Annotated in this window: 99 protein-coding genes, 1 pseudogene, 1 riboswitch and 1 other annotated feature (2 of these 102 running past the window's edge); of the genes and pseudogenes, 37 read left to right on the top strand and 63 right to left on the bottom strand. The window is 60.3% G+C overall.

All coding sequences use genetic code 11. The features are described 5' to 3' along the window. Nucleotides 1-216 carry the 3' end of a dephospho-CoA kinase gene (coaE, locus tag ACP3TA_RS09265; protein WP_164120091.1) on the top strand. The gene continues 399 nt to the left of window position 1, outside the view, so 216 of the gene's 615 nt are visible here — the last part of the coding sequence; its start codon lies beyond the left edge, outside the window; its stop codon occupies nucleotides 214-216. Here the strand turns inward: coaE and ACP3TA_RS09260 are convergent. Next, a complete protein-coding gene (locus tag ACP3TA_RS09260; protein ID WP_227414610.1) occupies nucleotides 116-346 on the bottom strand; it encodes a hypothetical protein in 231 nt (76 codons plus the stop codon). The genes coaE and ACP3TA_RS09260 overlap by 101 nt on opposite strands. On the opposite strand from ACP3TA_RS09260, the pseudogene zapD reads away from it, so the two are divergent. Continuing rightward, nucleotides 234-974: pseudogene (gene zapD / locus ACP3TA_RS09255) on the top strand (cell division protein ZapD); the annotation flags it as partial. The gene ACP3TA_RS09260 and the pseudogene zapD sit on opposite strands and share 113 nt — an antisense overlap. Before the next feature lie 51 nt (nucleotides 975-1,025). After that, complete coding sequence (gene yacG / locus ACP3TA_RS09250; RefSeq protein WP_025301578.1) at nucleotides 1,026-1,217, top strand: DNA gyrase inhibitor YacG; 192 nt, start codon at nucleotides 1,026-1,028, stop codon at nucleotides 1,215-1,217. Nucleotides 1,218-1,256: 39 nt separating this feature from the next. Here the strand turns inward: yacG and mutT are convergent, their stop codons facing one another. From mutT to secM, 3 genes are all read right to left on the bottom strand, one after another. After that, complete coding sequence (gene mutT, locus ACP3TA_RS09245) at nucleotides 1,257-1,661, bottom strand: 8-oxo-dGTP diphosphatase MutT (RefSeq protein WP_033641858.1); 405 nt, start codon at nucleotides 1,659-1,661, stop codon at nucleotides 1,257-1,259. An 80-nt stretch (nucleotides 1,662-1,741) separates the two neighbouring features. Then, nucleotides 1,742-4,450 carry a preprotein translocase subunit SecA gene (gene secA, locus ACP3TA_RS09240; protein WP_042783690.1) on the bottom strand — a complete coding sequence of 903 codons (2,709 nt, stop codon included), beginning with the start codon at nucleotides 4,448-4,450 and terminating at the stop codon, nucleotides 1,742-1,744. Nucleotides 4,451-4,532: 82 nt separating this feature from the next. Next, the gene (secM, locus tag ACP3TA_RS09235; protein WP_033641856.1) at nucleotides 4,533-5,063 is read right to left on the bottom strand and encodes a secA translation cis-regulator SecM; all 531 of its coding nucleotides are present in this window, start codon (nucleotides 5,061-5,063) and stop codon (nucleotides 4,533-4,535) included. Nucleotides 5,064-5,089: 26 nt separating this feature from the next. On the opposite strand from secM, the gene ACP3TA_RS09230 reads away from it, so the two are divergent. Beyond that, entirely contained in the window at nucleotides 5,090-5,605 is a 516-nt protein-coding gene (locus tag ACP3TA_RS09230) for a DUF721 domain-containing protein (protein ID WP_004932751.1), read from the top strand. 114 nt (nucleotides 5,606-5,719) lie between these two features. On the opposite strand, the gene lpxC is transcribed toward ACP3TA_RS09230, so the two are convergent. The 16 genes from lpxC to mraZ form a co-directional block, all read right to left on the bottom strand. Beyond that, nucleotides 5,720-6,637 (bottom strand): UDP-3-O-acyl-N-acetylglucosamine deacetylase, encoded by a 918-nt coding sequence (gene lpxC, locus ACP3TA_RS09225; protein ID WP_004932754.1) that lies wholly within the window; start codon nucleotides 6,635-6,637, stop codon nucleotides 5,720-5,722. Nucleotides 6,638-6,740: 103 nt separating this feature from the next. Next, a complete protein-coding gene (gene ftsZ / locus ACP3TA_RS09220) occupies nucleotides 6,741-7,895 on the bottom strand; it encodes a cell division protein FtsZ (RefSeq protein WP_004932757.1) in 1,155 nt (384 codons plus the stop codon). Between the two features lie 74 nt (nucleotides 7,896-7,969). Beyond that, nucleotides 7,970-9,226 (bottom strand): cell division protein FtsA, encoded by a 1,257-nt coding sequence (ftsA, locus tag ACP3TA_RS09215; protein WP_004932758.1) that lies wholly within the window; start codon nucleotides 9,224-9,226, stop codon nucleotides 7,970-7,972. After that, complete coding sequence (ftsQ, locus tag ACP3TA_RS09210) at nucleotides 9,223-10,074, bottom strand: cell division protein FtsQ (protein WP_004932761.1); 852 nt, start codon at nucleotides 10,072-10,074, stop codon at nucleotides 9,223-9,225. Before ftsQ ends, ftsA begins: the two co-directional genes overlap by 4 nt. Before the next feature lies 1 nt (nucleotide 10,075). Continuing rightward, nucleotides 10,076-10,996, bottom strand: coding sequence for a D-alanine--D-alanine ligase (locus ACP3TA_RS09205; protein ID WP_033651670.1), 921 nt, complete (start codon nucleotides 10,994-10,996; stop codon nucleotides 10,076-10,078). Next, on the bottom strand, nucleotides 10,989-12,464 hold the full coding sequence (gene murC, locus ACP3TA_RS09200) for a UDP-N-acetylmuramate--L-alanine ligase (protein WP_025301571.1): 1,476 nt from the start codon (nucleotides 12,462-12,464) through the stop codon (nucleotides 10,989-10,991). Before murC ends, ACP3TA_RS09205 begins: the two co-directional genes overlap by 8 nt. 84 nt (nucleotides 12,465-12,548) lie before the next feature. Further along, the gene (murG, locus tag ACP3TA_RS09195) at nucleotides 12,549-13,613 is read right to left on the bottom strand and encodes an undecaprenyldiphospho-muramoylpentapeptide beta-N-acetylglucosaminyltransferase (protein WP_004932773.1); all 1,065 of its coding nucleotides are present in this window, start codon (nucleotides 13,611-13,613) and stop codon (nucleotides 12,549-12,551) included. A 3-nt stretch (nucleotides 13,614-13,616) separates the two neighbouring features. After that, the gene (gene ftsW, locus ACP3TA_RS09190) at nucleotides 13,617-14,819 is read right to left on the bottom strand and encodes a cell division protein FtsW (RefSeq protein ID WP_015376649.1); all 1,203 of its coding nucleotides are present in this window, start codon (nucleotides 14,817-14,819) and stop codon (nucleotides 13,617-13,619) included. Beyond that, on the bottom strand, nucleotides 14,816-16,135 hold the full coding sequence (gene murD / locus ACP3TA_RS09185; RefSeq protein WP_426784587.1) for a UDP-N-acetylmuramoyl-L-alanine--D-glutamate ligase: 1,320 nt from the start codon (nucleotides 16,133-16,135) through the stop codon (nucleotides 14,816-14,818). The genes ftsW and murD overlap by 4 nt, the downstream gene beginning before the upstream one ends. Nucleotides 16,136-16,137: 2 nt before the next feature. Continuing rightward, nucleotides 16,138-17,220, bottom strand: a complete 1,083-nt coding sequence (gene mraY / locus ACP3TA_RS09180; protein ID WP_004932782.1) for a phospho-N-acetylmuramoyl-pentapeptide-transferase — start codon at nucleotides 17,218-17,220, stop codon at nucleotides 16,138-16,140. Beyond that, on the bottom strand, nucleotides 17,214-18,575 hold the full coding sequence (murF, locus tag ACP3TA_RS09175; protein WP_096241893.1) for a UDP-N-acetylmuramoyl-tripeptide--D-alanyl-D-alanine ligase: 1,362 nt from the start codon (nucleotides 18,573-18,575) through the stop codon (nucleotides 17,214-17,216). The genes mraY and murF overlap by 7 nt, the downstream gene beginning before the upstream one ends. Further along, a complete protein-coding gene (murE, locus tag ACP3TA_RS09170) occupies nucleotides 18,572-20,059 on the bottom strand; it encodes a UDP-N-acetylmuramoyl-L-alanyl-D-glutamate--2,6-diaminopimelate ligase (RefSeq protein ID WP_198809040.1) in 1,488 nt (495 codons plus the stop codon). Before murE ends, murF begins: the two co-directional genes overlap by 4 nt. Continuing rightward, a complete protein-coding gene (locus ACP3TA_RS09165; RefSeq protein WP_004932790.1) occupies nucleotides 20,046-21,809 on the bottom strand; it encodes a peptidoglycan glycosyltransferase FtsI in 1,764 nt (587 codons plus the stop codon). Before ACP3TA_RS09165 ends, murE begins: the two co-directional genes overlap by 14 nt. A gap of 42 nt (nucleotides 21,810-21,851) precedes the next feature. After that, nucleotides 21,852-22,172: a cell division protein FtsL gene (gene ftsL, locus ACP3TA_RS09160; RefSeq protein ID WP_033651674.1), complete on the bottom strand. Its 321-nt coding sequence runs from the start codon at nucleotides 22,170-22,172 to the stop codon at nucleotides 21,852-21,854. Next, entirely contained in the window at nucleotides 22,169-23,110 is a 942-nt protein-coding gene (gene rsmH / locus ACP3TA_RS09155) for a 16S rRNA (cytosine(1402)-N(4))-methyltransferase RsmH (RefSeq protein ID WP_004932794.1), read from the bottom strand. The genes ftsL and rsmH overlap by 4 nt, the downstream gene beginning before the upstream one ends. A 2-nt stretch (nucleotides 23,111-23,112) precedes the next feature. Further along, nucleotides 23,113-23,571 (bottom strand): division/cell wall cluster transcriptional repressor MraZ, encoded by a 459-nt coding sequence (mraZ, locus tag ACP3TA_RS09150; RefSeq protein WP_004932796.1) that lies wholly within the window; start codon nucleotides 23,569-23,571, stop codon nucleotides 23,113-23,115. Nucleotides 23,572-24,434: 863 nt separating this feature from the next. Here mraZ and ACP3TA_RS09145 point away from each other — a divergent pair. Beyond that, nucleotides 24,435-24,875 (top strand): L-alanine exporter AlaE, encoded by a 441-nt coding sequence (locus tag ACP3TA_RS09145; protein ID WP_033651675.1) that lies wholly within the window; start codon nucleotides 24,435-24,437, stop codon nucleotides 24,873-24,875. 34 nt (nucleotides 24,876-24,909) lie between these two features. Here ACP3TA_RS09145 and cra read toward each other — a convergent pair whose 3' ends face one another. From cra to leuO, 5 genes are all read right to left on the bottom strand, one after another. Further along, a complete protein-coding gene (gene cra / locus ACP3TA_RS09140) occupies nucleotides 24,910-25,914 on the bottom strand; it encodes a catabolite repressor/activator (RefSeq protein WP_033641851.1) in 1,005 nt (334 codons plus the stop codon). A gap of 218 nt (nucleotides 25,915-26,132) precedes the next feature. Further along, a complete protein-coding gene (gene ilvN / locus ACP3TA_RS09135; protein ID WP_004932806.1) occupies nucleotides 26,133-26,624 on the bottom strand; it encodes an acetolactate synthase small subunit in 492 nt (163 codons plus the stop codon). Between the two features lie 2 nt (nucleotides 26,625-26,626). Beyond that, nucleotides 26,627-28,345, bottom strand: coding sequence for an acetolactate synthase 3 large subunit (gene ilvI, locus ACP3TA_RS09130; protein ID WP_033641254.1), 1,719 nt, complete (start codon nucleotides 28,343-28,345; stop codon nucleotides 26,627-26,629). A gap of 316 nt (nucleotides 28,346-28,661) precedes the next feature. Then, complete coding sequence (locus ACP3TA_RS09125; RefSeq protein WP_047025199.1) at nucleotides 28,662-30,470, bottom strand: AMP-dependent synthetase/ligase; 1,809 nt, start codon at nucleotides 30,468-30,470, stop codon at nucleotides 28,662-28,664. Nucleotides 30,471-30,935: 465 nt separating this feature from the next. Beyond that, nucleotides 30,936-31,883: a transcriptional regulator LeuO gene (leuO, locus tag ACP3TA_RS09120; protein WP_033641849.1), complete on the bottom strand. Its 948-nt coding sequence runs from the start codon at nucleotides 31,881-31,883 to the stop codon at nucleotides 30,936-30,938. An 872-nt stretch (nucleotides 31,884-32,755) separates the two neighbouring features. On the opposite strand from leuO, the gene leuA reads away from it, so the two are divergent. From leuA to leuD, 4 genes are read left to right on the top strand one after another with little or no spacing between them, the layout of a single operon-like run. Continuing rightward, entirely contained in the window at nucleotides 32,756-34,330 is a 1,575-nt protein-coding gene (gene leuA, locus ACP3TA_RS09115) for a 2-isopropylmalate synthase (RefSeq protein WP_033641848.1), read from the top strand. A 2-nt stretch (nucleotides 34,331-34,332) separates the two neighbouring features. Continuing rightward, nucleotides 34,333-35,424 carry a 3-isopropylmalate dehydrogenase gene (gene leuB, locus ACP3TA_RS09110; protein ID WP_025159635.1) on the top strand — a complete coding sequence of 364 codons (1,092 nt, stop codon included), beginning with the start codon at nucleotides 34,333-34,335 and terminating at the stop codon, nucleotides 35,422-35,424. 1 nt (nucleotide 35,425) lies between these two features. After that, nucleotides 35,426-36,826 (top strand): 3-isopropylmalate dehydratase large subunit, encoded by a 1,401-nt coding sequence (gene leuC / locus ACP3TA_RS09105; protein WP_033651676.1) that lies wholly within the window; start codon nucleotides 35,426-35,428, stop codon nucleotides 36,824-36,826. Nucleotides 36,827-36,835: 9 nt separating this feature from the next. Then, on the top strand, nucleotides 36,836-37,438 hold the full coding sequence (gene leuD / locus ACP3TA_RS09100) for a 3-isopropylmalate dehydratase small subunit (RefSeq protein ID WP_025159634.1): 603 nt from the start codon (nucleotides 36,836-36,838) through the stop codon (nucleotides 37,436-37,438). A gap of 37 nt (nucleotides 37,439-37,475) precedes the next feature. Here the strand turns inward: leuD and ACP3TA_RS09095 are convergent, their stop codons facing one another. The 3 genes from ACP3TA_RS09095 to sgrT all read right to left on the bottom strand — a co-directional run bounded on the left by ACP3TA_RS09095 (nucleotide 37,476) and on the right by sgrT (nucleotide 40,619). Next, a complete protein-coding gene (locus ACP3TA_RS09095; protein ID WP_047572680.1) occupies nucleotides 37,476-38,948 on the bottom strand; it encodes a DASS family sodium-coupled anion symporter in 1,473 nt (490 codons plus the stop codon). Between the two features lie 144 nt (nucleotides 38,949-39,092). Further along, nucleotides 39,093-40,289, bottom strand: a complete 1,197-nt coding sequence (locus tag ACP3TA_RS09090; RefSeq protein WP_033641845.1) for a sugar efflux transporter — start codon at nucleotides 40,287-40,289, stop codon at nucleotides 39,093-39,095. A gap of 156 nt (nucleotides 40,290-40,445) precedes the next feature. Beyond that, nucleotides 40,446-40,619, bottom strand: coding sequence for a glucose uptake inhibitor SgrT (gene sgrT, locus ACP3TA_RS09085; RefSeq protein WP_071883530.1), 174 nt, complete (start codon nucleotides 40,617-40,619; stop codon nucleotides 40,446-40,448). Nucleotides 40,620-40,709: 90 nt separating this feature from the next. Here sgrT and sgrR point away from each other — a divergent pair, with 90 nt between their 5' ends. From sgrR to ilvN (ACP3TA_RS09050), 7 genes are all read left to right on the top strand, one after another. After that, on the top strand, nucleotides 40,710-42,371 hold the full coding sequence (gene sgrR, locus ACP3TA_RS09080) for an HTH-type transcriptional regulator SgrR (protein WP_426784586.1): 1,662 nt from the start codon (nucleotides 40,710-40,712) through the stop codon (nucleotides 42,369-42,371). A 37-nt stretch (nucleotides 42,372-42,408) separates the two neighbouring features. After that, nucleotides 42,409-42,527: riboswitch (TPP riboswitch) on the top strand. 57 nt (nucleotides 42,528-42,584) lie between these two features. Then, entirely contained in the window at nucleotides 42,585-43,571 is a 987-nt protein-coding gene (gene thiB / locus ACP3TA_RS09075; RefSeq protein WP_042783680.1) for a thiamine ABC transporter substrate binding subunit, read from the top strand. Continuing rightward, on the top strand, nucleotides 43,547-45,154 hold the full coding sequence (gene thiP, locus ACP3TA_RS09070; protein ID WP_089196583.1) for a thiamine/thiamine pyrophosphate ABC transporter permease ThiP: 1,608 nt from the start codon (nucleotides 43,547-43,549) through the stop codon (nucleotides 45,152-45,154). Before thiB ends, thiP begins: the two co-directional genes overlap by 25 nt. Further along, a complete protein-coding gene (gene thiQ / locus ACP3TA_RS09065) occupies nucleotides 45,141-45,845 on the top strand; it encodes a thiamine ABC transporter ATP-binding protein ThiQ (protein ID WP_046688226.1) in 705 nt (234 codons plus the stop codon). Before thiP ends, thiQ begins: the two co-directional genes overlap by 14 nt. A gap of 88 nt (nucleotides 45,846-45,933) precedes the next feature. After that, nucleotides 45,934-46,047 (top strand): ilvB operon leader peptide IvbL, encoded by a 114-nt coding sequence (ivbL, locus tag ACP3TA_RS09060; protein WP_154747116.1) that lies wholly within the window; start codon nucleotides 45,934-45,936, stop codon nucleotides 46,045-46,047. 111 nt (nucleotides 46,048-46,158) lie between these two features. Then, the gene (gene ilvB, locus ACP3TA_RS09055) at nucleotides 46,159-47,853 is read left to right on the top strand and encodes an acetolactate synthase large subunit (RefSeq protein WP_042783677.1); all 1,695 of its coding nucleotides are present in this window, start codon (nucleotides 46,159-46,161) and stop codon (nucleotides 47,851-47,853) included. A 3-nt stretch (nucleotides 47,854-47,856) separates the two neighbouring features. Further along, the gene (ilvN, locus tag ACP3TA_RS09050) at nucleotides 47,857-48,150 is read left to right on the top strand and encodes an acetolactate synthase small subunit (RefSeq protein WP_033641839.1); all 294 of its coding nucleotides are present in this window, start codon (nucleotides 47,857-47,859) and stop codon (nucleotides 48,148-48,150) included. Between the two features lie 27 nt (nucleotides 48,151-48,177). Here the strand turns inward: ilvN (ACP3TA_RS09050) and ACP3TA_RS09045 are convergent, their stop codons facing one another. Then, nucleotides 48,178-48,948 carry a DedA family protein gene (locus tag ACP3TA_RS09045; RefSeq protein WP_046688224.1) on the bottom strand — a complete coding sequence of 257 codons (771 nt, stop codon included), beginning with the start codon at nucleotides 48,946-48,948 and terminating at the stop codon, nucleotides 48,178-48,180. A 215-nt stretch (nucleotides 48,949-49,163) separates the two neighbouring features. Between ACP3TA_RS09045 and ACP3TA_RS09040 the strand changes: the two genes are divergently transcribed. The 3 genes from ACP3TA_RS09040 (at nucleotide 49,164) to rluA (ending at nucleotide 55,392) form a co-directional block, all read left to right on the top strand. Continuing rightward, the gene (locus ACP3TA_RS09040; protein ID WP_198809038.1) at nucleotides 49,164-51,530 is read left to right on the top strand and encodes a DNA polymerase II; all 2,367 of its coding nucleotides are present in this window, start codon (nucleotides 49,164-49,166) and stop codon (nucleotides 51,528-51,530) included. Between the two features lie 247 nt (nucleotides 51,531-51,777). Further along, entirely contained in the window at nucleotides 51,778-54,684 is a 2,907-nt protein-coding gene (rapA, locus tag ACP3TA_RS09035; protein ID WP_047025192.1) for an RNA polymerase-associated protein RapA, read from the top strand. A gap of 57 nt (nucleotides 54,685-54,741) precedes the next feature. Then, complete coding sequence (gene rluA, locus ACP3TA_RS09030; protein ID WP_033641835.1) at nucleotides 54,742-55,392, top strand: bifunctional tRNA pseudouridine(32) synthase/23S rRNA pseudouridine(746) synthase RluA; 651 nt, start codon at nucleotides 54,742-54,744, stop codon at nucleotides 55,390-55,392. Nucleotides 55,393-55,535: 143 nt separating this feature from the next. On the opposite strand, the gene djlA is transcribed toward rluA, so the two are convergent. Then, nucleotides 55,536-56,357, bottom strand: coding sequence for a co-chaperone DjlA (djlA, locus tag ACP3TA_RS09025; protein WP_025301546.1), 822 nt, complete (start codon nucleotides 56,355-56,357; stop codon nucleotides 55,536-55,538). 228 nt (nucleotides 56,358-56,585) lie between these two features. On the opposite strand from djlA, the gene lptD reads away from it, so the two are divergent. From lptD to apaH, 6 genes are all read left to right on the top strand, one after another. Next, nucleotides 56,586-58,946: an LPS assembly protein LptD gene (gene lptD / locus ACP3TA_RS09020; RefSeq protein ID WP_021505352.1), complete on the top strand. Its 2,361-nt coding sequence runs from the start codon at nucleotides 56,586-56,588 to the stop codon at nucleotides 58,944-58,946. Between the two features lie 65 nt (nucleotides 58,947-59,011). Next, nucleotides 59,012-60,313, top strand: coding sequence for a peptidylprolyl isomerase SurA (gene surA, locus ACP3TA_RS09015; protein ID WP_033641834.1), 1,302 nt, complete (start codon nucleotides 59,012-59,014; stop codon nucleotides 60,311-60,313). Then, nucleotides 60,291-61,292 (top strand): 4-hydroxythreonine-4-phosphate dehydrogenase PdxA, encoded by a 1,002-nt coding sequence (gene pdxA, locus ACP3TA_RS09010; protein WP_405050740.1) that lies wholly within the window; start codon nucleotides 60,291-60,293, stop codon nucleotides 61,290-61,292. Before surA ends, pdxA begins: the two co-directional genes overlap by 23 nt. After that, entirely contained in the window at nucleotides 61,285-62,103 is an 819-nt protein-coding gene (rsmA, locus tag ACP3TA_RS09005) for a 16S rRNA (adenine(1518)-N(6)/adenine(1519)-N(6))-dimethyltransferase RsmA (protein WP_033641833.1), read from the top strand. Before pdxA ends, rsmA begins: the two co-directional genes overlap by 8 nt. 12 nt (nucleotides 62,104-62,115) lie before the next feature. Then, entirely contained in the window at nucleotides 62,116-62,493 is a 378-nt protein-coding gene (gene apaG / locus ACP3TA_RS09000; protein WP_015376624.1) for a Co2+/Mg2+ efflux protein ApaG, read from the top strand. Between the two features lie 2 nt (nucleotides 62,494-62,495). Next, the gene (gene apaH / locus ACP3TA_RS08995) at nucleotides 62,496-63,347 is read left to right on the top strand and encodes a bis(5'-nucleosyl)-tetraphosphatase (symmetrical) ApaH (protein WP_060659959.1); all 852 of its coding nucleotides are present in this window, start codon (nucleotides 62,496-62,498) and stop codon (nucleotides 63,345-63,347) included. A 46-nt stretch (nucleotides 63,348-63,393) separates the two neighbouring features. On the opposite strand, the gene ACP3TA_RS08990 is transcribed toward apaH, so the two are convergent. From ACP3TA_RS08990 to ACP3TA_RS08975, 4 genes are all read right to left on the bottom strand, one after another. Continuing rightward, nucleotides 63,394-65,283: a PhoX family protein gene (locus ACP3TA_RS08990; RefSeq protein ID WP_206196069.1), complete on the bottom strand. Its 1,890-nt coding sequence runs from the start codon at nucleotides 65,281-65,283 to the stop codon at nucleotides 63,394-63,396. A gap of 180 nt (nucleotides 65,284-65,463) precedes the next feature. Continuing rightward, the gene (folA, locus tag ACP3TA_RS08985) at nucleotides 65,464-65,946 is read right to left on the bottom strand and encodes a type 3 dihydrofolate reductase (protein WP_033637073.1); all 483 of its coding nucleotides are present in this window, start codon (nucleotides 65,944-65,946) and stop codon (nucleotides 65,464-65,466) included. Nucleotides 65,947-66,089: 143 nt separating this feature from the next. Continuing rightward, on the bottom strand, nucleotides 66,090-66,554 hold the full coding sequence (locus ACP3TA_RS08980) for a threonine/serine exporter (protein ID WP_033651687.1): 465 nt from the start codon (nucleotides 66,552-66,554) through the stop codon (nucleotides 66,090-66,092). Then, nucleotides 66,551-67,351 (bottom strand): threonine/serine ThrE exporter family protein, encoded by an 801-nt coding sequence (locus ACP3TA_RS08975; protein ID WP_033641829.1) that lies wholly within the window; start codon nucleotides 67,349-67,351, stop codon nucleotides 66,551-66,553. The genes ACP3TA_RS08980 and ACP3TA_RS08975 overlap by 4 nt, the downstream gene beginning before the upstream one ends. Before the next feature lie 128 nt (nucleotides 67,352-67,479). Between ACP3TA_RS08975 and ACP3TA_RS08970 the strand changes: the two genes are divergently transcribed. Then, entirely contained in the window at nucleotides 67,480-68,094 is a 615-nt protein-coding gene (locus ACP3TA_RS08970; protein ID WP_015376619.1) for a LysE family translocator, read from the top strand. Nucleotides 68,095-68,129: 35 nt separating this feature from the next. Here ACP3TA_RS08970 and kefC read toward each other — a convergent pair whose 3' ends face one another. The 8 genes from kefC to pvcA all read right to left on the bottom strand — a co-directional run bounded on the left by kefC (nucleotide 68,130) and on the right by pvcA (nucleotide 79,861). After that, a complete protein-coding gene (gene kefC, locus ACP3TA_RS08965) occupies nucleotides 68,130-69,983 on the bottom strand; it encodes a glutathione-regulated potassium-efflux system protein KefC (protein WP_206196068.1) in 1,854 nt (617 codons plus the stop codon). Then, the gene (gene kefF / locus ACP3TA_RS08960; RefSeq protein ID WP_033641826.1) at nucleotides 69,976-70,533 is read right to left on the bottom strand and encodes a glutathione-regulated potassium-efflux system oxidoreductase KefF; all 558 of its coding nucleotides are present in this window, start codon (nucleotides 70,531-70,533) and stop codon (nucleotides 69,976-69,978) included. Before kefF ends, kefC begins: the two co-directional genes overlap by 8 nt. A gap of 170 nt (nucleotides 70,534-70,703) precedes the next feature. Further along, nucleotides 70,704-73,928, bottom strand: coding sequence for a carbamoyl-phosphate synthase large subunit (carB, locus tag ACP3TA_RS08955; RefSeq protein ID WP_025301533.1), 3,225 nt, complete (start codon nucleotides 73,926-73,928; stop codon nucleotides 70,704-70,706). 16 nt (nucleotides 73,929-73,944) lie between these two features. Then, nucleotides 73,945-75,093: a glutamine-hydrolyzing carbamoyl-phosphate synthase small subunit gene (gene carA, locus ACP3TA_RS08950; RefSeq protein WP_426784585.1), complete on the bottom strand. Its 1,149-nt coding sequence runs from the start codon at nucleotides 75,091-75,093 to the stop codon at nucleotides 73,945-73,947. 470 nt (nucleotides 75,094-75,563) lie between these two features. Then, the gene (gene dapB / locus ACP3TA_RS08945) at nucleotides 75,564-76,385 is read right to left on the bottom strand and encodes a 4-hydroxy-tetrahydrodipicolinate reductase (RefSeq protein WP_033641824.1); all 822 of its coding nucleotides are present in this window, start codon (nucleotides 76,383-76,385) and stop codon (nucleotides 75,564-75,566) included. 263 nt (nucleotides 76,386-76,648) lie between these two features. Continuing rightward, the gene (locus ACP3TA_RS08940) at nucleotides 76,649-77,908 is read right to left on the bottom strand and encodes a glycosyltransferase (RefSeq protein ID WP_163966367.1); all 1,260 of its coding nucleotides are present in this window, start codon (nucleotides 77,906-77,908) and stop codon (nucleotides 76,649-76,651) included. Between the two features lie 25 nt (nucleotides 77,909-77,933). Further along, complete coding sequence (locus tag ACP3TA_RS08935; protein ID WP_089194275.1) at nucleotides 77,934-78,797, bottom strand: TauD/TfdA dioxygenase family protein; 864 nt, start codon at nucleotides 78,795-78,797, stop codon at nucleotides 77,934-77,936. Nucleotides 78,798-78,892: 95 nt separating this feature from the next. Beyond that, the gene (pvcA, locus tag ACP3TA_RS08930; RefSeq protein WP_004932937.1) at nucleotides 78,893-79,861 is read right to left on the bottom strand and encodes an L-tyrosine isonitrile synthase; all 969 of its coding nucleotides are present in this window, start codon (nucleotides 79,859-79,861) and stop codon (nucleotides 78,893-78,895) included. A 191-nt stretch (nucleotides 79,862-80,052) separates the two neighbouring features. Here pvcA and ACP3TA_RS08925 point away from each other — a divergent pair, with 191 nt between their 5' ends. Continuing rightward, a complete protein-coding gene (locus ACP3TA_RS08925; protein ID WP_033641820.1) occupies nucleotides 80,053-80,979 on the top strand; it encodes a LysR family transcriptional regulator in 927 nt (308 codons plus the stop codon). Between the two features lie 272 nt (nucleotides 80,980-81,251). Here ACP3TA_RS08925 and ispH read toward each other — a convergent pair whose 3' ends face one another. The 5 genes from ispH to ribF form a co-directional block, all read right to left on the bottom strand. Then, a complete protein-coding gene (ispH, locus tag ACP3TA_RS08920; protein ID WP_033641819.1) occupies nucleotides 81,252-82,205 on the bottom strand; it encodes a 4-hydroxy-3-methylbut-2-enyl diphosphate reductase in 954 nt (317 codons plus the stop codon). After that, entirely contained in the window at nucleotides 82,186-82,656 is a 471-nt protein-coding gene (gene fkpB, locus ACP3TA_RS08915; protein WP_016929135.1) for an FKBP-type peptidyl-prolyl cis-trans isomerase, read from the bottom strand. Before fkpB ends, ispH begins: the two co-directional genes overlap by 20 nt. A 1-nt stretch (nucleotide 82,657) precedes the next feature. Then, nucleotides 82,658-83,167: a signal peptidase II gene (gene lspA / locus ACP3TA_RS08910; protein WP_025301524.1), complete on the bottom strand. Its 510-nt coding sequence runs from the start codon at nucleotides 83,165-83,167 to the stop codon at nucleotides 82,658-82,660. Between the two features lie 13 nt (nucleotides 83,168-83,180). Further along, nucleotides 83,181-85,997 (bottom strand): isoleucine--tRNA ligase, encoded by a 2,817-nt coding sequence (ileS, locus tag ACP3TA_RS08905; protein ID WP_033641818.1) that lies wholly within the window; start codon nucleotides 85,995-85,997, stop codon nucleotides 83,181-83,183. 156 nt (nucleotides 85,998-86,153) lie between these two features. After that, on the bottom strand, nucleotides 86,154-87,092 hold the full coding sequence (ribF, locus tag ACP3TA_RS08900) for a bifunctional riboflavin kinase/FAD synthetase (protein WP_033641817.1): 939 nt from the start codon (nucleotides 87,090-87,092) through the stop codon (nucleotides 86,154-86,156). A gap of 390 nt (nucleotides 87,093-87,482) precedes the next feature. Between ribF and rpsT the strand changes: the two genes are divergently transcribed. Further along, a complete protein-coding gene (gene rpsT, locus ACP3TA_RS08895; protein WP_004932960.1) occupies nucleotides 87,483-87,746 on the top strand; it encodes a 30S ribosomal protein S20 in 264 nt (87 codons plus the stop codon). Between the two features lie 71 nt (nucleotides 87,747-87,817). On the opposite strand, the gene nhaR is transcribed toward rpsT, so the two are convergent. The 4 genes from nhaR to dnaK form a co-directional block, all read right to left on the bottom strand. Then, complete coding sequence (gene nhaR, locus ACP3TA_RS08890) at nucleotides 87,818-88,717, bottom strand: transcriptional activator NhaR (protein WP_004932962.1); 900 nt, start codon at nucleotides 88,715-88,717, stop codon at nucleotides 87,818-87,820. Between the two features lie 192 nt (nucleotides 88,718-88,909). Continuing rightward, nucleotides 88,910-90,076 (bottom strand): Na+/H+ antiporter NhaA, encoded by a 1,167-nt coding sequence (gene nhaA / locus ACP3TA_RS08885; protein WP_033651695.1) that lies wholly within the window; start codon nucleotides 90,074-90,076, stop codon nucleotides 88,910-88,912. 235 nt (nucleotides 90,077-90,311) lie between these two features. Next, nucleotides 90,312-91,436 carry a molecular chaperone DnaJ gene (dnaJ, locus tag ACP3TA_RS08880; protein ID WP_004932969.1) on the bottom strand — a complete coding sequence of 375 codons (1,125 nt, stop codon included), beginning with the start codon at nucleotides 91,434-91,436 and terminating at the stop codon, nucleotides 90,312-90,314. Between the two features lie 106 nt (nucleotides 91,437-91,542). Beyond that, a complete protein-coding gene (gene dnaK, locus ACP3TA_RS08875) occupies nucleotides 91,543-93,456 on the bottom strand; it encodes a molecular chaperone DnaK (RefSeq protein ID WP_033641815.1) in 1,914 nt (637 codons plus the stop codon). Nucleotides 93,457-93,781: 325 nt separating this feature from the next. Between dnaK and satP the strand changes: the two genes are divergently transcribed. Next, nucleotides 93,782-94,381, top strand: a complete 600-nt coding sequence (gene satP, locus ACP3TA_RS08870) for an acetate uptake transporter (RefSeq protein WP_033644189.1) — start codon at nucleotides 93,782-93,784, stop codon at nucleotides 94,379-94,381. Between the two features lie 43 nt (nucleotides 94,382-94,424). On the opposite strand, the gene ACP3TA_RS08865 is transcribed toward satP, so the two are convergent. The 3 genes from ACP3TA_RS08865 to tal form a co-directional block, all read right to left on the bottom strand. Then, entirely contained in the window at nucleotides 94,425-95,732 is a 1,308-nt protein-coding gene (locus ACP3TA_RS08865; protein ID WP_033641814.1) for an MFS transporter, read from the bottom strand. Between the two features lie 124 nt (nucleotides 95,733-95,856). Beyond that, a complete protein-coding gene (gene mog / locus ACP3TA_RS08860; protein ID WP_015376607.1) occupies nucleotides 95,857-96,444 on the bottom strand; it encodes a molybdopterin adenylyltransferase in 588 nt (195 codons plus the stop codon). A gap of 151 nt (nucleotides 96,445-96,595) precedes the next feature. After that, complete coding sequence (tal, locus tag ACP3TA_RS08855) at nucleotides 96,596-97,549, bottom strand: transaldolase (RefSeq protein ID WP_197822482.1); 954 nt, start codon at nucleotides 97,547-97,549, stop codon at nucleotides 96,596-96,598. A 383-nt stretch (nucleotides 97,550-97,932) separates the two neighbouring features. Between tal and ACP3TA_RS08850 the strand changes: the two genes are divergently transcribed. Both ACP3TA_RS08850 and yaaA read left to right on the top strand, forming a co-directional pair. Next, nucleotides 97,933-99,369: an alanine/glycine:cation symporter family protein gene (locus tag ACP3TA_RS08850; protein ID WP_089194274.1), complete on the top strand. Its 1,437-nt coding sequence runs from the start codon at nucleotides 97,933-97,935 to the stop codon at nucleotides 99,367-99,369. 105 nt (nucleotides 99,370-99,474) lie between these two features. Further along, nucleotides 99,475-100,251, top strand: coding sequence for a peroxide stress protein YaaA (yaaA, locus tag ACP3TA_RS08845; RefSeq protein ID WP_047575391.1), 777 nt, complete (start codon nucleotides 99,475-99,477; stop codon nucleotides 100,249-100,251). Between the two features lie 46 nt (nucleotides 100,252-100,297). Here the strand turns inward: yaaA and thrC are convergent, their stop codons facing one another. The 5 genes from thrC to ACP3TA_RS08820 all read right to left on the bottom strand — a co-directional run bounded on the left by thrC (nucleotide 100,298) and on the right by ACP3TA_RS08820 (nucleotide 106,032). Beyond that, nucleotides 100,298-101,587: a threonine synthase gene (gene thrC, locus ACP3TA_RS08840; RefSeq protein WP_047572712.1), complete on the bottom strand. Its 1,290-nt coding sequence runs from the start codon at nucleotides 101,585-101,587 to the stop codon at nucleotides 100,298-100,300. A 3-nt stretch (nucleotides 101,588-101,590) separates the two neighbouring features. Continuing rightward, nucleotides 101,591-102,520 carry a homoserine kinase gene (gene thrB / locus ACP3TA_RS08835; protein ID WP_426784584.1) on the bottom strand — a complete coding sequence of 310 codons (930 nt, stop codon included), beginning with the start codon at nucleotides 102,518-102,520 and terminating at the stop codon, nucleotides 101,591-101,593. Between the two features lies 1 nt (nucleotide 102,521). Further along, the gene (gene thrA, locus ACP3TA_RS08830) at nucleotides 102,522-104,981 is read right to left on the bottom strand and encodes a bifunctional aspartate kinase/homoserine dehydrogenase I (RefSeq protein WP_033641811.1); all 2,460 of its coding nucleotides are present in this window, start codon (nucleotides 104,979-104,981) and stop codon (nucleotides 102,522-102,524) included. Nucleotides 104,982-105,005: 24 nt separating this feature from the next. Then, nucleotides 105,006-105,123 (bottom strand) — a sequence feature (Thr leader region). Next, the gene (thrL, locus tag ACP3TA_RS08825) at nucleotides 105,062-105,130 is read right to left on the bottom strand and encodes a thr operon leader peptide (protein WP_099785730.1); all 69 of its coding nucleotides are present in this window, start codon (nucleotides 105,128-105,130) and stop codon (nucleotides 105,062-105,064) included. Its footprint overlaps the feature before it by 62 nt. Nucleotides 105,131-105,342: 212 nt before the next feature. Further along, nucleotides 105,343-106,032 (bottom strand): tRNA/rRNA methyltransferase, encoded by a 690-nt coding sequence (locus ACP3TA_RS08820; protein ID WP_033641810.1) that lies wholly within the window; start codon nucleotides 106,030-106,032, stop codon nucleotides 105,343-105,345. Nucleotides 106,033-106,661: 629 nt separating this feature from the next. On the opposite strand from ACP3TA_RS08820, the gene arcA reads away from it, so the two are divergent. Beyond that, nucleotides 106,662-107,378, top strand: a complete 717-nt coding sequence (arcA, locus tag ACP3TA_RS08815; protein ID WP_004933003.1) for a two-component system response regulator ArcA — start codon at nucleotides 106,662-106,664, stop codon at nucleotides 107,376-107,378. Nucleotides 107,379-107,429: 51 nt separating this feature from the next. Here the strand turns inward: arcA and creA are convergent, their stop codons facing one another. Further along, nucleotides 107,430-107,909 carry a protein CreA gene (creA, locus tag ACP3TA_RS08810; RefSeq protein ID WP_033641809.1) on the bottom strand — a complete coding sequence of 160 codons (480 nt, stop codon included), beginning with the start codon at nucleotides 107,907-107,909 and terminating at the stop codon, nucleotides 107,430-107,432. A gap of 342 nt (nucleotides 107,910-108,251) precedes the next feature. Here creA and robA point away from each other — a divergent pair, with 342 nt between their 5' ends. After that, on the top strand, nucleotides 108,252-109,121 hold the full coding sequence (gene robA / locus ACP3TA_RS08805) for an MDR efflux pump AcrAB transcriptional activator RobA (RefSeq protein ID WP_033641808.1): 870 nt from the start codon (nucleotides 108,252-108,254) through the stop codon (nucleotides 109,119-109,121). Here robA and gpmB read toward each other — a convergent pair. Further along, nucleotides 109,118-109,765 (bottom strand): 2,3-diphosphoglycerate-dependent phosphoglycerate mutase GpmB, encoded by a 648-nt coding sequence (gene gpmB, locus ACP3TA_RS08800; protein ID WP_025305227.1) that lies wholly within the window; start codon nucleotides 109,763-109,765, stop codon nucleotides 109,118-109,120. The genes robA and gpmB overlap by 4 nt on opposite strands. A 101-nt stretch (nucleotides 109,766-109,866) precedes the next feature. Between gpmB and yjjX the strand changes: the two genes are divergently transcribed. Beyond that, nucleotides 109,867-110,385, top strand: coding sequence for an inosine/xanthosine triphosphatase (gene yjjX / locus ACP3TA_RS08795; protein ID WP_033641807.1), 519 nt, complete (start codon nucleotides 109,867-109,869; stop codon nucleotides 110,383-110,385). Nucleotides 110,386-110,396: 11 nt separating this feature from the next. On the opposite strand, the gene trpR is transcribed toward yjjX, so the two are convergent. Continuing rightward, nucleotides 110,397-110,726 carry a trp operon repressor gene (gene trpR, locus ACP3TA_RS08790; protein ID WP_016929152.1) on the bottom strand — a complete coding sequence of 110 codons (330 nt, stop codon included), beginning with the start codon at nucleotides 110,724-110,726 and terminating at the stop codon, nucleotides 110,397-110,399. Nucleotides 110,727-110,780: 54 nt separating this feature from the next. Further along, complete coding sequence (sltY, locus tag ACP3TA_RS08785; RefSeq protein WP_033641806.1) at nucleotides 110,781-112,709, bottom strand: murein transglycosylase; 1,929 nt, start codon at nucleotides 112,707-112,709, stop codon at nucleotides 110,781-110,783. Nucleotides 112,710-113,341: 632 nt separating this feature from the next. Here sltY and ACP3TA_RS08780 point away from each other — a divergent pair. The 3 genes in view from ACP3TA_RS08780 to ACP3TA_RS08770 are tightly spaced (at most 38 nt apart) and all read left to right on the top strand, a layout consistent with a single transcriptional unit that may run on beyond the window. Next, the gene (locus ACP3TA_RS08780; protein WP_033651698.1) at nucleotides 113,342-113,953 is read left to right on the top strand and encodes a YfiR family protein; all 612 of its coding nucleotides are present in this window, start codon (nucleotides 113,342-113,344) and stop codon (nucleotides 113,951-113,953) included. Beyond that, a complete protein-coding gene (locus ACP3TA_RS08775; protein WP_033641804.1) occupies nucleotides 113,950-115,197 on the top strand; it encodes a diguanylate cyclase domain-containing protein in 1,248 nt (415 codons plus the stop codon). Before ACP3TA_RS08780 ends, ACP3TA_RS08775 begins: the two co-directional genes overlap by 4 nt. Before the next feature lie 38 nt (nucleotides 115,198-115,235). Continuing rightward, nucleotides 115,236-115,343, top strand: the 5' portion of a protein-coding gene (locus ACP3TA_RS08770; RefSeq protein ID WP_033641803.1) for an OmpA family protein. Its footprint extends 390 nt past the window's final position; the window shows 108 of its 498 coding nt (coding positions 1-108); its start codon is at nucleotides 115,236-115,238; the stop codon falls past the right edge of the window.

The following is a 115,343-nucleotide window of genomic DNA, read 5'->3' as shown; positions in this document are numbered from 1 at the left end:
ACCGAAACCCAGTTGGCTCGCACCATCGCGCGCGACGGCATCAGCCGCGAGCAAGCGCAGAGCATTCTCGCCGCCCAGGCCACGCGCCAGCAGCGCCTCGCCGTGGCGGATGACATTATTGACAACAGCGGCGCCGCTCAGGGGATAGAGCCACGGGTCGCCGCACTGCATCGTCGCTACCTTGAACTGGCGGCAACAGCGCCCCAACAGGATTAAACTGCATGAGTGATGTTTCCCCAACCGTTCTCTTTGAACACCCGCTGAACGAAAAAATGCGTACCTGGCTGCGCATCGAGTTTTTACTGCAACAGCTGCACGGCCAGCGCGCCCTGAGCGAAACCGCCATCGCCCTTACCTTTTTCCGCACCGTCTCCGATTTGCTGGACGTACTGGAGCGCGGCGAGGTACGCACCGAACTGCTCAAAGAGCTGGAGCGTCAGCAGCAAAAACTGTTGGCCTGGGCCGATGTGCCGGGCGTGGATATGGCGCTGATCGAGCAGTTGCGCGGCCAGTTGAAGTCGCGTTCATCGGCGCTGATGGCGGCACCGCGCCTCGGTCAGGCACTGCGTGAAGACCGGCTGATCGGCCTGGTGCGCCAGCGTCTGAACATTCCCGGCGGCTGCTGCAGCTTCGATTTGCCGACCCTGCACATGTGGATGCATGCGCCGCAGCAGGATCGCGATGCCGACGTCGCCGCCTGGCTGCAGTCGCTGGATCCGCTGAACCAGGCGCTGATCATGGTGCTGGATCTGATCCGTCAGTCGGGGCCGTTCCGCAATCAAATCAGTCTGAACGGCTTTTTCCAGGACAACGCCGAAGGGGCGGACCTGCTGCGCCTGCGCCTTCATCTGGCGCCGCAGCTTTATCCGCAAATTTCCGGCCACAAGACGCGTTATGCCATTCGTTTCCTGCCGTTGGACAGCGAACATGGCATGGTGCCTGAACGCCTGACGTTCGAACTGGCCTGTTGTTGAACTCATGAAAGCAAGCCTTCTCAGCACCGCCAGAAGGCGTAAGGAACCGTTATGACGACCGTAGTGAAATGCCCAACCTGTGGCACCGGCGTGGTTTGGGGCGAAGTCAGCCCGTTCCGGCCGTTTTGCAGCAAGCGCTGCCAACTGATCGATCTTGGCGAGTGGGCCGATGAAGAGAAGCGCATTCCGAGCAACAGCGATCTGTCGGAAAGTGAGGACTGGAGCGAACTCGACGACCGCTAATCGCCGATTGAAGGCCTGGCGCACGCCAGGCCGATAGTGTTATTGCGCGGCACCAGCCTGCGCCACCAGCAGTTGGATAATGCCGGCGTTGGCTTCCGGGAACTCGTCTTCACGCAGCTCCGCCTGTTTTACCCAGCGCATCGGCTGCCCCTCACGGCCAAACGGCTCGCCCGCCCAATGCTCCACCAGATAAAAATTCAGCGTCACGATGCGATCGCTGAAGCGATGTTCCACCACCTCCAGCAGTTCGGCCCGATCGGCTTCGATACCGGTCTCTTCACGCAGCTCACGGCTCAGCGCCTGTTCCGGCGTCTCACCCGGTTCGATCTTGCCGCCGGGAAACTCCCAAAATCCGGCCATGTGCGCGTCAGCGGCGCGGCGCGTAATAAAGATCTCCCGTTGAGCATTGCGGATGATGCCCACGGCGATATTCAGATGTTTCATCTCACCCTCCTGATGGGTGCCAAAAAACAGGGGCTCAGCAAGCTGAACCCCCGGGTATTATCGGTCAACCGCGGCCGGCATTACTGCAGGCGGCCGTGGCACTGCTTGTATTTCTTGCCGGAACCGCATGGGCAAGGATCGTTGCGGCCCACTTTGCGCTCGGCGGTCGCCGGCGCGTTCGGATCTTCGGTCACCAGCGCGTTCTCGTCGTGGTGGCTCAGCTGTTGCTGCTGCGCCAGACGCTCGGCCTCTTCACGGCGCTGCTGTTCCAGCGCTTCCACCTCTTCCGGCATCCGCACCTGTACCTTGCTCAGCACACTGATCACTTCATATTTCAGCGATTCCAGCATGGTGGCGAACATGTTGAAGGATTCGCGCTTGTACTCCTGCTTCGGATCCTTCTGCGCATAGCCGCGCAGGTGGATGCCCTGACGCAGGTAGTCCATCGCCGCCAGGTGCTCTTTCCACAGGGAATCCAGCGTCTGCAGCATCACGCCCTTCTCGAAGTTGCGCATCATTTCGCTGCCGACCACTTCTTCCTTACGCAGGTACTGCTCTTTGGCGTTCTCCAGAATACGTTCGCGCAGCGTCTCTTCGTGCAGCTCCGGCTCTTTGTCCAGCCACTGGGCGATCGGCATCTCCAGATCGAAGTCGTTCTTCAGGCGCTCTTCCAGCCCCTGAATATCCCACTCTTCTTCCAGCGACTGCGGCGTGATGTAGTTGTCGATGGTGCTCTTGAACACGTCCTCGCGGATGCTGGCGATGGTTTCGCTCACGTCGGACACGTCCAGCAATTCGTTACGCTGGCTGTAGATGGCGCGGCGCTGATCGTTGGCGACGTCGTCGTATTCCAGCAGTTGCTTACGGATATCGAAGTTGCGGCTTTCCACTTTGCGCTGCGCGTTGGCGATCGCCTTGGTCACCCACGGGTGCTCAATCGCTTCGCCTTCTTTCATGCCCAGTTTACGCATCATGCCGGACACGCGATCCGAGGCGAAGATACGCATCAGGGCATCTTCCATCGACAGGTAGAAGCGGGATGAACCGGCGTCGCCCTGACGACCGGAACGGCCGCGCAGCTGGTTATCGATACGGCGCGATTCATGGCGCTCGGTGCCGATGATATGCAGGCCGCCCGCCGCCAGCACCGCGTCGTGGCGCTCTTTCCAGGCGGCTTTGATAGCTTCGATCTGCTCTTCGGTCGGTTCTTCCAGCAGCGCCACTTCGGCCTGCCAGCTGCCGCCCAGCACGATATCGGTACCACGGCCCGCCATGTTGGTGGCGATGGTCACCGCACCGCTCTGGCCGGCCTGGGCGACGATGTCCGCTTCCATGGCGTGGAATTTGGCGTTCAACACCTTGTGGTCGATGCCCGCTTTGGTCAGCTCTCGGGACACCACTTCGGATTTCTCGATTGAGATGGTCCCCACCAGCACCGGCTGGCCTTTGGCGGTACGCTCGCGGATGTCTTCAATGATGGCGCCGATCTTCTCTTTCTCGGTCATGTACACCAGATCCGGCATATCCTTACGGATCATCGGACGGTTGGTTGGCACCACGATCGTGTCCAGCTTGTAGATCGAGCTGAATTCGAAGGCTTCGGTATCGGCGGTACCGGTCATCCCGGCCAGCTTCTCGTACAGACGGAAGTAGTTCTGGAAGGTGATCGAAGCCAGCGTCTGGTTCTCGTTCTGGATCTCCACGCCTTCTTTGGCTTCCACCGCCTGGTGCAGACCGTCGGACCAGCGGCGGCCCTGCATGGTACGGCCGGTGTGCTCATCGACGATGATCACTTCGCCGTCTTTCACGATGTAGTCCACGTCGCGGGTGAACAGCACGTGAGCGCGCAGCGCGGCGGTAACGTGGTGCATCAGCATGATGTTGGTCGGCGAGTATAGCGATTCGCCTTCATCCATGATGCCGGCTTCCACCAGCATCTCTTCAATCAGGATCAGGCCGCGTTCGGTCAGGTGTACCTGACGCGCCTTCTCGTCCACCGAGAAGTGCCCTTCACCTTTGAAGGTGTCGGAGTCTTCTTTTTCCTGGCGGATCAGTTTAGGGATCAGCTTGTTGACCTTGATGTACATCTCGGAGCTGTCTTCTGCCGGACCGGAGATGATCAGCGGCGTACGCGCTTCATCGATCAGGATGGAGTCCACCTCATCCACCAGCGCATAGTGCAGTTTGCGCTGCACACGCTCTTCCGGGCTGAACGCCATGTTGTCGCGCAGGTAGTCGAAGCCGTACTCGTTGTTGGTGCCGTAGGTGATGTCGGCGGCGTAAGCTTCGCGCTTGGCCGGCGCCGGCATGCCCGGCAGGTTGATGCCGATGCTCAGACCGAGGAACTCGAACAGCGGACGGTTGTTTTCGGCGTCGCGCTGCGCCAGATAGTCGTTGACGGTCACGACGTGCACGCCGCGGCCGCTCAGGGCGTTCAGGTAGGCCGGCAGCGTCGCGGTCAGGGTTTTACCTTCACCGGTGCGCATCTCGGCGATGCAGCGGTCGTTCAGTACCATGCCGCCCAGCAGCTGCACGTCGAAGTGACGCATGCCGAACACGCGCTTGCTCGCCTCACGCACCACGGCGAAGGCTTCCGGGATCAGGCTTTCCAGCGATTCGCCCTTCTCCAGGCGCGCGCGGAATTCGTTGGTTTTCGCTTTCAACTCGTCATCGGACAGCTTTTCCATGTCCGGTTCCATGCGGTTGATCTGCTCAACCACTTTGCGCATGCGGCGCAGGGTACGATCGTTACGGCTGCCAAAAACTTTGGTTAATAATTTCACTAACATGATGTTTGATATCTCTGTCATGACCGCCGAGCGCGGCAGTCAACTTGCTATTATTTATGGTTTTTGTGCCCAAAGGGCGAGATCAGACGAGGGCGACGGGCCCGGCGCGAATGCCCTGCACCTGCGCCACCCACAGGCCGGTCTGGTGCCGCGCCAGCGTTGGCAGCACCTCAAGGTGGGTGTGGCGAATGATGGTCGGCGGCTTCGGCTCGTGCGTCAGCAGCGCGTTGAGAGTAGAAAGCAGCGCCAGTTGCGCTACCTGCAAAGGGGGTTCCGCTTCGGCTTCGCTCTCCTGCACACGCGCATAAACCGCCTGCGGCGCCAGCGCGAAAGAGAGGTGACGAATGACGGTGCGCAGCGCATGTTGCTGCCAATAATCTACGCTGAAGGTAGGACGGCGATGCGCGTCCTGCAGCAGGGCCAGGCTGTTGAAGGTGCCGTTGGCCGAATTTTGCCGGTTAAGGCTGGACGATGTGCTCGGCAATGCGGCCTGATCGGGTGCGCCGGACAAATTGGAAGGCGCGCCAAGCGTGGCCGCAACCATCCCTAACAGGAGATGGGGCCAGAAATAACGTCTGCCAAATTGTCGCCAACGATTTAGAATACCGATCACGAGTTTATAATCCGCCGGAGCCCATTATGCGCGATAGCCGTCCACAATTATTAGATGTCCTGTTCGACGACGCGTCTGCCGGCAGCAAAGGGCCGCTGCATAACGTCCAGCAACGCGCGGTGGCGCTGCTCAAGCTTAACCGTGCAGTGAAGGGCCTGTTGCCCGCTCCCCTGCATCCCTGGTGCCGCGTCGCGAATTTCCGACAGGGTATTTTAGTGCTCGAAACGGCAAATGCCAGTTGGATGATGCGCTTGCGCTACGAACAACCCGCTTTGCTGTCTGCACTACGAGCGCAAATTCTACCATCATTGTCGTCGATCGACATCAGGATTAATCCGGCCTTGATGGCGAAAGGCAGCAACCAGGTGCAAAACGCCGAAAAAGCGCCGGAAAAACCCGTGCCGATGCGGCATTTGAGTCTGGAGAGTGCGGAAGAGCTGAGGGGATTAGCGAGCCGTAGCCCAGAGAAACTGCGCAAGATATTGGAACGGCTGGCTGCATTGGCCGGAGAGGGTACCAACACAACCAGTCGTGATAAGTAATCAGCGACACGGACTGCAAAATACCGGACAGCCGACACCACACCATCGTGAGCCTGAATTCTCAGGCTCTCAGGGGATGCGCCTGCCGTTATTCGCAGGTGAGGAATGCAGACCTTACGCCAATACGGTAGACGGTGCCTTGAATGCCAATGGCATTTCGGCTTCGTCCTGGAAGGTCACGTATTCCCACGCTTCCTGCTTGGCCAGCACGGCCTGCAGCAGTTTGTTGTTCAGCGCGTGGCCAGACTTGAACGCGGTGAACGCGCCAATGATGTTGTGGCCGCACATGAACAGGTCGCCGATGGCGTCCAGCATTTTGTGACGTACGAATTCGTCTTCGAAACGCAGACCGTCTTCGTTCAGCACGCGGTAGTCATCTACCACGATGGCGCAGTCGAAGCTGCCGCCCAAGGCCAGGCCACGGGACTGCAGGTATTCGATATCACGCATGAACCCGAAGGTGCGCGCGCGGCTGATTTGACGCACGAACGACTCAGCCGAGAAATCAAGACGATAGCGCTGAGAGCTGGCGTCGATGGCCGGGTGGTTGAAGTCGATGGTGAAGTCCAGGCGGAACCCGTTATGCGGGGACAGCTCGGCCCACTTGTCGCCATCTTCAACGCGTACGGTCTCTTTCAGACGCAGGAATTTCTTCGCCGAGTTCAGTTCTTCGATGCCGGCATCCAGCAGCAAGAACACGAACGGACTGGCGCTGCCGTCCATGATTGGGATTTCAGCGGCGTCGACTTCGATGACGATGTTGTCGATGCCCAGCCCAGCCAGCGCGGCGTTAAGATGCTCAACGGTCGAAATACGCACGTCATGCTCATTCACCAGGCAAGTACAGAGCATGGTATCACGCACGGATTTTGCATCAGCCGGAAAATCAACCGGTGGATTCAAGTCAGTGCGACGATAGATGACCCCGGTATTAGCCGGCGCTGGGCGCATTGTCAGCGTGACTTTCTTGCCGGTATGCAAACCGACGCCAGTCGCCTGAACAATACGTTTTAATGTCCTTTGTTTGATCATCGTTTTATCTCGCAATGTTATCCATCCTACCAGCCAAGCATACAGCATGGCTGGCGGGACAGTTTAGCACAAAGAGCGGAGATTCCAAATTCTCAGGATATTCTTAGTCTGCCTGTTTACGCAGGAAGGCTGGAATATCAAGATAGTCGGGCTCTTTATTCGGCTGCGCAGCTTGGTCGTTGACCACCTTCGCGGCAGGTTTCACTTCCTGCGGCAGAGGCGACATGCCGTGCTGCTGATAACGGTGATCCATCACCGGCTGGCTGGCCTGCTTATTGGTCACCAGGGTGATTTCAGGACGCTTGTCCATACCGATACCGGTTGCAACCACGGTTACGCGCAGTTCGTCGTTCATTTCCGGATCCAGCGAGGTACCGATAACCACGGTGGCGTTGTCGGAAGCGAACGCACGGATGGTGTTACCCACGGTTTCGAACTCATCCAGACGCAGGTCGAAGCCGGCGGTGATGTTGACCAGTACGCCGCGCGCGCCGGACAGGTCGATGTCTTCCAGCAGTGGGCTGGAGATCGCCATTTCGGCCGCTTCTTCGGCGCGGTCTTCACCGCAAGCCACGCCAGAACCCATCATCGCGTAGCCCATTTCGGACATCACGGTGCGCACGTCGGCGAAGTCGACGTTCATCAGGCCCGGACGGGTGATCAGCTCGGCGATACCCTGCACCGCGCCTTTCAGCACGTCGTTGGCCGCGCCGAACGCGTCCAGCAGGGAGATGCCGCGACCCAGAACTTTCAACAGCTTGTCGTTCGGGATGGTGATCAGTGAGTCCACGTGTTTGGACAGTTCAGCGATACCCTGCTCCGCGAATGCCATGCGCTTTTTGCCTTCGAAGTTGAAAGGCTTGGTCACCACGGCCACGGTCAGAATACCCAAATCTTTAGCCACTTCAGCCACTACTGGCGCCGCACCGGTACCGGTGCCGCCGCCCATGCCGGCTGCGATGAAGACCATGTCTGCGCCGTCCAGCGCTGCGCGCAGGGCTTCGCGGTCTTCTTCCGCTGAATTGCGACCCACTTCCGGGTTCGCGCCCGCACCCAGACCTTTGGTAATACCGCTACCAATCTGGATGGTTTGGCCAACCGCCGTTTTGCGGAGCGCCTGGGCGTCCGTGTTCACAGCGAAGAATTCAACACCTTCGATGCGCTCGCGCACCATGTGTTCAACGGCGTTGCCACCGCCGCCGCCGACGCCGATGACTTTAATCACCGCGTCATTGGTTAGTTCCATTGGTTCAAACATAGTTTCTCTCCGTTTTGTGCCTGTCGCTGCGAGATCATAAAAAGATTACTCAGCATGATCTCTTTGTTGAAACATTAAAACTCTTTTCTCAGCCAGCTATTGATGCGTTTAAACCAATTGCCCACCGAGGCGCGTTTTTCTACTTCTGTCTCACCGCTCAGGTGAGACTCTTTTCCATAGTGCAGCAGACCTACCGCCGTCGAGTAGTAAGGCTCCTGCGCATAATCCGTCAGACCCGTGATGTTCAAGGGTTGGCCGATGCGTACCTGGGTGTGGAACACCCGTTGCGCACAGGCTGCCAGGCCATCAATCTGGGCGGCGCCACCGGTCAGCACGATACCTGCCGCCAGATGATGCTTCACCCCTTGCTGACGCAGTTGCTCCTGCAATTGCAAAATTTCATCGTTAACCAGATTCAACAGTTCGGTGTAGCGTGGCTCAATGACTTCAGCCAGCGTCTGTCTTTGCAGACTGCGCGGAGGACGTCCCCCGACGCTAGGCACCTCTACATTCTCATCCTTGCTAACAATCGACCCAAGCGCACAACCGTGTCGAACTTTAATCGCTTCCGCGTCGGTCGGCGGCGTGCCGAAGGCGTAAGCGATATCGCTGGTGACCACGTTCCCGGCGTAAGGGATCACTTTGGTGTGGCGCAGCGCACCGCCGGTGTACACCGCCATATCCATGGTGCCGCCGCCGATATCCACCACGCAAACGCCGAGTTCGCGTTCATCTTCGGTCAGCACCGCGTAGCTCGCGGCCAGACCGGCGAAAATAAGTTGGTCAACTTTCAGGCCGCAACGTTCCACGGCCTTGACGATGTTCTTCGCCATATCGTTATGGCAGGTAATCAGATGCACCTTGGCCTGCATGCGCACGCCGGACAGCCCAACCGGGTTTTTGATGCCTTCCTGATAATCGATGGCGTATTCCTGAGGAATCACGTGCAGGATGCGGTGTTCGTCGCGCACGCGCACCGATTTGGCGGTGTGCACCACGTTCTCCACGTCGTCCTGCGTCACTTCCTCTTCCGAGATAGGCACCATGCCGATTTCGTTCTGGCAGCTGATGTGTTTGCCCGACAGCGCCAGGTACACCGACGAGATCTGGCAGTCCGCCATCAGCTCGGCCTGATCGATGGCGCGCTGTACGCACTTCACCACCGACTCCAGGTCGTTTACGCCGCCCTTATCCATGCCGCGAGACGGGCAGCTGCCCACCCCGATAATGTTGACCATGCCATCGGGCAGAACTTCCCCTACCAACGCGGAGACTTTTGCAGTACCGATCTCCAGTCCAACTACCAGTTTTCTGTCCGTCGACTTGATCATTGTTGTTTTGCCTGTGCCTGATTCTGTTGCTGATTACTGTTTTGCTGACCGCCAAGCGCCTGCGGATCGACCAACACCGGAGCCCACCCTACCGAAGCGCCGGACTCGTAGCGCAGATCGACATAGCTGACACGCTTGCTCTCCGCCTGGCCCTGCTGCTGCAATACCGGGTAAAGCTCGATAAACCGCTGCAAACGCCCGTTGCGGTCATCGCGCCCCAGTTCAAGCCGGACATCGTTGTCCAGCGCCAGCTGCCAGGAATGGCGCGCGGTCATCGCCGCCATTTTCAGCGTATATTTGCTGGCCGCCAACGTGGCGCTCATCGCCCGATAGCCTTCCAACACATCCTGCTCGCTCCCTTCCGGCCCGTAGAGCAGCGGCAACTTCTGCTTGCCCGCCCGCTCCGCCGGCACGCTGAACGCTTTGCCCTCGGCGTCCACCATGTGCAAATCGTTCCAGCGCGCCACCGGGACATACTCCACCAGATGGATCTTCAGCTCATCCGGCCATTGTTTGCGCACGCTGGCCTGCTTGATCCACGGCAGACGTTCGATCTGCTGCTGGATGACGTCCACATCCTGCGTCATAAAGGTGCCGGGCGCGCCCAGCGCCAGGATCGCCTGACGAATATCATCGTTGGTGGTGTAATGGCGTTCGCCGGTCACCACCAGCCTTGAGAGCGGCAGGCGACTGGCGTCTTTCATCCAGCCAAGCACCGCCCAACCGCTCCACACGACCGTTCCCAACACCATCAGCAGGAAAATCATTCCCGCCAACTGGGTTCCATTGCTGCGGCGCGGGCCGTTATCCACCTCGCGATCGCGCGCATTCAGGGCAGCTTGCGACATATCAGTCGGCCAACTCCAAAATTCTCGCCACTAGCTGCGAGAAGCTTAATCCAAACTGGCGCGCCGCCATCGGCACCAGGCTATGACTGGTCATGCCCGGAGAGGTATTCACCTCAAGCAGATAGAAGCTGCCATCGCTGTCTTGCATCACATCGACGCGGCCCCAGCCGCTGCAGTCCAGACCGCGGTAGGCGCGCAGCGCCAACGCCGCCATCTCGGCTTCCTGCTCGGCGCTCAAACCGCTCGGGCAGAAGTACTGCGTGTCGTCCGAAATGTACTTGGCCTGATAGTCGTAAAACACGCCGGCCGGCTGGATACGAATAGACGGCAGCACCTGGTCGCCCAGCATCGCCACGGTGTATTCCGGGCCGCTCAACCACTTCTCCACCAGCACATCGTCGTCATGGCGGAAGGCTTCTTCCAACGCCGCTGCCAACGCCGCGCTTTCGGTGACCTTGCTCATGCCAACGCTGGAGCCTTCACGGCTCGGCTTGACGATCACCGGCAGACCGAGATCCGCCACGCGCGCCAGCAGCGCCGCTTTTTCGGCGCCGAGATACAGCTGGCGATTCAGCGCCACGTAAGGCGCCACCGGCAAGCCCATCGATTGCCACACCATCTTGGTGCGCCATTTGTCCATGGTCAGCGCCGAGGCCATCACGCCGCTGCCGGTATAAGGCAACTCGAGAAACTCCAGCAGCCCCTGCAGGGTGCCGTCCTCGCCGCCGCGGCCGTGCAGCGCGATAAACACTTTGGTGAACCCCTGCTCTTTCAGCTGGGTCACCGGGAAATCGCGGGTATCGACGCCGTGCGCATCGATACCGGCTTCGCGCAACCCGGCCAGCACCGCGGCGCCGGACTGCAGAGAAACGTCACGTTCAGCGGAGGTGCCGCCCAGCAGAACTGCAACTTTATCAGCCATGGTGCTCCTCCTCTTTCTTCGGCGGCTGCAGCTTCAGCTCGGCCAGTTTACGGGCGATTTTGCCCACGTTGCCGGCGCCTTGCACCAGCACCAGGTCTTCATCCTGCAACAGCTGCGCCAGCGTTTCCGGCACGGTATCGGCATCGGAAACCAGGATCGGATCCAGCTTGCCGCGGCTGCGGATGGTGCGGCACAGCGAGCGGCTGTCCGCGCCCGGGATCGGCGCTTCGCCGGCGGCGTACACGTCGAGCATCAGCAGCACATCCACCTGCGACAGCACGTTGGCGAAATCGTCGTACAGATCGCGGGTGCGCGTGTAGCGGTGCGGCTGGAAGATCATCACCAGACGCTTGTCCGGCCAACCGGCGCGCGCCGCTTTCAACGTGGCGTCCACTTCGGTCGGATGGTGGCCGTAATCGTCCACCAGCATCGCGCTGCCCGCTTTGCCGTTGACCGGCTCCAGCGGAAACTCGCCGAGGAAATCGAAGCGGCGCCCGGTGCCCTGGAAGCCCGCCAGCGCGCGCAGGATATCTTCGTCGTCGATGCCTTCTTCGGTCGCTACCGCCACCGCCGCCGCTGCGTTCAACGCATTGTGGCGGCCCGGCGCGTTCAGCGTCACCGTCAGCAACGGTTTGTCCTGACGGCTCAGGGTAAAGTGCCCCTGCGGCCCAATCTGCCGGTAGTCTTCGATGCGCACATCGGCATCTTCACTGAAGCCGTAGGTGGTGATATGGCGACCCACGCGCGGCAGCAGCTCACGCACCACCGGATCGTCGATGCACATCACCGCGCGACCGTAGAACGGCAGGTTGTGCAAGAAATTGATAAACGTCTGCTTCAGGTTCTCGAAGTCGCCCTGGTAGGTGTCCATATGGTCGGCTTCGATGTTGGTGACCACGGCCACCATCGGCTGCAGATGCAGGAACGACGCATCGCTCTCATCCGCTTCCGCGATCAGATAACGGCTGGACCCCAGTCGTGCGTGGGTCCCCGCCGCCTTCACCAGCCCGCCGTTGACGAAGGTCGGGTCCAGACGGGCTTCGGCGTAAATGCTCGAGACCATCGCCGTGGTGGTGGTTTTGCCGTGCGTGCCGGCGATAGCGATGCCGTGGCGAAAACGCATCAGCTCCGCCAGCATTTCAGCGCGGCGGATCACCGGGATGCGCGCTTCACGGGCGGCGACGATCTCCGGGTTGTCGGCGGAGATGGCGGTAGACACCACCACCACGCTCGCATCCAGCACGTTTTCCGGACGGTGATTGAAATAAATCGTCGCCCCGAGCGCGCTCAACTGCTGGGTCACCGGATTCGGCGCCAGGTCGGAGCCGCTGATCTGATACCCTTCGTTTGCCAACACTTCGGCGATACCACCCATGCCGGCGCCACCGATGCCGACAAAGTGAATGTGCCGGACGCGACGCATCTCGGGCACGATAGTACGTAGTTTCGCCAGTTGTTGTGTATTCATCACTCTCTCTAATCCGGATCCGGTACCCCGGCCCTACATCACATTGCTTTTATTCAGGTTCGGCGCGCCGAACCCCTGCACTCGTTACTTGGCGAGCCGCACCAGCTCCGCCGCCACGCGCTCAGTGGCGTCCGGAATGGCGACCGCGCGCGCTTTCTCGGCCATGGCCAGCAGCGTCTTGCGATCCCAGCTCGCCAGCAGTTCGGCCACCACATCGGCGTTGAACTGCGGCTGTTCGATAATCTTCGCCGCGCCGGCTTCTTCCAGCGGGCGTGCGTTCCAGTACTGTTGACGATCCTTGTGCATGAACGGCACGAAGATCGCCGGCAGCCCCGCCGCCGCGATTTCGCTGACGGTCAACGCGCCGGAGCGGCAGACCACTACGTCGGCCCAGGCATAGGCGGCGGCCATGTCGTCGATGAACTCGGTCACCTTGTGCTGTGTCTGCCCTACCCTCTCGTAGTCGCGCAGCACCGTTTCCAGCGCGCCCTTGCCAACCTGATGCCAGAGCGTAATTCTATCGCCCAAACGCGCCGCGACTTCAGGAACTGTCTGATTCAGCACGCGGGCGCCCTGACTTCCGCCAATCACCAGCACGCGGATCGGGCCTTCGCGCCCTTGCAAACGCTCCGCCGGCAACGGCAGCGCCAACACGTCGGTGCGCACCGGGTTGCCCACCACCTCGGCGTTCGGGAACGCGCCGGGGAAGGCCTGCATCACTTTGGCGGCGATGCGCGCCAGCCAGCGGTTGGTCAAGCCGGCGATGCCGTTCTGCTCGTGCAGCACCACCGGGATGCCGCACTGCCAGGCCGCCAGGCCGCCGGGGCCGGAAACGTAACCGCCCATCCCCAGCACCACATCCGGCTGATAACTGCGCATGATGGCTTTCGCCTGCCGCACCGCCTGCCAGATCCGCAGCGGCGCCGTCAACTGGGCCTTCAGGCCCTTGCCGCGCAGGCCGGAGATGCGGATAAAATCAATCTCGATCCCGTGCTTCGGCACCAGATCGGCTTCCATTCGGTCTGCGGTTCCGAGCCAGCGCACCTGCCAGCCCTGCGCCATCAGATGATGCGCGACCGCCAGCCCCGGGAACACGTGCCCGCCGGTACCGCCTGCCATCACCATTAAACGCTTAGGTTTCCCGCTCATCCCTTACCTCTTCACAAACGCCTGAGCCTTGGTCAGGCGCGTTTCATAATCAATTCGCAGCAACAGCACGATCGCCGTCGACATAATCAGCAAGCTCGAGCCGCCGTAACTGATCAGCGGCAGCGTCAGACCTTTGGTCGGCAACATGCCCGCGGCGGCGCCGACGTTAACCAGCGCCTGGAAGCTGAACCACACGCCGATCGCGCAGGCCAGGAAGCCGGAGAAGCGTTGGTCGATCTCCAGCGCGCGGCGCCCGATGGACATCGCGCGAAAAGCGACGAAGAATACCATTAACAGGGCTAAAACCACACCGATATAGCCCAGTTCTTCACCCAAAATGGAGAAGATGAAGTCGGTGTGCGCTTCCGGCAAATACTCCAGTTTCTGCACCGAGTTGCCGAGCCCCTGCCCCCAGAACTCGCCGCGGCCGAATGCCATCAGCGACTGGGTCAACTGGTAGCCGCTGCCGAACGGGTCGGCCCACGGGTTCCAGAACGAGGTCACGCGGCGCATACGGTACGGTTCCGCGATAATCAGCAGCACCACGGCGAACACGCCGGAGCCGATGATCGCCAGGAACTGCCACATTTTCGCGCCAGCCAGGAACAGCATCGCCAGCGTGGTGATGAACAGCACCACCACGGTGCCGAGATCCGGCTGCGCCAGCAGCAGCACCGCCAGCACCACCATGACGCCCATCGGCTTACAGAAGCCCCAGAAGTTGCTGCGCACCTCTTCCACCTTGCGCACCAGATAGCTCGCCAGGTAGCAGAACAGCGACAGCTTGGACAGCTCCGCCGGCTGAATACGCAGCGGGCCGAGCGCGATCCAGCGCGAGGCCCCGTTCACCGAGCTCCCCACCACCAGGACGATCAGCAGCATCACGATCGACATCAGCAGCATCACGTTGCTGTAGCGCTGCCAAACTTCCATCGGGATGCGCAGCGTCACCAACGACAGGCCGAACGCCAGGCCGAGGTACAGCGCATCGCGTTTGGCGAACAGGAACGGATCGTCCGCCAGGCGTTGGCCGATCGGCATCGACGCCGAGGTCACCATCACGAAGCCGATGATCGCCAACCCGAAGGTCAGCCACAGCAGGGTGCGATCGTACAGCACCATGTTGACCGCGTCGTTGTCGCGCGCGCCGGTCACCCAGTCTTTCAGCCGTTCTGTCAGCCCGAAGTTCGGCAAGCGTAGTTTCATCCGCCAAGCTCCTGCGCCAGGCGGGCGAACTCATCGCCGCGCACTTCAAAATTACGGAACTGATCGAGACTGGCGCAGGCCGGCGACAACAGCACCATATCGCCGGGCTGTACGCGGCCGGCGATGGTGCGCATCGCCTGCTCCATGGTCTCGGTCAGCGTCGCCACTTCCGGCCGCAGCTGCGCCAGCTGGGCGCCGTCGCGGCCAAAGCAATACAGCCGCACGTTATCGCCCTGCAGATAGCGCGCCAGCGGCGAGAAATCGGCGGACTTGCCGTCGCCGCCCAGCAGCAGATGCAGCGTGCCGTCCACCTGCAGGCCGTTCAGTGCCGCTTCGGTGCTGCCGACGTTGGTGGCTTTGGAATCGTTGATCCAACGCACGCCGTTGTGCTCCCAGGCCAGCTGGAAGCGGTGCGCCAGGCCGGTGAAGGTGGTCAACGCCTTCAGGCTGGAGGCACGCGGGATATTGACCGCATCCGCCAACGCCAGCGCCGCCAGGGCGTTGGTGTAGTTGTGGCGGCCGGTCAGCTTCATCTCGCGCGTGTTCAGCACCTTCTCACCGCGCACCCGCAGCCAGGTTTCGCCCTGCTGACGGTTCAGGTGATAGTCGCCCACGTCCGCCCCGAAGCTAACGCAGCGTTCGTCGGCGCCGCTCACCGGCATGGTCAGCGCATCGTCCGCGTTCACCACGCACACCGCGGCGTTTTCATACACGCGCAGCTTGGCGCCGCGATACTGCTGCAGGCCGAACGGATAGCGATCCATATGATCTTCGGTCACGTTCAGGATGGTCGCCGCCGCCGCCCGCAGGCTATACGTCGTTTCCAGCTGGAAGCTGGACAGCTCCAGCACGTAAAGCTGACATTCCTGGCGCAACAGGCTCAGCGCCGGCAGGCCGATATTGCCGCCCACGCCCACCGCCCAACCGGCGGCTTTCGCCATCTCGCCCACCAGGGTGGTGACGGTGCTCTTGCCGTTGGAGCCGGTAATCGCCACGATCGGCGCCTGCGCCTCGCGGCAGAACAGTTCGACGTCGCCGACGATTTCCACGCCGGCGTCAGCCGCGGCGCTCAACGCCGGGGTCGCCAGCGCGACGCCCGGGCTGGCGACGATCAGATCCGCCGCCAGCAGCCAGTCCTGGTTCAGATCGCCCAGATGGCGCTCCACGCTTTCAGGCAGTTTGTCCAAGCCTGGCGGCGCGATACGGGTATCCATCACGCGCGGCGTCACGCCGCGTGCCATGAAGAAATCGACACAGGACAGGCCGGTGAGGCCCAACCCGATGATGACGACTTTTCTACCCTGATAGTCTGCCATGATTAACGCACCTTCAGCGTTGCCAGGCCAATCAGCACCAGCATCAGCGAAATGATCCAGAAGCGCACGATCACACGCGGCTCCGGCCAGCCTTTCAATTCATAGTGGTGGTGAATCGGCGCCATGCGGAAAATGCGTTGTCCGCGCAGCTTGAACGATCCCACCTGCAGGATCACCGACAGCGTCTCTACCACGAACACGCCGCCCATGATCACCAACAAAAACTCCTGGCGCAGCAGCACCGCGATGGTGCCCAGCGCGCCGCCCAGCGCCAGCGAACCGACGTCGCCCATAAACACCTGAGCCGGGTAGGTGTTGAACCACAGGAAGCCGAGGCCGGCGCCGACGATGGCGGTGCAGACGATCACCAACTCACCGGCATGACGCAGATACGGAATATGCAGGTAGTTGGCGAAGTTCATGTTACCGGTCGCCCAGGCTACCAGCGCGAAACCGGCCGCCACGAATACCGTCGGCATAATCGCCAGGCCGTCCAGACCGTCGGTCAGATTGACCGCGTTGCTGGTGCCGACGATGACGAAATAGGCCAGCAGGATGTACAGCAAGCCCAACTGCGGCATCACGTCCTTAAAGAACGGCACAACCAGCTCGGTGGCTGGCGTGTCTTTTCCTACGGCGTACATGGCGAATGCGACAATCAGCGCAATCACCGACTGCCAGAAATACTTCCAGCGGGCAATCAGCCCTTTGGTGTCCTTACGCACCACCTTGCGGTAGTCGTCGACGAAACCGACGATGCCGTAACCCACCAGCACAAACAGCACGCACCAGACATACGGATTGGACGGGTAGGCCCACATCAGCACCGAAATGGTGATGGAGGTCAGGATCATGATGCCGCCCATGGTCGGCGTGCCGCGCTTGCTGAAGTGCGACTCGGGGCCGTCGTTACGCACCACCTGACCGAAGGACATTTCTTGCAGACGCTTGATCACCCGCGGGCCCATCCACAGCGACAGGAACAGCGCGGTCAGCAGGCTGACAATGGCTCGGAACGTCAGATAAGAAAAGACGTTGAAGCCTGAGTAATACTTGACCAAATGCTCGGCCAGCCAAACTAACATGGTGCTTTCTCCTGTAACGCGCGTACTACCTGCTCCATTGCGGCACTACGTGAACCTTTGATTAACACGGTGATGACCGCATGTTCCGACAGTAATTCCGCCACGCGCGCGATCACTGCTGTCTTGTCCTGATAATGTTCGCCATTGCCGGAAGCCTCGCTCAGCACGCGGCTCAACCCGCCGACGCTGATCACTTTATCGACCCCGGCCTGGCGGGCGGCTTCACCCACCTGACGGTGGCACTCTTCCGCTTCTGCGCCCAGCTCGGCCATATCGCCGACCACCATCACGCGGTAGCCCGGCATCTCCGCCAGCACCTGCGCCGCCGCGGTCATCGACCCGACGTTGGCGTTGTAGCTGTCGTCCAGCAGCAGCTTGCCTTCGGCCAGCGCCACCGGGAACAAACGCCCCGGCACCGCCTGCAATTGTTTCAACCCCTGACGCACTGCTTCGAGGGTCGCGCCCACCGACATCGCCAGCGCCGTGGCCGCCAGCGCGTTGGCCACGTTGTGGCGCCCCGGCAGCGGCAGCGCGATCTCGGCGGTGCCGAACGGGCTGTGCAGCGTAAACTGCGTGCCTGCGCCGTTCACCCGCACGTCGTGCGCGAAGAAGTCCACGCCTTCGGCCGCCTGCGGCGAGAAGCGCCAGACGGTTTTGCCGCCCAGCATGCTCTGCCAGTGCGGCCAGTCGTTGTTATCGGCGTTGATGATCGCCACGCCGTCGGCCGGCAGGCCGGTAAAGATTTCACCTTTCGCCTGGGCGACGCCGGCCAGCGAGCCGAAGCCTTCCAGGTGCGCCGCCGCCAGGTTGTTCACCAAAGCGGTCTGCGGACGCGTCAATGCGGTGGTGTAAGCAATTTCGCCAATGTGGTTAGCGCCCAGCTCTATCACGGCAAAATCATGCTGCGGCTCCAGACGCAACAGCGTCAACGGCACGCCGATGTCGTTATTGAAGTTGCCGGCGGTATACAGCACTTCGCCGCATTCACGCAGAATGGCGGCGGTCATTTCTTTCACCGATGTCTTGCCCGAGGAGCCGGTCAGCGCCACCACGCGCGCCGGCACCTGCTGACGCACCCAGGCGCCAAGCTGCCCCAGCGCCAGACGGGTGTCTTTCACCACCAGCTGCGGCACGTCCACCAATAAGCGCTTACTGACCAGCAACGCCCCGGCGCCTGCGGCTACGGCATCCGCCGCAAAGTCGTGAGCGTCGAAACGCTCGCCTTTCAGCGCCACAAACAGGCAACCGGCGGTCACCTTGCGGGTGTCTGTCGTCACCTCGACAATTTGGCAATCGGCGCCGATCGGTTCAGCGCTCAATACCTCAGCCAGTGTCTGAAGAGAGACAGGGATCATGCCAGCACCCCCAGCAGTCGGGCGACCGTCGTGCGGTCGGAGTAATCCAGGCGGCGGTTGCCCACCAGCTGATAATCTTCGTGGCCTTTGCCCGCCACCAACACCACATCCTGCTCCTGCGCCTGCATGATGGTGCTGGTCACCGCTTCGGCGCGGCCGTGGATCACCAGCGCCTGCCCGGCATCCAGCAATCCGGTCAGGATATCGTTGATAATCGCGCGCGGCTCTTCGGTACGCGGGTTGTCATCGGTGATCACCACGCGATCGGCGAACTGCTCGGCGATGCCGCCCATCAGCGGACGCTTGCCCTTGTCGCGATCGCCGCCGCAGCCGAAGACGCACCACAGCTGCCCCTGGCAGTGCAGGCGCGCCGCTTCCAGCGCTTTCTCCAGCGCATCCGGCGTGTGGGCGTAATCCACCACGACCGTCGGTTTGCCCGGCGCGTTAAACACTTCCATGCGGCCGCAGACCGGCTGCAGACGGTTGCCGGTTTCCACCAGCGCCTCCAGCGGGTAGCCCAGCGACAGCAGCGTCGCCAATGCCAACAGCAGATTGCTGACGTTGAAAGCGCCCATCAGGCGGCTTTCGATCTCGCCGTCGCCCCAGCTGGAGCTGAACCGAACCGTGGCGCCGTTGTCGTGATAATCGACCGCCGTGGTTTTCAGCCAGCGGCCGTGACAGCCCGGCTGCAGGTTGCCCTGCATCGTCACCGCCACCGCATCCGGCAGCTTGCTCAGCCAGCGCTGGCCGACTTCATCGTCGGCGTTGATGATCGCCTGCCCCACATTGTGGGCGGCGAACAGCGACCATTTGGCCGCTTCGTAATTGGCCATGTCACCGTGGTAATCCAGGTGATCGCGGCTCAGGTTGGTGAAGACCGCGGCAGCGAACGGCAGCGCCGCCACCCGGTGTTGCACCAAACCGTGGGATGAGACTTCCATCGCGGCGAAGGTCGCGCCCTGTTCCGCCAAGTCGTTTAATACGTGTTGAACATCCACCGCAGAACCGGTGGTATTCTCGGTCGGGCAGACCTGGCCCAGCAGACCGTTGCCGACGGTGCCCATCACCGCGCTGGTTTCGCCCAGCAGTTGGCTCCACTGCGCCAACAACTGCGTGGTGGTGGTTTTGCCGTTGGTGCCGGTCACGCCGACCAGGCGCAGACGCTCGCCCGGCTGATGGTAAAAACGCCCGGCCAGCGCGGAAAGGCGCTGGTTCAGTTGGCTCAGGTAGATCACCGGCACGCCGTGCATCTCAACGATGGCGCCGTCTTCGGCCTGACCCTCAGCTTCGGCGATCACGGCGGCGACGCCCTGCGCAATGGCCTGCGGAATATAGCGGCGTCCATCCGTTTGATGGCCGACCACGGCGACAAACAGATCCCCGGCAGCCGCCACACGGCTGTCTAATGTCATTTCCCGCAGCGCGCGCCCGGGCGCCGTCGGCACCCACGGGGCGAGTAAGTCGCGCAAATTACGATCTGCCACCTGAACCCTCTTTCTTGTTAATCACTAATTCGCTTTTGTCACCGGTGGGCAACGCGTCAGGCTCGACGTTCATGGTGCGCAATACGCCGCCCATGATGGCGCCGAACACCGGCGCGGAGATTGCGCCACCATAGTATTTCCCACCCTGCGGGTCGTTGATGACGACCACCAGGGCAAAACGGGGGTTACTTGCCGGCGCGACGCCGGCGGTATAAGCGATGTATCGGTTGACGTATTTGCCGTCCGGGCCCACTTTTTTCGCGGTACCGGTTTTGATGGCGATACGGTATCCCTTGATGGCGGCTTTCACGCCGCCGCCGCCCGGCAAGGCCACGCTTTCCATCATGTGCACCACGGTGCGCACCAGAGGTTCAGGGAAAACGCGTTCGCCGGCGACCGGAGGGTCAACCTTGGTGATCGACAATGGGCGATACACGCCCAGACTGCCGATCGTTGCATAGACTCGCGCCAACTGTAACGGAGTTACCATCAGCCCGTAGCCGAAAGAGAAGGTGGCCCTCTCTATGTCAGACCACCGTTGTTTTTTTGGGTATATGCCACTGCTTTCTCCGACCAGCCCCAAATTGGTCGCTTTTCCCAGCCCAAAACGAGAGTAAGTATCTACTAACGCTGAGGACGGCATCGCTAACGCCAGCTTTGAAACACCGACGTTACTCGACTTCTGCAAGATCCCGGTCAATGACAGCTCCGAGTACCGCGCCACGTCTTTGATCTCGTGGCCCTGAATGCGGTACGGGATGGTGTTCAGCACGCTGTTTTCTCTCACCACGCCGTTTTGCAGCGCGGTCATCACCACCATTGGCTTCACGGTTGAACCGGGTTCAAAAATATCGGTGATAGCGCGGTTACGCATGGTTTCTTTCGGCGTACCGGCCATGTTGTTCGGGTTATAAGACGGGCTGTTGGCCATCGCCAGCACTTCGCCAGTGTTCACGTCGATCAGCACCGCAGTGCCCGATTCGGCCTTGTTGAACGCCACGGCGTTGTTCAGCTCGCGATACACCAGCGCCTGCAGGCGCTCATCGACGCTCAGCACCAGGTTATGCGCCGCCTGGCTATCGACGGAGGAGATATCTTCAATCACTCGGCCGAAGCGATCCTTGCGCACCGTTCTCTCGCCCGGTTGCCCGGTCAGCCAGCGATCGAAGCTCTTCTCGACGCCTTCGATGCCTTGCCCGTCGATGTTGGTCACGCCGATGATGTGCGACGTCACCTGCCCCGCCGGGTAGTAACGGCGCGACTCCTGCCGCAGGTAGATCCCCGGCAGCTTGAGTTTGTGGATGTAGTCGCCGATCGCCGGGTTAACCTGGCGCGCCAGATAAACGAAGCGCCCTTTCGGGTTGGCGTTGATGCGGTTGGAAAGCTGGTCCAGCGGGATGTTGAGCGCATCGGAAAGCGCTTTCCAACGGCTGTCCAGCGTGATGCCGCCGCGTTCGTTCAGCTCTTTCGGATCGGCCCACACCGCATTCACCGGCACGCTGACCGCCAACGGGCGGCCGGCGCGATCGCTGATCATGCCGCGCGCGGTCGGCACTTCCTGCACGCGCAGCGAACGCATGTCGCCTTCTTTCACCAGACGATCGGGGTTGATGACCTGCAGGTACGCGACGCGCAGCATCAGGCCAACCATCGCCAGCAAAATGCAGCCGCACAGCAACGCAAAACGCCAGCTGACAAAGCTGGCCTGATCTTCCTGGCGTCTCAACTTACCGGGGCGCGCTGCTTTCATGCGTTTCCTTTCTACTCCGTGTCATTATTCCGGTTAAACCATTCATTGTTTAACGATGATATTTTCCTGCGATGGATCAACGTGTTGCATCTGCAGTTTTTCTGTCGCGATACGTTCAACCCGGCTGTGATCGCCGAGGGCGTTCTCTTCTAAAATCAGGTTGCGCCACTCGATATCCAGCGCATCGCGCTCCAGAACCAGCTGCTCGCGTTCGGCGGTCAGCAGGCGGGTGCGGTGCGCGGTGGTCACCACGAAAATCGCGGAGACCAGTGACGCAATCAGTAAAATCATGGGGATCTTGGCGTTGCGCAGCAGATCGCCGCCAATCACCCCGACCAGGCCGTGACGTTCGTTGCCAATCACGCGGGCATCCTCTCAGCAATGCGCAGCACCGAGCTGCGCGCACGCGGGTTGTCCGCCACTTCCGCTTCCGACGGCATCATTTTGCCCAGCGCTTTCAGCGTTCGCCCGCCCATGCCGCGCAGTTGCTCCTCGGTCAACGGAATGCCCGCCGGCACCTGGGCGCCACGGCTGTGGTGTCGCATAAAGCGTTTGACGATGCGGTCTTCCAGCGAATGGAAGCTGATGATCGACAAACGGCCCTGCGGGGCCAGCACTTCCAGCGCGCCGTCGAGCGCACGCTCGATCTCTTCCAGCTCGCTGTTGATATAAATGCGGATCGCCTGGAAGCTGCGCGTCGCCGGATGCTTGTGCTTTTCACGGAACGGGCTGGCATCGGCGATCAGATCCGCCAGCTCTTTGGTGCGCGTCATCGGCTCCACGCGGTTTCTTTCGACGATGGCGCGCGCGATGCGCTTGGCGAAACGCTCTTCGCCGAAGGTTTTCAGCACCCAGGCGATGTCGTCCGCTTCGGCCTTCATCAGCCACTCTGCGGCAGACAGGCCGGTGGACGGATCCATGCGCATGTCCAGCGGACCGTCGCGCATAAAGGAGAACCCGCGCTCCGCGTCGTCAAGCTGCGGCGAGGAAACGCCCAGATCGAGCAGAACGCCGTCGATCTTGCCCACCAGCTCGCGCTCCCGCACATAGTGCGACAACTCGGAAAATGGGCCGTGTACGATGGTAAAACGAGGATCTTCAATAGATTTGGCGGCTGCAATCGCCTGAGGGTCACGGTCAATTGCCAGCAAGCGCCCTTCCGGCCCCAGTTGGGACAGAATCAGACGAGAATGGCCACCGCGACCAAAAGTACCGTCGATATATATGCCGTTGCTGCGGATATTGAGGCCGTTGACGGCTTCGTCCAGCAGGACGGTGGTGTGTTTATAGTTTTCCAACATGCTTATAGCGACAAGTCCTGTAGCCGCTCAGACAACGGTTCCTGAGTCGACTGTTCAGCGTCAATATCATCCTTGACTTGTTGATACCAGGTCTGTTCATCCCACAGTTCAAACTTGTTGAACTGACCGACCAGCATCACTTCTTTCGTGAGCCCGGCGTGTTGCCGCAGCGTACTGGCTAACAGCAAACGACCGGCACTATCCATCTGACACTCACTGGCATGTCCCAACAGCAGGCGCTGAACGCGGCGCTCGGCGGGATTCATGCTCGACAGACGTGATAATTTTTGTTCAATAATTTCCCATTCGGGCAAAGGATAAAGCAGCAGGCAGGGCTGATGGAGGTCAATGGTACAGACCATTTGGCCTTGCGATTCCTCGTTGAGCAATTCCCGATATCGGGTAGGTACGGCGAGCCGCCCTTTGCTGTCGAGGTTGACCATCGTCGCTCCACGGAACATTCCTGAGCTACCCCTTAGTGACCGTTTTCACCACTTTACCCCACAAATTCCCACACAATGGAGTTTACGGAGGGTATGAAAACCTTGTCAAGCCAGAGCGCCAGCGCTTTGGCAATATTTCTCTGGTCATTTTGGGAGCTGACTCGCGAAAGAAACTCTGATTATTCGACGATTAAAAATTAACACCATGATAAACGGAGAGAATTTTCTAGGCGGAAAGAATCTGATTAAAAACCTGACGAACTGGCGATTAATTAACTCATTACTTCCTTCTGCAAGCCATGTCTCATTTTTCAGCTCGGCAATCTCAGGGCTGTAACCGCTGCCGCCCCGCGCGCGCCAAGGCTCGGCGCCTGACGAGTCGACCGCAGAATAAGGCTATAACTCCTTGAGTTAATAACGCTCAATCGTTATTCACCGTGAAACTGCGCGCTATTTTACTTCAATTTGCACCGCCATGATGAGAGCACGGCGAAAATAAATGGCTCGGATATTACGAGCAGAAGTAATTTCGATTTAAATCAATTTGGTAAGATTATTCCCAAAACACCTGTTTACAATTATGGTTTCATTTTCTTACACCTTTATTTCCACAATTTTTGCCGGAAAAATCCCCCCGCGGACACAAAAAATCGCAACAGCATGTTTTTAATAGGTTTATTTAAAAACACCGATTTTAATCTCTCCATCCCTTCCTGCGCCCCGGCTCTGCGGGACAAAAACCGAACAAATGTTAAAAATAAAAATATAAACCTAGTTAAAAAACACAAACCAGATCAGTAAACTATATAAAAAGCAAAAAACCAGAGTTAACAACCACAAATTATAAAATTAACAGCACATTAACACAAAAGGGGAGATACATGCTTTCGCCCGCCGCACACTGGCGCAGCGCCGCTGCCGATACGTTTGCACTGGTGGTGTACTGCTTTATCGCCGGTATGGCGATTGAAGTGTTGATCTCCGGCATGAGCTTCCAGCAATCCCTCTCTTCACGCCTGTTGTCGATCCCGGTCAACATTCTGATCGCCTGGCCTTATGGCCGCTATCGCGATCTGTTTATCCGCACGGCGCGTCGTTGCCCGCACGGCCAGTTCCTACTGCGCAATCTCGCCGATCTGCTGGCTTATGTCAGCTTCCAGTCGCCGGTTTATGCTGCAATTTTATGGAGCGTGGGCGCCGACGGCCAACAAATGCTGGCGGCGGTAACCAGCAATGCGCTGGTCTCCATGGCGATGGGCGTGGTGTATGGTTACTTCCTGGAATACTGCCGACGGCTGTTTCGGGTGGCAGGTTACGTCTAAAGGAGCCCGCCAACGCGGGCCCCTGTCAGGCAAACTACTTGCGGCTCAGACTGCCGCGGCGGAACAGATTGCGGCGAATGCGCGTCAGCCCCGGCTTGGGTTTACGCGGTTCGTCCAGGCTGGCCAGCACCAGTTCCAGCACGCGCTCGGCCACGTCGCGATGGCGCTGCGCTACCGCCAATACCGGGCACTCAAGGAAATCCAACAGTTCATGATCGCCGAAGGTGGCGATCGCCAGATCGGTCGGCAAGCGGCCGCGTTGCTTCAGCGTCACGTCCATCACGCCCTGCAATAAAGAGAACGACGTGGTAAACAGCGCCTGCGGCATCGGGTGCGCTTTCAACCATTCGGCAAACAACGCGCCGGCGGCTTCGCGTTCGTAGCTGTTGGCGTACAGGTAATCGACGTGGCGGGGATCCTCTTGCCAGGCCTGACGGAAGCCCTGCTCACGCAGGAAGCTGACCGAAAGCTCCGGCAAGGCGCCCAGGTACAGCACCGACTCCGCCGGGAAGGTGCGCAGCTCCTGCGCCAACGCAAAAGCGTCTTCCTGATCGGCGCCCACAACGCTGATGAAATGCTCGCGATCCAGCGCGCGGTCCAGCGCGATGATCGGCAGCGGATCGTTGGCCCAGCGTTGATAGAAAGGATGCTCCGGCGGCAAGGCGGTGGAGACGATGATGGCGTCCACCTGACGCTGCAGCAGGTGCTCAATGCAGCGCATTTCGTTGTCCGGCTGATCTTCGGAACAGGCGATCAGCAATTGGTAACCCCGCTGGCGCGCCTGGCGCTCCAGGTAGTTGGCGATGCGGGTATAGCTGGTATTTTCCAGATCCGGGATCACCAGGCCGATAGAACGGGTGCGCCCGGCGCGCAGCCCCGCCGCGACGGCATTCGGGTGATAGTTATGCTCCCTGACCACGGCCATCACTTTCTCGACGGTTTTATCGCTGACACGATACTGCTTCGCCTTGCCGTTGATGACATAACTGGCCGTCGTGCGCGAAACGCCCGCGAGACGCGCGATTTCATCCAGTTTCACATTAACCCCTTAATGACGCTGAAAATAGAAGTGAAGGCTGTGCTCGGATTAACCATGGCATCCCGTGCGGTTATTCAATCCAGCCTCTGCGATCTAACAGCAGAAAACACTACCTAGCAACCGCTTTTGCCGAAAGGTGCCGGCAATCGGGCAAAAAAGGCCGAAAAACAAAGGGCGCAGCCACGCCGCGCCCCCGATTATTCGCCGCCAGACCGCGCTCAGCGCATGATTTTGTCGCCGCGCGACACGCCGACCACGCCGGAACGCGCCACTTCCACAATCTCCGCCACTTCACGCACCGCGCTCAGGAAAGCGTCCAACTTGTCGCTGGTGCCGGCCAGCTGCACCGTATACAGCGTCGCCGTCACATCGACGATCTGGCCACGGAAAATATCGGCGCAGCGTTTCACCTCTTCACGGCCGTAGCCGCTGGCCTGCAGCTTCACCAGCATGATCTCGCGTTCAACGTGAGCGCCCTGCACCAGCTCGCTGACGCGCAACACGTCCACCAGCTTGTGCAACTGCTTCTCAATCTGCTCCAGCACTTTCTCGTCGCCGACGGTCTGGATAGTCATGCGCGACAGCGTCGGATCGTCGGTCGGCGCCACCGTCAGGCTCTCGATGTTGTAACCGCGCTGGGAGAACAACCCCACCACGCGCGACAGGGCGCCGGATTCGTTTTCCAGCAAGACAGATAAAATACGGCGCATGATCAGGTCCTCTCCGTTTTGCTAAGCCACATTTCGTCCATGCTTCCGCCGCGGATCTGCATCGGGTAGACATGTTCGGTTTCATCGACGGTCACGTCGACGAACACCAGCCGCTCTTTTTCCGCCAGCGCCTGCGCCAGCTTGCTTTCCAGCTCATCCGGCGTGCGGATGGCGATGCCGACATGGCCGTAAGCCTCGGCCAGCTTGACGAAGTCCGGCAGTGAATCCATGTAAGACTGCGAATGACGGCCGGAATAAATCATGTCCTGCCACTGCTTGACCATGCCCAAATAGCGGTTGTTGAGGTTCACCACCACCACCGGCAGGTTATATTGCAGCGCGGTGGACAGCTCCTGAATATTCATCTGAATGCTGCCGTCGCCGGTCACGCACACCACGGTTTCCTCCGGCAGCGCCAGCTTGACGCCCAATGCCGCCGGCAGGCCGAAGCCCATGGTGCCGAGGCCGCCGGAGTTGATCCAACGGCGCGGTTTGTCGAACGGATAATAGAGCGCGGCGAACATTTGGTGCTGGCCGACGTCCGAGGTCACATAGGCGTCGCCTTTGGTCAGGCGATGCAGGGTTTCAATCACCGCCTGCGGCTTGATGGTGCCGCTGTTTTTGTCGTAGCCCAGGCAGTCGCGGGCGCGCCACTGCTCGATAGACTGCCACCAATCGCGCAGCGCATCGTGATCCTGCGCTTTGTCGTCCTGCGCCAGCAGCTCCAGCATCTGCACCAGCACCTGCTTGGCATCGCCGACGATCGGGATATCGGCGTCCACCGTTTTGGAGATCGAGGTCGGATCGATATCGATGTGCAGCACGGTGGCGTCCGGGCAGTACTTGGCCAGATTGTTGGTCGTACGATCGTCGAAACGCACGCCGACGGCGAAGATCACGTCGGCATGGTGCATGGTTTTATTGGCTTCATAGGTGCCGTGCATGCCGAGCATGCCGACGCTCTGGCGATGAGTGCCGGGGAAGGCCCCCAACCCCATCAGGCTGCTGGTCACCGGCAGGTTCAGCTGCTCCGCCAACGCCAACAGTTCGGCTTCGCAACCGGCGTTGATCGCGCCGCCGCCGACGTACATCACCGGCTTTTTGGCCGCCAGAATGGTTTGCAGCGCGCGTTTGATTTGCCCGCGGTGGCCCTGCACCGTCGGGTTGTAAGAACGCATGCTCACGTCCTGCGGATAGGCATAAGGCATCCGCACCGCCGGGCCGACGATGTCTTTCGGCAGATCGATCACCACCGGGCCGGGGCGGCCGCTGGAGGCTAGGTAAAAGGCCTTCTTCAACACCGCCGGGATGTCTTCGGTGCGTTTCACCAGGAAGCTGTGTTTCACCACCGGCCGAGAAATCCCCACCATATCGCACTCCTGGAAGGCGTCGTAGCCGATCAGCGAGCTGGGCACCTGCCCCGACAGGACGACCATCGGGATCGAGTCCATATAAGCGGTAGCGATACCGGTAATGGCGTTGGTGGCGCCGGGGCCAGAGGTCACCAGCACCACGCCCACTTCGCCGGTGGCGCGCGCGTAACCGTCGGCCATGTGCACCGCACCTTGCTCATGGCGCACCAGAATATGATCGATCCCTCCGACCGTATGCAGGGCGTCGTAGATATCGAGCACCGCCCCGCCGGGGTAGCCGAATACATGTTTAACGCCCTGATCGATCAACGATCGGACGACCATCTCGGCTCCTGACAACATCTCCATGGGTTTGCCTCCAGGCTTGCTTATTCTTCTCTGGCGCCGGAACGTAGCGCCTGCTGCGGGGCAATGCCCCTAAATTTTTATGGGTTGTCGCTATCGAATTAACATAACGTCAGAATATGGGGCAGGCAAACGGCAAAATGGCTTAACGGCGGCGGGGTTATTGCCAAGCGGCTGGAGATCGCGACTTTATAAAAACAATGCGCTAGCCCCAGGGGCGTCAGGCTAGGCATTGTTTCGAACAGAGGGGAAATTACAGAACTAAATCAGGCGAAGAATATGCCGTTTTTTTCGCCGAACGCGCGGCCCGGCGGCGGCCTCAGCCCTGTTCCTGGTACATGGAGTCGATTTCACGCTGATAGCGCTGCAGGATCACTTTGCGGCGCAGCTTCAGCGTTGGCGTCAGCTCCCCCAGCTCCATGGAAAAGGCCGCCGGCAGCAGCGTGAACTTCTTCACCTGCTCGAAGCGCGCCAGCTCCTTTTGCATCTCACGCAGACGCTTTTCGAACATCTCGAGGATTTCACCGTTGCGCAGCAGCTCCAGGCGATCCTGATACTTCAGGTTGACTGACTTCGCGTACTCTTCCAGCGACTCAAAGCACGGCACGATCAGCGCGGAAACGAACTTGCGCGCATCGGCGATGATCGCCACCTGCTCGATAAAGCGGTCCTGCGCCAGCGTGCCTTCCAGCATCTGCGGCGCGATGTATTTGCCGCCGGAGGTTTTCATCAAATCCTTAAGGCGCTCGGTGATGAACAGATTGCCCTCTTCATCGATCGCCCCGGCATCGCCGGTTTTCAGCCAGCCGTCTGCGGTAAAGGTCGCGGCGGTTTCCAACGGTTTGTTGAAATAGCCGCGCATCACGATCGGCCCGCGCACCTGGATTTCATTTTCTTCACCGATGCGCACCTCGACCTCCGGCAGCGGTTTGCCGATAGAGCCGAAGCGGAAATGCCCTTCTTCCCAGCAGGACACGGTCGCACAGGTTTCGGTCATGCCATAGCCGTACTTGATATTGACGCCCATCGCCTGGAAAAACAGGATCACATTGTCATCCAGCTTGGCGCCCGCCGCCGGCAGGAAGCGCACCCGGCCGCCGAGGATGCCGCGCAGCTTGCTCAATACCAGCTTGTCGGCCCAGCGATGAGAGAGTTCGAACAGTTTACCCAACGGTTTGCCGGCCCGCTCCTGAAGGAACTTGCGCTCCCCGCAGACGATCGCCCAGTGGAACAGCGCGCGGCGCAGCCAAGGCGCGCGCGCCACTTTTTCATGCACCGCGCTGAAAATCTTCTCGTAGAAACGCGGTACCGCGCACATCAGCGTCGGGCGAACCTGCCCCATCGCTTCCCGCACCCAGTCGGTGTTCGGCAGGAAGACGTTCTGCGCGCCGGAATGCATGACAAAGAAGCTCCAGGCACGCTCGAACACATGCGACAGCGGCAGGAAACTGAGCGACACATCCTCTTCGCCGACCGTCAGTCTCTCATCATGCAGGTAGAGCTGCGCCGCCAGGTTGCGGTAATCCAGCATCACCCCTTTGGGCTCGCCGGTGGTGCCCGAGGTATAGATCAGGGTGAAGAGGTCCTGCAGGTCGCACTCTTCAATGCGCTGCCGACGTTGAGCGATAAAAGCCGTCGGATCGGCGGCATGCTCGAAGGCGCTCAGGTGTCGCGCTATCTCGCAGCCGCGCAGGTCGGCATCTTGGTCAAACACGATAATATGGCGCAGCTGTGGGCAAACGCCGCGCAGCGCGATGGCCGCGTCCAACTGCGCCTGTTCGCCGACGAACAGTATGCGAATGTCGGCGTCGTTGATGACGAAGGCCGCCTGCGCCGGCGTATTGGTGGAATAGAGCGGCACGCTGACGCCGCGCAGGTGGAGAATCGCGAGATCGGCCAGCGACCAGGCCATGCCGTTATTGGCGAAAATGCCGATGCGCTCTTGCACTTCGGCCCCCAGGGCCAACAGCCCGGCGGCAATGCGATCGATGCGAACGGCGGCCTCTTCCCAGGTCAGTTGAAACTCGCCGTTGGGCGACCATTGGCGAAAAGCTGTGCGATCGGCTCGGTGGGTGATTTGATGCTGTATACGATGGATCAAATGGTATTGCAGCAGATTAGTGATCATAGTGCTCTAAGCCTGAAATGAATCATACAGTTAAGCCTGAACGACGCCTTACGGCCCTCATCTCAGCTTACACGTGTTTACTTTTTTCCGCGCAGTCTACCTACTCTCAGGCAGGGGGAAAAGCGATTTCAGCGTAGAAGTGTGAGCCAAAACTCAGGCCGGCTTTCGCGCTTTCATGGGTTGGACAGAACGGGAAGGAAAAGGTTTGCTGGCGGCAATAAAACGCGGCCCATCCGGGCCGCCGCATCGAGTTAGTTAAAAATACCAGTCGTAAAGTAAAAATCAGAATATTAATTTATATTAATTATTTTTGGTAAACGAACCAACTCACCCTGAAAATAAGTTATTTAATCGCCGCAAAACCAAGAAACATCTTAATAAAAACCCAGATAGTTCTTAGTTTTTATCATGAGAAAAAAACGCTCAGTTGAATATTATCTTTATATATCCCCATTTTTTATCGCTTTACTTTGGGTTACCCGCCTCAATCAGGACGGACTTCATCCACTGGTGCCCTTTATCCCGTTCGGAGGATTCATGCCAGGAAAGATAGCAGGTCGCTTTATTGTGATTGGCGCACAAAGGAACCGCCTTTATTTTCAACGCCTCCGTCTGTTGCCGCACCAACCAGGCTGGCGCAATCGCCACCATTTCCGTTTGCGACACCATATTCAACACGCTGTAGAGGTCCGTGCACTGTTGTGTCACGGCGCGCAGCATCGGCTCCTCTAAATAGAAAGGTTTACTGAACGATCCAAAACTTTCCAGGGAAACCGCCGCGTGCTGTTCGGCCAACATGTGTTCCGGCGTCACCTCCTCCCCTATTCGCGGGTGCGCCTGCGCAACCGCCAGCACTAATTCGTCGTCGAACATCGCCAGGCTGCGAAACTCCGCCGACTCGAAACGGCTGTAGCCGATGACAAATTCGACGTCCTGATAACGCAATTGATGTTCAATATTATTGTTAATGTATGACTTTATTTGCAGGTTAAGCTGCGGCGCTATCTGTTTGACGTGATTGATTATCCCGGCGCCCAGACGCAAATCGAGCGGGCTGCACAGCGACAGGGAGAACGCTCGCGTGCTGGTCAGCGGCTCAAACTCAGATCCCGGCAACTCATTTTGCACCAGCTGCAGCGCTTGCCGCACCGGCCCGAACAGCTGCCTGGCCCGCATGGTGGGCTGGATCCCGCGCCCGCAGCGCACGAACAGCTCGTCGTTGAACATCACCTTCAGACGCGCTACCGCGTTGCTCACCGCCGGCTGCGACATCCCTAACGAATTAGCGGCTCGCGTAATATTTTGCATTTGCATCACGGCGTCAAACACCGTCAGCAAATTAAGATCGACGCTGCGCAAATGGATGTCCGCCGGCTCTTTGACCATGGCGATTTCTGAATCATATTCAGCCATATTTCACTCCACTAAATCCTGTGTAGATAATCTAATCCTTATGCTCGACAAACAATGAAACGCCGCATTGTCTTATCTTTGCACGACAAATCCTGCCATTACCGTCATCAGCCGATAAAAAACCTCGTGTTATCGACACGATTTAAGTCGTATATGGAATGCATATCAGTCACTTCTACCGTCAGCAGGAAGAATGCCACCTGGGTGGTACTAATAATTAGGTATTAACAATGATTAATACAATTAAACAACGTAACCCCACTGTATGAGACAAACTATAAAAACACATCATAAGCAATCAAACCATCTAAAAACATCAATCGCTTTGTGTAAAATCGCATTATTTTGTTATATTATGACTAAAACAATCAATTAATCATATAAATTCAATTTAAATCATTCGCATTAAAAATGTTATTTTGTTTCCTCCCGTGATTAATCCTCCTTATTTTTTCATCACAAATCTTAACCCAACAAAATCCAGAAGCAATTAGCGCAGTATATATTCGATTCGTTTATGCTAAGCAGCGCGCAAACTGCTCCCATTTTTTCTCTATAGCGCTGCATTTTTACCGAATGATCCTCTGTTTGGACGCATAGCCGGTGCATTGTCCCCGCATTCAATCAGGTGTTGACATCGCCAGGCCAATCACGTATCAAATTAGGCAGACACCCAATTTAAGAGAAGCTGAACCATTATGATCCGTACTCACCGTCTACTAGGCCTACTACTCAACGCATCTTGTTTGCGCGGTATGCCTGTGGACGAAGTTCGGAGCTGACTCAGCCGATCACCCATAAGAAACCCGCGCTACTGCGCGGGTTTTTTTTTGCCCGCTTAGCGTGAAATCAACACGATAAGGAATGCACCGATGAGCCAACAAGTCATTATTTTCGATACCACGCTGCGTGATGGCGAACAGGCATTGCAGGCCAGCCTGAGCGTAAAAGAGAAGATTCAGATTGCGCTGGCGCTGGAAAGAATGGGCGTTGACGTGATGGAAGTCGGCTTCCCGGTCTCTTCGCCGGGCGATTTCGAATCGGTGCAAACCATCGCTCGCCAGATCAAGAACAGTCGCGTCTGCGGCCTGGCCCGCTGCGTGGACAAAGACATCGACGTGGCCGCCGAAGCGTTGCGCGTCGCTGAAGCGTTCCGTATCCACGTGTTCCTGGCCACCTCCACCCTGCACATCGAATCGAAGCTGAAGCGCTCGTTCGACGAAGTGTTGGAGATGGCAGTGCGCTCGGTCAAACGCGCCCGCAACTATACCGACGACGTGGAATTCTCCTGCGAAGACGCCGGCCGCACGCCGATCGACAATCTGTGCCGCGTGGTCGAAGCCGCCATCAACGCCGGCGCCACCACCATCAATATTCCGGATACCGTCGGCTACACCACGCCAAACCAGTTCGGCGGCATCATCACCACCTTGTATGACCGCGTGCCGAACATCGACAAAGCCATCATCTCCGTACACTGCCACGACGATTTGGGCATGGCAGTCGGCAACTCCATTGCCGCGGTCCAGGCCGGCGCCCGTCAGGTGGAAGGCACCCTGAACGGCATCGGTGAGCGCGCCGGCAACTGTTCGCTGGAAGAGGTGATCATGGCGATTAAGGTGCGCCAGGACATCATGAACGTGCACACCAACATCAATCATCAGGAAATCTTCCGCACCAGCCAGATCGTCAGCCAGCTGTGCAACATGCCGATCCCGGCCAACAAGGCGATCGTCGGCGCCAACGCCTTCGCCCACTCCTCCGGCATTCACCAGGACGGCGTGCTGAAGAACCGCGAAAACTACGAAATCATGACCCCGCAGTCGATCGGCCTGAAAGACGTGCAGTTGAACCTGACTTCCCGCTCCGGCCGCGCGGCGGTGAAACACCGCATGGAAGAGATGGGCTACCAGGAGCAGGACTACAACCTGGATACCCTGTACGCCGCCTTCCTGAAGCTGGCCGACAAAAAAGGCCAGGTGTTCGACTATGACCTGGAGGCGCTGGCCTTCATCAACAAACAACAGGAAGAACCGGAACACTTCAGCCTGGGTTACTTCAGCGTGCAGTCCGGCAGCAGCATCATGGCCACCGCCTCGGTGAAACTGATCTGCGGCGGCGAAGAGAAAGCCGAAGCCGCCACCGGCAACGGCCCGGTCGATGCGGTCTATCAGGCGATCAATCGCATCACCGATTACCCGATCGAACTGGTGAAGTACCAGTTGACCGCCAAAGGCCATGGGCGCGATGCGCTGGGCCAGGTGGATATCGTCGTCTCTTATAACGGCCGTCGTTTCCATGGCGTGGGTCTGGCGACCGACATCGTCGAATCCTCCGCCAAGGCGATGGTGCACGTGTTGAACAATATTTGGCGCTCACAGCAGGTAGAAAAAGAAAAACAGCGTCTGCAGCAAAACAAACATCAAAATAATCAGGAAACGGTGTGAACATGACGAAGACTTATCACATTGCCGTCTTGCCCGGAGACGGTATCGGCCCGGAAGTAATGGCTCAGGCGCGCAAAGTGTTGGACGCGGTGCGTCAACGCTTTGACATTCGCATCACCACCGCCGAGTACGACGTCGGCGGCATCGCCATCGATCGCCACGGCAGCCCGTTGCCGGCGGCGACCGTCGCCGGCTGCGAGCAGGCCGACGCCATCCTGTTCGGTTCGGTGGGCGGCCCGAAATGGGAACACCTGCCGCCGGCCGAGCAGCCGGAACGCGGCGCGCTGTTGCCACTGCGCAAGCACTTCAAACTGTTCAGCAACCTGCGCCCGGCCCGCCTGTATCAAGGGTTGGAGGCGTTCTGCCCGCTGCGCGCCGATATCGCCGCCCGCGGCTTCGACATTCTGTGCGTGCGCGAACTGACCGGCGGCATCTATTTCGGCCAGCCGAAGGGCCGCGAAGGCCAGGGCATGCAGGAGCGCGCCTTCGACACCGAGGTGTATCACCGTTTCGAGATTGAACGCATCGCGCGCATCGCCTTCGAATCCGCCCGCAAGCGCCGCCACAAGGTGACGTCGATCGACAAGGCCAACGTGCTGCAAAGCTCCATCTTGTGGCGTGAAGTGGTCAATCAGGTCGCCAAGGATTACCCGGACGTGTCGCTGTCGCACATGTATATCGACAACGCCACCATGCAGCTGATCAAGGATCCGTCCCAGTTCGACGTGCTGCTGTGTTCCAACCTGTTCGGCGACATCCTGTCCGACGAGTGCGCGATGATCACCGGCTCGATGGGCATGCTGCCGTCCGCCAGCCTGAACGAGCAAGGCTTCGGCCTGTACGAACCGGCGGGCGGTTCCGCGCCGGATATCGCCGGCAAAGGCATCGCCAACCCGATTGCGCAGATCCTGTCCGCCACCCTGCTGCTGCGTTATAGCCTGGGCGCCGATGAAGCGGCCGACGCCGTAGAGCGCGCCATCAACCAGGCGTTGGAACAGGGCTACCGCACCGCCGATCTGGCCGGTGACGGCAAAGCCGTCAGCACCGATGAAATGGGCGACATCATCGCTCGCTTTGTAGCTCAGGGGGCATAACATGGCCAAGACCTTATACCAGAAATTGTATGATGCCCACGTGGTGCACGAAGCGCCGAACGAGACGCCGCTGCTGTATATCGACCGTCACCTGGTGCACGAAGTCACGTCGCCGCAGGCGTTCGACGGCCTGCGCGCCATGGGCCGGAAGGTGCGCCAGCCCGGCAAAACCTTCGCCACCATGGATCACAACGTGTCGACCCAGACCAAAGACATCAACGCCAGCGGTGAGATGGCGCGCATCCAGATGCAGGAGCTGATCAAGAACTGCGCGGAATTCGGCGTTTCGCTGTATGACCTGAACCACCCGTTCCAGGGCATCGTGCACGTGATCGGGCCGGAGCAAGGCATGACGCTGCCGGGCATGACCATCGTCTGCGGCGATTCACACACCGCGACCCACGGCGCCTTCGGCTCGCTGGCGTTCGGCATCGGCACCTCCGAAGTGGAGCACGTGCTGGCGACCCAGACCCTGAAGCAGGGCCGGGCCAAAACCATGAAGATTGAGGTCACCGGCGATGCCGCCGAGGGCATTACCGCCAAAGACATCGTGCTGGCGGTAATCGGCAAAACCGGCAGCGCCGGTGGCACCGGCCACGTGGTGGAGTTCTGCGGCAAGGCGATCGAGGCATTGAGCATGGAAGGCCGCATGACCCTGTGCAACATGGCGATCGAAATGGGCGCCAAAGCCGGGTTGGTCGCGCCGGACGACACCACCTTCGCCTACCTGAAGGGGCGTCAGTTCGCGCCGACCGGTGAAAACTGGGAGCAGGCGGTCGCTTACTGGCGCACGCTGAAGTCCGACGCCGACGCCCAGTTCGATACCGTGGTGACGCTGCGCGCCGAAGAGATCGCGCCGCAAGTCACCTGGGGCACCAACCCTGGCCAGGTGATCGCCGTCAATCAGGCGATCCCGGCGCCGGAATCGTTTAACGATCCGGTTGAGCGCGCCTCCGCCGAGAAAGCGCTGGCCTACATGGATTTGAAGCCGGGCATCAAATTGACCGAAGTGCCGATCGACAAAGTGTTCATCGGTTCCTGCACCAACTCGCGCATCGAAGATCTGCGCGCGGCGGCGGCGATCGCCAAGGGGCGCAAGGTCGCCAACGGCGTGCAGGCCATCGTGGTGCCGGGCTCCGGCCCGGTGAAGGCCCAGGCGGAAGCCGAAGGGTTGGACAAAATCTTTATTGAAGCCGGTTTCGAATGGCGCTTGCCGGGTTGCTCGATGTGCCTGGCGATGAACAACGACCGTCTGAATCCGGGCGAGCGCTGCGCGTCCACCAGCAACCGCAACTTCGAAGGGCGCCAGGGCCGCGGTGGGCGCACCCACCTGGTCAGCCCGGCAATGGCCGCCGCGGCCGCCGTCGCCGGTCACTTCGCTGACATCCGTGATATTCACTAAGGGGCTAACGTGGCTAAATTTACTCAACATACCGGCTTAGTGGTGCCTTTGGATGCGGCCAACGTCGACACCGACGCCATTATTCCCAAGCAGTTTTTACAGAAGGTGACCCGTACCGGTTTCGGCCAGCACCTGTTCAACGACTGGCGCTTCCTCGACGATGCCGGCCAGCAACCCAACCCGGAGTTCGTGCTGAACAAACCGCGCTATAAAGGCGCCAGCATCCTGTTGGCGCGGGAGAACTTCGGCTGCGGCTCCTCGCGCGAACACGCCCCTTGGGCGCTGACCGACTACGGTTTCAAAGTGGTGATCGCGCCGAGCTTCGCCGATATCTTCTACGGCAACTCGTTTAACAACCAGCTGTTGCCGGTCACGCTGAGCGAGCAGCAGGTGGATGAGCTGTTCAAACTGGTGGACGCCAATGAAGGTACGGAGTTCGTGGTGGATCTGGAGAACCAGACGGTCAACGCCGGTGGCAAAAGCTATCCGTTCGAAATAGACAGCTTCCGCCGCCACTGCATGATCAACGGGCTGGACAGCATCGGCCTGACGCTGCAGCATGAAGCGGACATCTCCCGCTACGAAGCGCAGCAACCGGCGTTTCTGAATTAATCCCCTTCACCCGCCGCCCGGCGGGTGAATTTTTTCCTCACCAGTAGCCCAGCAGCTTCCACCATGCGCCGCCGATCACTATCCAGATCAGTAGGTTAACCACGCTCATCACCCATCCCGCTTTCCACCACTCCCCCAACGTCACATAGCCGGAGCCAAAGATGATCGGCGCGGTGCCGGTCCCGTAATGCGTCAGCGACATCATCAGCGAAGAAGAGAACGCCAAGATCAGGCCCAGCAGCGCCGGCGGCGCGCCGAGCGCGATGCCGGCAGCGAAGAAGGCGGCGAACATCGCCGTTACGTGCGCAGTGGTGCTGGCGAAGAAATAGTGAGAATACAGATAAATGATGGTCAGCAAGATCGTGCCGCCCACCCAACTCATGCCCATATGGTCGATGCCGTTGCCGACGGTCTGCGACAGCCAGCCGATCAACCCCAGCTTGCCGAGGAAACTGGCCATCATCACCAGCGCCGAGAACCACACGACGGTATCCCAGGCCCCTTTATGCTTCAGCACATCCTCCCAGCTCAGCACCCCGGTAGCCAGCAGCACCGCCAGGCCGATCAGCGCCGCGGTGGTAGGATTGACCGCCAGCGCCGGGCCGAAAATCATCGCCGGAATGCCGGCCCACAGTACCAACAGCAGCGCGAACACCGCGAGAGTAATTTTCTCCGGCAGCGTCACCGGCCCCAGCGCCTGCAGCTTTTCGCAGGCAAAACGCGGCGCGTCCGGGGTGCTTTTCACCTCCGGCGGGTACAGCAGATAAATGACCAGCGGCATCACGATCAGCGAACACAGCCCCGGCACCAGGGCGGCAATCGCCCACATCGACCAGGACAGTTCGAAGCTGCCGTGGGTGCCTTTGGCGATCAGGCTGACAATCAGCGGGTTAGGCGCCGTGGCGGTGATAAACATCGCCGAGGTGACCGGGTTAATGTTGTAGTTCACCAGCGACAGATAGCGGCCGATCTTGCCGGAGGTATTGAGCTCGGGTTTGGAACCAAAGCTGTCGGCGATCGATTTCATGATCGGGTGAATGATGCCGCCGCCGCGCGCGGTGTTGCTCGGCGTCACCGGCGCCAGGGTGGTTTCCGCCAACGTCAATGCATAGGCGATGCCGAGCGTTTTTTTACCGAACAGCGAGATAAAGTAGTAGCCGATGCGCGCGCCCAGCCCGGTTTTGTTCAGGCTGAGGGAGATCATGATAGAAAAGCCGATCAGCCAGATCAGCTGGTTGGAAAAACCGCTGAGCGCGTCGTCCAGCGCGGCGCCCGGCTTGCCGGGGTTGGTGACGCCGGTCACCGCCACCAGGGCGATGGCGATCACCGAGACCGCGCCGATCGGCATCGCCTTGCCGATGATGGCGATGATGGTGCCGATAAACAGCGCCAGCAGCTGCCAGGCGTTGGGCGCAACGCCCTCCGGCACGGGAATGAGGAACCAGATGATCAGCGTGGCGGCAAGGGCGCACAGGGAAGGAAGCGGTTTGAGCGGTGTGAGTTTATCCATAACGTTCCCACTGTTCTAAACAACAAGGCGGCATCTCAATAGCGAGACGGGCGTGGACGCAACGATCGCGCTCCATATGCCTTCAGCTTGGGCGTCCGCTTCAGCCTTCTCAATGACTTGCATCAAGAATGCCGTCGTTTGACCTCACACTTCACGCACTTTGGCGCTCATCCAGAGCGCCGCCAGCGCCAGCAGCGCCGCCATCCAATACACCGAGCCATGACCGAGGTTCTCCACCAGCGCGCCCTGCAGCACCCCGGCCAGGATCACCCCGGTCGAGATGCTGTTGGTGAACAGCGTGGTGGCGGCGCCCGGTCGGCCCGGCATCAAATCTTGAAAATAGAGCATGCCGATACCGGCGACGATGCCGATAAACACCGCGTTGAGCAGCTGCAATGCGATCAGGGTCGGCTTGGTCGCCAGCACCGTCAGCCCGAGGTAAAACAGCACGCCCGCCGCCACCGCCAGCAGCATCATGTTGCGCTTGCCGAAACGTTTGACGTAGTAACCGGCCAGCAGCATCGCCGGGATCTCCAGCCCGGCAGCGGTGCCCATCAGCACCCCGGCCAACCCCTCAGGCAGGCCGAGATCGGCGGTAATATACAGCGGCATGTCGATGATATACATGGTGTTGCAGGTCCACATCAGCATCGAGGCGATAAACAGCAGACGCACGTCGCGATTGCGCCAGGCGCTGGCGGGCGCAATCGGCGCGGAAGCACCGTCCCGCAGCCCGTCGCCGTCCGCCGCGCGCGGCACCGAAGGCAGCATGAACCCGACCAGCAGCACGCAGATGGCGAAGGTGGCGGCGGCGATCAGGAACATCACGGTAAAGCCGTAATTCAGCGCCAGCGCAAACGACAGCGGCGGGCCGATAACCCACGCCAGCGAAAGCTGGGCGCGCATCACCGAACTGAACATCACCACTTCACGCGCCTCGCTGTCGGCGTATTCCCGCGCCAGCGCGAAGATCTGCGGCATGGCGGTGTTGGCAACGGCGGACATCAACACCCCGGCGGTGATCAGCGTCAGGTAGTCGCGGTTGAAAGCGAACAGCAGGCAGTTGCCGACCGCCATCAGGCAGCACAGCAGGATCAGCCTGCGCCGATCGCCGCGGGTGTCGGAACGTTTAGCCAGCAGGAAGCTGACGACGATGCCGGCCACCGCGTTGGCGGTGTAAAACAACCCGACCCACAGCGGCCGCACCTTAACTTCGGTGGTCAGAAACAGGCTGAGCGTCGGCGTCAGCAACGCGCCGGCGATGCCGGAGAGAAAAGCGATCAGCAGGAAGGCGGCAAAGATGGGGTTGATGCGCAGTGATAACCGTCTCAGGCGTTCCATATCCTCTTCCCTGATCCCAAAGCAGAAGCAAAAACCTTAGGCCACGGCGAGGAAAATGCAAGTCCATCGCCCTAACCGCAAATAAAAAAACCAGTGGGGCGACCCACTGGCTGGTGAAACAGCACCATTACTCAGAAACTTTTATGCCGCAGCGCCTTACAGGTGCTCGCGATACTGCTTGTCGCTCATCTCTTTGATATCCCATTGCGTCAGGTGCGCCAATATTGCCAGCCGCGCCTGCTCGGGCACCACGCTCAGCCAGTCGGCGTGCTGCCGACGCACCGCGCTGAAATAGCGCTGATAGAACGATTTGGATAAGAAAGCTTTCATGATTACGCCCTCCCCTTTCATTGATGAAAATTATCGGCGTAATATAGGGAAAGAAAAATTGACGAGTTGAGACAGGAGTGTTCCTCTTTTATGTCCACGTCCAGATTGCAGCAGCAGTTCATCCGTCTGTGGCAGCGCTGCCACGGTGAAACCACCGACACCACGCTGCAGGCGCTGGCGGAGGCGCTGAGCTGCTCGCGGCGCCACGTACGCTCCCTGTTGATCGCTATGCAGCGGGAGGGCTGGCTCACCTGGCAGGCGGAGTCGGGACGCGGCAAGCGTTCGCGGCTAACCTTTCATTACACCGGCCTGGCGCTGCAGCAACAGCGGGCCGAGGAGCTGCTGGAGCAGGATCGCATCGATCAGTTGGTGCAGCTGGTGGGCGACAAAAACGTGGTGCGCCAAATGCTGTTGTCGCAGCTGGGGCGCAGCTTCCGTCAGGGGAAACATATCCTGCGGGTGCTCTACTATCGGCAGTTGTACAACCTGCTGCCCGGCTCGGCTCTGCGGCGTTCCGAGACCCATTTGGCGCGTCAGATCTTCAACGGCCTGACGCGCATAAATGAGGAAAACGGGGAACTCGAATCCGATCTGTCCCACCATTGGCAGGCGCTGACGCCGCTGCACTGGCGGTTTTACCTGCGCCCGGCGATCCATTTTCATCATGGCCGCGAGCTGGAGATGGCGGACGTCATCAGCTCGCTTTCGCGTCTGACCTCGCAACCGCTGTTCTCGCATATCGAAAGCGTCACCTCGCCGACGCCGTTCGTTGTCGACGTGCATCTGCACAGCCCCGACCACTGGCTGCCCTGGCTGCTGGGCAGCGTGCACGCCATGATCCTGCCGCGCGAATGGCGCGATCTGCCGGACTTCACCCGCCATCCGATCGGCACCGGCCCCTACCGCGTGGTGCGCAACCTTCCCAGCCAGATGAAGATCCACGCCTTCGACGACTATTTCGGCTACCGGGCGCTGATCGATGAGGTCAACATCTGGGTGCTGCCGGAGTTCTCCGAAGAACTGGTGCACTCCGGCGTACAGCTGCAGGGCGATGAAACCGGCAACAGCGAGCTGGAAAGCCGGCTGGAAGAAGGCTGCTACTTCCTGCTGTTCGATCAGCGCTCTCCCTTGGCGGCCGATCCCGCCATGCGCAGCTGGCTGTGCGAATTGATCAACCCCATTTCGCTGCTGAGCCACGCCGGGCCGCTCTACCAGCGCTATTGGTCGCCGGCGTACGGCCTGCTGCCGCGCTGGCACCACAACCGCGCGCTGGCGCAGCAGCCCAAACCGGCGGGGCTGACCGAACTGACGCTGACTCACTTCAATGAGCATTCGGAGTTCCATGCCATCCGCCAGGCGATCGAGCCGCTGCTGGCGCAGCACGGCATCCACCTGATCGTGCAAAGCGTGGATTACGCGACCTGGCACCAGGGCGACGCGCGCAGCGATCTGTGGCTCGGCAGCGCCAACTTCTATCTGCCGCTGGAGTTTTCGCTGTTCGCCACGCTGTACGAGCTGCCGCTGATGCAGCATTGCATGAGCGAGGACCTGGCGCAGGATGCGGCGCTATGGCGCGCCAACCGTCTGCCGCTGGCGGAGTTCTGCCAGCGCCTGGTCAGCAATCACCAACTGCATCCGCTGTTCCACCACTGGCTGCAGTTGCACGGCCAGCGCAGCATGCGCGGCGTGCGAATGAACACCCTCGGCTGGTTCGACTTCAAGTCAGCCTGGTTTGCCCCGCCGGAGGCATAAGCGCCTTTCGCCCGGGTCGGTTAATCTTTACAATAGCGCCGTCTCAACGGGGTGCGGAGAGTCGGGCCGCGTGATAAGCCCGATTTTCCGCTGAGAGCACACCCGTCGAACCTGATCCGGTCAATACCGGCGGAGGGATTTGAGCCCAGCGAACCGGCGACGCCGCCTCGCCCCCTCAGATGCCCTTGCCCCCTTATTTTTCAGGAGTGCAACGTGGTCAAAAAATATCTGCCCTGCTTATTGCTGCTGTGCGCCGCGCCGGTGTTCGCCAAGCCGACGCTGACGGTTTACACCTACGATTCCTTCGCCGCCGACTGGGGCCCAGGCCCGGCGGTGAAAAAAGCCTTCGAAGCCGAGTGCGACTGTGAGCTGAAGTTCGTGGCGCTGGAAGACGGCGTCTCACTGCTGAACCGCCTGCGCATGGAAGGCAAGAACAGCGCCGCCGACGTGGTGCTGGGGCTGGACAACAACCTGCTGCAGGCGGCGCAGCAAACCGGCCTGTTCGCGCCGAGCGGCGTGGACACCGCCAAACTGACGGTGCCGGGCGGCTGGCAGGACGCGACCTTCGTGCCTTACGACTACGGGTATTTCGCCTTCGTCTACGACAAGGAAAAACTGAAGAACCCGCCGAAAAGCCTGCAGGAGCTGGTCAGCAGCGATCGTGACTGGAAGGTGATCTACGAAGATCCGCGCACCAGCACGCCGGGCCTCGGCCTGCTGCTGTGGATGCAAAAAGTGTATGGCGACAAGGCGCCGGCCGCCTGGCAGCAGCTGGCGAAAAAGACCGTGACCGTCACCAAAGGCTGGAGCGAAGCCTACGGCCTGTTCCTGAAAGGCGAAGGCGATCTGGTGCTCAGCTACACCACCTCCCCCGCCTATCATCTGATCGCCGAGAAAAAAGACCGCTACGCCGCCGCCACGTTCAGCGAAGGCCACTACCTGCAGGTGGAAGTGGCCGGCAAACTGAAGGCCGCCAAACAGCCTGAGCTGGCGGAGCGTTTCATGCAGTTCATGGTGACGCCGGCATTCCAGAACACCATCCCGACCGGCAACTGGATGTACCCGGTGATCAACACCCCGCTGCCCGTCGGCTTTGAACAGATGAACGTGCCGCATACCGCGCTGCAATACAGCGCCGAAGAGGTGGCCACACAACGCGGCGGCTGGATCCGGGCATGGCAAACCGCCGTCAGCCGCTGATCCCCCGCTGGCTCTGGCCGGGGCTGCTGGCCGCCGGCATGATCCTGCTGGTCGCCGCGCTGGCGATGGGCTCGCTGTGGCGTCACTCGCCGGACAGCGGCTGGCGCGGCCTGTGGCAGGACAGCTACCTGTGGCACGTGGTGCGCTTCACTTTCCTGCAGGCGCTGCTGTCGGCGCTGATTTCGGTGCTGCCCGCCATTCTGCTGGCGCGCGCGCTCTATCGCCGCCGTTTCCCCGGCCGGCAGTTGCTGCTGCGACTGTGCGCCATGACGCTGGTGCTGCCGGTGCTGGTGGCGGTGTTCGGCCTGCTCAGCGTCTATGGGCGCCAGGGCTGGCTGGCGACGCTGTGCGGCTGGCTGGGCGTCGAGTATGATTTCTCGCCCTACGGGCTGCAGGGCATTCTGCTGGCGCACCTGTTCTTTAACCTGCCGCTGGCTACCCGCCTGTTGCTGCAGGCGCTGGAGAATATTCCGGTGGAACAGCGCCAGCTGGCCGCCCAGCTGGGCATGAACGGCTGGCAGCAGTTCCGCTTCGTCGAATGGCCGGCGCTGCGCCGCCAAATCCTGCCGAGCGGCGCGCTGATCTTCATGCTGTGCTTCGCCAGCTTCGCCACCGTGCTGTCACTGGGCGGCGGGCCGCAGGCCACCACCATCGAGCTGGCGATCTACCAGGCGTTGAGTTACGACTACGATCTGGGCCGCGCCGCCCTGCTGGCGCTGATCCAACTGGGCTGTTGTCTGGGGCTGGTGCTGATCAGCCAACGCCTGAGCCAGGCATTGCCGGTAGGGCATACCCACGCCCAGCGCTGGCGCAACCCGGAAGACAGCCTGTGGCGGCGCATCAGCGATTTTCTGCTGATCGCCGCCGCGCTGTTGCTGCTGCTGCCGCCTCTGCTGGCGGTGATCGCCGACGGCGCCAATCAGGCTATCATCAGCGTGCTGCGCCAGCCGGTGCTGTGGCAGGCGCTGTTCACGTCGCTGCGCATCGCCCTTGGCGCCGGAGCGCTGTGCGTGGCGCTCACGATGATGCTGCTGTGGAGCAGCCGCGAGCTGAAACTGCGGCAGCAGCTGCGCGGCGGCCAGGCGCTGGAGCTGAGCGGCATGGTGATCCTGGCGATGCCGGGCATCGTGCTGGCCACCGGGTTCTTCCTGCTGCTGAACGATACGATCGGGTTGCCGCAGTCGCCCTATGCGCTGGTGATCCTCACCAATGCGCTGATGGCGGTGCCCTATGCGCTGAAGGTGTTGGAGAACCCGATGCGCGACCTCGCCGAACGTTACAACCCGCTGTGCCTGTCGCTGGATATCCGCGGCTGGCGACGGCTGCGGCTGATTGAACTGCGCGCCCTGCGCCGCCCGCTGGCGCAGGCGCTGGCCTTCGCCTGCGTGCTGTCGATCGGCGATTTCGGCGTGGTCGCCTTGTTTGGCAACGAGCATTTCCGTACCCTGCCTTTTTACCTGTATCAGCAGATTGGCGCCTACCGCAGCCAGGACGGAGCGGTGACCGCGCTGCTGTTGCTGCTGCTGTGCTTCCTGCTGTTTACCCTGATTGAACGCTTACCGGGCCGCCATGCTGACGCTTGAAAAACTGACCTATCTGTATGAACACCTGCCGATGCGCTTTGATCTGCGCATCCAGCCGGGCGAGCGCGTCGCGGTGCTCGGCCCCAGCGGCGCCGGTAAAAGCACCCTGCTGAGCCTGATCGCCGGTTTTCTGCCGGCGGCCAGCGGCCGGCTGCTGCTGAACGGCGAAGACCACACCGCCACGCCGCCGGCCAAACGGCCGGTGTCGATGCTGTTTCAGGAAAACAACCTGTTCGCGCACCTGACGGTGGCGCAGAACATCGGGTTGGGGTTGGATCCCGGTCTGCGCTTGACTGCGCAGCAACGTCAACAGCGAGAACACATCGCCCGTCAGGTCGGCCTGGAAGAACACCTGGATCGCCTGCCGGCGCAGCTTTCCGGCGGTCAGCGTCAGCGCGCCGCGCTGGCGCGCTGTTTGATTCGCCGGCGGCCGATCCTGCTGCTCGACGAACCCTTCTCGGCGCTCGATCCGGCGCTGCGCAACGAGATGCTGCAGCTGCTGCAGACGGTGTGCGAACAGCGCGACCTGACGCTGCTGATGGTGTCGCACAACCTCGACGACGCCGCGCGCATCGCGCCGCGCACGCTGCTGGTGGTCGACGGCCGCATCTACTACGACGGCCCGACGCAGGCCCTGCTGGACGGCAGCGCACCGGAAGCGCGCGTGCTGGGCATTTCGGGTAAAGCGTGATCTGACGCGCGTTTTTTATGCTGCGCCAATAAACCTGTTGTGCGAATTTTGCGCCTGTGTTTTTATAAAAACCTGACTTTTTTTACTGATGATAAGGTTCCCTGTGATCGCATCCTCGCTGACTTCGACCCTACTAGTTACCGCGCTACCAGCCGCGGTGGTCGTCGTGCGTGTGGTGGTGGTCGTCGGCAATGCGCCGTAGGGTCCGAATCAACGCATCGATTCCCAAACCCCGCCGGCGCAAACCGGGCGGGGTTTCTTGTTTTAGCACCCTGCCCAGAAAAGCTCACCGGCCTTGAGAAAGGACAGGAACATGGCAACTTCGGGCACGCCTCAACCGAGTACCCGCTTCACCGGCGCACAATTGATCGTTCATCTGCTGGAGCGTCAGGGCATCACCACCGTCGCCGGCATCCCTGGCGGCGCCGCGCTGCCGCTGTATGACGCGCTGAGCCAAAGCACCCGCATTCACCACGTGCTGGCGCGCCACGAACAGGGCGCGGGCTTTATGGCGCAAGGCATGGCGCGCGCCAACGGCAAAGCGGCGGTGTGCATCGCCTCCAGCGGGCCGGGCGCCACCAACCTGGTCACCGCCATCGCCGACGCCAAGCTCGACTCCATTCCGCTGGTGTGCATCACCGGGCAGGTGCCTTCCTCGATGATCGGCACCGACGCCTTCCAGGAAGTGGACACCTACGGCATTTCCATCCCGATCACCAAGCACAACCATCTGGTGCGCGATATCCGCGAGCTGCCGCAGGTGATTGGCGACGCGTTCCGCATCGCCGAGTCCGGCCGCCCCGGCCCGGTCTGGATCGATGTGCCGAAAGACGTGCAGACCGCCACCATCACCCTGGAAGAGTTGCCGCCAATCGCCGTGCCGGACGCCGCCCCGAGCTTCGATCCGGCGCTGGTTTCGCAGGCCGCCGCGATGATCAATCAGGCGAAACGCCCCATCCTCTACCTGGGCGGCGGCATCATCTGCGCCGACGCTCACCGGCAGGCGCTGGAACTGGCCGAGCGCGCCGGTCTGCCCACCACCATGACGCTGATGGCGCTGGGCGCGATGCCGGTGGAACACCCGCTGTCGCTGGGCATGCTGGGCATGCACGCCGCGCGCAGCACCAACTTCATTCTGCAGGAGGCCGATCTGCTGATCGTGCTGGGCGCGCGCTTCGACGATCGGGCGATCGGCAAAACCGAGCAGTTCTGCCCTAACGCCGCCATCATTCATGTGGATATCGACCGCGCCGAGCTGGGCAAGGTCAAACAGGCCAACGTGGCGATCCATGCCGACGTCGGCCAGGTGCTGCAACAGCTGCTGCCGCAGATCGACACGCAGCCGCGCAGCGCGTGGCTGAACACCGTCAACGATCTGAAGCGCGAATTCCCGTTCAACATGCCGAACGCCGACGATCCGCTGAGCCATTACGGCCTGGTGCTGGCCGCCGCGCGCTGCGTGGACGACAGCGCCATCATCACCACCGACGTGGGTCAGCATCAGATGTGGGTAGCGCAGGCCTATCCGCTGAGCCGGCCGCGCCAGTGGCTGACGTCGGGCGGCCTGGGCACCATGGGCTTCGGTCTGCCGGCGGCGATCGGCGCGGCGTTGGCGGAGCCCGAACGTAAAGTGCTGTGCTTCTCCGGCGACGGCAGCCTGATGATGAACATTCAGGAAATGGCCACCGCGGTCGAGCACGATCTGGACGTGAAAATCATTTTGATGAACAACCAGGCGCTGGGGCTGGTGCACCAACAGCAAACCCTGTTCTACCAACAGCGCATCTTCGCCGCCGCCTATCCGAAGCGTACCGACTTCCTGAAAATCGCCGCCGGATTCGGGCTGGATACCTGCGATCTGAACGCCGCGGAAGATCCTCAGGCGGCACTGGCTGAGGCGATCCAGCGCCCGGGTCCCTGCCTGATCCACGCGCTGATCGATATCAACGAAAAAGTGTTCCCGATGGTGCCGCCGGGCGCCGCCAACATCGACATGATTGGAGAATAAGCCATGCTGCAACCACAAGATAAACCACAGGTGATCCTGGAGCTGGCGGTGCGCAACCATCCCGGCGTGATGTCGCACGTTTGCGGGCTGTTCGCCCGCCGCGCGTTCAACGTCGAAGGCATTCTGTGTCTGCCGTTGAAAGACGGCCAACAGAGCCGCATTTGGCTATTGGTCGCCGACGATCAGCGGCTGGAACAAATGATAAGCCAGGTGGAAAAACTGGAAGACGTGCTGCGGGTGAAGCGCCACAGCGAAGACGTGCGGGTATTTGAACAGCTGGAAGCGTTCTTCCAGTAAGGCGAACGGGGGCTAATGCCCCCGCAATCATTGCCCGGACAGCACCTGCCACAACAGATGCCGGTACACCGGCATCAGCGGCTGTTGGCTCAGCAAATAGCCGACCGCCAACGCCGCCAGCCAACTCAATCCGCACACCACGCGCAGCCGCAGCGGCGTCAGCCAACGGCTCAGCCGATCGGCGTTGCGCTTGCCCTCGCGCCACCAACGCCAGCTCAGCCACACCGCCAGCCAGACCAGCAGCGCCGCCGCGAGCAACAGCCACTTGAACGTCGCGCTGTTGGCGTCGGCGGGGATATCGATCGCCACCCCCGCCAGAATGCCGGGGAAGAAATAGACCGGCGGCCAGGTCAGGCAACCGATGATGTTCGGCAACGCAAACTTGTACGGCGGCAAATCGAGCATGCCGGCCACCATCGGCACCAGCGGGCGCGTCGGGCCAACGAAGCGGCCGATCAAAATGGTCGCCATGCTGTGCTGGTGCAAGGCATGTTCGGTTTTGTCGAGCAGCGCTTTGTTCTTCTTCAGGAACGACCAGCGGTGCAAAGGCCCCTTAAAGGCGCGACCGACGAAATAGGAGATCCAATCGCCGAGCAGGCAGCCGACGATCCCCGCCGCCCAGGCGTAGTAAAAATCCACCTTGCCGCTGCCGATCAGCGCGCCGATGCTGGCCATCATCACCGTGCCAGGCAACAGCAGCCCCACCAGCGCCAACGACTCCAGAAAAGCGACCAGCAGAACGACCATCAGAGTGAAAGCCAGTGACTGGGTGATCAAATCTTGTAAATAGGCTTCCATTACACCTCTGTGGATTATTCGGGCCAAACGGGGCCGAGGATTTTCCAGCGCCGCCGCTGGCGAGTCAATCGATGAATTGTATGCGTATTTGGCAACGCCGCGCGGCAATGGACAATGACTGTATAAAAACCCATACTGTAATTTATCTATATTAGCGCCAAAACCGACATCACGCTGAACGTCGCACACGCCGCCCGGCGAAAAACGAAGGGGTTATGACAGCACTGCAACAGGGGTTCCTGCTCACTCGCCACTGGCGCGACACGCCCGCCGGCACCGAGGTCGAATTTTGGCTGGCGACCGACGCGGGCCCGCGCCAGCTGCGTCTGCCGCCGCAAACCTCGGTGGCGTTTATCCCCGCCGAACAAAGGCAGCGCGCGGAACTGCTGCTGCGAGAAGAGCGGCAAGTCGAACTGAAACCGCTGGCGCTAACGGATTTTCATCACCGGCCGATGCTGGGGCTGTACTGCCGCCAGCACCGTCAGCTCATCAAGCTGGAAAAACTGCTGCGGGAAGGCGGCGTTGCGGTCTACGAGGCCGACATTCGCCCGCCCGAGCGCTACCTGATGGAACGCTTCATCACCGCGCCGGTATGGTTCAACGGCCAGGGCGACGGCAATGGGCCGTTGCTCGGCGGCCAAATGAAGCCGGCGCCGGAGTACCGCCCAACGCTAAAACTGGTGTCGCTGGATATCGAAACCACCGCCCACGGCGAGCTTTACTCCATCGCGCTGGAAGGCTGCGGCCAGCGGCAGGTCTACATGCTGGGGCCGGCCAACGGCGGCGATGAGCCGCTGGATTTCGATCTGGAATACTGCGCCAGCCGCCCTCAACTGCTGGAACGACTGAACGCGTGGCTGGAGCGTCACGATCCCGACGCCATCATCGGCTGGAACCTGGTGCAGTTCGATCTGCGGGTGCTGCAAAAGCACGCCGAGCGCTACCAAATCCCGCTGCGGCTGGGGCGCGGCGGCAACCTGCTGGAATGGCGCGAGCATGGTTTCAAGCAGAATCACTTTTTCGCCGCCGCCGCCGGCCGCCTGATCATCGACGGCATCGAGGCGCTGAAATCCGCCACCTGGAATTTTCCCTCCTTCAGCCTGGAATACGTTTCGCAGGAACTGCTGGGCGAAGGCAAGGCGATCGACAACCCTTATCAGCGCATGGCGGAGATCGACCGGCGCTTCGCCGAAGACAAGCCGGCGCTGGCCCGCTACAACCTGAAAGACTGCGAGCTGGTGACGCGGATTTTCGCCAAGGCCGATCTGCTCAACTTCCTGCTGGAGCGCGCCACCGTCACCGGGCTGGTGGCCGATCGCAGCGGCGGATCGGTGGCGGCCTTCAGCCACCTCTATATGCCGCGCATGCATCGCCTGGGCTTTGTCGCCCCCAACCTCGGCGAACAGCCGGAAGAGCACAGCCCCGGCGGCTTCGTGATGGATTCCCGGCCCGGCCTGTACGATTCAGTGTTGGTACTGGACTATAAAAGCCTGTACCCGTCGATCATCCGCACCTTCCTGATCGATCCGGTCGGGTTGGTGGAGGGCATGCGCCACCCAAGCGACGCCAACTCGGTGCCCGGCTTTCGCAACGCCCGCTTCTCGCGCAGCAAACACTGCCTGCCGGCGATCGTCGAGCAGATCTGGCAAGGGCGCGAGGCCGCAAAACGCCAGCACAACAAGCCCCTGTCACAGGCGCTGAAGATCATCATGAACGCGCTGTATGGCGTGCTGGGATCGAGCGGCTGCCGCTTCTTCGATCCGCGGCTGGCGTCGTCGATCACCCTGCGCGGCCACGAGATCATGCGCCAAACCCGCGAGCTGATCGAAGCCGAAGGCTATCAGGTGATTTACGGCGACACCGACTCCACCTTCGTCTGGCTGAAACAGCCGCATGACGAGCAACAGGCGGCGCAGATCGGCCGGGCGCTGGTGCAACGGGTCAACGCCTGGTGGCAACAGCATCTGCAGCAGCAGTTCGGGCTGGAGAACGCGTTGGAGCTGGAGTTCGAAACCCACTATTCCCGCTTCCTGATGCCGACCATTCGCGGCGCCGAGCAGGGCAGCAAGAAACGCTACGCCGGCCTGGTCGCGCGCGCCGACGGCCAGGAAGAGATGGTGTACAAAGGCCTGGAAACGGTGCGCACCGACTGGACGCCGCTGGCGCAGCAGTTCCAGCAGCAGCTCTATCAGCGCATCTTCAAACAACAGCCCTACCAGGACTATGTGCGCGACTACGTCGGCAAAACCCTGAACGGCGACTTCGACGATCAATTGGTGTACCGCAAACGGCTGCGCAGAAAGCTCGACGACTATCAGCGCAATGTGCCGCCGCACGCCCGCGCCGCGCGCATCGCCGACGACTACAACCGCAGTCAGGGGCGGCCGCTGCAGTATCAGAACGGCGGCTGGATCAGCTACGTGATGACCGTCGCCGGGCCGGAACCGCTGGAAACCCGCCATTCGCCCATCGATTATCAGCACTACCTCGAACGTCAGCTGCAACCGGTGGCAGACGCTATACTCCCTTTCTTGCACGACGACTTCACCACGCTGGTCACCGGGCAGATGGGGCTGTTTTGAGATTGCGCCAGGTTAAGAAAAATCATCCGGTTTTGCAGGTGACGAACGCGCCGCCTTCCATTACCATAGCGCCCTTCCCAAAACTGAACCACGCTTAGCCCTGCCGTCTAGCGACGTCTGCATGGCGTGAACGGCTATTGCCCGTCAAATTTAAAACAAACCGGGATTAACCGATGTTCAGTACAGGTGCCGCGGCCCTTCCCGCCCGGTAACAAGACTTACTTACAAAGAATCGAGCCGACAATATATGCCTTTTACTCTTGGTCAACGCTGGATCAGCGACACGGAAAGCGAATTAGGACTGGGCACCGTCGTGGCGCTGGATGCGCGCATGATTACCCTGCTTTTCCCCGCCACCGGTGAAAACCGCCTCTATGCCAGAAACGATTCGCCGATCACCCGCGTGATGTTCAACCCGGGCGATACCGTCAGCAGCCACGAGGGATGGCAGCTGCAGGTGGAAGAGGTGAAAGAGGAAAACGGTCTGTTGACCTATATCGGCACCCGCCTGGACACCCAGGAAAGCGGCGTGGCGATGCGCGAAGTGCTGCTGGACAGCAAACTGACCTTCAGCAAGCCGCAGGATCGCCTGTTCGCCGGCCAAATCGACCGCATGGATCGTTTCGCGCTGCGTTTTCGCGCCCGCAAATACCAGAGCGAGCAGTATCGCCTGCCGTTCGCCGGCCTGCGCGGCATGCGCGCCAGCCTGATCCCGCACCAGCTGCACATCGCTCATGAAGTCGGCCAGCGCCATGCGCCGCGCGTTCTGTTGGCGGACGAAGTCGGCCTCGGCAAAACCATCGAAGCCGGCATGATCATCCACCAGCAACTGCTGGCGGGCCGCGCCGAGCGCGTGCTGATCGTGGTGCCGGAAACGCTGCAGCACCAGTGGCTGGTGGAGATGATGCGCCGCTTCAACCTCTACTTCTCGCTGTTCGACGACAGCCGCTACGCCGAAGCCAAGCTCGACAGCAGCAACCCGTTCGAGACCGAACAGCTGGTGATCTGCTCGCTGGACTTCGTGCGCCGCAACAAGCAGCGCCTGGAAGAGCTGGCGGACGCCCAGTGGGATCTGCTGGTGGTCGATGAAGCGCACCACCTGGCCTGGAGCGAAGAAGCGCCGAGCCGCGAATATCAGGTGATCGAACAGCTGGCCGAGCATATCCCCGGCGTGCTGCTGCTGACCGCCACCCCGGAACAGCTGGGCCAACAGAGCCACTTTGCGCGCCTGCGCCTGCTCGATCCGAACCGTTTCCACGACTACGGCGAGTTCGTCGCCGAACAGCAAAAATACCGTCCGGTGGCCGACGCCGTCACCCTGCTGCTGAGCGGTGAACGCCTGGCCGACGACAAGCTGAACCTGCTGGGCGAGCTGATCGACGAGCAGGACATCGAACCGCTGCTCAAAGCGGCCAACAGCGAAGGCGACAACGCCGAGCAGGCGCGCCAGGAGCTGGTGGCCATGCTGATGGATCGCCACGGCACCAGCCGCGTGCTGTTCCGCAACACCCGCAACGGCGTGAAGGGCTTCCCGCACCGCAACCTGCACCAGATCAAGCTGCCGTTGCCGACCCAGTATCAGACCGCGATCAAAGTGTCCGGCATCATGGGCGCCAAGAAATCCGTCGAAGCGCGCGCGCGCGACATGCTGTATCCGGAGCAGATCTACCAGGAATTCGAAGGCGAAAACGCCACCTGGTGGAACTTCGACCCGCGCGTCGAATGGTTGCTGGATTACCTGCTGGCCAACCGCAACGAAAAAGTGCTGGTGATCTGCGCTAAAGCCGATACCGCGCTGCAGCTGGAGCAGGTGCTGCGCGAGCGTGAAGCGATCCGCGCCGCGGTGTTCCACGAAGGGCTGTCGATCATCGAGCGCGACCGCGCCGCCGCCTACTTCGCCTCCGAAGAGGAAGGCGCGCAGGTGCTGCTGTGTTCCGAGATCGGCTCCGAAGGCCGCAACTTCCAGTTCGCCAGCCAACTGGTGATGTTCGATCTGCCGTTCAATCCGGATCTGCTGGAACAGCGCATCGGCCGTCTGGACCGTATCGGCCAGATGCACGATATCCAAATCATGGTGCCTTACCTGGAGCACACCGCACAGGCGGTGCTGGGCCGCTGGTTCCACGAAGGGCTCGACGCCTTCGAACACACCTGCCCGACCGGCCGCACCATCTACGACAGCTGCTACGAGCAGTTGATCGGCTATCTGGCCGCGCCGACCGAGCAGGAGGGCCTGGACGAATTCATCCACGCCTGCCGCCAGCAGCATGACCAGTTGAAAGCGCAACTGGAACAAGGCCGCGACCGCCTGCTGGAGATGCACTCCAACGGCGGCGACAAAGCCCAGGCGCTGGCCGCCGCCATCGCCGAGCAAGATAACGACGTCAACCTGGTGGGCTTCGCGCTCAACCTGTTCGACATCGTCGGCATCAATCAGGAAGATCGCAGCGACAACCTGATCGTGCTCACGCCGTCCGACCATATGCTGGTGCCGGACTTCCCGGGCCTGCCGCAGGACGGCTGCACCGTCACCTTCGATCGCGATCAGGCGCTGTCGCGCGAAGACGCGCAGTTCGTCAGCTGGGAACACCCGATCATCCGCAACGGTCTGGATCTTATCCTGTCCGGCGATACCGGCAGTTGTGCGGTGTCCCTGTTGAAAAACAAAGCGTTGCCGGTCGGCACCTTGCTGGTTGAGCTGGTGTACGTGGTGGAAGCCCAGGCGCCGAAGCACCTGCAGCTGACCCGCTTCCTGCCGCCGACGCCGATCCGCATGCTGATGGACCGCAAGGGCACCAACCTGGCGGCGCAGGTCGAGTTCGAAAGCTTCAACCGCCAGTTGAACGCGGTCAACCGCCACACCTCCAGCAAGCTGGTCAACGCCGTGCAGCAAGACGTGCACGCCATGCTGCAGCAGGCGGAAAGCCTGGTGGAAGCGCAGGCACGCACGCTTATCGAACAGGCGAAGCAAGAGGCGGACGACAAGCTGAGCGCCGAGCTGGCGCGTCTGGAAGCGCTGAAGGCGGTCAACCCGAACATCCGCGACGACGAAGTCGAGACGCTGGAGTTCAATCGCCGTCAGGTGCTGGCCAACCTCAATGAAGCCGGCTGGCGTCTCGACGCCATTCGTCTGGTGGTGGTCACCCACCAGTAACCGGCGCGACGCGGGGAGGTGGTTGCCTCCCCGTTCGGCCCTTTTCGCGGAGCCAAGATGGAACCCTACAATCCCCCGCAGGACCCGCTGCACATCCTGTATCAGGATGAACACATCATGGTGGTCAACAAGCCCAGCGGCTTGCTGTCGGTGCCCGGCCGCGCGCCGGAAAACAAAGACAGCCTGATGACCCGCATTCAGGCCGATCATCCGGCCGCCGAATCGGTGCACCGGCTGGATATGGCCACCAGCGGGGTGATCGTGGTGGCGCTCAACAAGGCCGCCGAGCGTGAGCTGAAGCGTCAGTTCCGCGAACGCGAACCGAAGAAATCCTATATCGCCCGCGTTTGGGGGCATATGGCGCATGACGAAGGGTTGGTGGATTTGCCGCTGATCTGCGACTGGCCGAACCGGCCGCTGCAAAAGGTGTGTTTTGACACCGGCAAAGCGGCGCAGACGGAATATCTGGTGCTGTCGCGCGATGCCGACGGCAGCACCCGCGTGAAGCTGACGCCGATCACCGGCCGCTCGCACCAGCTGCGGGTGCACATGCTGGCGCTGGGACACCCGATCCTCGGCGACGGTTTCTACGCCCCGCCGGAAGCCAAAGCGATGGCGCCGCGGCTGCAGCTGCATGCGCAAGAGCTGCGCATCACCCACCCCGCCTTCCAGACGCCGATGCACTTTCGCGCCGAGCCGGATTTCTGAGCTCATCACCCTGAGATACCCTAAATAATTCGAGTTGCAGGAAGGCGGCAACTAAGCGCAGCCCCGGGAGCGTACAAAAAGTACGTGACCGGGGTAAGCGCGGGCAGCCAACACACCTGCAGCTCGAAGTATGACGGGTATCGTTATTTAAAACCTTTCTCGCGTTTGATCAGGTCGTACGCCGCCTGGATCTCCTGCGCTTTCTGCTTGGCCATTTCCATCATCTCCGGCGGTAAGCCTTTCGCCACCAGCTTATCCGGATGATGTTCGCTCATCAGCTTGCGGTAGGCGCGTTTGATGGTGGCGGCATCGTCGCTGCTGCGCACGCCGAGCACCTTGCACGCATCGTCGAGCGTCGGGCCGCGCTGAGCCTGCTGATAGCCGCCCTGCGAATACCCGCCCTGCTGACCGCCGCCGAACTGACGCCCGCCCTCCATCATGCTGAGGAACTGATCGAACTGCGCGCGCGAAATGCCCAGCTCTTCGGCGATGACATACAGCACCTGACGTTCGTTCGGGTGCAGCGAGCCGTCGGCGAACGCCGCCTGAATCTGAATTTCCAGAAACATCCGAATCAGATCGAAGCGGCCGAAACAGATGCTGCGGAACTGCTGCAGCGTCTCACGCAGCGGGAACTGGCTCTGTTTGCCCTCGCGGAACGCCTGCTGCGCCGCAGTGCGGGCTTCGCCGTGCAGCTGCAGGCGATCCATGAACAGGCTGGCGATCTGGATATCCGCCTCGGTGACGCGTCCTTTGGATTTGGTCAGGTGGCCCATAACCTGAAAAGTGGTGCGGAAAAACAGCGTTTGCCGCGTTTGCTGGTCGGTGAAAAACCCCCGGCTGCGCTTGTTGCTGCGCGCCGTATCGATCATATGACCGATAATCAGCCCCAGAACTACACCCCAGAATCCCGCGCCAGACCAGATGGCGACGATGACGCCGAGCAGTTTTCCCCAATACTGCATATACTCCTCAATTATCATGCCGAAAGCCGCCCGCTCTCCTCCGTTTCAGGAAAGGGCGCAGGCGATTTTTCCTAGAATTTGGATTATCATACCTGTCATTTATCTTTGCGCCTAACGACGACGCAAGTAAACGGCTGGATTTAGCACTAGCGCAACGCAGATGAGTAATATAGTCTCTGACCGTTTGCCGGACACGACGCCTCTGATGACGGAACACCAAAACCGCGTATGAAAAAAAGTTTCCCAACACTGCTGGCCACGATGATTTGGACGGCACTCTACAGTCAGCATGCGCTGGCTGATCTGGCCGAGCAATGCATGCTTGGCGTTCCTGTTTACGACAAGCCTTTGGTCAGCGGCGATCCGAACAGCCAGCCGGTGACCATCAATGCCGATGACTCGCGCGCCGACTACCCGAAAAGCGCCCTGTTCAGCGGCAACGTGCATATCGAGCAGGGCAACAGCACCCTGACCGCCAAAGAAGTTGAGCTGAATCAGACGCAAAACCCCGGCCAGACGGAACCGGTGCGTACCGTCACCGCCACCGGCGACGTGCACTACAGCGACAATCAGATCAAACTGAAAGGCCCGAAGGCCTGGTCTAACCTGAATACCAAAGATACCGACGTCTATGAAGGCGACTACCAGATGGTAGGCCGTCAGGGGCGTGGCGACGCCGACAAGATGAAAATGCGCGGCGCCAACCGTTACACCATCCTGGAAAACGGCACCTTTACCTCCTGTCTGCCGGGCGACGACAGCTGGAGCGTGGTCGGTTCCGAAGTGATCCACGATCGCGAAGAGCAGGTGGCGGAAATATGGAACGCCCGCTTCCGCATCGGTGGCGTGCCGGTGTTCTACAGCCCGTACCTGCAGCTGCCGGTCGGCGACAAGCGCCGTTCCGGCTTCCTGATCCCGAACGCCAAGTACGGCAGCAACAACGGCTTCGAGTTCATGTTGCCGTATTACTGGAACATCGCGCCGAACTACGACGCCACCATTACCCCGCACTATATGTCCAAGCGCGGCCTGCAGTGGCAGACCGAGTTCCGTTATCTGGTGCAGCCGGGCCTCGGCCTGATGGAGTTCGACTGGTTGCCGGACGATAAGGAATACGGCAAAGATCATGACGACAACAAACGCTGGCTGTTCTACTGGAACCACAACGGCGTTATGGATCAGGTGTGGCGCTTCAACGTCGATTACACCAAGGTCAGCGATTCCAAGTACTTCACCGATCTGGACTCCAAATACGGCTCCACCACCGACGGCTACGCCACGCAGAAATTTAGCCTCGGCTACGCCAACGAAAACTGGAACGCCACGCTGAGCTCCAAGCAGTTCCAGATTTACGACGATACCGATCGCTCACAGTCGGACTCGTATAAAGTCCAGCCGCAGCTGGATCTGAACTACTACAAGAACGACCTCGGTCCGTTCGACTTCCATATTTACGGCCAGGCGGCCAAGTTCACCAGCGTCAACCCATACAGCCCGGACGCCACCCGTCTGCATATGGAACCGACGCTGAGTCTGCCGCTCACCAACGGCTGGGCCAGCCTGAACACCGAAGCCAAGGTGATGGCGACCCATTACCAGCAGGATATTCCTGACGGTTTCGCCGCCAACTACCAGAGCCGCAAAAACGCTGCCGCGCCGGAGCTCGATGATTCGGTCAACCGCGTACTGCCGCAGTTCAAAGTCGACGGCAAGCTGGTGTTCGAGCGGCCGATGATCTGGGCCGAAGGCGCCACCCAGACGCTGGAGCCGCGCGTGCAGTACCTGTACGTGCCGTACCGCGACCAGAGCAACATCTACACCTACGACACCACGCTGCTGCAGACCGACTACTCCGGCCTGTTCCGCGATCGCACCTACAGCGGCCTGGATCGCATCGCTTCGCAGAACCGCGTGTCTACCGGTTTGACCACCCGCATTTATGATGACGCGCTGGTTGAACGTTTTAACGCTTCCGTGGGTCAAATCTACTACTTCAGCCGTTCGCGCACCGGCGATCGGGTAACCGGGTACGACAACAACGACGATACCGGCAGCGTGGCCTGGGCCGGCGATACCTATTGGAAAATCGACGATCGTTGGGGCCTGCGCGGCGGCCTGCAGTACGACACCCGCCTGAACAGCGTCTCGCTGGGCAACGGCGTGGTGGAATACCGCCAGGATGCCGAGCGCGTAGTGCAGCTGAACTACCGTTACGCCACGCCGGAATATATCCAGACGGCGTTGAACACCAAAACGGTTCCGGCCTTCCAGGACGGCATCTCGCAGGTGGGCATCACCGGCAGCTGGCCGATCGCCGATCGTTGGGCGGTGGTCGGGGCGTACTACTACGACACCCGCGCCAAACAATCCGCCGATCAGCTGGTGGGGCTGAAGTACAACACCTGCTGCTGGGCGGTGACGCTGGGCTATGAGCGCAAGATCACCGACTGGAACAACAGCAACAATACCAGCGTTTACGACAACAGAGTTTCGTTCAACGTCGAACTGCGCGGCCTGAGCAGCGATCATAGTCTCGGCTCCGCAGAAATGCTGCGCTCCGGCATTCTGCCGTATCAGCGCGCATTCTGACGCTTTGCAACACTTTGAAAACGAGAACTTTCACCCGCATTTGCGGATTACATAATGGGAAATGTATGAAGAACTGGAGAACGCTTATTCTCGGATTGGTGGTTTGCGCCAATGCCGCGTTCGCAGCACCCCAAGAAGTGGATAAAGTCGCCGCCGTCGTGGATAACGGCGTGGTACTCGAAAGCGACGTCAACGGACTGTTGCAGTCGGTGAAGCTCAACGCCCAGCAGGCCGGTCAGCAACTGCCGGACGACAAGACGCTGCGCCATCAGATCATCGAACGCCTGATCATGGATAACATCCAGCTGCAGATGGCCAAGAAAATGGGCATCACCGTCTCCGACGCCGATCTGGACAAAGCGATCGCCAACATCGCCGCGCAGAACCGCATGAGCGTCGATCAGCTGCGCAGCCGCCTGTCGTACGAAGGGCTGAACTACAACACCTACCGCGCGCAGATCCGCAAAGAGATGCTGATCTCCGAAGTGCGCAACAACGAAGTGCGCCGCCGCGTCACCATCCTGCCGCAGGAAGTGGACGCGCTGGCCAAACAGGTGGGCGCGCAGAACGGCAGCGACACCGAAATGAACATCAGCCACATCCTGATCCCGCTGCCGGAGAACCCGTCGCAGCAGCAGGTCGACAAAGCCGAAGAGCTGGCCAAACGCCTGGTGGGCGAGATCAACAGCGGCGCCGACTTCGGCAAGCTGGCGATCACTTACTCCGCCGACTCTCAGGCGCTGAAAGGCGGCAACATGGGCTGGGGCAAGCTGCAAGAGATCCCGACCCTGTTCGCTGAACGCCTGGTCAGCGCCAAGAAAGGTGACGTCGTCGGCCCAATCCGTTCCGGCGTCGGCTTCCACATCCTGAAAGTCAACGACATCCGCGGCGCCAGCCAGTCGGTGTCGGTCACCGAAGTGCACGCCCGTCACATCCTGCTGAAACCTTCGGTGGTGCTGACCGACGACCAGGCGCGCGCCAAACTGCAATCCGTCGCGGAAGCGATCAAGAGCGGCCGCGCCAAATTCGCCGACGAAGCCAAACAGCTGTCGCAGGATCCGGGTTCCGCCATGCAGGGCGGCGATCTGGGCTGGGCTTCCCCGGACATCTACGATCCCGCCTTCCGCGATGCGTTGCTGAAGCTGAGCAAAGGTGAGATCAGCGCGCCGGTGCACTCTTCCTTCGGTTGGCACCTGATTCAGCTGCTGGATACCCGTCAGGTGGATAAGACCGACGCCGCGCAGAAAGATCGCGCTTACCGCATGCTGTTCAACCGTAAGTTCGCCGAAGAGGCGCAGACCTGGATGCAGGAACAGCGCGCCCAGGCTTACGTGAAGATCCTCGATGGCAGCGATGCGCAGCAATAAACGCGTCGTCATTACCCCCGGCGAACCCGCCGGGGTGGGGCCGGATTTGGTAGCCGCCCTGGCGCAACAGGATTGGCCTGTTGAGCTGGTGGTGTGCGCCGATCCGGCCCTGTTGCTTGAACGCGCCCAATGTTTGGGCCTGCCGCTGACGCTGCGCGACTACCAGCCGCAGCAGCCGGCCGAGGCGCAACGCGCCGGCACGCTGACCGTGCTGCCGGTGCCGCTCGCTCAGCCGGTTACCGCCGGTGAACTGAACGTCGGCAACAGCGCCTACGTGGTGGAAACCCTGGCACGCGCCTGCGACGGTTGCCTGAACGGCGAATTCGCTGCGCTGATCACCGGCCCGGTGAACAAGGGCGTGATCAACGACGCCGGCGTGCCGTTTATCGGCCATACCGAATTCTTTGCCGATCGCAGCCGCTGCGATCGCGTGGTGATGATGCTCGCGACCGAAGAGCTGCGCGTGGCGCTGGCGACCACCCACCTGCCGCTGCTGGCGGTACCGGGCGCCATCACGCAGCAGAGCCTGTTCGAAGTCATTCGCATCCTCGACCACGATCTGAAAACCAAATTTGGCATCGCCCAGCCGCACATTTACGTCTGCGGTCTGAATCCCCACGCCGGGGAAGGCGGCCATATGGGGCGCGAAGAGATAGACACCATCATCCCGGCGCTCGACGCGCTGCGCGCTGACGGTATCCATCTTGTCGGCCCGCTGCCGGCGGACACCCTGTTCCAGCCCAAATATCTGCAAGATGCCGATGCGGTGCTGGCGATGTATCACGATCAGGGGCTGCCGGTGCTAAAATACCAAGGGTTCGGCCGCGCGGTGAATATCACCCTCGGTTTGCCTTTCATACGCACCTCGGTCGACCACGGTACCGCTCTGGAACTGGCCGGCACCGGCACCGCCGATGTCGGCAGTTTCCAAACGGCCCTGAATCTCGCCATTAAAATGATAATTAATTGTAATGAATAACAGAGTCCACCAAGGGCACTTTGCCCGCAAACGCTTTGGACAAAACTTTTTAACCGATCAGTTTGTCATCGATAGCATTGTCTCCGCCATTCACCCGCAGCCGGGCGAAGCGGTGGTCGAGATCGGCCCCGGCCTCGGCGCCTTGACCGAACCGGTCGGCGCACGCATGGACCGCATGACGGTGATCGAACTGGACCGCGATCTGGCCACTCGGCTGGAGAATCACCCGCAGCTGAAAGACAAGCTGACCATCCGCCAGCAGGACGCCATGACGGTGAATTTCGCCGAACTGGCCGAGGAGGCTGGCCAACCGCTGCGCGTATTTGGTAACCTGCCGTACAATATTTCGACGCCGCTGATGTTCCACCTTTTCAGCTATACTCAGGCAATCCGCGACATGCACTTTATGTTGCAGAAAGAGGTGGTCAACCGTCTGGTGGCCGGCCCTAACAGCAAGGCCTACGGGCGTTTAACCGTGATGGCGCAGTACTACTGCAACGTCATCCCGGTGCTGGAAGTGCCGCCGACCGCGTTCGCGCCGCCGCCGAAGGTCGATTCCGCCGTGGTGCGCCTGGTCCCGCACACCGAGCTGCCGAACCCGGTGGGCGACGTGCGCATGCTGAGCCGCATCACCACGCAGGCGTTCAACCAGCGGCGGAAAACCATCCGCAATAGCCTGGGCGATCTGTTCACGCCGGAGCAGCTGACGGAGCTGGGCGTCGATCCTTCGCTCAGAGCAGAGAATATTTCTGTGGCGCAGTACTGCAAGCTGGCGAACTGGCTGTCAGCCAATCCGGCGCCGCAGCAATAAGGAGTTGTTGTCATGATTGATTCGCCCCGCGTGTGTATTCAGGTTCAGAGCATCTATGTGGAATCACAGTCGATCCCTGAAGAAGAGCGTTACGTCTTCGCCTATACCATTACCATCCGCAATCTGGGGCGGACCAACGTGCAACTGCTGGGCCGTTACTGGCTGATCACCAACAGCAACGGCCGCCAAACCGAAGTCCAGGGCGAAGGCGTGATCGGCGAACAGCCCGTCATTCCGCCCGGTGGAGAGTTTCAGTACACCAGCGGCGCCATTCTGGAAACGCCGCTGGGCACCATGGAAGGCCATTACGAAATGGTTGACCATCAGGGTCAGCCGTTCCGCACCGCTATTCCCGTGTTCCGCTTAGCCATTCCAACGCTGATCCATTAATTATGTCGACATACCTTATCGGCGACGTTCACGGCTGTTTCGATGAACTGAAGTCGCTGCTGGCTCAGGTTGCGTTCGATCCCGAGCGCGATCAACTGTGGCTGACCGGCGATCTGGTGGCGCGCGGCCCCGCCTCGCTGGACGTGCTGCGCTATGTGCGCTCGCTCGGCCCGGCGGTGCGCATGGTGCTGGGCAACCACGATCTGCACCTGCTGGCGGTTTACGCCGGCATCAGCCGCAACAAACCCAAAGATCGCATCACGCCGCTGCTGGAAGCGCCGGACGCCGACGAGCTGATCAACTGGCTGCGCCGCCAACCGGTGCTGCAGGTGGATGATGAGCAAAAGCTGGTGATGGCCCACGCCGGCATCACCCCGCAGTGGGACATCGACACCGCAAAAATGTGCGCTCGCGAAGTGGAGGCGGTATTGAGCAGCGACAGCTATCCGCTGTTCCTCGACGCCATGTACGGCGACATGCCGAACAACTGGGCGCCGGAGCTGAGCGGCCTGGCGCGCCTGCGTTTCAGCACCAATGCGCTGACGCGCATGCGCTACTGCTTCCCCAACGGCCAGCTCGACATGATCTGCAAAGATGCGCCGGGCAGCGCGCCGGCGCCGTTGAAACCGTGGTTCGAGCTGCCGCGCCTGGTGAACCCGGAATACACCATCATCTTCGGCCACTGGGCCTCGCTGGAAGGCAAGGGCACGCCGGAGGGCGTGATCGGGCTGGATACCGGCTGCTGCTGGGGCGGCGATCTGACGATGCTGCGCTGGGAAGACCGCCGTTACTTCACGCAGCCCGCCAATCGCGGCGAAGCGCCTGACCACGCCGGCAGATTAGCCGCATCCTGAAACGATAAAGGCGGCCCGGTGGCCGCCTTTGTTCTGTATTGCCGCCTTACGCCCCAATCACTCCGCCATCTTCACGCGTGATCATCAACACCGATGAACGCGGGCGCGGGCTGTTGTTCGGGAAGTGCGAATCGCCTTCTTCTCCGGGATGCTGTACGTTGACGAACATCGTCTTGTAGTCCGGGGTGAAGGTGATGCCGGTCAGTTCGCAGGACTTCGGCCCCACCATGAAACGGCGGATCTCGCCGCTGACCGGATCGCCCACCAGCATCTGGTTGTTTCCCTGCCCGACGTAATCGCCCTTGTTGCTGTACTTGCCGTCGGTGAGGATCCACAGACGGCCGGCGCGATCGAAACCCAGCCCGTCCGGGCTGTTGAAGGTGTTTTCCGCCGTGATGTTCGGCGTGCCGCGGTTGACGCCTTCGGGGTGGGCAATCGGGTTGCCGCACAGCGCATAGATGTCCCAGGCGAAGGCGTCGGCGGTGGCGTCGCCGCCCTCGTCCCAGCGAATGATTTGGCCGTAGATATTGTTCGGTCGCGGGTTGGCGGCGTTCAACGGCATCCCTTCCTCGCCGCGCTTGCTGTTGTTGGTTAACGTGCAGTACGCGCGCCCGTCATGCGGGTTTACCGCGATCCACTCCGGGCGATCCATTTTGGTGGCGCCGACCTGCTGCGCCGCCTTGCGGGCGAAGATCAGCACTTCGGCCTCATCGCGGAAACCGTTCTCCGGCGTCAGGCCGTTCTTGCCGAACTCAAGCGCAATCCAGCGCCCTTTGCCCTTCAGCGGCGTGCCGGCTTCATCGCCGTCGAACTGCGCCACGTATAGCGTCCCCTCGTCCAGCAGCGTGCGATTGTTGGCCGGATTGGCGGCGTCGACCACGCCTTTGGAGACGTACTTATAGATATGTTCGCCGCGCTCGTCGTCGCCCATATACACCACCAGACGGCCGTCTTTGGCCACGGTCACCGCCGCGTTTTCATGTTTGAAACGGCCGAGCGCGGTGTGCTTGATGGGCGTCGAGGTCGGATTCAACGGATCGATCTCGACAATCCAGCCGTGACGGTTGAATTCGTTGGGATTCTTCGCCACATCAAAACGCTCGTCATAGTCCGGCCAGTTGCGTTCCGGTTCGCTGACCTTCAGCGTGTAGCGCTTCTGTTCCGGCGTGGTTCGATAATCGGCCTGACGGGTGCCGAAATAGGTGTCGAAGTTTTCCTCGCAGGTCAGGTAGGTGCCCCACGGCGTCTTGCCGTTGGCGCAGTTGCCGAAGGTGCCCAGCACCTTGCGGCCGCTCGGATCGGCGGCGGTCTGCAACAGCGGATGTCCGGCGGCCGGGCCGCTGAATTGCATCTCGCTGTTGGCGGTGATGCGGCGGTTATAGCGCGACGGGCGCTCCACCTCCCAGCGCAGGCCGTCGCCGAGCCGCTTGACCGCGACAATGGAGACGCCGTGCGCCGCCTGCGATTTGCGCACCTCTTCCAGGCTGGTGGCCTTGGCGCCGCCGTGGGCGAACAGGTACTGCTCGTTAACGTATTCGTTATTGATGGCCATCACGCCGTGATTGTCATCGATAGGGAAAAAGCTCATGCCATCGTTGTTGTCGCCAAACTGTTTTTCCTGATCGGCGGCGCTGTTGTTGCCCTGCGGATCGAAGGCCGGCGCGCCGTCCACCAGCGGCTCGCCCCAGGAGATCAGTACCTCAGCGCGGTAGCCCGGCGCGATGGTCACCTCGTCGGCGGTAGACGCGGCGATGCCCCGGAAGCCCAGCAGCGTGTTCGGCGGCAGATCCTCGGCCAACGCCTCGGCGGAGACCGACCAGATGCCGCCGCCGAGAAAACCGGCCAGGCCGACGGCGCCGGCGCTGCCGAGCAGCAGCTTGCGGCGAGTGGGATCGATCAGGCGGTCGGCGTCTAATTGCTCAATTTGCTTGGTCATAACGTGGTTACCTTTTTAGTTATGGCGCCGCGGTCAAGATTCACCAGAGTTGCCGTGGCGCTCGGAGTTGGGCTTCATACTAATCAGGTAATGTGACGGAAAGGTTACGAATGACCGGCGCAAAAAGACCGGGGGCGCAATTGCTTGCGCCCCCGGGGATGACTGGCTAACGCGCTGAGATCAGCGGCGCTGCAGGATTTCGAAGCAGTAGCTGTGCGAGTTCAGATCGTCGGCGTCGTGGAATTCGCTGAACGTGGTTTCCCACTCGTCCGGCTCGTAATCCGGGAAGTGAGTATCGCCGCCGACTTCGGCGTCGATGTGTGTCAGGTACAGGCGATCGGCGCGCGGCAGCAACTGGGTATAGATGCGCCCACCGCCGATCACCATTACTTCTTCCACCTCACCCGCGGCGGCCAGCGCCTCATCCAGCGAGGTCACCCAGGTCACCCCGGCGGCATTGCCCGGGCGGCTGCTCAAAACGATATTGTGACGGCCCGGCAGCGGGCGGCCGATGGACTCGAAGGTCTTGCGGCCCATAATAACCGGCTTATTCAACGTGTTGCGTTTAAACCACGCAAGGTCCGCCGGCAGGTGCCACGGCATGGCGTTTTCCATGCCAATAACGCGATCCGCCGCCAAGGCAGCGATCAGGCTGATAATCATTGTTTAACCCTGTGTAGGCAGCAAAATTGGTGACACTATACGTAAAGGCCTGAGTGCCGTCGATAGGCTAATCAAGCAAGATGAATATATAAGATAGCTCTTATCAGCATATCTAATAACCAACGTTCTTTTGCCGGGGAATTTCACACGCCGGGGCGTTTGCGGTACAACCACAGACCCGGTAACGACAGGCCGATCGACAACGCGCCGACGATGAAACTGGCCTTGAGGAAGTTGGTGATCATGGTCTCCATCAAAGCCTCGCTGTAGCCCAGATGCGAGATCTCCACCACAGTTATCATCGCGGTATAGGCGGAAATGCCGGGGAACATCGGGATCACCGCCGCCACGGTGAACACCTTCGGATGCGCCAACAGCCAGCGCGACCAATAGATACCGATGATGCCGATCAGGATCGCCGCCAGCAGCGACGCCCACTCGATGTTCATGCCCACGTGCATCATCAGCATGCGCGAGCCGCGCCCGATTGCCCCGAGCAACGCGCAATAGCGCAGCGCGCGCAGCGGCACGTTGAACACCATGGCGAAGCCCAGCGCCGGCACCGCCGCCAACAGCATCTCCTGCAACAATGCCCACAGCAGACTCATGACCACCCCCGCAGATCCCACAGCGACATCGCCATCACCACGCCGATACAGGTCGCCAGCGTCAACAGGCTGGCCATCGCCCAGCGCGCCAGCCCGGTGTTGACGTGCCCCTTGAACATGTCGGCCACCGCGTTGATCAGCGGGAAGCCCGGCACCAGCAGCAGCACGCTGGCGGCCATCGCCACGCTCGAAGTCTCTTTAAACACCGGCAGGCGCAGCAGCAGCCCGGATATCGACGTAGCGACAAACGCCGTCAGGCAAAAATTGATCAGCGGATTCATATGGCGGGCGGTGAGGATCTGGCGCACCAGCATCGCCGCGCCGCTGGCGATAAAAGTCACCAGGAAGGCGTCACCGCCGCCGCCGTTGAGCATGCTGAAACACCCGCAGGACAACCCCACCATCAGCACCACCAGCCAGCGCGGATAGCGCAGCGGCCGGATCTTTTCGAAGCGCCGCGCCACGTCGTGCGTATCCGCCAGATGATGCTCGGCGAGGATCACGATATGCTGCACTTCCGTCACCACCTGCATATTGATGCCGCGATCGACATTCTTGCGGGTCGTGGTCAGGCAGGCGCCGTGGCTGAGGGTGGTCAACACCACCGCATTGGCGGAGATTGAACTTTCCACGCTGTCCATCCCCAGCGCCAACCCCAGGCGGGTGGACAACTGCTCCACCACCGTGCTCTCGGCGCCGTGCTGCAACAGCAGCAGCGCGCATTGAATGCACAAGCGGGTGATTTCACGCTGTTGCCGGTGCGGTTCCGGCCTGTCTGTGGCGGTAGTCTGCTGCATGGTGCTCCGTCGCTGGCGATAGATGAATTATTATCATAGAGCCTAACAATACCTCATTGGGTTGATGCGCATCAGAGGAAGCGGCGTTATTATCGCCAACATGCTGCCTTTTGCGCGAGACGCCTCCCATGCTTGAAACTTCACTGTTCGTCGCCGGCATTGCCGCCCTCGGCATGCTTTCCCCCGGCCCGGATTTTTTCCTGGTGATCAAAAACGCCGCCCGCTACCCGCGTCTGGCCGCCATGATGACCGCCTTCGGCGTGATCTGCGGCGTCGCCACCCACATGTCCTACTGCGTCGCCGGACTGGCGGTGGTGATCACCACCACGCCGTGGCTGTTTAACCTGCTGAAATACGCCGGGGCGGTCTATCTGGTGTGGATCGGCATCCAGGCGCTGCTGTCGCGCGGCGGCGGCAAGATGAACGTCAGCAATCTGCCGCAGCAACAGGTCAGCCTGAAGAGCGCCTTTGCGCAAGGCTACCTGTGCAACCTGCTGAACCCGAAAGCCACCCTGTTCTTCCTGGCGGTATTCACCCAGGTGCTGCAGATCGATTCCGGCCTGGGCGACAAGCTGTGGTACGCGGGGATTATTCTCGGCCTGTCGGTCATCTGGTGGCCGCTACTGGTGTTCCTGATCCAAAGCGGTCCGGTGCGCCGCGGGTTGGAAAAGACCCAGAAGATCGTCGACAAGCTGCTGGGCGGTATGCTGATCGCCTTGGGCATCAAGGTCGCACTGAGCTAAGCAAAAAAAGGGGCGCCGATCTGGCGCCCCTCCCCTTATCCTTTGGCTTCCACCACTTCATCCTCCGGCGCCTTGCCGTCGATACTGCCGCGCCAGCCGGTCTGCTGCACCCGCGCCAGCCGATTCTGATCCTGCTCGATGGCCGCGCTGAGCATCTCCTTGGCCCGCTGCAGGCTGGCGATGCGGAACTCGGTGTCCTGATAATTCTCCAGCGTGTCTTCCAGCATTTTCAGGTTATAGCGGCGGAACGTGTCTGCCTTCTCGCGTGCCTCATAGGCGTCCAGCCCCAGCAGCTCCAGCGTTTCACGGCCGATGCGCAGCGAGCTTTCAAAGGTTTCGCGCTCCGGTTTTTCCACCCCCATCTGCCGCAGCTGATACCAGTGATCGACGTCGCGCGCCCGCGCCACCACCTTCAGATGCGGGAAGTGCTGCCTGGCCAGCTCGGTTAACGCCAGGCTGTCTTCCACGTCGTCGATGGCGTTGATCAGCACCTTGGCGTGGGCGGCGCCGGCGGCCTCCAGCAAATCGGCGCGCGTGGCGTCGCCGTAGAACACCTTGGTGTCAAATTTACGCAGCGTCTCGATATGGTCCGGATCGTGATCCAGTACCACGGTGTGTACGCCGTTGGCCAACAGCAAGCGGCCGGCGATCTGGCCGAAACGGCCGAAACCGGCGATGATCACGCTGGCATTTTCGTCGTCAATGACGTCAGCCGGGCGCTCCTCTTTCGGCGCATTTTTCTCCAGCTGCGCGGCGATCACCAACAGCAGCGGCGTGGCCGCCATCGACAGCGCCACCGCCAGCGTCAGCGACTTGGCCCACTCGACCGGCAATACGCCGGCCAGCTGCGCGGCGCTGAAGATAACGAAAGCGAACTCACTGCCCTGGCCCAGCAAAATGGCGAACAGGCCGCGCTGGCGTTTCGGCACCCCAAGCAGCGGCCCAATCAGCCACAGCAGCGCCGCTTTGATCAGCATAAAGCCCAGCAGCAACGAGGCGATCAGCAACGGATGATGGAACAGCGTGCCGAAGTCGATCGACATGCCGACGCCGATGAAAAACAGCCCCAGCAGCAACCCTTTGAACGGCTGAATATCGCTCTCCAGCGCGTGGCGGTATTCCGAGCTCGCCAACAGCACCCCGGCGAGGAACGCCCCCATCGCCATCGACAACCCGGCCATCTCCAGCAGGATGCCAAAGCCGAACACCAGGAACAGCGCCACGGCGCTGAACACCTCGCGCATGCCCGAACGGGCGACGAAGTGCAGCAGCGGGCGGGTGACGTAGCGGCCAAGCAGCACCACCATCGTCAACGCGCCCACCACTTTGGCCGCCGACAGTACGAAAGCGCCCAGCGTCGTGGTGGCGCCGCTGCTGGCCAGCAGCGGGATCATCGCCACCAGCGGGATCGCCGCGATATCCTGGAACAGCAACACCGCAAACGCGCTGCGGCCGATCGGCGACGGCGTCAAATTGCGTTCGCTCATCGCCTGCATGGCGATGGCGGTCGATGAGAGCGCCAGCGTCAAACCGATCAGCAGCGCCACCTTCCAGTTGAGGCCGAGGAAGTAGCAGAAGGCGCTCAGCGCCAGGCCGCAGCCCACCATCTGAATGCTGCCGCCGCCGAACACCGAGGCGCGCAGCGTCCACAGCCGTTTGGGATCCAGCTCCAGGCCGATGATAAACAGCATCAGCACCACGCCGATCTCGGCGAAGGTCAGGATAGACTCGGCATCCGACACCAGCTTCAGCCCCCAGGGGCCGATAATGCAGCCGGCGATCAGGTAACCGAGCACCGAACCCAGCCCCAGGCGCACCGCAATCGGCACGAACAGCGCGGCGGAACCGAGATAGATCAGCCCCTCGATCATCATGTGGTGGTTATCCATGGCTGGCCTCCCGGGTTTCCGCTTCGGCATGTTCCATCAGATAGTCGACCAACCGCTGCCGGTAGGCTTCGCCGGCGGCGATCAGCGCCGGTTCGTTGCAGGTAAAGGTGTTGTGCAGGGCGAAGTACGGCTGCCAGTTCATGCCGCAATAAATCGCCGTGGCCTGCAGCGGCTGCGCCAGCGCGGCGAAGTTGGGAAAATCGCCCAGTTCGAAATGGTGCTCGTCACCGCCGCTGGTCACCGCCCACAGGCAGTCTTTGCCCACCAGCGCGTTGCCGTCGTGGCCATAGGCCCAGCCGTGCTCCAGCACTTTGTCGATCCACAGCTTCAACAGCGGCGGGAAGCTGTACCACTGCATCGGATGCTGCAGCACCACCATGTCGGCGCGCTCCAGCGCCTGTTGCTCGGCGTTGATATCGATATTGAAATCGGGGTACAGCTCATACAGCGAGCGCACCTCCACCTCGGGAAGATCCCTCACCGCCTGCAGCAGGCGGTGATTGGCATGCGAATGCCGGGGATACGGGTGAGCATAAATTATCAGAATCATTGTTATCGTCGTTCCTTCGTTCCTTGCCAATACACCAAGCATATACCAATCACACAGAGTGACAGTTTGCCCACTGATTGATAGCGGAAATTTTTAACGCCAGCCTACAAATTCACTGAATAAAAAAGGGCGCTGCATCTGCAGCGCCCTGGCGTAGCGTTCTCGCGCGGTTACTTACCAATACGCGCGTGCATTTCCTGCACCGATGTAACCTGCTCGGTCGGATCCGCTTTCAGCGCCATCGCGGTGGCGAAGCCGCCGTTCAGCGTGGTGTCGTAGTGCACCTTGTACTGCAGGGCGCTGCGGCGAATCAGCTTGGAGTCCTCAATCGCCTGACGGCCTGCCGTGGTGTTGACGATGTAGGTGTACTCGCCGTTCTTGATACGGTCCTGAATGTGCGGACGCCCTTCGTGCACCTTGTTGACCAGGCGCGGGTTGATGCCCGCTTCGCCCAGCACCACCGCGGTGCCGTGGGTCGCGTCCAGCTCAAAGCCCTGCTTCAGCAGGCTGGCGGCCAAATCGACCACGCGAGCCTTGTCGCCTTCGCGCACCGACAGCAGCGCGCGGCCCTGTTTCTTCATGCCCGAGTTGCTGCCCAGCATCGCTTTGGAGAAAGCTTCCGCGAAGGTGCGGCCCACGCCCATCACTTCCCCGGTAGAGCGCATTTCCGGCCCCAAAATCGGGTCGACGCCCGGGAATTTGTTGAACGGCAGCACCACTTCTTTCACCGAGTAGTACGGCGGGATGATCTCTTCGGTCACGCCCTGTTCAACCAGCGTTTTGCCCGCCATCACGCGCGCGGCCACTTTGGCCAGCGGCACGCCGGTCGCTTTGGACACGAACGGCACGGTACGCGCGGCGCGCGGGTTGACTTCAATCAGGTAAACTTCGTTGTCCTTCACCGCGAACTGCACGTTCATCAGGCCGCGCACCTGCAGCTCGAACGCCAGTTTTTCCACCTGGCGACGCATCACGTCCTGAATTTCCTGGCTCAGGGTGTACGCCGGCAGCGAACACGCGGAGTCGCCGGAGTGCACGCCCGCCTGCTCGATGTGCTCCATAATGCCGCCAATCAGCACGCGCTCGCCGTCGCAGATAGCATCGACATCCACTTCCACCGCATCGTCCAGGAAGCGATCCAGCAACACCGGCGCATCGTTAGACACGCTGACCGCGGTCTGGAAGTAGCGGCGCAGGTCGGTTTCGTCATAGACGATTTCCATCGCCCGGCCGCCCAGCACGTAGGAAGGACGCACCACCAGCGGATAACCGATGCCCGCCGCCTTCTCGACCGCCTGCTCGATGGCGGTGACGGTGGCGTTGGCCGGCTGCTTCAAGCCCAGGCGGTTGACCGCCTGCTGGAAGCGTTCGCGGTCTTCGGCACGGTCGATGGCGTCCGGGCTGGTGCCGATGATCGGCACGCCTGCGGCTTCCAGCTCGCGCGCCAGCTTCAGCGGGGTCTGGCCGCCGTACTGCACGATAACGCCTTTCGGTTTCTCGATGCGCACGATTTCCAGCACGTCTTCCAGGGTCACCGGCTCAAAGTACAGGCGGTCCGAGGTGTCGTAGTCGGTGGAGACGGTTTCCGGGTTGCAGTTGACCATGATGGTCTCGTAACCGTCTTCACGCAGCGCCAGCGAAGCGTGCACGCAGCAGTAGTCGAACTCGATGCCCTGGCCGATACGGTTCGGCCCGCCGCCCAGCACCATCACTTTCGGCCGGTCGTTGGTCGGGTTGGACTCGCACTCTTCTTCATAGGTGGAGTACATGTAGGCGGTGTCGGTAGCGAATTCCGCCGCGCAGGTATCCACGCGCTTGTACACCGGATGCAGGCCGTGGCTGTGGCGCAGCTTGCGAATTTCGCTCTCGGCGACGCCGGCCAGCTTGGCCAGACGCGCATCGGCGAAGCCCTTGCGCTTCAACGTGCGCAGGAAGTCTTTGTCCAGGCCGTTGATGCCCGCTTCTGCCACCTGCTCTTCCAGGCGCACCAGCTCTTCAATCTGCACCAGGAACCAGCGATCGACGTTGGTCAGGTTGAAGACGCCGTCGACCGACAGACCGGCGCGGAAGGCGTCGGCGATGTACCAGATGCGGTCGGAACCGGCGTCTTTCAGCTCGCGGCGGATTTTGGTCAGCGCTTCCGGATCGTCCAGGCTCACTTTCGGATCGAAACCGGTGGCGCCCACTTCCAGACCGCGCAGCGCTTTCTGCAGCGACTCTTGCTGAGTGCGGCCGATGGCCATCACTTCGCCGACCGACTTCATCTGGGTAGTCAGGCGATCGTTGGCGCCGGCGAACTTCTCGAAGTTGAAGCGCGGGATCTTGGTCACGACGTAGTCGATGGACGGCTCGAACGACGCCGGGGTGCGGCCGCCGGTGATGTCGTTCATCAGCTCATCGAGGGTATAGCCCACCGCCAGTTTGGCGGCGATCTTGGCGATCGGGAAGCCGGTGGCTTTCGACGCCAGCGCCGAAGAGCGCGACACGCGCGGGTTCATCTCGATGACGATCAGGCGGCCGGTTTTCGGGTTAACCGAGAACTGCACGTTGGAGCCGCCGGTTTCAACGCCGATCTCACGCAGCACCGCCATCGAGGCGTTGCGCATGATTTGGTATTCCTTGTCGGTCAGGGTCTGAGCCGGCGCAACGGTGATCGAGTCGCCGGTGTGGATGCCCATGGCGTCGAAGTTTTCGATGGAGCAAACGATGATGCAGTTGTCGTTCTTATCACGCACCACTTCCATCTCGTACTCTTTCCAACCGATCAGCGATTCGTCGATCAGCAGCTCGTTGGTCGGCGACAGGTCCAGACCGCGTTCGCAGATCTCTTCGAACTCTTCGCGGTTGTAGGCGATGCCGCCGCCGGTGCCGCCCATGGTAAAGGAAGGACGGATGATGCACGGGAAGCCGACGTCAGCGGCTACCGCCAGCGCTTCTTCCATGGTGTGCGCGATGCCGGAACGCGCGGTATCCAAACCGATTTTCTTCATCGCCACGTCGAAACGGCGGCGGTCTTCGGCCTTGTCGATGGCATCGGCAGTTGCGCCGATCATGGTGACGCCGAACTCGGCCAGCACGCCCTGACGCTCCAGCTCCAGCGCGCAGTTCAGCGCCGTCTGGCCGCCCATGGTCGGCAGAACCGCATCCGGACGCTCTTTTTCGATGATCTTGCGCACCACTTCCCAGTGGATCGGCTCAATGTAGGTCGCATCGGCCATTTCCGGGTCGGTCATGATGGTCGCCGGGTTGGAGTTGACCAGAATGACGCGGTAACCCTCTTCGCGCAGCGCTTTACACGCCTGGGCGCCCGAGTAGTCGAACTCACACGCCTGGCCGATAACAATCGGGCCAGCGCCGAGGATCAGGATGCTTTTTATGTCTGTACGTTTTGGCATTTTTTACTGCTCCTGATTATTTGGCGTTAGAACGGTAAGTCTCAATCAGTTCGATAAAGTGATCGAACAGCGGCGCGGCGTCGTGCGGGCCTGGGCTGGCTTCCGGGTGCCCCTGGAAGCTGAACGCCGCCTTGTCGGTGCGGTGAATGCCCTGCACCGTGTGGTCGAACAGCGATTTGTGCGTCACGCGCAGATTCGCCGGCAGGTCGTTTTCATCGACGGCGAAGCCGTGGTTCTGCGCGGTGATCATCACCGTGTTGTTGTCCAGATCCTTCACCGGGTGGTTGCCGCCGTGGTGGCCGAGCTTCATCTTCATGGTTTTCGCCCCGCTGGCCAGCGCCAGCAGCTGGTGACCCAGACAGATGCCGAACACCGGAATGTCGGTTTCCAGGAACTGCTTGATGGCGGCGATGGCGTAGTCGCACGGCTCCGGGTCGCCCGGGCCGTTGGACAGGAAGATGCCGTCCGGATTCATTTTCAGCACCTCGTCGGACGGGGTCTGCGCCGGCACCACGGTCAGGCGGCAACCGCGATCCACCAGCATGCGCAGGATGTTGCGCTTGGCGCCGTAGTCGTAAGCCACCACGTGGAACGGCAGTTCCGCGGCGGTTTTGGCTTCCGGCAGGTCGCCTTCAAGCGTCCAGCTGCCTTGCTGCCAGCTGTAGGCCTCTTGAGTGGTGACCTCTTTCGCCAAATCCATGCCCTTCAACCCCGGGAAACCTTGCGCCTTGGCCAGAGCCAGCGCGGCATCCGGCGAATCGGCGGCGACGATGCAGCCGTTCTGGGCGCCCTTCTCGCGCAGCAGGCGAGTCAACTTACGGGTATCGATATCGGCGATCGCCACGATGTTGTGACGCTTGAGGTAGTCGGACAGGCTTTCTTCACTGCGGTAGTTGCTGGCGATCAGCGGGAGGTCACGAATGACGAGGCCTTGGGCGTGTACTGCGGAGGATTCTTCGTCGGAAGCATTGGTGCCGACATTGCCGATATGAGGATAAGTAAGAGTAACGATCTGGCGGGAATAGGAAGGATCAGTGAGGATTTCTTGATAACCGGTCATCGACGTATTGAAGACCACTTCCCCCACTGCCGTTCCCTCTGCCCCGATGGCCCGACCGTGGAATTGGGTTCCGTCTTCCAGAACCAATAGCGCTGACTTTATCAAAACATCCTCCGAGGAATAATCAATCACAATATTTGCATATTAATTCAGATATCGCGATCTAAATCAATGCAAAAACCGTCCGCGAGGCCAATTTTTGGCAAATTGGGCGCATTTTAATGATGAGTGCCTGGCTTGTCTACCCAAACTGCCGTTTTTTGTTTTATTTTTGCAGTTCTCGGCGCGCATGCGGCTTGAGCGCCGATAAAAACACAGAAAACCGGGGCTGGAAAACGGTTGCGGGGAAGAATGACGGAAAACGGCGCCGGAATGGAACAAAAAAGACGCTAAAAAAGCCGAGAGTGGAAAAAAAGGAGATGATTAGCAAAGTAAATATAGATAAATAACATCTTTGACAATAAAACAAATCCAACATGATATTTATCATGTTAAAAAAAAGGACAATAAAATTATTGCCCGATTATCATAGCATTATGACCAATACAACCACATCACGATGGTATGCAAATCAATTATAACTGGTCCAAATTCAATACATCTCGCATATCAAACAGACCTTTATCCCGACTCCGAAGCCAGGAAGCCGCGCGCACCGCGCCGCTGGCGAAAGTCATGCGGCTGGAGGCCTTGTGGGTGATTTCCACCCGTTCACCGATGTCGGCGAACATCGCGGTGTGCTCGCCGACGATGTCGCCGGCGCGAATGGTGGCAAAGCCGATGCTTTTCGGATCGCGTTCGCCGGTATGGCCTTCGCGCGCATAGACCGCACAGTTTTTCAGATCGCGCCCCAGCGCGCCGGCGATCGCTTCGCCCATGGCCAACGCCGTGCCCGACGGCGCATCCACTTTGTGGCGGTGGTGCGCCTCAACGATTTCGATGTCGGTGTAGTCGCCCATCACCTGCGCGGCCTTCTCCAGCAGTTTCAGCACCAGGTTGACGCCGACGCTGAAGTTGGCGGCGAACACGATGCCGATGTGCTGCGCCGCAGCGCGGATCGCCTGTTTGCCGGCGTCATCGAAGCCGGTGGTGCCGATCACCATCGCCTTGTGGTGCGCCACGCAAAATTCCAGGTAGCCCAGGGTGCTTTCAGGGCGGGTGAAGTCGATCAAAATATCGAACTCGCTCGCCACTTTATCCAGACTGTCACTCACCTTGACGCCCAGCGCGCCGATGCCCGCCAGCTCGCCGGCATCAACGCCGACCAGGCTCGATCCCGGTCGTGACAGCGCCGCCCCCAACACCACGCCTTCCGCCTGCTGCACCGCCTGGATCAATTGACGGCCCATCCGGCCGCCGGCGCCCGCAATCGCAATGCGGATTTGTGAATCTTTCATGCTTGCTCTCTTCTTGATGTAACGCGTATCCCATTAACCTATCGATTCAGGGTAACTGCCCCGCTGCAGCGCCGCCAGAGGATTCATTTCATAATTAGAAAATTATGATATTGCGCTTCTTTCATCAGCGGCGCTGTCGTGAGATTAACATTCAACCGATTTGGCGGCCTGCGACGATTGTACATAATCATGCAGTTTTCATTGCAAGAAAATGCAGAAAAAAGGCGCCGAAAACGGCGCCTGAGGAACGGAGTGCGGCGGGGTCAAGCGGTAATGGCGGCCACTTCGTTGGCTATCGCCGTCAGCGCATCGTGGCGAGCATAGTCCTCCTGCACCAGCGCCGCGCGCCGGCGATAGATCGGCTGTTGCAGAATGCGCGTCGCTGCCGCCAGTATTTGTTCCGCGCTTGGCGTGCTGGTATGCAGGCTGATGCCGCAACCGGCGGCCACCACGCGCGCGGCCGCCTCCAGCTTGTCCTCACCGGTGCCGGCGACAATCAGCGGCACGCCGCTGTCCAGCGCATAGTTGATCGAGCCGTAACCGCCGTTGGTGATCAAGAGCGCCGCCTGCGGCAACCAGTGTTCGAAGGAGATAAACGCCCGCACTCGGGCGTTGTCCGGCAACGCGTCCATCAGCCCTTCGGTCGCCCGCCCGCCGGTGGTGGCCAACACCCGCACCGGCAGATGCGCCAGCGCCTGCAGCGTCGGCACGATCAGCTGATGCAGATCGACATTGGCCAGCGTGCCCTGAGACACGATCACCAGCGGCCGACGATCGTCCTCCTCCCACAGCGCCTCTTCCGCGGCCGGTTGACCACCGCTGCGCAGCGGCCCGACGAAGCGCACGCCGCTCGGCAGGTCGTCGCGCTCATATTCCAGCGCCGTGGTGGCCAACTGCAGGAAACGCTCGCAGCCGCCGATCAACGCATCGGTAAACGGGCGATTCAGCGGCCGCCCGCCCGCTTGCACCAGCGCGGCATCAAAGCTTTGCTGCACCTCATCAAGCAACACCCGCGTCGCTTCATCCACCAATTGCTCGCGGGTCAGCGCCCGCGGCAGCAGCGCCGGCGGGATGCGCGGGCCATAGAAAATGGCGTCGCGCGAAGAATACGACAGCGGCGTGACGCCGATCCCGAAGACCGGCGGCCGTTCGGCGGACTGCAGCAGCGGCAGCACGCCGTAGAAGCAGTTCTCCACCATCAGCAGATCGGTCTTTTCGGCGGCGATGGCCGCACGCAGCTGACGATCCAACAGTGGGATCGGCGCGGCGAAGAAATCTTTCAGCGCCAGCGCCATCTGCGCATTGCCCGGCGGCAGCGCGGCGCGCTCGGGGAAATGCGCCTCCAGGTGGCGATAGTCGAAGTCCACCTGCGCGTCGAACGGCACGAAGTTCGCCCCAGCCGCTTCGGCGCGTTCGCGGAACAGCGCGCCGGTCATCACCCGCACCTGATGCCCTTGGGCGATCAGGTGGCGAGCGATGGCTAACATCGGGTAGACGTGCCCCGGAGTGGCGACCGCCGCCATCAGTATCCTTGCCATAATGCTCCTTTTAAGCTTCTGCGTTGGCCGGCTTCAGCGCCAGATTGGCGCACACCGGATTGCTTTGAATATGCACGCGCTGCAAATGACGCGCGGAACGGGCGGTAAAGCCCTCGCGACCGTGCAGCAGCGAGAAGTTGTCCGCGACCACCACGTCACCCTGTTGCCACTGGTGGGCATAATAGTGACGCGGATCGTACAGGTGCTGCTGCAGAGTACGGTGGAACTGTTCCTGCTGCTGCGCCGGCACGCCGTGATATTCCAGCGCGTGCTGGTTGAGGAATTTTTTTCCCTCCGTCGGCGGTTCATTGTAGCGCATGATCAATCCTCTGCCGTTCGGGTGCTGCACCACCAGCGGCGAACAGACTTCGCCGCCGTAATGCACCACCTGCTTGATGCGGTAGGTGATAGACACCGACAGCCACTGCTCCAGCAACGCTTCGTCCGCATTGGCCAGCAAGCGCGTGGTGTCGACGAAGGTGGTACATCCGCCTTCGTCCGGCGACGGCGCCGCCACGCAGTGGAATAACTGGAACTCGGGGATGGTCGGCTTATACATGCCATCCCAATGCAGCGGGACGTAGCTGCTGTCGAAGATATGATCCTTGGCGTCCGGATGTTCCTTCACGTCCAGCACCGCACCGAACGGCCACATCATGATCTCGCCCCACTGTTCGGCATAGCGAGTCAGGACTTCCGGCTCGCTGAAACCGGAGTCGAATCCGCGCAGCACCAGCAAGTGGTGCTCCTGCGCCAGCGCTCGCAGCGCCGCCACCGGCAGCTCGCTGACCTTTTGCCCCGGATGCTCCGGCGTCAGGATCGCGCCGAACGGGGTGTTCGGTTGAATGTGGCAATTAAGCGGTTGGTTGTTCATGGTGATTCTCCTTGCATCGAATGTGCTGCTCACACGGCAACGTGCCGTCAAAAAGGCGCCCGTCAGGATTTCGGGCGCAAAAGCATGCAGCGGCCTCAGGCCATCTGCGGTTGTTCGATCAGGTAATGGCTCGGCGTGCCGCGGATCTCAACCAACTCGCCGTCCAGGCTCTGCGCGTCTTTACGCTTCATCAGCACGAACTGGCCGTTCACGTTGGCCGCCACGCCATGCCACGGCGTCAGCCAGTCGTCTTTGGTAGGCATCATGTGGATGCCTATCTTCAGGCTGTCGGCCGGCTGCGGGTGAATCGACAGGCGGATCGCCGCCGGGAAATGCTGGGCCAGCAGGTTGCCCCAGGCCCAGCTGCGCTGGATAACGCCGCAGGCGCGCCGTTTGGCGTCTTTTTGCAGCGCGGCGTTGGAACCGCTGTAGCCCGGCAGGAGGCTGTCTTCATACAAGAAGCGCGTGATGGCGCGATACAGCATTAATCCCTGCTCGTCCTGCATCAGCTGGCGCTTGATCGCCTCTTCCGATTCGGCATAACCGTCCACCAACAGCCGACGCAGCAGATCGTAGTCATCGGTATGCTCCGCCAGGCCTTTGACATCGCCGAGGTTGAACACGCTCAGGTGGGTTGCGCCCACTTCATGCAGCAGGCTTTCAATCTCACGTTGATAATGGTTGATCGCTTCGTCGCTGACGCGGATCAGATCGCCGAACACGTGGCCGTCGGAACAGATAACGATATGCGCGCCCGGCGGGTAATAGAGTTGAATGCGCTGGCACAGCGAGTTGAGGAAGATCAGCGACAGCCGCTCCGCCATGTCCGGCACCGCGCCTATAACCTTATTGGCGTTGGGTGACTTGGTCGGAAAAGCCGGCAGCACGAATTCGATGCGCTGGTCGTTTTCAATGAATGCCCGAATGCGCGGCAATTGCACCTGAGTGACCTGCCGCTCTTCTTCAGCCAGAGAAGCATCGTCGGCGATGAGGCGACGTCGATATTGCAATAATTCACGTAGGATTTTTAATGCTATCTCTTCTTTTTTCTGTGCGCTATCCACAATGAGCTCCTGTTGCGATGTGGCGCGGGTGTATTATTGGCAAGCGCAATAAGATTTATCAAAAAGAGATAAAGCGCATGCAAAATAATAATCAGCCCGGCGTTTATATGCTTCAGGCAATATAGGAAAGATGGTGCTATATTATTAGCCCGTATAACTCACAATCTAGGTTAAGTTGTGCTTAACAAACTATGAGCAATATTTTAAAACGCATGGCCATTTTCTCAAAAGTGGTCGATTGTGGCGCATTCAGCATGGCGGCAAAAGAATTGGGCATGACGACATCGGCCGTCAGCCAGCATATTCGCCAGCTGGAGGAACATCTGGGTATTCAATTACTGTTGCGATCGACGCGCTCATTGAGCCTGACCGAAGCCGGATTGTGCTTTTATGAAGATTGTCTGCTGATGATCCACGCCGCCGAGCGCGGGCAACAGCGGATCGCCGCGCTGCGCGGCGAGCTGGTCGGTGAACTGCGCGTCGCCACCTCGACCGAATTCGCCACCCATTATCTGGTGCCGGCGCTGCAGAGCTTCCTCGACGAACACCCGCGCATCACGCTGCGGTTGGAAATCCACGATGAGAGAATAGACCTCATCGCGCAACGCATCGATCTGGCGATACGCGGCGGCGCGCTGGCTGACTCCAGCTACGTCTCCACGCGGCTGGCGCGCTGCCGTGAAGTGCTGTGCGCCTCCCCGGCCTACCTGGCGAACTACGGGGTACCGGATTCGCCGCAGGCGCTGACGCAACATCACTGGGTCACCTTTACGCCGCTCGGCAATCCGCAGTTTGTTCGCCTGATCCATCGCGACGGCGGCGAGCACCGCATGCGCATGACCGGGCGACTGTTCACCAACAGCGGCATGGCGATGAAGGAGCTGGCGCTGACCGGCAAAGGCATCATTCGCAATTTCTTCGCCAACGTCGAGCGAGAGTTGCGCAGCGGCGAGCTGATTGAAATATTGCCCGACTGGCGATTACCGGAAATTAATTGCTATGCCATTATGCCGCGACGGGAGATCCAGCCATTAAAAGTCCGGCGATTGCTGGAGCATATGAAGCTCTATTTAAAGGAGAAAGGATTAAACGACCTAGAACAGATTCGACAAGAATAAAATAAGAAACATCTGCAAGACCACTATTGTAATTATTGTAATCACGTTGACGACACCAGGCCCTATTTAGATTGCAGCCTAATGATATTCTATTTAATGACTTCATTCAGCCTATATAATTAATGACGCCACCGCTATTTCAAATACTCAGAATAAATTTGGCTTTAGTTAGCAGAAAATTTGAATATGCTCAGCATTTTATTTTTAATGCCGTTGGCATTCCAAAAAAAAACGGGAAGCCTAAGCTCCCCGTTGTCATTCACTCACGCACCTCAGTCAATCTGCCGGACGTCCACGCGCAGCTCTTTCGGCACTTCGAACACGATGTTCTCTTCACGCCCGCTGATTTCATGCACGTCGACGCCGCCCAGCGCTTTCAGGCGAGAGATCACCTCCTGCACCAGCACGTCCGGCGCCGAAGCGCCGGCGGTGACGCCGATGTTGCGCGCTTCGCTCAGCCAACTTTCCTGAATATCCGCCGCCGAATCGATCAGATAAGCCGGTTTGCCCACGCGCTGCGCCAGTTCGGCCAGACGGTTAGAGTTGGAAGAGTTCTTCGACCCCACCACCAGCACCACGTCCGCATCGCCGGCCAGGTTACGCACCGCTTCCTGACGGTTGGTGGTGGCGTAGCAAATGTCATCCTTGCGCGGACCGATAATGCTCGGGAAGCGCTGACGCAGCGCATCGATCACGTCCGAGGTATCATCAACCGACAGCGTGGTCTGCGTCATGAAGCACAGGTTGTTTTCGTCTTTCACCTGCAGCTTCCACACGTCTTCCGGCGATTCGACCAGGTACATGCCGCCCTGCGGGTTGCTGTACTGGCCCATGGTGCCTTCCACCTCCGGGTGCCCGGCATGGCCGATCAGAATCGCTTCGGTGCCGCGGCGGCTGGCGCGCGCCACTTCCATATGCACCTTGGTCACCAGCGGACAGGTGGCGTCGAACAGCATGGTCAGATCGCGCGCCTTGGCTTCGGCGCGCACGGCTTGAGACACGCCGTGCGCCGAGAAGATCAGGATAGAGCCGTCCGGCACTTCGGCGATCTCTTCGATAAACACGGCGCCACGCTCACGCAGGCTGTCGACCACGTAGCGGTTGTGCACCACTTCATGCCGTACGTAGATCGGCGCGCCATACAGCTCCAGCGCGCGTTCCACGATGCTGATCGCACGATCAACCCCGGCGCAGAAGCCGCGCGGGTTAGCCAGCAATATTTGCATGCGTCTCCTCCTGCTGCGGATCGATCTCCAGCACTTCGATGTCGAAGGTCACCGGATGGCCCGCCAGCGGATGGTTGAAATCGACGGTGATCGAATCTTCCGCCACCGCGCGCACCACGCCCGGCATTTCGCTGCCGTCAATCGCGGTAAACAGCATGATGGTGCCCACGTCCGGCACGCCGGTTTCCGCGAAGTCGCGGCGCGAGAAGAACTGGACCAGATCCGGGTTCTCCGCGCCGAACGCCGCTTCCGGCTGCAGGGTAAAGGCGCGCTTGTCGCCCGCGCGCAGGCCGAGCAGCTGCTCTTCCAGCGGCGCCGACAGGCTGCCGTCACCCAGGCGGAACAGCGCCGGTTTGCCGCTGCTGCGGGTGGATTCGGCGGTCGAACCGTCTTCCAGTTTCAGCGTAAAGTGAACCAGCACCGCGCTGTCACTGATAACCTGAGCCGTCATATTACTCACCTTTGCTCTTTGCGCCTTTGTTCGCCGGCGACAGGAAACCTTCCAGCACGATCATCGCCGCGCCCACGCAGATAAAGCTGTCCGCCAGATTGAAGGTCGGGTAGTGCCAGTCACCGACGTAAAAGTCGATGAAATCGACCACGAAACCGTGCCACAGGCGATCGAACAGGTTGCCCAACGCCCCGCCGATGATAAAGGCGTAGGCGATGTTGTTCAGCTTCTGCTGCGCCGCGCTGCGGTACATCATCACCAGCAGCACCGCGACGATGGCGATGGCGATGCCGGCGAAGAACCAGCGTTGCCAACCACCGTGATCGGCCAGGAAGCTGAACGCGGCGCCGTAGTTGCGCGCGTAAAACAGGTTGAACGACGGGATCAACGGCTGGGACTGGCCCAGCGTAAAGTTAGCGAGGATCCACTGTTTGCTGCCGAAATCCAGCGCCAGCACCGCCACTACAACCCACAGCCAACGCAGGCCGGTCGAACAAATTGGTTTACTCATCAGGCGCAAGTTCTCAGGCAAAGTTACGCTTCTCGCCGTCACCGGCGACGTTGCTCACACAGCGGCCGCAGATGTCTGCATGCTCCGCCACCAGGCCGATATCGGTGGTGTAATGCCAGCAGCGCGGGCACTTCTCACCTGGCGCCGTGCTGAAGGCGATCTTCAGCCCTTTCAGCAGCTCGGAGGCCTGCGCGTCGGCCGGCGCCTCCGCCAATGGCGCAACGCTTGCCGCAGAGGTCAGCAGCACAAAGCGCAGCTCATCCTGCAGGCTGTTCAGACGCGCCGCCAACTCGCTGTCGGCATACAGCGTCACCGCCGCTTCCAGCGAACCGCCGAGGCGTTTGTCCGCACGCGCCTGCTCCAGCACCTTGTTCACTTCGCCGCGCACTTTCAGCAGCTCAGCCCAGAAAGCGTCGTTCATCGGCTCGCCTTCCGCCAGCCCGAACAGGCCGTCGTACCACTCTTCGGTGAACACGTACTGCGCGCGTTTGCCCGGCATGAAGCCCCAGATCTCGTCTGCGGTGAACGACATGATCGGCGCCATCCAGCGCACCAGCGCTTCGACGATGTGATACAGCGCGGTCTGGCAGCTGCGGCGGGCGACGCTGTCGCTCTTGGCGGTGTACTGACGATCCTTGATGATATCCAGGTAGAAGGAGCCCATCTCGACCGAACAGAACTGCATCAGGCGCTGCACCACTTCGTGGAAATCGTAGTTGGCGTAAGCCTGCTCGATATCCTGCTGCGCCGCCAGCGCGCGGCCGACCGCCCAGCGATCCAGCACCACCATGTCTTCCGGCGCCACGCAATCGGTGCTTGGCTCGAACCCGTTCAGGTTGGCCAGCAGGAAGCGCGCGGTGTTGCGGATGCGGCGGTAAGAGTCGGCGGAACGCTTGAGGATCTCGTCGGACACCGCGATCTCGCCGGTGTAATCGGTCGACGCCACCCACAGACGCAGAATGTCGCCGCCCAGCTTGTTCATTACGTCCTGCGGGCTGACGGTGTTGCCGATCGACTTGGACATCTTGCGGCCCTGGCCGTCGACGGTGAAGCCGTGGGTCAGCACTTCCTTGTACGGCGCCTTGCCCTTCATCGCGGTGGAAATCATCAGCGATGACATGAACCAGCCGCGGTGTTGGTCGGAGCCTTCCAGATACATGTCGGCGCCGTGGCCGTTGAATTCAGGACGCACGTCGACAACGGAGGCGTGGGTAGAACCGGAATCGAACCACACGTCCAGCGTATCCGGCACTTTCACGTAGTCAGCGGCTTCCGCGCCGAGTATGTCGGCCGCGTCCAGATCCCACCAGGCCTGAATGCCGTCTTGCTCGACGCGCTTGGCCACTTCTTCCATCAGCTCAACGGTGCGCGGGTGCAGCTGCTCGGTCTCTTTGTGCACGAACAGCGACATCGGCACGCCCCAGGTGCGCTGACGCGAGATGCACCAGTCCGGGCGGTTGGCCACCATCATTTCGATGCGCGCCTGGCCCCAATCCGGGATCCACTGCACGCCCTTGATCTCTTCCAGAGACTGCTGACGCAGGCCTTTCTGATCCATGCTGATGAACCATTGCGGCGTGGCGCGGAAGATGATTGGCGTCTTGTGGCGCCAGCAGCACGGATAGCTGTGCAGGAACTTCTCGACGTGCAGCAGCGCGCCTTTCTCGCGCAGCAGATCGACGATCAGATCGTTGGCCTTGAAGACGAACTTGCCGTCCAGCAGCGGGTAGGTGCCGGTCAGGTAGCAGCCGTTCGGCCCTACCGGGTTGGCCACTTCCAGGCCGTATTTCTGGCCGATCACGAAGTCGTCCGGGCCGTGACCCGGCGCTGTGTGCACCGCACCGGTACCGGCGTCCAGGGTCACATGCTCGCCGAGGATTGCCGGCACGTCGAAGTCCATGAACGGGTGTTTGAAGCGCAGCAGCTCCAGATCGGCGCCTTTGCAGCTGCCCAGCACCGTCCACTCGGTGATGCCGGCGCGTTTCATCACGCTTTCCACCAGTTCGGCCGCCAGGATCAGGCATTGGCCGTCAACCTGCACCAGTTGATAGGTGAAGTCCGGGTGCAGCGAGATCGCGCGGTTGGCCGGCAAGGTCCACGGCGTGGTGGTCCAGATAACCAGCGAGATGGCGCCGTTGAAGTGGCTCACGCCGAACTTGGCCGCCACGGCAGCCGCGTCGGCCGCATGGAAGGACACGTCGATCGACGGCGAAGTCTTGTCGTAATACTCCACTTCCGCTTCCGCCAGCGACGAGCCGCAGTCGGTGCACCAGTGAACCGGCTTGGCGCCTTTCAGCAGGTGGCCGTTGCTGATGATCTTGCCCAGCGCGCGGATGATGTTGGCTTCGGTTTTGAAGTCCATGGTCAGGTATGGACGATCCCAGTCGCCCAGTACGCCCAGGCGGATGAAATCCTTCTTCTGGCCTTCAACCTGCTCGGCCGCGTATTCGCGGCACTTCTGGCGGAACTCGGCCGCCGTCAGCTTCTCGCCCGGTTTGCCGTACAGCTGCTCAACCTTCAGTTCGATAGGCAGGCCGTGGCAATCCCAACCCGGCACATAAGGCGAGTCGAAGCCGGCCATCCCTTTCGACTTGATGATAATGTCTTTGAGAATCTTGTTAACCGAGTGACCAATGTGAATGCTGCCGTTCGCATACGGAGGGCCGTCATGCAAAATGAAGGTTTTTTTGCCCTTTTTGGCAGTACGAATAATCCCGTACAGATCCTGTTCATACCAACGTTGCAGCATGCCAGGCTCGCGCTTGGCGAGATCGCCGCGCATCGGGAACCCTGTTTCCGGCAAGTTCAGGGTATTCTTGTAGTCACTCATGAGATTCTCGTTTCCGTTTTCGGCTATTTACCCGTCACACTTCAAGCTGCATCTTTGTCGGCCGCCCTTTCTCACCCGAATCACTTGCCTGTGCAAGCTCATCGGGGTTCGCGCGGTTGCCGCCGCGATGCAACTCGAATTGTTTAGGGTAAACGATTAAACCAGTGTTTTTAACCCGAAGAACTTCCGGGCCGTCACCACATCATTGGCGATTTGCTGCTTCAGGGCATCGAGCGAAGCAAACCGTTGTTCATTGCGCAATTTTGCGCGGAGCACCACCTCAATATGGCGCCCGTAAAGATCCATTGTGACATCCAGCAGATGCACTTCCAGCTGCTGGCGCACGCCGGCGACGGTCGGGCGCGTGCCGATGTTGGCCACGCCCGGCAGCGGCTGCGGCCCCAGGCCGTACACCTCCACCGCATACACCCCTTTCACCGGCGCCACCAGGCGCTTGAGCGGCAGGTTGGCGGTCGGGAAGCCGATGGTGCGGCCCAGCTCATCGCCGTGCACCACGCGCCCGGAGATGCTGTACGGGTGGCCCAACAGGGTCTCCGCCAGCGGCAGATCGTCCTCGCTCAGCGCAGTGCGGATCGCCGTGCTGCTGATGCGCCGGTCGCCTTCGCGGAAGGTCGGGGTGCTGACCACGTCGAAGCCGTACTCTTTTCCGGCCTGCTGCAATAGCGGAAAATCGCCCTGACGCCCGGCGCCAAAGCGAAAATCATCCCCCACCATCAGGAATTTGACGCCGAGCTTCTCCACCAGCAGCTCGGCGACGAACGCCTGCGCGGTGTTGGCGGCAAAACGCGGATCGAACTTGACGCACAGCAGGTAATCAACGCCCGCCTGCGCCAGATAGTTGGCCTTATCGCGCAGGCGCGTCAAACGGGCCGGCGCCTTGTCTGCGGCGAACATCTCCAGCGGCTGCGGCTCAAAGATCATGACCATCACCGGCAGCCCGAGGCGTTGCCCTTGTTGCTTCAACTGCTCCAGCAGCGCCTGATGACCGCGGTGTACGCCGTCAAAGTTGCCGATGGTGAGCACGCAACCATGGTGGCGCGCCCGGATATTGTGAATGCCGCGAATTAGCTCCATAGCTGGCTCAAAACAGTGGAAATCGGCGGATTATACCTTGTACAGCCGGTAAGGTTAACCCGCGATTGGTGCCTTTATGTAATAGACATACCATACCGGAGATAATCTGCGCGTGAAACGGCTTCACCGCAGTTTATCCCGCGCCGCCGGGCCGATTCTCGACCGCGGCCAACGGCTTGCGCCCGCCGCGGCAAATCATTGGCGAATTTTCTCGCGAAACACTGTATTCCCAAGAGGGAAGCTGGTAAAATCCTGCGCCATCACAACGTAGCGAGTGCCGCCTGTACAAACGGCGCTTATTTGCACAAATCCATTGACAAACGAAGGCTAAAAGGGCATATTCCTCGGCCTTTGAATTGTCCTCAATAGAATATATTTGGGAGTTGGACCTTGGCTAATATCAAATCAGCTAAGAAACGCGCCGTACAGTCTGAGAAACGCCGCAAGCATAACGCAAGCCGTCGCTCAATGGTGCGTACCTTCATCAAGAAGGTAGACGCAGCTATCGCAGCTGGCGACAAAGAAGCAGCACAAAATGCATTCCTGGTAATGCAGCCACTGGTGGACCGTCAGGCAGCTAAAGGCCTGATCCACAAAAACAAAGCAGCGCGTCATAAGTCAAACCTGACTGCACGCATCAACGCAATGCAATAAGCATTTCGTTATCTGCTTGATAAAAAAACCGGCTCAGGCCGGTTTTTTTACGCCCTGCGTTCAGTGAACCGCTAACAGGAAAACAGCGCCGAGAAGTCTTTGTTGCACACCCGCTGCACCGCCGGATGCTGGATCATGCGCTCGGCAAAGATAATGTAATACTCCTCCTGCACGCTGTCGATGCGCCCAATCTCCACCACGTTGTCATCGTTGTAGGTATCCTGCGCATACAGCGTCGGCGCCACGAAAATCGCGTTGTGGTACATGCCGAAGGCCTTCATCAGCGCCGCATCGTCGAACTCGCCCAGGATCTCGACCTGAATGCCCTGCGTATTGAACCAGTTAAGCAGCTTGCGCCCCAGCATCGAGCGGCGGCCGGGGATCAGCAACTTACGCTGCTCCAGGCAGGCCGGGAACGGCAACTCCGGCGCCGGCTGGCGGCAGAAGAAGCTGATGCCGCACTCGCCCAGCTTCAGCGAGAACAGCCCTTCCTGCTGGCTGGAATCCACCGGGCAATCCGACAGGATCATATCCAGCTTGTGCTGGCTGAGCTGCTCCAGCAGCATCTCGTGTGTCGATTCAAAACAACGCAGGTGGATCTGCTCGTTGTCCACCACCACCGCCGTTTCCAATACCTGGCTGACCAACCGCTTCGACAGCGCATCCGCCACGCCGACGTCGAACAACAGGTTGGACTCTTTGCGGTAGTTGACGATATCCAGCATTTCCTGGCTGAGCATGAACATCTTGTCGGCATAGCGGAACACCAGCTGCCCCAGCTCCGAAGGCACCAACCCGCGCCCCTGGCGCTTGAACAGCTTGCCGTCCAACCGCTCTTCCAGCGCTTTGATCTGGCCGGTGATGGTCTGCGGCGTCAGAAACAACGCTTCAGCGGCACCGACCACGGAACCGGCCTTGCAGACCTGCCAGAAATAGTAAAGGTGATTAAAGTTGATATGCGACATCCTCACGAGCGGCTCTCCTTAACAACGTTTCGCAGCGGCAAACGGTGTGCCGTGACGAGCGACAAACTTCCTTTCCCTGCTTCAGACAACGTATAGCCCCATTAGTCCCAACGAAGAACGGCCGAAGCTGCACATATTTTATACCGCACAGCTCCGACCAGCCATTTTATTGTGCGCCCCTGCCGGGCACCGGCAGGATTAACGCACGCGCGGCAACGCCAGACGCAGTAATCCGTACCCCGCCACCGCCGCGGCGGTGGAGCCCAACAGGATCCCCAGACGGGAATAGGTGCTGAGCGCCGCATCGGCCTCGCCGAACGCCAGCGAGGCGATGAAAATCGACATGGTGAAACCAATACCACAGAGCACCGAAACGGCAAACACCTGTTTGAAGCCGATCCCCTCAGGCAAGCGGGCAATGCCCATTTTCACCGCCAGCAGGCTGAAGAGGAAAATCCCCAGCGGCTTGCCGATAAACAGACCGGCCGCAATCCCAACCGGCAGCAGCGAGGTCAATCCCTCCAGCGATACGCCCTGCAGAGAGACCCCGGCGTTGGCGAAAGCGAACAGCGGCAGGATCATGAACGCCACCCACGGGTGCAGCTCATGCTCCAGCGTTTCCGACGGCGATGGCCCCTTCTTCACGTTCAGCGGGATCATAAAGCCGACGATCACCCCGGCCAGCGTCGCGTGCACCCCGGACTTGAGGATCGCCACCCACAACACCAGGCCGACCATCATGTACAACGAGGTTTTGCCCACGCCGCGCCAGTTCATCACCGCCAGCAGCACCGTCGCCGCGGCCGCCACCCCCAGCGCGATCATCGACACTTCGTGGGTGTAGAACAGCGCGATGATGATGATCACGCCCAGGTCGTCGATGATCGCCAGCGCCAACAGGAACACTTTCAGGCTGGTCGGCACGCGATTGCCCAGCAAGGCCATGACGCCCAGCGCAAAGGCGATATCGGTCGCGGCCGGGATCGCCCAACCCTGGCGGGTAACTTCATCCGCGCCGTTGAACAACAGGTAAATCAGCGCCGGCGCCAGCATGCCGCCCAGTGCGGCGATCGCCGGAAACACCGCCTTGTCACGCCCGGACAGTGAGCCTTGCATCAGCTCGCGCTTGACCTCGAGCCCCACCACCAGGAAGAAGATGGCCATCAGCCCGTCGTTGATCCACAGCAGCAGCGGCTTGGCGATCTCCAGCGAAGCTACCTTCACCATCACCGGCAGGTTAAGGAATGCCTGGTAGATCCCCTGCGCCGGGCTGTTGGCCATGATCAAAGCGACGATCGCCGCCGCGATCAGGATGATGCCGCCCGCGGCTTCCTGACGTAAAAATTGACGAATGATGTTGGTCACAATACGTCTCTCCAAATCTGAGCAAGGCGTAGCGCCCTGCGAAGCACAGTCATGAAGTGAGTATAGAGGGCGTTTTAGTTCGAAAAAATAAGTTTATAAATGCTAAACAGCTCGAAAAAACCGATAAAAAGCACGAATAAGTCACATTTATATAAGGGATTAGCGGTTTGGCGCGCAAATAAAAACCCCGGGACAGAAGCCCGGGGTTCGCGCATAAGCTAACAGAAACAGAAGGTTAGCGAGTCAGATCGTCAAAGAACTTTTTCACCCCGTCGAAGAAGCTCTTCGAACGCGGGCTGTTCTTGTCGCCGGACGGGCCGCCAAGGCTCTCTTCCAGCTCACGCAACAGCTGCTTCTGCTTGTCGTTCAGATTGACCGGGGTTTCCACCACCACGCGACACAGCAGGTCGCCCTGGCTGCCGCCGCGCACCGATTTCACGCCCTTGCCGCGCATGCGGAACAGCTTGCCGGTTTGGGTCTCCGAAGGCACCTTCAGTTTCACCCGGCCATCCAGCGTCGGCACTTCAATCTCGCCGCCCAGCGCCGCCATGGCAAAGTTGATCGGCACTTCGCAGTACAGGTTGTTGCCTTCACGCTCGAAGATCGGGTGCGCCTTCACCTGCACCTGAACGTACAGATCGCCCGCCGGTGCGCCGTGCTCGCCGGCTTCGCCTTCACCCGCCAGGCGGATGCGATCGCCGGTATCCACGCCGGCCGGAATTTTCACCGACAGCGTTTTGGATTTTTCTACCCGGCCGTGGCCATGGCATTTGTTGCACGGATCTTTGATGATCTGACCGCGGCCATGGCAATGCGGACACGCCTGCTGCACGGTGAAGAAGCCCTGACGCATCTGCACCTGGCCCTGACCATGACAAGTTGGGCAGGTGACCGGCGAACTGCCCGGCTTGGCGCCGCTGCCGTGGCAGACGTCGCACTCTTCCAGCGTCGGGATGCGGATCTCTTTGGTGACGCCACGTACCGCTTCCTCGAGGGTCAGCTCCATGTTATAGCGCAGATCGGAACCGCGGCTGGCGCGCTGACGGCGGCCTCCGCCAAAGATGTCGCCAAACACGTCGCCAAAGATATCGCTGAAGTCGGCGCCGCCGCCAAAGCCGCCGCCGCCCATGCCGCCCTGTTCAAAGGCCGCGTGCCCGTACTGATCGTAAGCCGCGCGTTTCTGGTCGTCGGTCAGGACTTCGTAAGCTTCTTTAACTTCTTTAAACTTGGTTTCGGCGTCTTGCTCCTGGTTGCGGTCAGGATGGTATTTCATCGCCAGGCGTTTGTACGCCTTTTTGATCTCACGTTCATCCGCCGTCTTGCTGACGCCGAGAATCTCGTAATAGTCTTTCTTCGCCATTCTTTCGCTTACCCTTAACATGCGTGCACGGGCGCAGAGTTGCCTCGACGCCCGTGCTGGTTTCCGGGAGCGGCATCTCGGCCGCCCCGTGCCCGCTTAAGGGCGATTATTTTTTGTCTTTAACTTCTTCGAACTCGGCGTCAACCACGTCGTCTTCTTTCTGCGCCGCGTTGTCCGCGCCGGCGTCAGCACCCTGCTGAGCCTGCTGCGCCTGAGCCATTTCCAGCAGCTTGCCGGAAACCTGCACCAACGCCTGGGTCTTCGCTTCGATCTCGGCTTTGTCTTCGCCTTTCACCGCCGCTTCCAGATCTTTCAGCGCCGCTTCGATCGCCGTTTTGTCTTCCGCCGGCAGTTTGTCGCCCGCTTCTTCCAGCTGTTTGCGCGTGCCGTGGATCAGGTGATCCGCCTGGTTGCGAGTCTGTACCAGCTCTTCGAACTTGCGGTCAGCTTCAGCGTTCAACTCGGCGTCGCGCACCATTTTCTGGATTTCGTCCTCGTTCAGGCCAGAAGACGCCTTGATGGTGATCTTCTGCTCACGACCGGTGTTCTTGTCTTTGGCAGACACGTGCAGGATGCCGTCGGCATCGATGTCGAAGGTGACTTCGATCTGCGCCATGCCGCGCGGTGCCGCCTGGATGCCGTCCAGGTTGAACTGGCCCAAAGATTTGTTATCGCTGGCGCGCTTACGCTCACCCTGCAGCACGTGGATGGTGACCGCAGACTGGTTGTCTTCCGCAGTAGAGAACACCTGGCTGTGCTTGGTCGGGATCGTGGTGTTTTTGGTGATCAGCGGCGTCATCACGCTGCCCATGGTTTCGATACCCAGCGACAGCGGGGTAACGTCCAGCAGCAGAACGTCTTTCACATCACCGGCCAACACGCCGCCCTGTACCGCAGCGCCCACGGCAACCGCTTCGTCCGGGTTCACGTCTTTACGCGGCTCTTTACCGAAGAAGTCTGCGACTTTCTTCTGCACCATTGGCATACGGGTCTGGCCGCCCACCAGGATCACGTCCTGGATGTCGGAAACCGACAGGCCTGCGTCTTTCAGCGCCACTTTCAACGGCTCGATGGAGCGCGCCACCAAATCTTCAACCAGCGACTCGAGTTTGGCGCGAGTCACTTTGATGTTCATGTGTTTTGGACCGGTCGCATCTGCCGTGATGTACGGCAGGTTAACGTCGGTCTGCTGAGCGGAAGACAGTTCGATCTTCGCTTTCTCGGCGGCTTCTTTCAGACGCTGCATCGCCAGCGGATCGTTGCGCAGATCGATGCCCTGATCTTTCTTGAACTCTTCCACCAGGTAGTTGATCAGACGGCTGTCGAAGTCTTCGCCGCCCAGGTGGGTGTCACCGTTGGTCGCCAGCACTTCGAAGGTTTTTTCGCCGTCAACGTCGTCGATTTCGATGATGGAGATATCGAAAGTACCGCCGCCCAGGTCATAAACCGCGATGGTGCGGTTGCCGACTTCTTTGTCCAGGCCGTAGGCCAGAGCCGCCGCGGTCGGTTCGTTGATGATGCGCTTGACTTCCAGACCCGCGATGCGGCCGGCGTCTTTAGTCGCCTGACGCTGGGCGTCGTTGAAGTAAGCCGGTACGGTGATAACCGCTTCAGTTACCGGTTCGCCCAGGTAATCTTCCGCCGTTTTCTTCATTTTCTTCAGCACTTCCGCAGAGATCTGCGGCGGAGCCATTTTCTGGCCTTTCACTTCCAGCCAGGCGTCGCCGTTGTCGGCTTCGATGATTTTGTAAGGCATGATCGCTTTGTCGCGCTGCGCTTCTTCATCCTGGAAGCGGCGGCCGATCAGGCGCTTGATGGCGAACAGGGTGTTTTCAGGGTTGGTCACTGCCTGACGCTTAGCCGGCTGGCCAACCAGAGTTTCACCGTCCTGGGTATATGCGATAATAGAAGGAGTGGTGCGGTCGCCCTCGGCGTTTTCCAGCACGCGTGCCTTGGCACCATCCATAATTGCTACGCAAGAGTTGGTAGTACCCAGGTCGATACCAATAATTTTGCCCATCTAAACGTCTCCACTAAAAAATTCATAAGTCAGTCAGGTTGCTAACCTATATGCGGGCGATTTTTTGCTTTTCAACTGCCCGATATCTCAGTGCGACCCGCGGTTAGCAGCTGCGGTTGCAAATAAGATGGGGCCATCCAGCTCGGCATCAAGGGGCAAGGCAAAAAAAATTTCTTTTTTTATCGTCATTCAGATCATTGTTTCCGGCTGCGGGGATCATTATGATGCGCGCGCTCTGATGGAAAACTTCGATTTTTTGGCCATTCAGACCATTTATGATTTTACTTCGCTGTTTCCGTTAATTTTCTGTTATCGCAGAGGACTTATGCACACCAACAAGTTGGCGAATCCCGGCCCTCTCGGCCTGATGGGCTTCGGGATGACCACCGTCTTGCTGAACCTGCACAACGCGGGCTTTTTCCCACTGAACTCCGCCATCATCAGCATGGGGATTTTCTTCGGTGGCCTGGCCCAGATCCTGGCCGGTCTGCTGGAGTACAAGAAGGGCAACACCTTCGGCATGACCGCATTCACCGCCTACGGCAGCTTCTGGCTGAGCCTGGTCGGCCTGCTGCTGCTGCCGCGTTTGGGCCTGGCGGAAGCCACCGAGGCGCACGTGTTGGGCATCTACCTGGCGCTGTGGGGCGTCTTCACCCTGTTCATGTTCTTCGGCACCCTGGGCGCCAACCGCGTGCTGCAGTTCGTGTTCGCCAGCCTGACGCTGCTGTTCGCCCTGCTGGCCGTCGGCAACATCACCGGCAACCACGCGCTGCTGACCTTCGCCGGTTATGAGGGCATCATCTGCGGCGCCAGCGCCATCTACCTGGCGATGGCCGAAGTGCTCAACGAGCAATACGGCCGCACCGTGCTGCCGATTGGCGAACCGGCCTCGGCCCGCGTCGCGGCATCGCCGGTCACGGCGTAATCGCCCGCCCCTGACGAAAAAGCCCTGCAATGCAGGGCTTTTTTTAGCTGTAGGAACCGGCTCGCCGCTCGCCGGCTTCGCTGTTCAGGTCGCGATGCAGGTAGACACCGAGCAGCAGCCCGATAAGCGACAGCGCCAGCACATAGTAAGCGGGCGCTAACGGGGTTAATTTCATGATCAGCGTCACAAAAATAGGGGTTAAACCGCCAAAAATAGCGTACGAGACGTTATATGAGAACGAGATGCCGGTAAACCGCACTTCCGCCGGGAAAGCCCGCACCATCACGTACGGCACGGCCCCCACCACGCCTACGCTGAAACCCACCAGCGCATAGCAGGCGAACAGCATTTCCGGGCGCACGCCCACCGTCTGATAGAACAGCCAGCTGCAGCCGGCCAGCAGCAAACTGCCGACCACCAGCGTTTTGCTGGCGCCGAAGCGATCGGCCGACAAACCGGCGACGATGCAGCCGGCGATCAGCATGATGGTGGCGATGCTGTTGGCCTGCAGCGTCAGGGCCGGCGCAATGCCGAACTGTTTTTGCAGATAGGTCGGGGTCATCAGGATCACCACCACGATACCGGCGGAGAGCAGCCAGGTCAGCAGCATCGACACCGCCACTTCCCGTTTGTGGTTGAGCACCACCGATTTCAGCGGCAGCTCCTCGGCCAGCGCTTTGCGCGCCTGCATCTCGATGAAGATCGGCGTTTCCTGCAGCCAGCGGCGCAGGTACATCGCCACCAGGCCGAACATGCCGCCCAGCAGGAATGGAATGCGCCAGCCGCCGCCGGCAATGCTCTGCGGGCTAAGCGTGGTGTTGATCACCGTCGCCACCACCGATCCCAGCAGGATGCCCACCGTCAGCCCGGCGGTCAGCGTGCCGCAGGCGAAACCGATGCGCCGGCGCGGCACGTGTTCGGCGACGAAGACCCAGGCGCCCGGCACCTCACCGCCGATCGCCGCCCCCTGCAGCACGCGCATCAGCAGCAGCAACAGCGGCGCGGCGATGCCGATGCTGGCGTAGGTCGGCAGTAGGCCCATCGCCAGCGTCGGCAACGCCATCAGCAGAATGCTCAGGGTAAACATCTTTTTGCGGCCGACCAGATCGCCGAAGTGCGCCATCACGATGCCGCCCAGCGGGCGGGCCAGATAGCCGGCGGCGAAAATGCCGAAGGTTTGCACCAGCCGCAGCCATTCCGGCATGTCCGCCGGGAAGAACAGATCGCCGACCACGGCGGCGAAGAATACGAAGATGATGAAGTCGTAAAACTCCAACGCGCCGCCCAACGCGGCCAACGTCAGCGTTTTGTAGTCTTGCCGGTTCAGCCGGCGATTAGTGTCGTGAGGCATAGGGCACCGTCGGTAAAGGCTGTAAAAATAAAAGCCGCAGGCTTTCTGTAAAAGAATCCTTACTATAGCGGCAAATTATTTTCACACCAAACGGGCTGAAGCCGATCTCGCAGATTACTGAAATTTAGAGGTTTATCTCGCGACGCGCGCTCTTTGGCCGAAATGCTGCTACCACTGCGGCATGCGTTTCGACATAAGGCCCGTCGAGCAACTGAATGCAATAAGGCACGCTGGCGAAGATGCCGTGCACCACCGCATTGCCCTGCTCGTCCTTCACCCCTTCCAGCGTTTCCTTGATCGACTTTGGCTGGCCGGGCAGATTGATGATCAGCGCCTGCTTGCGGATCGCCCCCACCTGGCGAGAAAGAATTGCCGTTGGCACATAGTGTAGGCTGATCTGGCGCATTTGCTCGCCGAAGCCGGGCATCACGCGATCGGCGATCGCCAGCGTGGCGTCGGGGGTGACGTCGCGACGCGCCGGCCCGGTGCCGCCGGTGGTCAGCACCAGATGGCAGCCCATTTCGTCCACCAGCTCACACAGCGTTTGTTCAATTTGCGTCTGCTCATCGGGGATCAGCCGGGTTTCCAGCTTGAACGGCGTCGCCAGCGCGCCGGCCAGCCACTCCTCCAGCGCCGGAATGCCTTTATCCTGGTAAACGCCGCCGGAAGCGCGGTCAGAAACGGAAACCAAACCAATACGTAAAATATCCATGCGTAACCTCTACAGCCTGATGGGGTCCGAACGGGTTCGTCTCCCGTTCTGTTGTCATTGCCGAGAGTATAAGGGCTTCCCCCGCCGGCGGGAGCGTCGGGCATAAAAAAAGGTGGCCTGAGCCACCTTTTTACTGCGCGATCTGCCGGAATTACAGCAGGTCGGCGATCATTTTTTCCAGTTTGCCCTGGTCTACGGCGAATTTGCGGATGCCGTCGGTCAGTTTCTCGACTGCCATCGGATCCTGGTTGTGCTGCCAGTAGAACTCAGGTTCGGTCAGTGCGGCAGGACGCGCCTTCACTTCACCGGTGTAAGACAGTTTGCGCTCCAGCACGCCTTCGCTCTCTGCCAGCTCTTTCAGCAGCGCAGGGGCGATGGTCAGGCGGTCGCAGCCGGCCAGCTCGATGATTTCGCCAACGTTGCGGAAGCTGGCGCCCATCACTACGGTGTTGTAACCGTGTTGTTTGTAGTACTGGTAAATCTCGGTCACGGAGATCACGCCCGGATCTTCGTGCGGCGCGAACTCTTTCTTGTCGCCGTTGGCTTTGTACCAATCGAGGATACGGCCGACGAACGGCGAGATCAGGTAAACGCCGGCTTCGGCGCAGGCGCGAGCCTGAGCGAAGGAGAACAACAGCGTCAGGTTACAGTTGATGCCTTCTTTCTCCAGCTGCTCCGCCGCGCGGATGCCCTGCCAGGTCGAGGCCAGTTTGATCAGAATGCGATCGTTGCTGATGCCGGCTTCGTTGTACAGCTTGATCAGGCGCTTGGCCTTGGCCACGCTGGCGACGGTGTCGTAAGACAGACGCGCATCAACCTCGGTGGAGATGCGGCCCGGAACCAGTTTGAGGATCTCCAGACCGATGTTGACCGCCAGCTTGTCAGCGGCGTCGGCGATCTGCTGCTCGCGATCGCTGCTCTGGCCGCGCGCCCAGGCGATGGCTTCGTCAATCAGTTTGCGGTATTCAGGAATTTGGGCTGCATTGAGGATCAGCGAAGGGTTGGTTGTGGCGTCCTGCGGTTGATACAGCTTCATTGCCGCGATATCACCCGTATCTGCAACCACTGTAGTCAGCTGGCGCAGGGAAGTTAATTTGTCGGTCATGTTGGCATTATCTCATCGTTTGTGCATGAACTTTTGGCATTGTTCAACCATGCCCTGCCCTGATAATAACATGCGCCAAGCCCGGCGCAAGGCTGGAAAACCGCGGCGCGCAAGCATCTGTTTTATCCTTGGGCGAGCAACCGTTTACGCCGATATCTTTCGCCATTACCGAGCGGATGGAAAGGCAATAACGTGCTATTGCCCGAATAAATTATGTTAAATTCGAAAAAATTGATGCAATTCGTCCGCTAATCTGCGAAAAATCTTAATCGACTGACGCCGGACCGATTCCAGCTAAGCTCTTGTAAAAAATAGGCCAATGTTTTTCACCTGCGGTGGATGCTGCCAGGTGCGCATTAAATTTCGATAAGAGGAGGGATCCCTTGACGGACCTGATGAACTTTATAAACAATATTTTGTGGGGGTCGGTGCTGATTTATCTGCTGCTCGGCACCGGCATCTACTTCACGTTGCGCACCCGCTTTATCCAGCTCCGCCACTTCAGCCACATGTTCTCGGTGTTGAAAAACAGCAATAAAAGCGACAGCGCCGGCATCTCCTCTTTCCAGGCGCTGTGTACCACGCTGGCGGCGCGCGTCGGCACCGGCAACCTGACCGGCGTCGCCATCGCCCTGACCGCCGGCGGCCCCGGCGCCATCTTCTGGATGTGGGTGGTGGCGTTTATCGGCATGGCCACGTCATTTGTGGAAAGCTCGCTGGCTCAGCTCTACAAAACCAAAGACGACAACGGCAACTACCGCGGCGGCCCGGCCTATTACATGGAAAAGGGACTCGGCATGCGCTGGATGGGCGTGCTGTTCTCCATTTTCCTGATCATCGCTTTCGGCCTGGTGTTCAACGCCGTACAGGCCAACTCCATCGCGCAGGCCTCCGCCGTCGCCTTCCATTTACAGCCGCTGCACGTCGGTATTGGCCTGGTGCTGCTGAGCGGCGTGGTGATCTTCGGCGGCATCCGCTCCATCGCCAAAGTGGCCGAGCTGGTGGTGCCGCTGATGGCCGGCGCCTACCTGCTGCTGGCTCTCTGGGTGATTGGCCATAACATCGAGCACATGCCGGCGATCCTGACGCTGATCTTCAAAAGCGCCTTTGGTCTGCAGGAAGCCGCGGCCGGCGCCGTCGGTTACGGTATCTCCCAGGCGATGACCCAGGGCGTGCAGCGCGGCCTGTTCTCCAATGAAGCCGGCATGGGATCGGCGCCCAACGCGGCGGCGTCCGCCTCGCCTTATCCGCCGCATCCCGCTTCACAGGGCTACGTGCAGATGCTCGGGGTATTTATCGACACCATCGTCATCTGCAGCGCCACCGCGGCGATCATCCTCTCTTCCGGCATTCTCGATCAGCCGACCGACAGCATCAGCGGCATCGATCTGACCCAGCGCGCGCTGTCGACCGCCGTCGGCAGTTGGGGGACTCCGTTCGTCGCCATCGCCATCTTCTTCTTCGCCTTTACGTCGATCATCGCCAACTACGCCTATGCCGAGAGCAACCTGGTGTTCCTCGAGCACAACCACCCAGGCGGCCTGTTGATTTTCCGCTGCGTGGCGCTGGGCATGGTGATGTTCGGCGCGCTGGCGGAGCTGCCGCTGGTGTGGAAAATGGCGGATACCTCCATGGCGCTGATGGCGATCACCAACCTGACGGCTATCTTGCTGCTGTCGCGGGTCGCGCTGAAGCTGGCCGACGACTACCATCGCCAGCGCCGCCTGGGCAAGCTGCCGACCTTCGACGCCAACCGTTATCCGGAGCTGAAATCGCAGCTGGAGCCGGGCGTGTGGGACGGCAAGCAGCCACCGCGCTGAGAATTCCGGGGCGCGTGCGATGCGCGCCCCGCCTATTGGACCGATAGCCCCTTTTTCCCGCGCTTTTTGCTACAGTATGCGCACTTGGATAAACAGGATCTGGCCATGCTCGTTATTATTTCACCTGCAAAAACGCTCGATTACGACAGCCCGCTGGCGACAAAACGCTTCACGCAGCCCGAACTGCTGAGTAAGTCTAAGCAGCTTATCAACATTTGCCGCGAGCTGACGCCGGCGCAAATCGCCAGCCTGATGAGCATCAGCGACAAGCTGGCCGGGCTGAATGCCGCGCGCTTTAGCGAATGGCAACCGACATTTACCCCGGACAACGCCCGTCAGGCGCTGCTGGCGTTCAAGGGCGACGTCTACACCGGCCTGCAGGCGCAGGACTTCAACGAAGCCGATTTCGACTTCGCCCAGCAGCATCTGCGCATGCTGTCCGGCCTGTATGGCGTACTGCGCCCGCTCGATCTGATGATGCCGTACCGGCTGGAGATGGGCATCAAGCTGGAAAACCCGAAGGGCAAAGATCTGTACAGCTTCTGGGGCGATCAGATCACCAAAAAGCTCAACGAAGCGCTGGAGCAACAGGGCGACGACGTGGTGGTCAACCTGGCGTCAGACGAGTATTTCAAAGCGGTGAAGCCGGCCAAGCTGCACGGCTCGCTGATCAAACCGGTGTTCCTCGACGAGAAGAACGGCAAGTTCAAGGTCATCAGCTTCTACGCCAAGAAAGCGCGCGGGTTGATGAGCCGCTTTATCATCAAAAACCGCCTGACGCGCAGCGAGCAGCTGGCGGACTTCAACCTGGAAGGCTACGCCTTCGACGAAGCCGCCTCGCAAGGCAATGAACTGGTGTTCAAACGCCCGGAGCAGGCATAAAAAAAGCCGTCGCAAGACGGCTTTTCGCATTTTACCCTGCCGAACTTCAGGCCGGCAGCCCCATCAGGAACTTGCGCAGCTCGCCGAAGTTAGCTGGCAGCGTGTGCGACAGCAGCGGCAGCTCAGCCCGCAGCGCCAGCGCTTTCGGCAACGGCAGTTCCTGGCCGAGTATCGCTTCCACACTCTCTTTAAACTTGGCCGGATGCGCGGTGCCGAGGAACAGGCCGAACTCCCCTTCCTGCAATTGGTCACGCAGCGCACGGTAGGCGATGGCCGCGTGCGGTTCGGAGATATAGCCCAGCTCGGCCAGCTCACGCATCGTGTCTTTGGTGGTCTCGTCGCTGACCGCCGCGTGACCCAGCTCCTTCAACTGCCAGACCTTGCGACGGAACAGCTCTTCCACGCGCGGCCAGTTGTTCGGCTGGCTGACGTCCATGGCGTTGGACAGCGTCGCGACCGTAGCGTGCGGCTGCCACTGGCCGCTGGTCAGGAAGCGCGGCACGGTGTCGTTGGCGTTGGTGGCGGCGATGAAGCGCTTCACCGGCAGGCCCAGCGATTTGGCCAGCAGCCCGGCGGTCAGATCGCCGAAGTTGCCGCTCGGCACCGAAATCACCAGCTGATTGCGCGCTTCCTGCGGCAGCTGCGCCACCGCTTCGAAGTAGTAGCAAATCTGCGCCAGCAAACGGCTGATGTTAATCGAGTTGGCCGAGTTCAGGTGCAGCGCGTCTTTCAATTCCTGATCGTCGAACGCCTGCTTCACCAGCGCCTGACAAGCATCGAAGTCACCGTCGATCGCCACGGTGTGAATGTTGCCGCCCAGGGTACAGAACAGCTTTTCCTGCAGCGGGCTGATTTTGCCCTGCGGATACAGGATCACCACCCGCACGTTTTTCAGGCCGTAGAAGGCGTGCGCCACGGCGGCGCCGGTGTCGCCGGAGGTGGCGGTCAGAATGGTCACCGGCTGCTCGCCGGCCACTTCCGCCAGCATCTGCGCCATAAAGCGGCCGCCGAAGTCTTTGAACGCCAGCGTCGGGCCGTGGAACAGCTCCAGGCAGGAGACGTCATCGGTCACTTTCGCCACCGGCGCCGGGAACTCAAAGGCGGCCTGCACGCGTTTCTTCAGCGCCGTTTCCGGCACCTCTTCGCCGATAAAGGCCGACAAAATGCGGCTGCTGCGGGTGACAAAATCCTGCTCCAGCAGGTGGTCGATTTCGGTCAGTTCGAACTCCGGCAGATCCAGCGGGAAGAACAGCCCCTGTTGCTTGCCCAGGCCTTGTTTGATCGCCTGCGCGAAGCTGACCTGCTCGTTGTGATCCTTAAGGTTGTACAGTTTCATGCGTTATCCCAGTAGTCGAGCGCCTGCGGTATCCAGACGGCAAATATGAACAAAACCTTCGTCGTTTTGCAGATAGTGTTGTTGCAGCCAGGCGGCCATGCGTTGCGCGGTGGCGCCGTCATTGCAGACGGCGAACAGCGTCGGGCCAGAGCCGGAGATGCCGCAGGCCAACGCGCCGATCTCCTGCGCCGCCTTGCGCGCTTCGGCGAAGCCCGGCAGCAGCCGGGTGCGGTACGGTTCGGCGATCACGTCCTGCATCAATTTGGCGGCCAGCTGCGGCTGCCGGGTATGGCAGGCGTGAATAAAGCCGGCCAGATAGCGGCCATGGCTGATGCAATCCTGACGACGGTATTGCGCGGGTAAAATGGCGCGCGCTTCGGCGGTGGACACTTTGATGCCCGGATAGGCCATAACCCACAGCCAATCGTCAAAGCACGGCACCTCCTGGCTGATAATGCCTTCTTCTTCCAGCATCAGCTGCAGGCCGCCCAGATAGCAAGGCGCCACGTTGTCGTAATGCACGCTGCCGGAAATGCGCCCTTCCAGCTCGCCCATCAGGCCGAGCAGCGTCGTCTTATCCAACGGACGATCGCAGAATTCGTTCATCGCCATCAGCCCGGCGACCACCGAACAGGCGCTGGAACCCAGCCCCGATCCGATCGGCATGTTCTTTTCCAAACGCATCGCCACCGGCACTTCGCGGCAGATCTCCTGGCAGAAGCGCTCCCAGCATTGATAAACGATGTTCTCTTTCGGCTCGGCCGGCAGCTTGCTGACGAAGCGCCCGGCATTCTGCAAACTGAACGTCTCGGCGGCTTCGACGCTGACGCAGTCGCCCAGCAGCGTGCCGTCGATCGGCGAAACCGCCGCGCCCAGCACGTCGAAACCGACGCTGACGTTGCCGATCGAGGCCGGTGCATACACCTTAACCATATTAAACTCCCAACTTCCATGACAGTGTGCGCAGCAGATCGGCGAATACGCCCGCTGCGGTCACATCGTTACCGGCGCCGTAGCCGCGCAGCACCAGCGGCAGCGGCTGATAGTAGCGGCTGTAGAAGGCCAGCGCGTTCTCGCCGTTCTTCACTTTATACAACGGATCGTTGCCGTCCACCGCCTCAATGCGCACCTTGCAGCGCCCTTCGTCGATCAGGCCGACATAGCGCAGCACCTTGCCTTGCTCGGCGGCGTTGGCCACGTTGCGCGCGAACTCTTTATCCAGCTCCGGCAACCGCGCCAGGAAGGTGTCCACGTCGCCCGACGCGTCGAAGGATGGCGGCAGCACCGGCTCGACCTCGATATCGCTCAGTTCCAGTTTATAACCGGCCTCGCGCGCCAGGATCAGCAGCTTACGCGCCACATCCATCCCGGACAGATCGTCGCGCGGATCCGGCTCGGTGTAGCCGTTGGCCCGGGCCTGCAGGGTCGCCGCCGACAGCGACAGCCCTTCGTCCAGCTTGCCGAAGATAAAGGACAGCGAGCCGGACAGGATGCCGGAGAAACGCACCAGCTCATCGCCGGCGTTCAGCAGATTTTGCAGGTTCTCAATCACCGGCAGACCGGCGCCGACGTTGGTGTCGTACAGGAACTTGCGATGCGAACCGGCGGCGGCCGCGCGCAGCTGCTGATAATAGTTCATCGACGAGGTGTTGGCCTTTTTGTTCGGCGTCACCACATGGAAGCCGTCCGCCAGGAAGTCCACGTACTGATCGGCCACCGCCTGACTGGAGGTACAGTCGACGATCACCGGGTTCAGCAGGTGATATTCCTTCACCAGCCGGATCAGACGACCGAGATTGAACGGCTCCTGCGCGCCGGCCAGCGCGTCGCGCCAGCTGTCCAGCGCGATGCCGTGCACATTGGTCAGCATCACGCGCGAGTTGGCGATGCCGCACACCCGCAGATCGATATGTTTTTGCTTCAGCCACGGCTGCTGGCGATAGATCTGCTCGATCAGCGCCCCGCCGACGCCGCCGACGCCGATGACGAACACTTCGATCACCTGATCGGTGTTGAACAGCATCTGGTGGCTGACGCGCACGCCGGTGGTGGCGGAATCATTGCTGACCACCACCGAAATGGAACGTTCGGAAGACCCTTGGGCGATGGCGACGATATTGATGTTGGCGCGCGCCAGCGCGGAGAAGAAGCGTGCGGAAATGCCGCGCAGGGTGCGCATGCCGTCGCCGACCACCGAGATGATCGCCAGGCGTTCCATCACGTCCAGCGGATCCAGCACGCCGTCTTTCAGCTCCAGATAGAACTCCTCTTCCAGCGCGCGACGAGCGCGCTGCAGTTCACCCTGCGGCACGCAGAAGCTGATGCTGTATTCGGAAGAGGATTGGGTGATCAGCACCACCGAAATGCCGGCGCGCGACATCACGGCGAACACCCGTGCGGCCATGCCGACCATGCCTTTCATGCCCGGGCCGGAGACGTTGATCATCGCCATGTTGTTCAGGTTGGTGATGCCCTTCACCGGCATATCGGCATCGGTGCTGTCTTTGCCGATCAGCGTGCCGGGGGCCTGCGGGTTGGAGGTGTTTTTAATCAGGCAAGGGATTTGGAACTGGGCAATCGGAGTGATGGTGCGGGGGTGTAACACTTTGGCGCCGAAATAGGAAAGCTCCATCGCTTCCTGGTACGACATCGATTTCAGCAGCCTGGCGTCCGGCACGGTGCGCGGATCGCAGGTATAAACGCCGTCGACGTCGGTCCAGATCTCGCAACAGTCGGCGCGCAGGCAGGCGGCCAGCACCGCGGCGGAATAGTCGGAGCCGTTGCGGCCCAGCACCACCAGCTCGCCCTTGTCATTACCGGCGGTGAAACCGGCCATCAGCACGATGTGATCGGCCGGGATCGCCGCGGCGGCGATGCGCAGCGTAGACTCGGCGATGTCCACGGTGGACTCCAGGTAGTGGCCCTGCGCCAGCAGTTTCTCCACCGGGTTAATCACCGTGACCGGATAACCTTTGGCGCGGAACACCCCTTCCATGATGGCGATGGAGAGCTTTTCGCCACGGCAGATGATCGCCGCGTTCACGCTGTCCGGGCACTGCCCCAGCAGCGAGACGCCATGCAGCACCTGTTTGAGCTGCGCGAATTCCTGATCGACCACGCCTTTCAAACGATCGTATTCAAAGCCCGGCAGCGCCTGCGCCAGCCCGCTCAGCAGGTCGGCAAAGATCCGCTCGGCGTCGCTCATATTCGGCAGAATGTCCTGGCCCGCCACCGTTTTGTCGATCATCGCCACCAGATGGTTGGTGATCTTTGCGGGGGCGGACAAGACCGTGGCTACCTGTCCCTGACGCGCGTTACTCTCCATGATGTCGGCGACGCGCAGAAAACGTTCCGCATTCGCTACCGAGGTTCCGCCAAATTTCAGCACTCGCATTTGTGATCTCTCCGAATTTAAGCCGAAAAAAAAGCCCGCACTGATTAGGTGCGGGCTTTTTTCTGTGTTTCCTGTGCGCGTCAGCCCGCCCCGTTACCTGTGGTATCGGTGGTGGTAATAATTGTGGTAGTCAGGCTGATATTGCGCATGTTGTCTGTCTGTCTCATGAAATACTCTGTCCCCTCTATTGGTTAAAGCAATCGCTATCCCAAGTCAAACGATTTCTTTTTTTTGCTTATTTTCCGTTCAGCGGCGGTAATGCGCGATGCAACAGGTGAAAAGCGAAATGACAGAACAAAAAAACAACCTAAAGCCGGTTTAATAGTGGATCACACTGAGTAACCGCCTGCTGGAGCCGCTATCACTTGGCGAGTTTTTTTTCGATGTCGTGCAGCAGCGTATGCAGCATCGCCGTATCTCGCTGCGGCAACGCACCGAGGCGCTGGTGCAGCCAGTCGCGCAATTTTTGGTCATCGCCGACCTCCAGGGCATCCAACAAAGCATCGGCGCGGCGGCGCAACGCCCTGAGTTGCCCTTCAGGCGCCGCAGCCTCCTGCGGCGCGGCGTTGACGCCCATCAGGCTCGCCAACTGGTAGCAGTACACCATCACCGCCTGGCCCAGATTGAGCGACGGATAGTCCGCCTGCATCGGCACGCCGGTCAGCAAATCCGCCAGCGCCAGCTCTTCGTTGGTCAGGCCGGAATCTTCGCGGCCGAATACCAGCGCGGCCTGGCCGACCCACTGCTTACGCTCACTCAGCTGTTCCAGCAGCTCAGGCGGCGTGCAGTAGTAGTGAAAACGCGCGCGACTGCGGGCGGTGGTGGCGACGGTGAAATCCACATCCGCCAGCGCCTGTTCCAGCGTGGCGAACGTTTGCACGCCGTCGAGGATCTCGCCGGCCCCATGTGCCACCCAGCGCGCCGCCGGCTGCAGATGCGCCTCGCTGTCGACGATGCGCAACGAAGCGAAACCCATGGTTTTCATCGCGCGCGCCGCCGCGCCGACGTTTTCCGGCCGCGCCGGAGCCACTAGAACAATATGAAGCTGCATCACTCTTCCACCGAAGGCGGGCCTGCGTTTTTGACGATAGCGCAGCGCCCGCATGTATTTACAATTGCGTAACAATAAACGCGTTAATAGCAACAAACAAGATTAAACGGCTCGTTGAGCTAATAAACCTGTCGTAATAGTCATTATTCATGCTTATGTTTTACTGCATTTATTTATCAATGAGTTAAAACAACGCAATGATCAATAAGCGAATAATTGTATCCTATCGGGCCGGATAATGCTGAATCGTTCACAGAATTTGAGGTTCTGTGACTTAAACTGGCATTTCTGTAAGTGTTTTTCACAAATCTGTTAACGTGCTACAATTGAATTTGATATATGTCAACAAAGCGTAGTTTTGTTGGGTGATGAATTCGGCACGCGCTGTTATATTGCTGTTAATGGGGTTAGGATATGCGCCGTTTTGGCACCCAAGGGGTTGTAGGGAACGGCATCCCCACCAGGCTAGCGATCTTGTTGACATGAGATGGAAAGTGCATCAAGAACGAGTTTACGTACTTTAGTCATTTGCTGAGAGGGAACGTGGCGCTATCTCTGCCCTCCTCTAAGAAAACAGAGACTTCTGTACTTCCTATTTTCTATTTTGTTGGCAATTTTAGGTAGCAAATATGCAGACCCCGCACATTCTGATTGTCGAAGACGAGTTAGTCACTCGTAACACCCTGAAGAGCATTTTCGAGGCGGAAGGCTACATTGTTCATGAAGCCAATGATGGTGCAGAGATGCACAATATCCTGTCTGAAAATGATATCAATCTGGTCATCATGGACATCAATCTGCCAGGCAAAAACGGCCTGCTGTTGGCGCGCGAACTGCGTGAACAGGCCAGCGTCGCCTTGATGTTCCTGACCGGCCGCGATAACGAGGTGGATAAAATCCTCGGCCTGGAAATCGGCGCCGACGATTACATCACCAAACCGTTCAACCCGCGTGAGCTGACCATCCGCGCGCGCAACCTGCTGTCGCGCACCATGAATCTGGGCAGCCTCGGCGAAGAGCGCCGCCTGGTCGAGAGCTACAAGTTCAACGGGTGGGAGCTGGACATCAACAGCCGCTCTTTGATCAGCCCGGCCGGCGAACAGTACAAGCTGCCGCGCAGCGAATTCCGCGCCATGCTGCACTTCTGCGAAAACCCGGGCAAGATCCAGTCCCGCGGCGAACTGCTGAAGAAGATGACCGGCCGCGAGCTGAAACCGCATGACCGCACCGTGGACGTCACCATCCGTCGCATTCGCAAGCACTTCGAATCGACGCCGGACACGCCGGAAATCATCGCCACCATCCACGGCGAAGGCTACCGCTTCTGCGGCGATCTGGAAGAGTAATTCCAGCCTGCCGTCATGAAAACGGGGTTCAGCATGCTGAACCCCGTTTTTTTATTTTGCCTCAGCCCACGGCATGATCGGCACCGCGCTCAGCGCATTCTTCGGCGAGCCGTCGATCACCTTGTCGGAGTAGCTCAGGTAGATCAGCGAATTGCGTTTGGCGTCGTAGAAGCGCACCACCTGCAGCTTCTTGAACACCAGCGACGTGCGTTTCTGGAACACCACATCGCCTTCCGCCTTGCCGTTTTTGATCTTGTCACTCAGCTCGATAGGCCCGACCTGCTGGCAGGAAATGGCCGCGTCGGCGGTATCTTCCGCCAGGCCCAGCCCGCCTTTGATGCCGCCGGTTTTGGCGCGGCTGATATAACAAGTTACATTTTTAACATCCGGATCGTCGAACGCTTCGACCACGATTTTGTGGTCCGGCCCCAACAATTTAAACACCGTATCAACGGAACCCACTTGCTCCGCCTGTGCGCTTCCCACGGTTGCGCAAACCAAACCGAATAAAAATATCCAGCTTTTTTTCATTTACTTAACTCCGATATAACCTTGCCGCGAAAATGGGCTCGGCGATCACCATTATTTATGTCTAAGCTCACGGAATTGGGTTTTTACGGGTCCGCACCGTCCGTTTTAGCACAGAGCGTGACAAAAATCTTTGAGAGTCGCGGAGGAAAAAAATTGCTATGATGCGGCGTCGTTATTTCTTTGCGCCCACTACGGTGTACCCCAATCCAACTCTGGCGCGGCATGCGCAGCAGAGGCAAAGAGTGCAACCCATAATGGCTCATGGATCGGTCTGATAGCGCAGCACCAGCGTGACGAATCAACAGTTCGGGTTCCTACCCCCAAGCTTTACGAGGAAGTTCTATGGATCAAGCCGGTATCATTCGTGATCTGCTTAGCTGGCTGGAAAGCCATTTGGACCAACCCTTGTCGCTGGATAACGTGGCGGCCAAGGCTGGCTACTCCAAATGGCACCTGCAACGGATGTTCAAAGATATTACCGGTAATGCCATCGGTGCTTACATCCGGGCAAGAAGGCTGTCCAAGGCCGCCGTCGCGCTGCGCCTGACCAGCCGGCCGATTTTGGATATCGCTCTGCAATATCGCTTCGACTCGCAGCAGACCTTCACGCGCGCCTTCAAGAAACAGTTTGCGCAAACGCCGGCGCTGTATCGCCGCGCCGAAGACTGGAACGCGTTCGGCATCTGCCCGCCGATCCGTCTGGGGGCCTTCACTCTGCCGCAGCCCGAGTTCCTCTCGTTGCCGGATAAGCATCTGGTCGGCCTGACCCAAAGCTACTCCTGCACGCTGGAACAGATCACCACCGTGCGCACCGAGCTGCGCTCGCAGTTCTGGCGCCAGTTCCTCGGCGAAGTCGAAACCTTGCCGCCGGTGCTGTACGGGTTGCACCACTCGCGTCCGAGCCAGGAGAAGGACGACGAACAGGAAGTGCTGTACACCACGGCGCTGGAGCCGGATCAGGTGCCTGATAAAGTGCAGGAAGTTCAACCGCTGGTGCTGCCGGGCGGCGAATTTGCAATGTTCAGCTATGAAGGGCCCATCGGAGGCCTGCAGGACTTTATCCTGACGGTCTACGGCACTTGCCTGCCGGAGCTCAAACTGACGCGCCGCAAAGGACACGACATCGAGCGCTTCTACCCGAAAGGCGAGCGCCGTCCGCATCAGGCGCCTACCGAGATCAAGTGCGATTACCTGATCCCGATTCGACGTTAACGCTGCAGTTCGTCCAACGCGGGCATGTCCAGATGCGTGACATCGCCCGCCGTTTCGACGATCCAGCCGGAAGCCAGCCACGGGCTCTGCTGGTGATCGACGCGCGACAGTGAGCAGTTGCGCAAGCGCAGGCGACGTTCCGCATAGGCCGGCAGCCCGAGCACCGTACTGATCAAACACCCCAACGCGATGCCATGGCTGACGAGCAGCGGCTTGCTGCCCTCCGGCAGCATCAGGCAGCTCTCCAGCGCGGCGCGCATGCGCTCGCCCAGCTCCTCCATGGATTCGCCTTGAGGGATACGGCCGTCAGGAGTACCATCGACCATCTGTTTGCGCCACTGTTCTTCCTGCGGCGTCAAACTGTCGATCAGGCGTTCTTCCAGAACCCCCATGTGCAGCTCACGCAAACGCGGATCGCCAATCACTTCGCAGCCACAGGCTTCGGCGATGATCTGCGCGGTGCGGCGCGTGCGCCCCAGGTCGCTGGTAATGATATGCGTAATGCCTTCTTTGCTGACACGCCTGGCGACCAGACGGGCCTGGTGTTCCCCCATGGCGGTTAACGGGCTGTCGGACTGACCCTGGATGCGGCGAGCCGCATTCCATTCCGTTTCGCCGTGGCGAACGAGGTATACCTGTAACATTTTTGTTTTCCGTTATACTGCGTGAAATTTGCGTTTATCCCCGGCCCGGCGGCGCTTTTGCCGCTGCCCGGCGTATCGGCCAGAAGGATATCAAACCCGTTATGTACCATGTTGTCGCTGCAACTACCAACCCGGCAAAGATCAAGGCTATTCAATTGGCCTTCGATGACGTCTTCGGCGCAGGCCAATACCGCATTGAACCCGTCGACGTCGCCAGCGGCGTTTCGCTGCAGCCGATAGGCAATCACGAAACGCGCACCGGTGCGCGTCAACGCGTGATGGAAGCGCGCCAGGTCAGGCCCGAGGCCGATTTTTGGGTCGGCGTGGAAGCCGGGATTGAAGAGAATATGACCTTCGCCTGGATGACCATCGAGAACCCGTCCATCCGCGGCGAATCCCGCTCGGCGAGCCTGATGCTGCCGGAAGTCATCTTACAAGGTATTCGCGAAGGCCGCGAATTGGGCAGCGAAATGGCGACGATCACCGGCAACGCCGAGGTGAAGCGCCAGGGCGGCGCCATCGGCGTCTTCACCGACGGCCGGCTGAGCCGCACCAGCGTTTATCATCAGGCGCTGCTGCTGGCGCTGGTGCCGTTCCACAACGCCATCTATCAGCAATAACGCAGAGTCTGCTAGGGCGCGTCGTGCAGCAGCTGCTGCTCAAGCCACTGTTTCAGCGCGGGTGAAGCCGCTTTCAGGCTGTTAGAACCGCGGGTGATGGTGGCGATCCCCGCGCCCAGTTCATTTTTCAGCTCGCGCTGGCTCATCTCGCCGCGCATCAGTTCCTGAATGATCCGCACCCGGGTGCCCAGCGCGGTGCGCTCGTCCGGCGTCAGCATCAATTGCAGCAGCGGTTGATGCAGTTCTTGCGCAAACGAATTCTGCAGCAGCGCGACGAAGCGCAGCCAATCCTCATTGCCTTGTTCTGAAAGAGCGGGGTCGTTTAACGATAATTGCGTCATGGCAGCCACCATACTATTTAACTAGTACAGCAGCATACCATAGGGCCGTCAAAATCAATAACGTCTCTGCCACTCGGCGTCGGTCAGCACCTTGGCTGGCCGGTGCGTCAGATAGCGGTAAAACGCATCGTAAGCCAGCACGTTCTTGACGTAGCCGCGGGTTTCCGAGAACGGAATGCTTTCGATGAACGCTACCGGATCGATCCGCCCCGCGCTGTTGCCCAGCCAGGTGTTCACTCGCGACGGGCCGGCGTTATAAGCGGCGCTCGACAGAATGCGGTTGCGGCCGAACTGCTGATAGACCGACTCCAGATAGCTGGTGCCGATGGTGATGTTGGTCTGCGGATCGAACAATTGGCTCGGCCCGACATAGCCGGGAATGTTGTACATCTGCACCGTATGCTGCGCGGTGCGCGGCATGACCTGCATCAGGCCGGAGGCGCCGACCGGCGACTGCGCCTTCGGATTCCAGGCGCTCTCCTGACGCGCGATCGCCATCGCATAGCTGCTGGTGATCCCCTTGTCATCGGTGGCGCGGCGGAACTCCTGCGGCCAGGCGACCGGGAAACGCTCTTCCAGATGATCCCACAGCTTGCCGACGATGGTCGCCTGCACGCTCAGATCGGCCCATTTTTGCTCAAAGGCGTAACGCGCCAGCGCCTCTTGTTCAGGCCGGCTGCGGCTGGCGACATAGGAACCCCACTCGCTGCGGGCCAGGTTGTCCATATTCCAGTACATCAGCTCGCGCACTCGGGCCACTTCCGGCCCGTCGGTCAGCGACGCGCGCGGCTTGGCCGCCACCGCCACCATCACCGGATAGGTTGCGTTCAGCTTCTGCGCCGCCACCATCGGATAGAAGCCGCGTTCGGTCATCAGGTTGCGCAACATCTCCTCGCCTTCGGCGCGTTTGCCTTCGTCCATCAGCTGACTGGCGCGCCAGTAGCGCCACTCATCCTTGTTGCGCGACTCTTCCGGCAAGCGAGCCAGCCAGGTCGCGACGCCCTGCCGATCGCCGTTGCCCAGCGCCATGCGCACCCGGCGCTCCAGCAGCGAAGGCGAACGGCTGCGCAGAATCACCTGATCGCGCCACTGCGCCTGTTCATAGGTAGCGTCGCTGCCCATCAGGCGCCAGGCCACCGCCTCTTCCAGCCCCAGCCGCTCCTCGTCGCTCATTTTCTGCAGCCGCGCGAGCGTCGGGATCATCGCCCGCGCGTTTTCCACATCCTGCCGCGCCAGGCGCTCAAAGGCGATGCCGGTGGCGGCACGGGTAAAGTCAGTCGGCCCTACGCTGCGGGCGAAGGCTTCCACGGTGGTCGGATCGTTTTGCAAGCGCACCAGAGCGTTGCCCATGGTTTGATAGTCGGCCGGCAGTTGGCTGTAGAGGTTGCTGACCAGCGAGCTGTTGCCCTCTTTCAGCGCCAGCTTCATGCGCGCCAGAATATCGAGCGGCGTTTGCTTGCCTGCGCCGCGCCAGACGCTGAACAGCCGATCGCAGGCGCTCGGCAGCGTTTTGCCGTTCAGCCACAGCTCGTCGGCGCCGCTCCAGGCCGCCTGCTGGTCGCCGGTAGCCCATTTGGCGTAGTAATAGTTGCAGCGCGCCGCCACCGGTTTGGGCGGCTGTGGGCTGAAGGCCAGCAGGGTGCGCCAATCTTCGCGCCGCGCCAGTTCATTGACGAAGCGCGGCGCCAGCGATTTCGCCGGCGGCAGCGTCGGGTTGCGTTTGATAAAGTCGTTCACTTCGGAGAACCCCGCCTGACTCAGATCCTGAGTCAGCTCGCGGTATTCCAGATAAGGATAAAGCGGGTAATCGCGCAGCGTCGGCATCAGCTGCGCCACCACGTCCATCTGATTGCCGTCCCACGCCTGCTTGATCTGCTGGTAGCGCTGACGTTGCGCATCCAGAGAATCCGCCAGCGCCGCGCCGGAAAACGCCGTCAGGCACAGCCCCATCGCCAACAGCCGTCGCTTGTCCACCTTGACCATCCTCGCTCTTTCCTCACTGATTGTGCCGCGGGAGCCGCCCAGCTCCCCGGTAACCGCCGCGCCACGGCGCCGCAGAACAAAATAAAACCGGGCGCACGGCCCGGACGCAGATATCTACCATAGACAGCGCAATCGCTCATCCATTCAATACTGTAGAAGAAGAAGTGTATCGCCATGATCGGAGCCAGGTAAAAAACGTTTACTTTGGCTGACAAATCAGGGCGGCGAGATATTATCGCCGGCCGGATTTTTATTAGCCGCAACGGCGTTTATTGGAAAAGTAAAATACTTTCTAATTATTAGTTATCACATTATTGCATTTAAGAGATAGCGCCGACGTTGCGCAAATCGCCTGACAGCTGGCCAAACGCGCCAACTTTGCAGAAAAGCGGTGGCAAACCCGAGAGGGCATTTTTATACTATCAAAAATAAGTAGGATAATTCCGAGAAAACAGCACATAAAGCGCCCAACGAAGACATCTTATAATACAATCCGCGCCAATTATGGGTAGATAGTGTTCATTAGGCAGTGCGACTGACAGCTTTCAGCAAAACGATTGTCCCTTCAAGCGGGCCGGATTTTTACTTGTCGGGCCACGGCCTGCGGGCGGTGGATCAGGCCGGAATGGCGGGTGAAGATGGCGAGTAATACCGCGATAACGATGCGTTGCGCAAAAAGCCCCGTGCCGGGCTTCCTTGCCGCACGCCTGAATATCGGCCGCCTGTTGCTGATCGTTTTGTTGGCGCTGCTGACGTTGCCCGGGCCTGCGCGCGCCGCCGATGATCCCTATCAACAGCGCACGCACGCCGTGACGACCGTGGTGGTAGGCATCATCAGCTACGCCCGCTGGTCACGTGAACCCAATCCGATCCGGTTGTGCGTGACCGCACCCACCCAGTATGCCGAGGGGCTGTTCGATCCGATCCTGCTCAGCGCGCCGCGTCCGATTAAAACCGAACGCGTGCCGTTCGACAGCCCGACGCTGAGTACCGGCTGCGATGTCATCTATTTAGGGAACATCAACGCCGCGCAGAGACAAAATTTCATGCAGCGCATTTCCGGCAACTCCATTCTCAGCATCAGCGAGAACGATAGCGAATGCTCCGCCGGCAGCGCATTTTGCCTGCAGATCAACGGCGACCAGGCCGGCTTCAAGGTCAACCTGGACGCCCTGGCGCGCAGCGGCGTGCGCGTTCACCCCAACGTGCTGCAGCTGGCGCGCAAACAGGCGCCGCCGCTATGAGGCTGTTGCGTAGAAACCGTTCCGGCAATGCGCGCCCGACGTTGGGCCGAGTGCTGCAGCGGGTGCATCTTGGGCTGGCGTTGATCGCCGTTGGCACCGCCGGCATCTTTCTGACGCTGGTGGCGCTGTTCGCGCTGCGCGCCTATGCCAACCACAACCTGCACCTGATCGCGCGCTCCATCAGCTATACGGTTGAAGCGGCAGTGGTGTTTGGCGATCGCCCCTACATTCGCGAGGCGATGGTGCTGATCGCCGCCAAAGAAGAGGTGTCGGAGGCCAAAATTCTGAACAACGCCGGTGACGTGCTGGTCAGTTGGCATCGTCCCAAAGATGGCCCGCTGCACGGCATGGAGCAGGTTATCGCCCACTGGGCGCTGCCCGAGCCGGTCATCCTGCCTATCTCCCACGAGGGCAAACAGGTCGGCCAGGTCTGGCTGAGCGGCAACGGCGGCAGCCTGTTGCGTTTCCTGTTGCGCGGGCTGGTCGGCATGATCGCCTGCATGGTGCTCAGTACCCTGTGCGCCCTGGTGTTGTCGCGCCGCATGCTGGTCGGCATCGTCAGTTCGTTGGACGACATCGCCAACGTGGCGCATGCGGTGCGGCGAGATCGCACCTTCGGCCTGCGGGTGCCCTCGGCGCCGATCGCCGAGCTGCATGAGCTCAGCAATGATTTCAATGGCTTGCTCGATGAACTGGAGGCCTGGCAGGCCCATCTGAAGCAGGAAAACGACTCGCTGGCTCACCGGGCGACGCACGACAGCCTGACCGGCTTGCCGAACCGCGCCTTCTTCGAAGGCCGGCTGAGCCGCGCCCTGGGCGATATCGCGCCGCCGGCGAAATTGGCGGTGCTGTTTATCGACGGCGATCGCTTCAAGGAAGTGAACGACAGTTACGGTCACGCCGCGGGCGATGCGGTGCTGACCACCATTGCCGGACGCATTCGCGCGCAGCTGCGCGAAACCGATCTGGTCGCACGCCTGGGAGGAGATGAATTCGCCGTGCTGCTGGCGCCGGTGCACAGCACGGAAGATGTCTTGCAGATCGCCGACAACATCATCGATTGCATGACGCAACCGGTTATTTTACCGAACGACGAGACGATCATTACCTCTCTGAGTATCGGCATTGCGCTGTACCCTGATCACGCGTCGACGCCTCAGGGTCTTTTGCACGAAGCTGACGATGCGATGTATCAGGCAAAGCATCGTTATAACGGAGGCTGGCGGCTGGCTATACATAAATAAGAGCCCCGGCTATAACACTTGAACTAGGGATTTTGACTATGATACAGCAACTGTTTAAAGGTCGTTTTTCACTGCTGACGATGGCGTTCGTCGCCCTGCTGGCGCTCGCCGGTTGCCAGAGCAAGCCGCAAGGCCTGACGCCCGAG

It is taken from the genome of Serratia sp. 2C06, assembly GCF_050037615.1.
GTDB lineage: Bacteria > Pseudomonadota > Gammaproteobacteria > Enterobacterales > Enterobacteriaceae > Serratia > Serratia ureilytica.
This window is presented reverse-complemented; position numbering and strand designations above follow the sequence as displayed.

Excerpts from the sequence above, each read along its gene's own strand:
- ACP3TA_RS09260 (WP_227414610.1), bottom strand. The coding sequence starts at position 346 with ATGGCGGTTTCGCTCAGGGCGCGCTGGCCGTGCAGCTGTTGCAGTAAA.
- yacG (WP_025301578.1), top strand. The coding sequence starts at position 1,026 with ATGACGACCGTAGTGAAATGCCCAACCTGTGGCACCGGCGTGGTTTGG.
- mutT (WP_033641858.1), bottom strand. The coding sequence starts at position 1,661 with ATGAAACATCTGAATATCGCCGTGGGCATCATCCGCAATGCTCAACGG.
- secA (WP_042783690.1), bottom strand. The coding sequence starts at position 4,450 with ATGTTAGTGAAATTATTAACCAAAGTTTTTGGCAGCCGTAACGATCGT.
- ACP3TA_RS09230 (WP_004932751.1), top strand. The coding sequence starts at position 5,090 with ATGCGCGATAGCCGTCCACAATTATTAGATGTCCTGTTCGACGACGCG.
- lpxC (WP_004932754.1), bottom strand. The coding sequence starts at position 6,637 with ATGATCAAACAAAGGACATTAAAACGTATTGTTCAGGCGACTGGCGTC.
- ftsZ (WP_004932757.1), bottom strand. The coding sequence starts at position 7,895 with ATGTTTGAACCAATGGAACTAACCAATGACGCGGTGATTAAAGTCATC.
- ftsA (WP_004932758.1), bottom strand. The coding sequence starts at position 9,226 with ATGATCAAGTCGACGGACAGAAAACTGGTAGTTGGACTGGAGATCGGT.
- ftsQ (WP_004932761.1), bottom strand. The coding sequence starts at position 10,074 with ATGTCGCAAGCTGCCCTGAATGCGCGCGATCGCGAGGTGGATAACGGC.
- ACP3TA_RS09205 (WP_033651670.1), bottom strand. The coding sequence starts at position 10,996 with ATGGCTGATAAAGTTGCAGTTCTGCTGGGCGGCACCTCCGCTGAACGT.
- murC (WP_025301571.1), bottom strand. The coding sequence starts at position 12,464 with ATGAATACACAACAACTGGCGAAACTACGTACTATCGTGCCCGAGATG.
- murG (WP_004932773.1), bottom strand. The coding sequence starts at position 13,613 with ATGAGCGGGAAACCTAAGCGTTTAATGGTGATGGCAGGCGGTACCGGC.
- ftsW (WP_015376649.1), bottom strand. The coding sequence starts at position 14,819 with ATGAAACTACGCTTGCCGAACTTCGGGCTGACAGAACGGCTGAAAGAC.
- murD (WP_426784587.1), bottom strand. The coding sequence starts at position 16,135 with ATGGCAGACTATCAGGGTAGAAAAGTCGTCATCATCGGGTTGGGCCTC.
- mraY (WP_004932782.1), bottom strand. The coding sequence starts at position 17,220 with ATGTTAGTTTGGCTGGCCGAGCATTTGGTCAAGTATTACTCAGGCTTC.
- murF (WP_096241893.1), bottom strand. The coding sequence starts at position 18,575 with ATGATCCCTGTCTCTCTTCAGACACTGGCTGAGGTATTGAGCGCTGAA.
- ACP3TA_RS09165 (WP_004932790.1), bottom strand. The coding sequence starts at position 21,809 with ATGAAAGCAGCGCGCCCCGGTAAGTTGAGACGCCAGGAAGATCAGGCC.
- rsmH (WP_004932794.1), bottom strand. The coding sequence starts at position 23,110 with ATGTTGGAAAACTATAAACACACCACCGTCCTGCTGGACGAAGCCGTC.
- mraZ (WP_004932796.1), bottom strand. The coding sequence starts at position 23,571 with ATGTTCCGTGGAGCGACGATGGTCAACCTCGACAGCAAAGGGCGGCTC.
- ACP3TA_RS09145 (WP_033651675.1), top strand. The coding sequence starts at position 24,435 with ATGCTTTCGCCCGCCGCACACTGGCGCAGCGCCGCTGCCGATACGTTT.
- ilvN (WP_004932806.1), bottom strand. The coding sequence starts at position 26,624 with ATGCGCCGTATTTTATCTGTCTTGCTGGAAAACGAATCCGGCGCCCTG.
- ilvI (WP_033641254.1), bottom strand. The coding sequence starts at position 28,345 with ATGGAGATGTTGTCAGGAGCCGAGATGGTCGTCCGATCGTTGATCGAT.
- ACP3TA_RS09125 (WP_047025199.1), bottom strand. The coding sequence starts at position 30,470 with ATGATCACTAATCTGCTGCAATACCATTTGATCCATCGTATACAGCAT.
- leuO (WP_033641849.1), bottom strand. The coding sequence starts at position 31,883 with ATGGCTGAATATGATTCAGAAATCGCCATGGTCAAAGAGCCGGCGGAC.
- leuA (WP_033641848.1), top strand. The coding sequence starts at position 32,756 with ATGAGCCAACAAGTCATTATTTTCGATACCACGCTGCGTGATGGCGAA.
- leuB (WP_025159635.1), top strand. The coding sequence starts at position 34,333 with ATGACGAAGACTTATCACATTGCCGTCTTGCCCGGAGACGGTATCGGC.
- leuC (WP_033651676.1), top strand. The coding sequence starts at position 35,426 with ATGGCCAAGACCTTATACCAGAAATTGTATGATGCCCACGTGGTGCAC.
- ACP3TA_RS09095 (WP_047572680.1), bottom strand. The coding sequence starts at position 38,948 with ATGGATAAACTCACACCGCTCAAACCGCTTCCTTCCCTGTGCGCCCTT.
- ACP3TA_RS09090 (WP_033641845.1), bottom strand. The coding sequence starts at position 40,289 with ATGGAACGCCTGAGACGGTTATCACTGCGCATCAACCCCATCTTTGCC.
- sgrT (WP_071883530.1), bottom strand. The coding sequence starts at position 40,619 with ATGAAAGCTTTCTTATCCAAATCGTTCTATCAGCGCTATTTCAGCGCG.
- sgrR (WP_426784586.1), top strand. The coding sequence starts at position 40,710 with ATGTCCACGTCCAGATTGCAGCAGCAGTTCATCCGTCTGTGGCAGCGC.
- thiP (WP_089196583.1), top strand. The coding sequence starts at position 43,547 with ATGGCAAACCGCCGTCAGCCGCTGATCCCCCGCTGGCTCTGGCCGGGG.
- thiQ (WP_046688226.1), top strand. The coding sequence starts at position 45,141 with ATGCTGACGCTTGAAAAACTGACCTATCTGTATGAACACCTGCCGATG.
- ivbL (WP_154747116.1), top strand. The coding sequence starts at position 45,934 with ATGATAAGGTTCCCTGTGATCGCATCCTCGCTGACTTCGACCCTACTA.
- ilvB (WP_042783677.1), top strand. The coding sequence starts at position 46,159 with ATGGCAACTTCGGGCACGCCTCAACCGAGTACCCGCTTCACCGGCGCA.
- ilvN (WP_033641839.1), top strand. The coding sequence starts at position 47,857 with ATGCTGCAACCACAAGATAAACCACAGGTGATCCTGGAGCTGGCGGTG.
- ACP3TA_RS09045 (WP_046688224.1), bottom strand. The coding sequence starts at position 48,948 with ATGGAAGCCTATTTACAAGATTTGATCACCCAGTCACTGGCTTTCACT.
- ACP3TA_RS09040 (WP_198809038.1), top strand. The coding sequence starts at position 49,164 with ATGACAGCACTGCAACAGGGGTTCCTGCTCACTCGCCACTGGCGCGAC.
- rapA (WP_047025192.1), top strand. The coding sequence starts at position 51,778 with ATGCCTTTTACTCTTGGTCAACGCTGGATCAGCGACACGGAAAGCGAA.
- rluA (WP_033641835.1), top strand. The coding sequence starts at position 54,742 with ATGGAACCCTACAATCCCCCGCAGGACCCGCTGCACATCCTGTATCAG.
- djlA (WP_025301546.1), bottom strand. The coding sequence starts at position 56,357 with ATGCAGTATTGGGGAAAACTGCTCGGCGTCATCGTCGCCATCTGGTCT.
- lptD (WP_021505352.1), top strand. The coding sequence starts at position 56,586 with ATGAAAAAAAGTTTCCCAACACTGCTGGCCACGATGATTTGGACGGCA.
- surA (WP_033641834.1), top strand. The coding sequence starts at position 59,012 with ATGAAGAACTGGAGAACGCTTATTCTCGGATTGGTGGTTTGCGCCAAT.
- pdxA (WP_405050740.1), top strand. The coding sequence starts at position 60,291 with ATGGCAGCGATGCGCAGCAATAAACGCGTCGTCATTACCCCCGGCGAA.
- rsmA (WP_033641833.1), top strand. The coding sequence starts at position 61,285 with ATGAATAACAGAGTCCACCAAGGGCACTTTGCCCGCAAACGCTTTGGA.
- apaG (WP_015376624.1), top strand. The coding sequence starts at position 62,116 with ATGATTGATTCGCCCCGCGTGTGTATTCAGGTTCAGAGCATCTATGTG.
- apaH (WP_060659959.1), top strand. The coding sequence starts at position 62,496 with ATGTCGACATACCTTATCGGCGACGTTCACGGCTGTTTCGATGAACTG.
- ACP3TA_RS08990 (WP_206196069.1), bottom strand. The coding sequence starts at position 65,283 with ATGACCAAGCAAATTGAGCAATTAGACGCCGACCGCCTGATCGATCCC.
- folA (WP_033637073.1), bottom strand. The coding sequence starts at position 65,946 with ATGATTATCAGCCTGATCGCTGCCTTGGCGGCGGATCGCGTTATTGGC.
- ACP3TA_RS08980 (WP_033651687.1), bottom strand. The coding sequence starts at position 66,554 with ATGAGTCTGCTGTGGGCATTGTTGCAGGAGATGCTGTTGGCGGCGGTG.
- ACP3TA_RS08975 (WP_033641829.1), bottom strand. The coding sequence starts at position 67,351 with ATGCAGCAGACTACCGCCACAGACAGGCCGGAACCGCACCGGCAACAG.
- ACP3TA_RS08970 (WP_015376619.1), top strand. The coding sequence starts at position 67,480 with ATGCTTGAAACTTCACTGTTCGTCGCCGGCATTGCCGCCCTCGGCATG.
- kefC (WP_206196068.1), bottom strand. The coding sequence starts at position 69,983 with ATGGATAACCACCACATGATGATCGAGGGGCTGATCTATCTCGGTTCC.
- kefF (WP_033641826.1), bottom strand. The coding sequence starts at position 70,533 with ATGATTCTGATAATTTATGCTCACCCGTATCCCCGGCATTCGCATGCC.
- carB (WP_025301533.1), bottom strand. The coding sequence starts at position 73,928 with ATGCCAAAACGTACAGACATAAAAAGCATCCTGATCCTCGGCGCTGGC.
- dapB (WP_033641824.1), bottom strand. The coding sequence starts at position 76,385 with ATGAAAGATTCACAAATCCGCATTGCGATTGCGGGCGCCGGCGGCCGG.
- ACP3TA_RS08940 (WP_163966367.1), bottom strand. The coding sequence starts at position 77,908 with ATGGCGGCGGTCGCCACTCCGGGGCACGTCTACCCGATGTTAGCCATC.
- ACP3TA_RS08935 (WP_089194275.1), bottom strand. The coding sequence starts at position 78,797 with ATGAACAACCAACCGCTTAATTGCCACATTCAACCGAACACCCCGTTC.
- ACP3TA_RS08925 (WP_033641820.1), top strand. The coding sequence starts at position 80,053 with ATGAGCAATATTTTAAAACGCATGGCCATTTTCTCAAAAGTGGTCGAT.
- ispH (WP_033641819.1), bottom strand. The coding sequence starts at position 82,205 with ATGCAAATATTGCTGGCTAACCCGCGCGGCTTCTGCGCCGGGGTTGAT.
- fkpB (WP_016929135.1), bottom strand. The coding sequence starts at position 82,656 with ATGACGGCTCAGGTTATCAGTGACAGCGCGGTGCTGGTTCACTTTACG.
- lspA (WP_025301524.1), bottom strand. The coding sequence starts at position 83,167 with ATGAGTAAACCAATTTGTTCGACCGGCCTGCGTTGGCTGTGGGTTGTA.
- ileS (WP_033641818.1), bottom strand. The coding sequence starts at position 85,997 with ATGAGTGACTACAAGAATACCCTGAACTTGCCGGAAACAGGGTTCCCG.
- ribF (WP_033641817.1), bottom strand. The coding sequence starts at position 87,092 with ATGGAGCTAATTCGCGGCATTCACAATATCCGGGCGCGCCACCATGGT.
- dnaJ (WP_004932969.1), bottom strand. The coding sequence starts at position 91,436 with ATGGCGAAGAAAGACTATTACGAGATTCTCGGCGTCAGCAAGACGGCG.
- dnaK (WP_033641815.1), bottom strand. The coding sequence starts at position 93,456 with ATGGGCAAAATTATTGGTATCGACCTGGGTACTACCAACTCTTGCGTA.
- satP (WP_033644189.1), top strand. The coding sequence starts at position 93,782 with ATGCACACCAACAAGTTGGCGAATCCCGGCCCTCTCGGCCTGATGGGC.
- ACP3TA_RS08865 (WP_033641814.1), bottom strand. The coding sequence starts at position 95,732 with ATGCCTCACGACACTAATCGCCGGCTGAACCGGCAAGACTACAAAACG.
- mog (WP_015376607.1), bottom strand. The coding sequence starts at position 96,444 with ATGGATATTTTACGTATTGGTTTGGTTTCCGTTTCTGACCGCGCTTCC.
- tal (WP_197822482.1), bottom strand. The coding sequence starts at position 97,549 with ATGACCGACAAATTAACTTCCCTGCGCCAGCTGACTACAGTGGTTGCA.
- yaaA (WP_047575391.1), top strand. The coding sequence starts at position 99,475 with ATGCTCGTTATTATTTCACCTGCAAAAACGCTCGATTACGACAGCCCG.
- thrC (WP_047572712.1), bottom strand. The coding sequence starts at position 101,587 with ATGAAACTGTACAACCTTAAGGATCACAACGAGCAGGTCAGCTTCGCG.
- thrB (WP_426784584.1), bottom strand. The coding sequence starts at position 102,520 with ATGGTTAAGGTGTATGCACCGGCCTCGATCGGCAACGTCAGCGTCGGT.
- thrA (WP_033641811.1), bottom strand. The coding sequence starts at position 104,981 with ATGCGAGTGCTGAAATTTGGCGGAACCTCGGTAGCGAATGCGGAACGT.
- ACP3TA_RS08820 (WP_033641810.1), bottom strand. The coding sequence starts at position 106,032 with ATGCAGCTTCATATTGTTCTAGTGGCTCCGGCGCGGCCGGAAAACGTC.
- arcA (WP_004933003.1), top strand. The coding sequence starts at position 106,662 with ATGCAGACCCCGCACATTCTGATTGTCGAAGACGAGTTAGTCACTCGT.
- creA (WP_033641809.1), bottom strand. The coding sequence starts at position 107,909 with ATGAAAAAAAGCTGGATATTTTTATTCGGTTTGGTTTGCGCAACCGTG.
- robA (WP_033641808.1), top strand. The coding sequence starts at position 108,252 with ATGGATCAAGCCGGTATCATTCGTGATCTGCTTAGCTGGCTGGAAAGC.
- gpmB (WP_025305227.1), bottom strand. The coding sequence starts at position 109,765 with ATGTTACAGGTATACCTCGTTCGCCACGGCGAAACGGAATGGAATGCG.
- yjjX (WP_033641807.1), top strand. The coding sequence starts at position 109,867 with ATGTACCATGTTGTCGCTGCAACTACCAACCCGGCAAAGATCAAGGCT.
- trpR (WP_016929152.1), bottom strand. The coding sequence starts at position 110,726 with ATGACGCAATTATCGTTAAACGACCCCGCTCTTTCAGAACAAGGCAAT.
- sltY (WP_033641806.1), bottom strand. The coding sequence starts at position 112,709 with ATGGTCAAGGTGGACAAGCGACGGCTGTTGGCGATGGGGCTGTGCCTG.
- ACP3TA_RS08775 (WP_033641804.1), top strand. The coding sequence starts at position 113,950 with ATGAGGCTGTTGCGTAGAAACCGTTCCGGCAATGCGCGCCCGACGTTG.